The organism is Streptomyces sp. NPDC026522 (genome assembly GCF_055567555.1).
In genome coordinates, this window is record NZ_JBVHQF010000009.1 from 1 (window position 1) to 115,343 (window position 115,343).

The following is a 115,343-nucleotide window of genomic DNA, read 5'->3' on the forward strand; positions in this document are numbered from 1 at the left end:
CGTCCCACACCGGCCCACCACCAGCCGGAGCCACCACCCGCGCCAGCCGGGGCACCCACACCCCACCACCACGCACCGCCAACTCCGGCTCACCCAACAACGCCAGGCCAGCCACATCCACCGAACCATCCGAATCCACCAACACGAACCGACCCGGATTCTCCGCCTGCGCAGCCCGCACCAGACCCCACACCGGACCCTGACGCACATCCACCGACTCACCGTCCCCGACAGCCACCGCACCCCGGGTGACCACCACCAACGACGCACCCTCGAACCGCACATCCGCCAACCACCCCTGCACCACACCCAGAACCCGTTGTGCGGTGGTGCGCACGTCGGCGAGTACGTCACCGGTCGTCGGGTCCGCGCAGTCCAGGACCACGACGGGTGGCACCTCGGCAGCGTCCACCGCCTGCTCCCAGGTCAGCCGGTCAGGAGAGCCCGTGACCTGTGGCGCGGGCTGCCAGCGGACGTGGAGCAGGGAGTCGCCGGTCCCGGAGCCCAGCTGGTCGGCGGACACCGGCCGGGAGAGCAGCGACTCGACGGAGAGGACGGGGTTGCCCTGCTCGTCGGCGACCGTGAGCGAGAGACCGTCCTGCTGGGCGACCGGGGTGATGCGCACCCGCAGGGCCTTCGCCCCCGCCGCGTGCAGCGCGACCCCGTTCCAGGCGAACGGCAGCAGGGTCCGGCCGCCGCCTTCGCTGCCCGGGCCGGCGAGGAGCCCGACGTGCATGGCCGCGTCGAGCAGGGCCGGGTGGAGCCCGAACCGGGACGCGTCGGCGTGGGCCTGCTCGGGCAGCGCCACCTCGGCGAACAACTCGTCACCCCGTCGCCAGGCCGCCGTCAGACCCCGGAAGACCGGCCCGTAGTGGTAGCCGACGGCCGCCAGGTCCGGGTAGGCGTCGGCGACCGCGATCGCTTCGGCGTCGGCCGGCGGCCAGTCCGTGAGCGATCCCGCCACGGCGTCCGTGGCGGGCGGGGCCAGGAGCCCCTCGGCGTGCCGGGTCCAGGGCAGGTCCGGCTGGTCGTCGGGCCGGGAGTGGATCGCGACGGTCCGGCGCCCGGCCCCGTCGGCCGGCCCGACCGCCACCTGGACCGCGATCCCGCCCCGGGCGGGGAGGACGAGCGGTGCCTGGAGGGTGAGTTCCTCCAGCAGCCCGCAGCCCAGCCGGTCGCCGGCCTGCACCGCCAGCTCCACGAAGCCGGTGCCGGGCAGCAGGACGCTCCCGAGCACGTCGTGGTCGGTGATCCAGGCGTGCGTGCTCGCCGCGAGCCGCCCGGTCAGTACCGCGCCCCCCTCGTCGGGCAGCTCGACGGCCGCCCGCAGCACCGGGTGGTCGAGCCCGACCTGCCCGGTGTCGGCGGTGCCGCCGGTGGCCGAGGGGGCCGTCATCCAGTAGCGGGTGCGCCGAAAGGCGTACGTGGGCAACTCCACGCGCCGGGTTCCGGTGTCGGCGAAGTACGCCTGCCAGTCGACGGGGACGCCGGTGGCGTGCAGCTGCCCGAGGGCGGCGGCCAGCGCTTCGGGCTCGGGACGGTTCTTGCGAAGGGCGGATACGAGGACGGCGTCCTCGGAGTCCACGGCCTGCTGAGCGAGGCCGGTCAAGATGCCGTCCGGACCGAGCTCCAGGAACCGGGTCACGCCCAGCTCGCCCAGCGCCGCCACCGCATCGGTGAACCGCACCGCCTCGCGGACCTGGCCGACCCAGTACTCCGGGGACTGCCAGGCCTCCGACAGCACGCCCGTCACGGTGGAGACCACCGGAATGCGCGGAGCGGAATACGTCAACCGGCCCGCCACCGCACGGAACTCGTCCAGCATCGGATCCATCAACGCCGAGTGGAAGGCGTGCGAGACAGCCAGCCGACTCGTCTTGCGTCCGGCGGCGGTGAAGTGCTCGGCCACCGCCAGCACGGCGGGCTCCGCACCGGATACGACGACCGACTGCGGCCCGTTGACGGCTGCGACGGACACGCCATCGGTCAGGAGCGGCAGTACCTCCTCCTCCGTCGCCTGCACCGCGAGCATCGCACCCCCGGCAGGCAGCGCCTGCATCAACCGACCACGCGCAACGACCAGCTCGGCCGCATCCGCCAGCGACAGCACACCCGCCACATGCGCGGCAGCCAGCTCACCGATCGAATGCCCGGCGACCACATCAGGAGTGACCCCCCACGCTTCCACCAGCCGGAACAGGGCCACTTCCAGCGCGAACAGCGCGGGCTGGGTGATCGCCGTCGCGTTCAACGCCTCCGCATCCGCACCCCACACCACCTCCCGCAACGACCGCCCCAGATGCCGGTCCACCTCCACGCACACCGCGTCGAACGCCTCCGCGAACACCGGAAACGCCTCGTACAACCCACGCCCCATCCCCAACCGCTGCGCACCCTGCCCCGTGAACAGGAACGCCGTCGCCCCCTTGCCCACCACGCCGCGCACCACACCCGCATGCGGCTGTCCCGCCGCCAGGGCCGCGAGGCCGGTCTCGTGGTCGCCCACGAGCACCGCCCGGTGTTCCATCGCACCGCGCGCCGTCGCCAGGGTGTACCCGATGTCCTCGGAACGGTGGGCGTCGGCCACCGCGAGCAGGCGCTCCGCCTGGCCCGCCAGCGCCTGGGCGGACTTCGCCGACAGCAGCCAGGGCACCACCGGCAGGTTCGCTCCGGGGCGTTCCTCGCTCGCCTCCGCTTCCTGGGGCGCCTGCTCCACGATCACGTGGGCGTTCGTCCCGCTCAGCCCGAACGAGGAGACGGCCGCCCGGCGCGGCCGGCCCGCGGCCTGCCACTCCCGGGCCTCGGTGAGCAGCTCCACCTCACCGGCCGACCAGTCGATCTGGTCCGACCGCTCCTCCGCGTGCAAGGTGGGCGGCAGCACTCCGTGCCGCATCGCCATCACCATCTTCATCACGCCCGCCACTCCGGCCGCGGCCTGGGTGTGTCCCATGTTGGACTTGACCGAGCCCAGCCAGAGCGGCCGGCCCTCCGGCCGCCCCTGCCCGTACGTCGCGAGCAGCGCCTGCGCCTCGATCGGGTCGCCCAGCCGGGTCCCGGTGCCGTGTGCCTCGACCACGTCGACCTCGGCCGCCGACAGCCCCGCGTCGGCCAGCGCCTGGCGGATCACCCGCTGCTGCGCCGGCCCGTTCGGAGCGGTCAGCCCGTTGCTCGCGCCGTCCTGGTTGAGCGCCGAGCCCTTGACCATGGCGAGGACCGGGTGCCCGTTACGCCGTGCGTCAGACAACCGCTCCAGCAGCAGCACACCCGCACCCTCACCCCAGCCCGTACCGTCCGCGCCCGCCCCGAACGACTTGCACCGCCCGTCCGGTGACAGCCCGCGCTGCTCGCTGAAGTACACGAGCATGTCCGGGGTGGCCATGACGGTGACCCCGCCCGCGAGCGCCAGGGAGCACTCCCCGGAGCGCAGCGCCTGGGCCGCCATGTGCAGGGCCACCAGCGACGACGAGCACGCCGTGTCCACGGTGACCGCCGGGCCCTCCAGCCCCAGCGTGTAGGCCGTACGGCCGGAGACCAGGCTGCCCGCCGTGCCGCCGGCGTAGTCGTGGTACATCACACCGGCGTACACACCGGTCCGGCTGCCCCTGAGCGCGGCCGGGTCCACGCCCGCACGTTCGAGCACCTCCCAGGAGATCTCCAGCAGCAGCCGCTGCTGGGGATCCATGGCCAGCGCCTCGCGCGGGGAGATCCCGAAGAACGCCGGGTCGAAGTCGCCCGCGTCGTAGAGGAATCCGCCGTCGCGGGCGTACGACTTGCCCGGCGTTCCCGGCTGCGGGTCGTAGACGCCGGGGTCCCAGCCCCGGTCGTCGGGCAGTGGGGCGATGGCGTCCACGCCGTCGGCGACCAGCCGCCAGAGTGCCTCGGGGGTGTCCACGCCGCCCGGGTAGCGGCAGGCCATGCCGACGATGACGATCGGGTCTTCGGCCGTGGTGCGGCCGGCGGTCGGCGCCGGTCCCGGGGCCGCCCCGGCGCCGGGTCCGTCGAGCAGCTCCCGGACGTGTGCGGCGACTGCGGCAGCCGTCGGATAGTCGAAGATCAGCGTGGCGGGCAGCCGCAGTCCGGTGGCCTTGTCGAGCCGGTTGCGCAGTTCCACGGCGGTCAGCGAGTCGAAGCCCAACTCGTCGAAGGCGCGGTCCGCTTCGATGCTGTCGTCCGTCGCGTGGCCCAGGACCGCCGCGACCTGCGCACGGACCAGGTCCAGGACGGCGGTGGCGCGGTCGGCGGTGGTGAGCCCGGCGAGCCGGTCGCGCAGGGCGCCCGGTCCGGTACGGGCGGTGGTGCGGCGGCCGGGGGCCCGTACGAGCCGGCGCAGCAGGGCGGGGGGCTCGTCGGTGTGGGCGCGCAGCACGGGGAGGTCCAGGAGCACCGGCACGGTCGCGGCCTCACCCGACGCGAGCGCCGCGTCGAACAGCGCGAGTCCGCGGTCGGCGGGGACGGCGGGGGTTCCGGCCTGCCGCATCCGATCCAGTTCGGCCGCCCCTAGGTGGGTGCCCATGCCGCCGGCGGTGTCCCACAGGCCGAAGGCCAGTGCGGCGGCCGGGAGTCCGGCGGCCCGGCGGTGGGCGGCGAGGGCGTCGAGGAAGGCGTTGGCCGCCGCGTAGTTGGCCTGGCCCGTCGAGCCGAGGGTGCCCGCGACGGAGGAGAAGAGGACGAATGCGGTGAGGTCCAGGCCCGCGGTCAGTTCGTGCAGGTGCCAGGCGGCGTCCGCCTTGGGCGCCAGGACGGCGCTGAACCGCTCGGGCGTGAGCGAGGTGGCCATCGCGTCGTCGAGTACGCCCGCCGCGTGCACGATCCCGCGCAGCGGGTGGGCCGGGTCGACGGAGTCCAGTACGGCCGCCAGCGCGTCCCGGTCCGCGACGTCGCAGGCGGCGATCGTCACCGATGCGCCCGACTGCGCGAGTTGCTCTTGGAGTTCGGCGGCCCCGGGCGCGTCGGCGCCTCGTCTGCCGACCAGCAGCAGGTGGCGTACGCCGTGTTCGGCCACCAGATGGCGGGCGACCAGGGCGCCCAGCCCACCGGTACCACCGGTGATCAGTACGGTGCCCGCTGCGTCCCACCCGGGGGCCGCGGCGGTGGCGGAAGCAGTCGAGCGGACCAGGCGGGGGACGAAGGCGCGGGCGGCCCGGACGGCCAGCTCCGGTTCGCCTTCGGTCAGGACCCGGCCGAAGTCCTCACTGTCATCGCTGGCGTCGCTGCCGTCGGTGTCGAGCAGTACGAAGCGGCCGGGGTTCTCCGCCTGCACCGCCCGCACCAGACCCCATACGGGGGCCTGCCGGACATCGACCGGTTCGCCGTCCTCGACGGCCACCGCGCCCCGGGTGACGAGGACGAGGGTCGCCCCGGAGAACCGCCGGTCCTCCAGCCACTGCCGGACCACGGCCAGGACCCGGTGCGAGACGGCGTGGACGGCGGGTACGACATCGGCCTCCGGCACGTGGCAGTCGAACACCACCGTGCCTTCCACCGGGCCCTCGGCCGGCAGGTCCTCCCAGCGCAGCCAGGGCACCGGCGGCCCGGCGTCGGCCGGCTGCCACGCGACGCGGTACAGCGGGTCAGCGGCCCGCACAGCGGCCCCGTCCACCGCGCGGCCCACGACGCCTCCGACCGTCGCGACCGGGGCCCCGGAGGCGTCGGCCACCTCAAGGGACAGGCTGTCCGGGGTGGGCCGGGTGATCCGCACGCGGACGGCGGCGGCGCCGGCCGCGTGCAGGGCGACGTTCCGCCACACGAAGGGCAGGACCGTTTCGTCGCCGCCGCCGGTTCCGTCCACCAACGCGGCGTGCATCGCCGCGTCCAGCAGGGCCGGGTGCAGCCCGTACGCGTCCCCCGCCGCGTCGGCCGGGAGAGCGACCTCCGCGTACAGCGCGTCGCCCAGCCGCCAGGCGGCCGCCAGGCCCTGGAAGGCCGGCCCGTAGGCGAGACCGCGGTCCCGCAGGGTCTCGTAGGCACCGTCGAGCGGCAGGGGAACCGCCCCGGGCGGGGGCCACTCCGTCAGGTCGAACGCGGGCGGCTGTGCGCCCTCGGCCAGCACCCCTTCCGCGTGCAGGGTCCACTCCGGCTCGGCGGCGGTCCCGGGGACGCCCTCCTGGCGCGCGTAGAAGCCGACCGACCGCCGCCCGGACTCGTCGGCCGCCCCGACCACGATCTGTACGGCGACGGCACCGTGCTCGGGGAGGACGAGCGGGGCGTGCAGGGCGAGTTCCTCCAGCGAGCCGCACCCGGCGTGGTCGCCGGCGCGGACCGCGAGCTCCACGAATCCGGCGCCGGGGAAGAGGATGGCGTCCCGCACCACGTGATCGGCGAGCCACGGCTCGGCGGCGACGGCGAGCCTGCCGGTGAGGACCACCCCTCCGGAGTCGGCGAGGGAGACGACGGCGCCGAGCAGCGGGTGCTGGGGCGCGGACAGCCCGGCGGCCGGCGCGTGGCCTGCGGGGCGGACCGCGTCCAGCCAGTAGCGGGTGCGCTGGAACGGGTAGGTGGGGAGGTCGACGCGCCAGGCGCCGGTGCCTGCGTAGAAGGCCGCCCAGTCGACGCGTACGCCGTCCACATGCAGGAGGGACAGGGCGGCGGTCAGGGATTCGGGCTCGGGGCGGTTCTTGCGGAGGGCGGATACGAGGACGGCGTCCTCGGAGTCCACGGCCTGCTGAGCGAGGCCGGTCAAGATGCCGTCCGGACCGAGCTCCAGGAACCGGGTGGCACCCTGCTGCTCCAGGGCACGTACGGCGTCGGCGAAGCGAACCGCCTCGCGGACCTGGTCGACCCAGTACTCCGGGGACTGCCATGCCTCCGACAGCACGCCCGTCACGGTGGAGACCACCGGAATGCGCGGAGCGGAATACGTCAACCGCTCGGCCACGGCGCGGAATTCGCCCAGCATCGGATCCATCAGCGCCGAGTGGAAGGCGTGCGAGACGGCGAGCCGGCTGGTCTTGCGTCCGGCGGCGGTGAAGTGCTCGGCCACCGCCAGCACGGCGGGCTCCGCACCGGATACGACGACCGACTGCGGCCCGTTGACGGCTGCGACGGACACGCCATCGGTCAGGAGCGGCAGTACCTCCTCCTCCGTCGCCTGCACCGCGAGCATCGCACCCCCAGCGGGCAGCGCCTGCATCAACCGACCACGCGCAACGACCAGTTCCGCCGCATCCGCCAGCGACAGCACACCCGCCACATGCGCGGCAGCCAGCTCACCGATCGAATGCCCGGCGACCACATCAGGAGTGACCCCCCACGCTTCCACCAGCCGGTACAAGGCCACTTCCAGGGCAAACAAGGCGGGCTGGGTGATCGCCGTCGCGTTCAACGCCTCGGCGTCAGCACCCCACACCACCTCCCGCAACGACCGCCCCAAGTGCCGGTCCACCTCCACGCACACCGCGTCGAACGCCGCCGCGAACACCGGAAACGCCTCGTACAGCCCACGCCCCATCCCCAACCGCTGCGCACCCTGCCCCGTGAACAGGAACGCCGTCCGCCCACCCGAGCGAGCCCGGCCCGTTGCGAGGGCGCGGTGTTCCTCCCCCGCCGCGAGGGCGGCGAGGGCACCGAACCGGCTCGCCTCGTCGCCCGTCACCACCGCCCGGTGCTCGAACGAAGAGCGGGTCGTGGCCAGCGAGTGGCCGACGTCCTCGGGCCGGTGGTCGGCCCCCGCGAGCGACTCCAGCAGCGCACGTGCCCGGTCCGCCAGTGCCTGCGGGGACTTCGCGGATACCGGCCACGGCGCCGCCGACGGCAGCGACCGCGCGGGCTCCTCCCCGGCCGGGGTGTCCGCCGTCGCCTCCGGCGCCTGCTCCACGATCACGTGCGCGTTCGTCCCGCTCAGCCCGAACGAGGAGATGCCCGCCCGGCGCGGTCGACCATCGGCCTGCCACTCCCGGGCCTCGGTGAGCAGCTCCACGTCACCGGCCGACCAATCGACCTGGTCCGACGGCGAGTCGACGTGCAGGGTCCGGGGCAGTACCCCGTGCCGCATCGCCATCACCATCTTGATGACGCCCGCGACACCGGCCGCCGCCTGCGTGTGACCGAAGTTGGACTTCACGGAGCCCAGCCACAGCGGCCGGCCCTCCGGCCGTTTCCTGCCGTACGTGGCCAGCAGCGCCTGTGCCTCGATCGGGTCGCCCAGCCGGGTCCCCGTGCCGTGTGCCTCCACCGCGTCGACCTCGGCCGCCGACAGCCCCGCGTCGGCCAGTGCCTGGCGGATGACCCGCTGCTGCGCCGGGCCGTTGGGGACGGTCATGGCGCTGGACGCACCGTCCTGGTTGACGGCGGAGCCGCTGACGAGCGCGAGGACCGGGTGCCCGTTGCGGCGCGCGTCGGAGAGCCGCTCCAGCAGGAGGACGCCCGCGCCCTCGCCCCAGCCGGTACCGTCCGCGGCCGCGGCGAACGGCTTGCACCGGCCGTCCGGGGCCAGCCCGCGCTGCCCGCTGAAGTACACCAGCATGTCCGGGGTGGACATCACGGTGACCCCGCCGGCGAGCGCCAGATCGCACTCCCCGGACCGCAGCGCCTGGGCGGCCAGGTGCAGGGCCACCAGGGACGAGGAGCACGCCGTGTCGACGGTGACCGCGGGGCCCTCCAGCCCCAGCGTGTAGGCCGTACGGCCGGAGACGAAGCTGCCGGCGCTGCCGTCGGCGTAGTCGTGGTACATCACACCGGCGTACACACCGGTCCGGCTGCCCTTGAGCCGGGTGGGGTCGACTCCCGCCCGCTCGATCGCCTCCCAGGAGATCTCCAGCAGCAGCCGCTGCTGGGGGTCCATGGCCAGTGCCTCGCGCGGGGAGATCCCGAAGAACGCCGGGTCGAATTCGGCCGCGTCGTAGAGGAACGCGCCGTCGCGGGCGTACGACTTGCCGGGCAGCCCGGGCTCGGGATCGTAGACGTCGGGGTCCCAGCCGCGGTCGGCGGGGAAGCCGGACACCGCGTCGGCGCCGTCGGCGACCAGCCGCCACAGGCCCTCGGGCGTGCCGGCCCCGCCGGGGTAGCGGCAGGCCATGGCCACGATCGCGATGGGGTCGTTGCCCGCCGCCGTCAGCCGTGCGTTCTCCTCGCGCAGTCGCTCGTTGTCCGTGAGTGACTTGCGCAGTGCCGCTACGACCTGTTCCACCGATGTGCTCACGTCATCCTCGAATTCCGGTCGATCCGGTCGGTTCCGGTCGGTTTCAGCTGAGTTCGCCGCCGGCCATGGCGGCGCGAATGAGGTCGTCCACGCCCATGTCCTCGATGGCCGCGCCCTGGTCCGGCGTCTCGGGCGCCGTAGCCCCGGCCGTCTCGGCGGCGCCCGGGGCGCCCTCCGCCAGTGCGAGCAGGGCGTCGAGCAGCCCGGACTCGCGCAGCCGGGCGGCGGGGACGGCGAGCAGGGCCCGCCGCACGGCGTCATCGTCCAGCTGCCGCCCGGCCGCCCCGGTTCCGCGCTCCGGCTGGGTTTCCAGGTCTTCCGGTTCGAGTTCTTCCAGCAGGAAGCCCGCCAGCGCCGCCGAATTTGGGTAGTCGAACATCAGGGTGGCGGGCAGGCGCAGCCCGGTCGCCTTCTGCAGCCTGTTGCGCAGCTCGATCGCGCCGAGCGAGTCGAGTCCGAGTTCGGTGAAGCCCCGGTCCGCCTCGACGCCCGCCGGGTCGCCGTGTCCGAGTACGGCTGCCGCGTGGCCCCGTACGAGTTCCTCCGCGTAGCGGACCCGCTCGGGACCGGCGGGGAGTCCGGCGAGCTTGGCCCGGACGAGGGAGCCACCGGTGTCGGCGGCGCCCGTCGCGGGCAGCGCGGTGGGCCCGGCGGCTCGGCGGGCGGGCGGGCCGGCGAGGGCGCGCAGCAGGGCCGGGACCTCGTCGGCCCGGCGGCCCAGGGCCGCACGGTCGAGCCGGACGGGGGCCAGCAGGGCCTCGTCCAGGGCGAGGGCCGCGTCGAACAGGGCCAGGCCGTCGGGGAAGGACAGCTCCAGCACGCCCGAGCGGCTCATGCGGCGCAGGTCGGCCTCGGTGAGTTCCGGGCCCTCGCCGACGGTGCCTTCCCACAGGCCCCAGGCGAGCGAGGTGGCCGCGAGTCCGGCGGCGCGGCGCTCGGCGGCCAGCGCGTCGAGGAAGACGTTCGCCGCCGCGTAGGTGGCCTGCCCGGCGGACAGGATCTGGCCGCCGGCCGAGGAGTACAGCACGAACGCGGCGAGGCCCAGGTCCTTGGTCAGTTCGTGCAGGTGCCAGGCGGCGTCCACCTTGGGCCGCAGTACCTTGCTGACCTGCTCCTTGGTGACGGCGCCGACCAGGGCGTTGTCCATGACGCCCGCCGCGTGCACGACGCCGGTGAGCGGGTGCGCGGCCGGGATCTCGTCCAGCAGCGCGGCCAGTGCGTACCGGTCGGCCGCATCGACGGCGACGATCCGTACGTCGGCGCCCGCCGCGGTGAGTTCGGCGCGCAGTTCGGCGGCTCCGGGTGCGTCGGTGCCCCGGCGGCTGGTCAGCACCAGGTGGCGGACGCCCTGCGCGGTGACCAGGTGCCGGGCCAGTACGGCGCCCAGCAGGCCGGTGCCGCCGGTGATCAGGACGGTGCCGTCCGGGTCCCACGCCGCTACCCCGGAGGGTGCGCCGCTCGCCGCGACGTAGCGGGGTACGAGGACCTCGCCGCGCCGGACGGCGGCCTCCGGCTCGTCGGACGCCACGGCAGCTGCGAGGGCGGCCGCCGATTCGGGGGTCCCGTCCAGGTCGACCACGGTGAAGCGGCCCGGGTTCTCCGCCTGCGCGGCGCGCAGCACACCCCACAGCGGGGCCTGGACGCAGTCCACGGGTTCCCCGTCCGCCCGGCCGGTGAAGACGGCGTCACGGGTGACGAGGACCAGGCGGGAATCGGCGGAGCGGGGGTCGGCGAGCCACTGGGCCAGTCCGTCCAGCAGCCGGCCCACGGAGGTGCGGACCTGCTCGGGGATCCCGGCGTTGGTGCCGAAGACGTCGGAGACGTCGGGCGCCGTCAGCACGACCACAGCCGGAACGCGCTGCTCCGAGGCGAGGTCGGCGAGCGAGGCGACCGGGCGCAGGCCCGGCAGCCCGGCCCCGACCACCACCCAGTCGTCGGTGCCCGCCACCGGCGCGGCGGACGGCTGGTACGGCTGCCAGTCGACGCGGAACAGGGTGCCGCCGCCGGCCGCCCCGTCGCCCGCCAGCTGCTCCGCGGACACTTCGCGCACGACGAGCGACTCGACGGTGGCGACGGGCTCGCCGGTGGGCGCGGTGATCCGCAGGGCGACCGCGTCGGGGCCCGGCTTGGTGAGGCGGACCCGCAGTGCGGCCGCTCCGGTGGCGTGCACGGTGACGCCGTTCCAGACGAAGGGCAGGGCGGCCCGGACCGACCCGTCGGTGTCCTCGTCGAAGATCCGCTCGGCGTGCAGGGCGGCGTCGAGGAGCGCCGGGTGCAGGGCGAAGCGGGCCGCGTCGGTGGAGGCGTGCGCGGGCAGCGCGATCTCGGCGTACAGCTCGTCGCCGCGCCGCCAGGCCGCCTTGAGGCCCTGGAAGAGGGGGCCGTACCCGTAGCCGAGTCCGGCGAGGTCCTCGTACATCCCGCTGACGTCGACGGGCCGGGCGCCGGCCGGGGGCCACGCTTCCAGGTCGGGGGCGGCCGGCGACGGCTCCGGAGCGAGCACGCCGCGGGCATTGCGGGTCCACGGCGCGTCGGCGGCCAGGTCCTCGGCCCGCGAGTACAGGGCGACGTCGCGGCGCCCGGAGGGGTCGGCCTCGCCGACCACCACCTGTACCGCGACTCCCGTCTTCCCGGGAAGCAACAGCGGGGATTCCTGGGTGAGTTCCCCCAGCTGGGCGCAGCCCACCTCGTGTCCGGCGCGCAGTGCCAGTTCGACGTACGCGGTGCCCGGGAGCAGGACGCTGCCGTGGACGGCGTGGTCGGCCAGCCAGGGGTGGGTGGCGGTGGAGATCCGGCCGGTGAGGACCGGGGCTCCGGTCTCCGGGGAGACGAGGACGGCGCTGAGCAGCGGATGCCCGGCGGCGGCCTGCCCCATCCCGGCCGCGTCGCCGACGGCGGCGGGGGCGTCGAGCCAGTAGCGGGTGCGGAGGAAGGCGTACGTGGGCAGGTCGACGCGCCGGGTTCCGGTGTCGGCGAAGTACGCCTGCCAGTCGACGGGGACGCCGGTGGCGTGCAGCTGCCCGAGGGCGGCGGCCAGCGCTTCGGGCTCGGGGCGGTTCTTGCGAAGGGCGGATACGAGGACGGCGTCCTCGGAGTCCACGGCCTGCTGAGCGAGGCCGGTCAGGATGCCGTCCGGACCGAGCTCCAGGAACCGGGTCACGCCCAGCTCGCCCAGCGCCGCCACCGCATCGGTGAACCGCACCGCCTCGCGGACCTGGCCGACCCAGTACTCCGGGGACTGCCAGGCCTCCGACAGCGCGCCCGTCACGGTGGAAACCACCGGGATCCGCGGAGCGGAGTAGGTCAACCGGGCCGCCACCGCACGGAATTCGTCCAGCATCGGATCCATCAACGCCGAGTGGAAGGCGTGCGAGACAGCCAGCCGACTCGTCTTGCGTCCGGCGGCGGTGAAGTGCTCGGCCACCGCCAGCACGGCGGGCTCCGCACCGGATACGACGACCGACTGCGGCCCGTTGACGGCTGCGACGGACACGCCATCGGTCAGGAGCGGCAGTACCTCCTGCTCGGTCGCCTGCACGGCGAGCATCGCGCCCCCCGCGGGCAGCGCCTGCATCAACCGACCACGCATGACGACCAGCTCGGCCGCATCCGCCAGCGACAGCACACCCGCCACATGCGCGGCAGCCAGCTCACCGATCGAATGCCCAGCCACGACATCAGGAGTGACCCCCCACGCCTCCACCAGCCGGAACAAGGCCACTTCCAGCGCGAACAGCGCAGGCTGCGTCACCTCCGTCGCGTTCAACGCCTCCGCATCCGCACCCCACACCACCTCCCGCAACGACCGCCCCAGCTGCCGGTCCACTTCCACGCACACCGCGTCGAACGCCGCCGCAAACACCGGAAACGCCTCGTACAGTTCACGGCCCATTCCGAGCCGCTGCGCACCCTGCCCCGTGAACAGGAACGCCGTCCGCCCACCCGAGCGGGCCGAGCCTCGTATCCCGTCCCCGGCGGCGACGGCGGCCAGCCCCCGCAGCGCGCTGTCGCGGTCGGTGCCGGTGGCCACGACCACCGCACGGTGCTCCAGGGCCGCCCGGGCCGTCGCGAGCGTGCGGGCGACGTCGGTGAGGTCCAGCTCCGGTTCGGCGAGCAGCCGCGCGTGCAGCTGCTCGGCCTGACGGGCCGGTGCCTCGGGGTCGGCGCCGGACAGCAGCAGCGGCAGGGCCGGAAGGCCCGGCGCCTCGCTCACGATCGGGGTCGGCTCCGGAGCCTCCTCCACGATGAGGTGGGCGTTCGTCCCGCTCAGGCCGAACGAGGAGACGGTGGCCCGGCGCGGCCGGTCGGCGCGGCGGGGCCACGGCCTGGACTCGGTGAGCAGCCGGACGTTGCCGGCTTCCCAGTCGACCTCGGGCGACGGCTCGTCCACGTGCAGGGTCTTGGGCATCACTTCGTTGCGCAGGGCCATCACGGACTTGATGACGCCGCTGACGCCGGCCGCGGCCTGGGCGTGGCCGATGTTGGACTTGATGGAGCCCAGCCACACCGGGTCGTCGGCGGGGCGCCCCTGCCCGTACGTCGCCAGCAGCGCCTGCGCCTCGATCGGGTCGCCCAGCCGGGTGCCCGTGCCATGGCCTTCGACCAGGTCCACGTCGGCGGTGGTGAGACCGCCGGCGGCGAGGGCGCGCTGGATCACGCGCTGCTGTGAGGGCCCGTTGGGGGCGGTCAGGCCGTTGCTGGCGCCGTCCTGGTTGATGGCGGAGCCGCGGATCACGGCGAGTACGTCGTGACCGAGCCGCTGCGCGTCGGACAGCCGCTCGACCAGGAGCAGGCCGACGCCCTCCGCCCAGCCGGTGCCGTCGGCGCCGCCCGCGAAGGCCTTGCAGCGGCCGTCGGCGGACAGGCCGCGCTGCTGGGCGAACTCGACGTAGATCTCGGGCGTCGACATGACGGTGACGCCTCCGGCCAGCGCCATCTCGACCTCGCCGCGCCGCAGTGCCTGGCAGGCCATGTGGAGGGCGACCAGCGACGACGAGCACGCCGTGTCCACGCTGACCGCGGGGCCTTCGAGGCCGAGGGTGTAGGCGACGCGGCCGGTGAGGATGGAGGCCGCGGTGCCGTTGCCGAGGTACCCGGCGACGTCGTCGGGGATCTGCTGGAGGCGGGATCCGTAGTCGTGGTACATCACGCCGGCGTAGACGCCGGTCTGGCTGCCGCGCATGGCGGATGGGTCGATGCCGGCGCGTTCGAAGGCCTCCCAGGCGGCTTCGAGGAGCAGTCGCTGCTGCGGGTCCATCGCGATGGCCTCGCGGGGGCTGATCCCGAAGAACGCCGGGTCGAACTCGGCCGCGTCGTAGAGGAATCCGCCTTCGCGGGCGTACGTCTTGCCGTGCAGGCCGGGTTCCGGGTCGTAGATGGCGTCGGTGTCCCAGCCGCGGTCGGCGGGGAAGTCCGCGATGGCGTCGCGGCCTTCGGCGACGAGGTCCCACAGGTCTTCGGCGGAGCGCACGCCGCCGGGGAAGCGGCAGCTGATGCCGACGATGGCGATGGGTTCGTCGTCGGAGTACCCGGAGGGTGCGGTCTGCGCGGGGGTCGGCTCGGGTTCCGTAGCGCCGAATTCGCGGGCGAGGTGGTCGGCGACGGCGCGGGTGGTCGGGTAGTCGAAGACCAGGGTCACGGGCAGGCGGAGCCCGGTGGCCGCGTTCAGTGCGTTGCGCAGTTCGACGGCGGCCAGCGAGTCGAAGCCGAGTTCCTTGAACGCGCGGTCCGCCCCCACCGTGTCGGTGCTCTCGTGGCCGAGGACGGCCGCGACCTGGGTGGCGACCAGGTCGAGGAGGGTTCGCTCGCGTTCGGCGGCGGTGAGGGCCGCCAGCTTGCGGGCCAGGCCGTCGCTCGCGGGGGCGGCCTGGGCTGCGGCGCGCCGGGTCGTGGGGCGTACCGTGCCGCGCAGCAGCGGCGGGACGTCGGTGCCGCGGGCGTGCAGGGCGGCGGGGTCGACCGGCAGGGGAGCGAGCAGGGCGTGCCGGGTGCGCAGGGCTTCGTCGAAGAGGGCGAGGCCGCGGGCGGCGGGCAGGGCGGGCAGGCCGAGGCGCTCCATCTTCTCGATGTCGGCCTCGGTGAGTTCGCCGCCGAGGCCGGTGTTGACCGCCCACAGCCCGTACGCGAGTGCGGTGGCCGGTTGGCCGGCCGCTCGCCGGTGGGCGGCGAGCGCGTCCAGGAAGACGTTGGCGGCTGCGTAGTTGCCCTGTCCGGCGGGCAGGACGAGTCCGCCGGCCGAGGAGAACAGGACGAAGGCCGTGAGGTCCATGCCTTCGGTGAGTTCGTGCAGGTGCCAGGCGGCGTCGGCCTTGGGCCGCATGACGGTGTCCAGGCGTTCCGGGGTGAGGGTGGCGGTCAGGCCGGGGTCCACGACGCCCGCCGCGTGCACGACGCCGGTGAGCGGGTGGGCGTCCGGGACCGCCGCGAGGACGTCGGCCAGTGCGGCCCGGTCGGCGGCGTCGCAGGCGGCGATGCGTACGTCCGAGGCGCCGGCTTCGAGGAGCCGGTCGCGCAGTGCGGCGGCGCCGGGGGCGGCGGCGCCGCGGCGGCTGGTGAGGACCAGGTGCCGGACGCCGTGGCGGGTGACGAGGTGTTCGGCGACGCGGGCGCCGAGGCCTCCGGTGCCGCCGGTGACCAGGACGGTGCCCTCGCCGCCCCAGGGGGACGGTGTCTCCGGAACGGCCGTCTTGACGAGCCGGGGAGTGTGGAACCGGCCGCCGCGCAGGGCGAGTTCGGGCTCGCCCTGCTCCAGGGCGAGCGCGACGACGCCGGGGTCGGTGTCGGCGGGTGCGGTGGGCTCGTCGGGGTCGGTGTCGAGCAGCACGATCCGGCCGGGGTGCTCGGCCTGTGCGGCCCGGACCAGGCCCCAGACGGGTGCCTGGGTGAGGTCGGGGGCGGCGGCCGGGTCGGTGGTGACGGCGCCGCGGGTGACGACGACGAGGGTGGACTCGGCGAACCGCTCGTCCGCGAGCCAGGACTGCAACTGGCCAAGGACGTACGCGGTGGTCGCGCGGGCCGCCTCGGGCACCGGCCGGCCGGCCGGTGCGGGCTGGCAGGCCAGGACGACGGCGGGGGCGTCGGCGAGGATGGCCAGCCCGTATTCGTCCAGGACGACGGCGGAGGAGTCGCCGGGCAGGACGGGCGCCGGCAGGGTGGTCCACTCGATGTGCCGCAGGTCGTCGGAGACGGCGCCCTCGGCCGGTTCGAGCTGGTCTGCGGAGACGGGCCGGCAGATCAGCGACGCCACGGTCATGACGGGGCGGCCGGTCTCGTCGGCGACGACCATCGCCGATTCCTCGGCGCCGCGGATGCGGCGGACGTGGACGCGCAGCGCGGCGGCGCCGGTGGCGTGCAGGGCGACTCCGCTCCACGCGAAGGGCAGCAGGGCCTCGGTGCCGCCCTCGTCCTGGTCGACGAGCACGTCGACGTGCATGGCGGTGTCGAGGAGCGCGGGGTGCAGGCCGTACCGGTCGGCCTCGGCGCGCACCGGCTCGGGGAGTTCGACCTCGGCGAACAGTTCGTCGCCGCGCCGCCAGGCCGCCTTGAGGCCCTGGAAGGCGGGGCCGTACCCGTAGCCGCGCTCGCGCAGCCGCTCGTACGCGCCGGCGACCTCGACGGGGGTGGCTCCGCGCGGCGGCCACTGGGTCAGGTCGGCGTCGACGTCCGGGGGTGTTCCGGTGGCGAGGAATCCGGTGGCGTGCCGGGTCCAGGCGTCCTGGGGGGCGCCGTCGAGGCGGGAGTGGATGTGCAGCGGCCGACGGCCCGTCCCGTCGGGGGCGCCCGCGGCCACGCGCAGGGACGCGCCGCCGGACGGGGGCAGGACGAGGGGCGCCTCCAGCGTGAGTTCCTCCAGCAGGTCGCAGCCGACCTGGTCGCCGAGGCGTACGGCGAGTTCCACGAACCCGGTGCCGGGGAGCAGGATCGCCCCGTGCACGCCGTGGTCCGCGACCCAGGGCTGTCCGGCCGTCGACAGCCGGCCGGTGAGGACGACGGAGCCGGACGCGGGGGACAGCACGGCGGCGTTGAGGACGGGGTGGTCGAGGGGGTCGAGGCCGGCGGAGCCGACGTCGCCCGCCCGGGCCGGTACGTCGAGCCAGTAGCGCTTGCGCTGGAAGGCGTACGTGGGCAGGTCCACGAGCGGGCCGGAGCGGCCGGAGCGGCCCAGCAGGGCGGCCCAGTCGACGGCGGTCCCGCGCGCCCAGGCCGCTCCGACGCCGGACAGCGTCTCGCGGGCCTCGTCGCGGTCGCGGCGCAGCAGGGGGACGAAGGCGGTGTCCTCGCGGGTGACGCAGCCGGCTCCCAGCGCGGTCAGGACGGCGTCGGGGCCGAGCTCCAGGAACCGGGTGGCTCCCTGCTGCTCCAGGGCACGTACGGCGTCGGCGAACCGGACGGGCTCGCGGACCTGGTCGACCCAGTACTCCGGGGACTGCCATGCCTCCGACAGCGCGCCCGTCACGGTGGAGACCACCGGGATGCGCGGAGCGGAGTAAGTCAACCGCTCGGCCACGGCACGGAACTCGTCCAGCATCGGATCCATCAACGCCGAGTGGAAAGCGTGCGAGACGGCCAGCCGGCTGGTCTTGCGTCCGGCAGCAGTGAAGTGCTCGCCCACCGCCAGCACGGCGGCCTCCGCACCGGATACGACGACCGAGTCCGGGCCGTTGACGGCTGCGACGGACACGCCATCGGTCAGGAGCGGCAGTACCTCCTCCTCCGTCGCCTGCACCGCGAGCATCGCGCCCCCCGCGGGCAGCGCCTGCATCAACCGACCACGCGCAACGACCAGCTCGGCCGCATCCGCCAGCGACAGCACACCCGCCACATGCGCGGCAGCCAGCTCACCGATCGAATGCCCGGCCACGACATCAGGAGTGACCCCCCACGCTTCCACCAGCCGGAACAGCGCCACTTCCAGCGCGAACAGCGCAGGCTGCGTCACCTCCGTCGCGTTCAACGCCTCCGCATCCGCACCCCACACCACCTCCCGCAACGACCGCCCCAGATGCCGGTCAACTTCCACGCACACCGCGTCGAACGCCGCCGCGAACACCGGAAACGCCTCGTACAGCCCACGGCCCATCCCCAACCGCTGCGCACCCTGCCCCGTGAACAGGAACGCCGTCTTGCCGTCCTGGGCTGCTCCGGTGGCTCCGGTGGCTCCGGTTCCCGCGAGGAGTTCCAACGAGCGGGCGAGTTCGGCGCGGTCGGCGCCGAGGGCGACGGCCCGGTGTTCCAGCGCGGCCCGGCCGGTGGCCAGCGTCGCGGCGGCCGGGGCGAGTTCCGCGTCGGGGAGGTCGGCGAGGCGCTCGCGCAGCCGGTCGGCCTGGGCCCGCAGGGCCTCGGGGGTGGCTCCGGAAACCACCCAGGGCAGGGCGGGCAGGGACGGGACGGGCTCGGCGGCGGGGGCCGTCTCCCGTGGCGCCTGCTCGATGATGACGTGGGCGTTGGTGCCGCTGATCCCGAAGGAGGACACCCCGGCGCGCCGTACTCCGCCGAGTGCGGCCCACTCGCGGGCCTCGGTGAGCAGGGCGACGTCTCCGGCCGACCAGTCGACCTGGTCGGAGGGAGTCTCGGCGTAGAGGGTGCGCGGCAGGACTCCGTGGTCCATCGCCATGACCATCTTGATGATGCCCGCCACCCCGGCCGCGGCCTGGGTGTGTCCCATGTTGGACTTGATGGAGCCCAGCCACAGCGGCTGTCCTTCGGGCCGTTCCTGCCCGTACGTCTCCAGCAGCGCCTGCGCTTCGATCGGGTCGCCGAGCCGGGTCCCGGTGCCGTGTGCCTCGACCACGTCGACCTCGGCGGCCGACAGTCCCGCGTCGGCCAGCGCCTGGTGGATCACCCGCTGCTGCGCCGGGCCGTTCGGGGCGGTCAGCCCGTTGCTGGCACCGTCCTGGTTCAGGGCCGAGCCCTTCACCACCGCCAGCACCCGGTGGCCGTTGCGCCGCGCGTCCGACAGCCGCTCCAGCAGCAGCACACCCGCGCCCTCACCCCAGCCCGTACCGTCCGCGCCCGCCCCGAACGACTTGCACCGCCCGTCGGAGGCGAGGCCCCGCTGGCGGCTCATGTCGAGGAAGGTGTCGGGGGTGGACATGATGGTGACACCGCCGGCCAGGGCCAGCGAGCACTCGCCGGAGCGCAGGGAACGCGCGGCCATGTGCAGGGCCACCAGGGACGAGGAGCACGCCGTGTCGACGCTGACCGCGGGGCCTTCCAGGCCCAGGACGTAGGCGACGCGGCCGGAGACGACGCTGGCGAGGCTGCCGTTGCCGTGGTAGCCGGCCACGTCCTCGGGCAGCGGGCCCAGCCGCAGGCCCCAGTCGTGGTACATCACGCCGGCGAAGACACCGGTGCTGCTGCCCTTGACGGAACGGGGGTCGATCCCGGCGCGTTCGAAGGTCTCCCAGGTGACTTCGAGGAGGAGCCGCTGCTGCGGGTCCATGGCCTGGGCCTCGCGCGGGCTGATGCCGAAGAAGGCGGGGTCGAACTGGGCGGCGTCGTAGAGGAACCCGCCGTCGGTGGAGTACGTCTTGCCGGGCTTGCCGATCTCCGGGTCGTAGAGGTCGGCCGCCCAGCCCCGGTCGGTGGGGAAGGGGCCGATGGCGTCGGAACCCTCGGCCACGAGCTGCCACAGCTCCTCGGGCGAGGTGACGCCGCCCGGGTAGCGGCAGGCCATGCCGACGATGACGACCGGGTCGGCGGAGGCGGCCTCCCGGCGGGTTTCGGGCGCCGGGGCGGCGGGGGCGGTGGCGCCGAGCAGTTTGGTGACGAGGTGTTCGGCGAGGGCGGTGGCCGTCGGGTAGTCGAAGGTGAGGGTGGCGCTGAGCCGCAGCCCGGTCGCGGTGGAGAGGCGGTTGCGCAGTTCGACGGCGGCCAGGGAGTCGAAGCCGGTCTCGGTGAAGGCCCGGGTGGCGGTGACCTCTTCGGCGCTCTGGTAGCCGAGGACGGCCGCGGCTTCGGTGCGGACCAGGAGCAGGACGGTGGCGAGTCGGTCGGCGGCGCCGAGTCCGGCGAGCTGGGCGGCGAGGGGCGCCGGGCCGGTCGCCGGGCCGGCGGCGCTGCCGGCCGCGGCGGCGGGGCGGCGCACGGGGGTGCGTACCAGGGCGCGCAGCAGGTTCGGTATGCCGTCGCGGCGCCCGCGCACGGCCCGGTGGTTGACGCGTACGGGGACCACGGCCGGCTCGGTTCCGGCGAGCGCCTTGTCGAGCTGGGCGAGGTTCTCCTCGAAGGACAGGGAGTCCAGGCCGAGCCGTTCGATGCGGGTGAGGGCCGCCGCGTCGAGGGTGGCGCCCATGCCCGCGTCGCCGGCCCACAGGCCCCAGGCGAGGGAGGTGACGACCTGGCCCGCGGCGGCGCGGCGGGCGGCGAGGGCGTCGAGGAACAGGTTCGCGGCGGCGTAGTTGGCCTGGCCCGCGCCGTCGAGCACGGTGGAGGCGGAGGAGAACAGGACGAACGCGGCGAGGCCGAGGTCCGCGGTCAGCTCGTGCAGGTTCCAGGCCGCGTCCACCTTGGGGCGCAGCACGGTGTCGAGGCGGCCGGGCGTGAGGGAGCCGACGAGACCGTCGTCGATGACTCCGGCCGCGTGCACGACGGCGGTGAGCGGATGCTGTTCCGGGATGCCGGCGAGCAGGGCGGCGAGGGCGTCCCGGTCGGCGACGTCGGTAGCGCTGACCTCGGCGGCGGCGCCCAGGGCGGCGAGTTCGGCGATGAGTTCCCGGGCGCCGGGGGCGTCCGGACCGCGCCGGCTGGTGAGCAGCAGGTGGCGTACGCCGTGGCTGCGGACGAGGTGGCGGGCGACGGCGGCGCCGACGCCGCCGGTGCCGCCGGTGATCAGTACGGTGCCGGCGTCGTCCCAGGGGGTGGGCCGGTCTTCGGCGGGGGCGGGGACGGCGGCCAGCCGCGGGACGTACGTCCGGTCGCCGCGCAGGGCGAGTTCGGTTTCCTCGCCGAGGGCGGCCAGGGCCCGGCCGAGGTGCTCCTGGCCCGCCGCGTCGGTGTCGACGAGGACGAAGCGGCCGGGGTTCTCCGCCTCGGCGGAGCGTACGAGCCCCCAGACGGGCGCCTGCGCGAGGTCGACGTCGGTGCCGGGTACGGCGGCCCCCTTGCGGGTGACGACCACGAGGCGGGAGCCGGCGTACCGCTCGTCGGCCAGCCACTGCTGTACGGCGGCCAGTGCGTCGGCGGTGACGGCGCGCACGGCGGCGGGCAGGTCCCCGGCCGGGGTGGCGAGGGCGCGGTGGACGACGAAGGGCGCGGGGGTGCCTTCGGCGAGGCCGGCGAACCCGGCCGGCGGTACGGAGGGCAGGTCGAGCGGGTTCCACTGCACGCGCAGCAGCGGGTCGGGGCGGTCGCCCGCGAGCTGGTCCGCGGTGACGGCGCGCAGCAGCAGGGATTCGACCCGGGCGACGGGGGCGCCGTCGGGGCCGGCGACGCTCACCGCGAGTTCCTCGGGGCCGCGCGCGGTGATCCGGACCCGGACGGCGGCCGGGCCGGCGGCGTGCAGGGTGACCCCGTTCCAGGAGAACGGGATCCAGGTGCCTTCGGGCCGGTTGCCCAGGGGGGACAGGGCGGACAGGGCGTGGTCGGCGGGGTGCAGCGCCGCGTCCAGCAGGGCCGGGTGCAGGCCGAAGGCGGTGGCCTCGGCGCGGGCGGGCTGCGGGAGTTCGACGTCCGCGAACACCTCGCCGTCGCGCAGCCAGGCGGCGCGGACGCCGTGGAAGGAGGGTCCGTAGCCGTATCCCTCGGCCGCCATGTCGCCGTACAGGTGGGAGACGTCCAGCGGTTCGGCGCCCGCCGGGGGCCACGCTCCGTCGAGGTCCGCGGTCGCGGGCGGGGCGGTGGTGGGGGCCAGGTCGCCGGTGGCGTGGCGGACCCAGTCGTCGTCGGCCGTGTCGGCGCCGTCGGTGCGCGAGTGGCACTCGATGGCCCGGCGGCCCGCCGCGTCGGGAGCCGCGATCAGCACTTGCAGGGCGACGCCGCCGGTCGGGGGCAGGACCAGCGGCGCGTGCAGGGTCAGCTCCTCGACCAGCGCGCAGCCGGTCTCCGCCCCGGCCCGCAGGGCGAGTTCCACGAAGGCGGTGCCGGGCAGCAGGGTGGTGCCGGCGATGGTGTGGTCCGCGATCCACGGGTGCGTGCGCAGCGAGAGGCGGCCGGTGAGCACGGTGGTGCCGGCGCCCGCGAGGTCGACCACGGAGCCGAGCAGCGGGTGCCGGGCGGCGAGCTGGCCGAGTCCGGAGGGGTCCCCGCCGGCCGTGCCGGACGCCAGCCAGTACCGCTTGGGGCGGAACGCGTAGGTGGGCAGGCCGTCGACGCGGCGGGTCGGGCGGCCCGCGCGGAGGGCCTGCCAGTCCAGCCGGGCGCCGCGCGCGTGGGCGACGGCGGCGGCGCCGAGCACCTCGCGGACCTCGTCCTTCCCGGCGCGCAGCAGCGGCGCGAAGACGGTGTCGGCCTCCCGCTCCTCGGGCAGGCAGTCACGGCCCAGGGCGCTGAGGACGCCGTCGGGGCCGAGCTCCAGGAAGGTGCGTACGCCGCCTTCGGCGGACAGCCAGGCCAGGGCGTCGGCGAACCGGACGGCTTCGCGGACGTGGCCGGTCCAGTAGTCGGGCGAGCAGAGTTCTTCGGTGGTGGCCGGGCGGCCGGTGACGGTGGAGACGAGGGGGACGGCGGGCGGGGAGTACGTCAGGATGCCCGCGATGCGCCGGAACTCCGCGAGCATCGGCTCCATGAGCGGGGAGTGGAAGGCGTGGCTCACCCGCAGCCGCTTGGTCTTGCGGCCCTGGGCGGCGAAGTGGGCGGCGAGGGCGAGCGCCGGCTCCTCCGCGCCGGAGAGCACCAGGGCGTCGGGGCCGTTGACGGCGGCGACGGCCACCCCGGGGTGGCCGTCGAGCAGGGGCAGCAGTTCCGCCTCGGTGGCCTGCACGGCGATCATGGCCCCGCCCGGGGGCAGTTCCTGCATCAGCCGGCCGCGGGCGGCGACGAGCGTGGCGGCGTCCTCCAGCGTGAGGACGCCCGCGACGTGCGCGGCGGCGATCTCGCCGATCGAGTGGCCGGCGACGAAGTCGGGGCGCACGCCCCAGGACTCGACGAGCCGGAACAGGGCGACCTCGACGGCGAACAGGGCGGTCTGCGCGTAGCGGGTCTCGTCCAGCAGCGCGGCGGCGGCGGTGCCGGGGGCGGCGAACAGGACGTCCCACAGGGACGTGTCGAGCTGCAGGTCGAGCCAGCCGATGGCGTCGGCGAGGGCGTCCGCGAACACCGGGTGGGTGTCGTACAGCTGCCGGCCCATGGCGAGGCGCTGGCTGCCCTGGCCGGTGAAGAGGAAGGCGAGGCGTCCGGCGGGCAGGGTGCCGGTGCGGGTCGCGGCGGTGGGCTGCCCGGCGGCGAGGGCGTGCAGCGCGTCGAGGAGTTCGGCGCGGTCGCCGGCGACGACGGTGGCGCGGTGTTCGAGGGCGGCGCGGCCGGTGCCGAGGGCGTGGCCGAGGTCGGCGGGGGTGAGGTCGGGCCGGCCGCCGAGGAAGGCGGCCAGGCGCTCGGCCTGAGCGCGCAGTCCGTCGTCGGAGCGGGCGCTGACGGGCACGAGCGCGTACCCGGGGGCCGCGTCGGTGACGGTGGCCGGGTCGGCGGCGGTGGCCGGGTCGGCGGCGCGGGCGGCTGCTGCGGCCGGCTCCGCCGCGCGCGGCGCTTCCTCCACGATCACGTGGGCGTTCGTCCCGCTGATGCCGAAGCCGGAGACACCGGCCCGGCGCGGCCTGTCGCCGTCCCCGGGCCACGGCACCGGCTCGGTGAGCAGGCGGACGGTGCCGGCCGACCAGTCGACGTTGCCGGTGGGCTCGTCCACGTTCAGCGTCTTCGGCAGGACCCCGTGCCGCATCGCCATGATCATCTTCATCAGGCCGGCCACCCCGGCCGCGGCCTGGGTGTGGCCCAGGTTGGACTTCACCGAACCCAGCCACAGCGGCCGGTCCTCGGGCCGCTCCCGGCCGTAGGTCTCGATCAGGGCCCGGGCCTCGATGGGGTCCCCGAGCGTCGTGCCGGTGCCGTGCGCCTCGACGGCGTCGACCTCGGCGGCGGACAGTCCGGCATCGGCGAGGGCCTGGCGGATGACGCGCTGCTGGGCCGTGCCGCTCGGGGCGGTCAGCCCGTTGCTGGCGCCGTCCTGGTTGACGGCCGTGCCCCGGATGACGGCGAGGACCTGATGGCCGCCCCGCCGGGCGTCGGCGAGGCGCTCCACGACGAGCAGGCCGACGCCCTCCGCGAAGGAGGTCCCGTCGGCGGCCGCCGCGAAGGCCTTGATCCGCCCGTCGGGCGCGAGCCCGCGCTGCCGGCTGAACTCGGTGAACAGGCCGGGGGTGCTCAGTACGGTGACGCCCCCGGCCAGCGCTAGCGAGCACTCGCCGCGGCGCAGCGACTGCACGGCCAGGTGCAGGGAGACCAGGGATCCGGAGCAGGCGGTGTCGACGGTCAGCGCCGGGCCCTCCAGTCCGAGCGCGTAGGCGACCCGGCCCGAGGTGACGCTGAGGGCGCCGCCGGTGACGAGGTATCCGGTCAGGGACTCGGGGGCGTCCTGCACGCGGGGCCCGTACTCGGAGGGGCCGGCGCCGATGAAGACGCCGGTACGGGTACCGCGCAGCGAGGTCGGGTCGAGCCCGGTCCGCTCCAGCGCCTCCCATGCCGTCTCCAGCAGCAGCCGCTGCTGCGGGTCCATGGCGAGCGCCTCGCGCGGGCCGATCCCGAAGAACTCGGCGTCGAAGTCGGGGGCGTCGTGGAGGAAGCCGCCGGTGCGGGTGTAGCAGGTGCCAGGGGTGGCGGGGTCGTCGTCGAAGAGGGCGTCGAGGTCCCAGCCGCGGTTCTCCGGGAAGGGCCCGACGGCGCTGCCGCCCCGGGAGACGAGGTCCCACAGCTCCTCGGCGGAGCGCACGCCGCCGGGGAAGCGGCCGCTGATGCCGACGACCGCGATGGGCTCGCCGTCGTAGCGCGGGGCGCTCTCGGCGTCCGCTGTGTGCGGGGCCGGTGCCCCGGCGGGGCCGCCGAGGAGTTCCGTGCGTACGTACGCGGCCAGCAGTTCGGGGCTCGGGTGGTCGAACGCGGCGGTCACGGGCAGGGCGAGGCCGGTCGCGGCGTTGATCCGGGCGTGCAGGTCGACCATGCCGATGGAGTCCAGGCCGAGTTCCTTGAAGGAGGTCCCGGCGGCGACCACGGGCTCGGTGTCGGGCCTGGCCTTGCGGAGGATCTCGGCGGTCTGCGCGCACACGAGGTCGAGCAGCAGCCTGCGCTGCTCGCTCTGCGGGAGTCCGGCCAGCCGGCCGGCCAGCTCGGCCCCCGGGCGGACGTCCGCGCCGGACGGTTCATCAGCGACAGGATCGAAGCCCGCGGACATCTGCACGCTCCCAGCTCGGAATCGATTGCCCCGGGCGCGGTTCCGGCCACGGGGTGATCGCACGCTAGGTCGGTCGCGAACGGGCGCGACACCCCTATCCCCCCAGGTGTTGACCCTGCCCGGCGCCGCCCCGGACGGCGCCGGGCGCCGCGCGCTGCCGGGCCCGGGCGGACGACGTGCCTGCTGGGCGGGGGTGCGGGCCGGTACGGGCGTGGTCAGGGGGGTGGTCGGTGTTCTCGGCGCGCTCCCCCGGCGCCTTCAATGGCACGCACTGCCCAGGGCGCCGCCTTCCGCGGGCCTCCGAGGCGAAGAAACGGGTGGAGCATGACAGTTGCCGATGTGAACGTCCGCGTGGCCGAACTGGGAGCGATCAAGGAGTCGGCCGCGCTGGGCCCGTCGCCGAGCGCGTCGCAGGCGCAGCACGCCCGCGGCAAGCTGACGGTGCGCGAGCGGCTGGACCTGCTGTTCGATCCGGGTACGTTCCGGGAGATCGAGCAGCTGCGCCGCCACCGGGCCTCCGGTTTCGGGCTGGAGGACCGCCGGCCGCACACCGACGGGGTGGTGACCGGCTGGGGCAAGGTCGACGGCCGACGGGTGTTCGTGTACGCGCACGACTTCCGGATCTTCGGCGGTTCCCTCGGCGAGGCCCACGCTCAGAAGATCCACAAGGTGATGGACCTCGCGGTCGCGGCCGGCGCCCCGCTGGTGTCGCTGAGCGACGGCGCGGGGGCCCGGATCCAGGAGGGCGTGACCGCGCTCGCCGGGTACGGCGGCATCTTCCGCCGCAACGTGGCGGCCTCCGGGGTGATCCCGCAGATCAGTGTGATGCTCGGGCCGTGCGCGGGCGGAGCGACGTACTCCCCCGCCCTGACGGACTACGTGTTCATGGTGCGTGACATCGCGCAGATGTACATCACGGGGCCCGACGTGGTGCAGGCGGTGACCGGTGAGCAGATCAGCCACAACGACCTGGGCGGCGCGCAGGTGCACTCGTCGGTGTCCGGGGCCAGCGCGTTCCTGTACGACACCGAGGAGGAGTGCCTGGAGGAGGTGCGTCACCTGTTGTCGCTCCTGCCTTCCAACAACCGGGAGTTGCCGCCGTCGGTGGTGTCCGGCGACCCGGCGGACCGGCGCAACGACGCGCTGGCCGGCCTGGTGCCCGCCGATCCCAACCGCTCGTACGACATGCGCGCCGTGATCGAGGAGATCGTCGACGACGGGGACCTGTTCGAGGTCCACGCCAGCTGGGCGACCAACATCATCTGCGGGATGGCGCGGCTGGACGGCCATGTGGTCGGCATCGTCGCCAACCAGCCCGCCTCCCTCGCCGGTGTGCTGGACATCCACGCGTCGGAGAAGGCCGCGCGGTTCGTGCAGACCTGCGACGCCTTCAGCATCCCGCTGGTGACCCTCGTGGACGTGCCGGGCTTCCTGCCGGGCAGCGACCAGGAGCACAACGGCGTCATCCGGCACGGCGCGAAGCTGCTGTACGCGTACTGCGCGGCGACGGTGCCGCGGGTGCAGGTGATCCTGCGCAAGGCGTACGGCGGCGCGTACATCGTCATGGACTCGCGCTCGATCGGCGCGGACCTGTCGTTCGCGTGGCCCACCAACGAGATCGCCGTGATGGGCGCGGAGGGCGCCGCGAACGTCGTCTTCCGCCGGGAGATCGCCGCCGCGGACGACCCGGAGACGGCGCGCGCCCAGCGCGTCAAGCAGTACCGCCAGGAGCTGATGCACCCCTACTACGCGGCGGAGCGCGGTCTCGTCGACGACGTAATCGACCCGGCCACGACCCGGCAGGTGCTGGTGGACGCCCTGGACGCGCTGCGTGCCAAGCACGTGCCGCTGCCCGAACGCAAGCACGGCAACCCGCCGTTCTGAGCGCCGCACGCGAGAGCGAGGAGCACGCCCGATGACCGAGCGGGCCGAACCACTGATGAGGATCGAGCGCGGGGCCCCGGACAGCACCGAACTGGCCGCGCTCTTCCTGGTACTGATCGCCGCCGCCCGGCAGCGGGAGCACGCCGGCGCGGACGCCGCGCCCGGACCCCGGGCGGCCGCCTGGGGTCCGGCCCGCGGCTGGCGCCCGCCCGGCACCTGGGCCGCCCGGTGAACCGGGCCCCTGTCCACCGCACGACACCTCACGAAACAGGACGCCGAACGACATGACCACGACCACGACCACGACCGCCGGCGCCTGGCTGCGCCGCTTCCATCCCGCCCAGGACGCCCCCGTGCGGCTGGTCTGCCTGCCGCACGCGGGCGGCTCGGCCAGCTACTACTTCCCGGTGTCCCGGGCCCTGTCCCCGCAGGCCGACGTGGTGGCCGTGCAGTACCCGGGCCGCCAGGACCGCCGCCACGAGCCGTGCCTGGACGACGTACGGCAATTGGCCGACCTGGTGGCGGCGCAGCTGCTGCCGTGGTGCGACCGGCCGGTGGCGCTGTTCGGGCACAGCCTGGGCGCGACCCTCGGCTTCGAGGTGGCGCTGCGGCTGGAGGAGGCCGGCCATGCTCCGGCGGTCCTGTTCGCCTCCGGCCGCCGGGCGCCGTCCCGGCACCGGGAGGACGAGCGCATCCACCTCGCGCCGGACGAGCGGCTGCTGGCCACCATCAAGGGGATGAGCGGTACGGACGCGGCGGTGCTCGCCGACGAGGAACTGCTGCGGGCGGTCCTGCCGGCGATCCGCGGCGACTACAAGGCCGCGGAGACCTACCGCTACCGGCCCGGTCCGCCGCTGAGCTGCCCGGTGGTGGTCCTGAACGGGGACGCCGACCCGGAGGTGACCGCCCTGGAGGCCGAGGGCTGGACCGATCACACGCGGGGCCCCGTCTCCTTCCACTGGTTCACCGGCGGGCACTTCTACCTGAACGAGCACGCCGCCGAGGTGATCGGCCTGATCAGGCGGCGCCTCGCCCGGGCCTGAGCACCCGGTCGGGTACGGCGAGGGTCCGGCCGCCCTTGGGGGCGGCCGGACCCTCGCCGTACCGGCGTGTGTTCAGAGTTCGACGCGCGTTCCGTCCGCCGGGATCTCCGCCCCCGCCGCGACGACCTCCCGGTGGGCCGCGGAGTCCGGGTCGGCCATCGGGTTGGTGTTGTTGAGGTGGGTGTACGCCCACCGGGTGCCCGGCCGCGCGGCGCGCAGCCGCCGCACGTGCTCCAGGCTGCCTCCCGGCCCCAGCACCGGGAGGTGGCCCATCGCCGCCTGCGGGGCCGTCGTCCCGGCGGAGCCGGTCGCGCCGCCGAACTCCCGCGCCGTGCGGAACGTACCGTCGAGCAGGACGTAGCCGGCCCCGGCGGTGAAGGCGTCGAAGCCGTCCGGCCATTCGGCGAGGCAGGGCGCGTACACGAAGGCCCCGCCCGTCGCCGGGTCGTCGAAGCGGTAGGCGTACACCCAGGGGCCCGCCTGGCCGGAGGTCCGCGCGTACTTGGGGCGTTTGTCCCCGACCGCGAAGGCCGTGACCCGCAGCCCGCCGATGTCGTGCGCGGCGCCCGCGGGCAGCTCGGACCACTCCCAGCCGCTGTAGCCGCCCAGGACCGCGCGCACCGGGAAGCCCTCGCCCAGCGCCCCGAGCACGGCCCGGGCTGCCCACACCCGCAGCCCGGCCCCCTCGCGGAGCGTCATCAGGCCGAGGGTGTGGTCGAGTTCGGCGTCGGTGAGCAGCACTCCGCGCACCGGGGTCTGGCGCGGACCGGGGCCCGCCGCCAGCTCCGCGGTCGCGAGGACCTGGGTACGGATGTCGGGCGAGGCGTTGACGAGGTACCAGTCGGCGCCGTTCGCGCTGACGGCGACGCCGTCCTGGGAGCGGGCGGGCGCGCCGGAGGTGCAGACCGGGCAGGCGCAGTTCCACTGCGGGCAGCCGCCGCCCGCCGCGGTGCCGAGCAGGACGGCCTTCACCGGCGCACCGCCACGGGTCCGCGCATGACCAGCTCGGGCGGCGCCGCCCCGGGCGTCGCCAGCAGCAGGTCGACGACGCCGCGCTGGTCCGACTTGGAGCAGACGGGGTCGGTGGCGGCCGCGTCACCGGTGAGCAGGAACGCCTGGCAGCGGCAGCCGCCGTGGTCGACGGAGCGCCGGTCGCAGCCGCGGCACAGGTCGGGCATCCACTCCTCGCCCCGGTAGGCGTTGAAGGAGCCGGACTTGTACCAGATCTCGCCGAGCGGGGTGTCCTTGACGTTGTCCAGGTCGAGGGTGGTGATCGCACCGGCGGCGGGGCAGGGCAGCACGGTCCCATCGGGGGCGACGGTGAGCTGGAGCGCACCCCAGCCGTGCATGCACGGCTTGGGGTAGGGCTCGTAGTAGTCCGCGAGGACGTACACGATCTCCATCGTGCCCTTCAGCCGCTCGATGGCGGCCCGGACCACGGGTTCGGCCGCCGCCAGCTGTTCGGGCGTGGGCATCAGGGCCGCGCGGTTGCGCAGCGCCCAGCCGTAGTACTGGGTGTTGGCCAGTTCCAGGCGGTCGGCGCCCATGGTCTCGGCGAGCTCGATCAGCCCGGCGAGCTGGTCGTGGTTGCCGCGGTGCAGCACGGCGTTGACGGTCAGCGGCAGGCCGCGGGCGCGCACCAGCGCCGCGGCGGTGATCTTGTGCTGGTGGGCCTTGGCGCCGGCCAGCAGGTCGGCCCGCTCGGCGGTCGCCCCCTGCACCGACAGCTGTACGTGGTCCAGCCCGCGTTCGGCCAGGTCCGCGAGGCGCGCTTCGGTCAGCCCGAGGCCGCTCGTGACGAGGTTGACGTACGCGCCGAGGCCGCTGACGTGCGAGACGAGCTCGGGCAGGTCGGGGCGGGCCAGCGGCTCGCCGCCGGACAGGTGCACCTGCAGGACGCCGATGTCGCGGGCCTGGGTGAACACCTCAAGCCACTGTTCCGTGCTCAGCTCCTGCTCCCGCGCGATGAGTTCGAGCGGGTTGGAGCAGTAGCCGCAGTGCAGCGGACAGCGGTGGGTGAGTTCGGCGAGCAGGCCGAGCGGCGGGGCGGCCGCCGGTGCCGGACCGGCGGCCGGAAAGGGGGTCGGATCCGAGGCCGGACCGGGGGTCGGATCGGAGGCCGGACCGGAGGCCGGACCGGGGGTCAGATCCATCGGACGACCCCGTTCTCGGTGAGCCGCGCCAGCACCGCGCCGACCTCTTCCTCGCGCACCCCGGCGTAGGTGTCGCCCAGCGCCTCGGCGATCCGGGGGACGGTCGTCGCCCCGTCGCACAGTTCGAGGACCGAGACGGCGGTGCGGTTGGGCACGAGCACCCCTTCCGGGTGGAGGACGACGTGGGTCCGCCGGGTCTTGTCGTAGATGAGCCGCACACCGCGGCCGAGTACGGGCCGCTGCACGGCCACTCCTTCTCGAAGGTCCGGGTCGCCGTCAGCCGCGTTCGGCGACGGCGGCGCGTTCAATGGCGTCCAGCATCAGCCACAGCACCTCGCACTTGAAGCGGAGCGCGGCCACGGCCGCGTCCTGCTGCTCGCGCGTGGTGGCGTACCGGACGACGATGTCGAGGGTGCCCTTGCCCTCACCGGAGACCGCTTCGATCCGGTCGGTGAAGTAGCCGAGGTCCGCGGCGCCGATCCAGTCGTAGTGGGCGAGCATGTCGGTGACCCTGCGGGTCATCAGGTGCCCGGCGAACATCTCCGTCAGGCCGGAGGCGACCGCCTCGGTCCAGGGCCGGGTGCGGGCGAAGGTGACGTACGCGTCGACCGCGAACCGCACGCCGGGCAGCAGGTGGCGTTCGTCCAGCACTTCCTCGCGGGTCAGGCCCACGGCCTGGCACAGCCGCAGCCACCGCTCGATGCCGCCCTCGTCGCCCGGGGTGCCGTCGTGGTAGGCGAGGCGGTCCACCCAGGCGCGCCGGACCTCGGGCAGCGGGCAGTTGCTGATGATCGCGGCGTCCTTCTGCGGCAGCATGCGCTGGTAGTACCAGCGGTTCGCGGCCCACAGCCGCAGCTCGCGCCGGTCCAGCGCGCCGCTGTGCAGCCGCTGGTGGAAGGGGTGTGCGCCCCAGTACGAGGAGGACAGCCCGCGCAGGGCGCCGATGAACTCGGACTCGCCCAGAAGTGTCGTCATCTCTTGTCTCCCGCCCGTGTCTCGTGGCTGCGCCCGTGGCGGGAGCCGGTGTCCGCCGGGCTCCCGCCGATCGGGGGTCGGTTCACTTCTCCAGACGCGCGGCGTAGGCCGTGACCTCGAAAGCCGTCTCGAACGCGACGAAATCGGGGGTCGTCCACGCCTCGGTGGTCCACGCCTCGGGGGTCTCGGTGACTTCAGCCATGGTGCTGCTCCTTCGCTCGGTGCCCTGCCGATATCGGCAGAAACCTACGGCCGCGCGCGGGCGCCGCCGATCCCCTAAGCACCCCTGACCCCCGCCCGGCACCCCTGTCACGGGCGTCACCCGGCTGGGTGACCCCGTTGGCAGCCGGGCCGGGAGCCCGGCTTGCTGGACGGATGAGAGAGCGATCCCCGGGTCCGGCCCGGACGAAGAACCTGGAGACCCCGCGGGCGGCGGGAGTGGCGGGCATCGTCTTCGCGGTCCTGCTGGCGGCGGCGATCGTGCTCGCCCGGATCGGGCTGCCGGAAGGGGCCGGCGGCGCCACCGTGCAGGTCGACGCGGGCCAGCGGAACGCGGTGAACACGGCGGTGGAGCTCGTCCCCTTCGCCGGCATCGCCTTCCTCTGGTTCATGGGCGCCGTGCGCGCCCACACCGCGGAGGCCGAGGACCGGTTCGTCGCCACCGTCTTCCTGGGCAGCGGGCTGGTCTTCGTCGCCTGCCTCTTCGGCGCCGCCGCGGCCGCCGGGACGGTGCTCTCCGGCCACCAGCCGCAGGACTTCGGCCGGATCTTCGCGTACCAGCTGCTCACGACGTACGGGATGCGGATGGCCGCCGTCTTCGTCTTCGCGACCTCCACCATCGGGCGCAAGCTGGGTGCGTTCCCGCGCCCCCTGAGCCTGGCCGGGGTGGCGGCCGGCCTGGTGCTCCTGGTGGCGGGGTCCTCCATGCCGTGGTCGGAGCTGGTCTTCCCCGCCTGGGCGCTGCTGATCAGCGGCTACATCCTGCGGGCCGCCGGCCGGACCCCGTGAGGCAGGTGGCCCGGACGCGCGGCCGTCACCCCGATGGTCCGCGTGGACGGGCCGGGACGGCGCCCGCCCGGCACGCTGGTCCGGGGAGCCGAGGGGGTCACCGAAAGGACCGCACGTTGCTGAGGCTTGTCGTCGATCTCAACCGGTGCCAGGGATACGCGCAGTGCGCCTTCCTCGCGCCCGACGTCTTCGCGATGCACGGGGACGAGGGGCTCCTCTACGATCCCCAGGCCGAGGAGGCCCAGCGCGAGCGGCTGGCGCAGGCCGCCGCCGCCTGCCCCGTCCAGGCCATCCTGGTGGACGACCTCGACCGGGACCAGGGCCCGGGCCGCGATCAGGGGCCGGCCCGCGGCCTGACGGCCGCCGCGGAGGCCCGCGATGCATGAAGTGACCCTGGAGCACCTCAAGCGCGAGGGCCGGATCGTCGTGGTCGGCGCCTCACTCGCCGGTCTGCGCGCCGCCGAGACCATCCGCGACAAGGGCTTCACCGGCACGCTGACCATGATCGGCGACGAGCCGTACGAGCCCTACGACCGCCCGCCCCTCTCCAAGGGGGTACTGCTCGGCAAGTCGACGGCGGAGCGCACCGCACTGCCCCGGCGCCGCGCCATCGACGCCGAGTGGCGGCTCGGCGTGGCGGCCGCCGGACTCGACATGGCGGCCCGCACGGTGAAGCTGGCCGACGGCGACGAGGTCCCGTACGACCGGCTGCTGATCGCCACCGGGGTACGGGCCCGGCCCTGGCCGAACCCGGCCGAGGGCGAACTCGACGGGGTGTTCGTACTGCGCACCCGCGACGACGGCGCGGCGCTGGCGCGGCGGCTGGACGCCGGGCCCCGCCGGGTCCTGGTGATCGGCGCCGGATTCACCGGCTCGGAGATCGCCTCGGCGTGCCGGGAACGCGGCCTGCCGGTCACCGTCGCCGAACGCGGCGACGCGCCCCTGGTCGGGGCGCTGGGCGGGGTGATCGGGGCCGTGGCCGCCGAACTCCAGCGCGAACACGGCGTCGACCTGCGCACCGGCGTCATGGTCACCGGCCTGGAGGGCGACTCCACCGGGCGGGTGCGGTCCGCACACCTCTCCGACGGCAGCACGCTGGACTGCGACGTGGTGGTCGTCTCGCTGGGCGCCCAGCGCAACACCGAGTGGCTGGCCGGCTCGGGGCTCGGCGCGGGCCCGCGCGGCATCGCCTGCGACGCCGGCTGCCGGGCCTTCGACATCCGGGGCATCGTCACGGACGACGTCTACGTGGCGGGCGACGTGGCCCGCTCGCCGCACCCCTTGTTCGGGTACCAGTTCCTGTCGCTGGAGCACTGGGGCAACGCCGTCTCCCAGGCGGAGACCGCGGCGCACAACATGCTCAGCGTGAGCACCGACCGGCGCCCGCACATCTGGGTCCCGGCCTTCTGGTCCTCGCAGTTCGGGGTCAACATCAAGTCCGTCGGCGTGCCGCCGATGGGCACCGAAATCATGATCCCCCAGGGCTCGCTCGCGGAACGCCGCTTCACCGGTGTCTACGGGTACCAGGGCCGCGTGATCGGGGCCGTCACCTTCGACAACTCCCGGTGGCTGCAGTTCTACCAGCAGCAGATCGAGACGACCGCGCCGTTCCCGGTGCCGTTCGCGACGGTCGACCGGCGCCCCGACGGCAACCGGCCCGTGCCGGCCGATTTCCCCGACCCGTCCGTGCCCACGCACGGTCCGACCATCACCCTCAGCGGATATGCGCCGGCCGACCGGCGGATGACGTTCACCCCCGCCGGGCACTGACCCGCAGGCCCCCGGAGGACCGCAATGACCCACGGCATCCTGAGCGACATCCTGGACTACGCCAACCGCGCCAACCCGTACCCCCTGTACGAGGAACTGCGCAAGACTCCCGTCTTCCACGACGGGAGCGGGCCGTACGTCATCAGCACCTACTACGAGATCCAGAGCCTGCTGCACGACCCGCGGCTCAGCTCCGACGCCCGCAACCTGGCCGCGACGGCCGGGGACCCGCTGGCCGGCGAGGCCGAGGAGGAGGGCGGGACCCTGCCGCCCAGCTTCCTCAAGCTGGATCCGCCCGAGCACGACCGGCTGCGCCGGATGGCCAACCGGCCGTTCGGCCCACCGCACTCCCCGCGCCGCGTCGACGGGATGCGGGACGACCTGCGCTCCATCGTCACCGGACTGATCGACAACCTCGGGGACCCCGGCCGGATCGACCTGGTCGACCAGTTCGCGTACCCGTTCCCCGTCACCATGATCTGCCGCCTACTGGGGGTGCCGCACGAGGACGAGCCCCGTTTCCACGTCTGGGCGGACGCCCTCGCCGCGAGCCTGGATCCCGATCCGGACGCGGATCCCGCCGAACGGCTGCACAAGACCCAGGACATGCGGATGGAGCTCGGCATGTACCTCGCCGGGCTGATCGAGGAGCGGCGCAAGCAGCCCGGTGACGACATGCTGTCCCAGCTGGCCGCCGGCCACGGTCAGGGCGAGTCCATGTCGACCATGGAGCTGCTCAGCACGGCCGCCCTGCTGCTGATCGCCGGCCACGAGACCACGGTCAACCTGATCACGAACGGGATGCTCACGCTGCTGCGCAACCCCGACGTGCTGGAACGGCTGCGCAACGACCCGGCGCTCGCCGCGCCGCTGGTGGAGGAGCTGCTGCGGTTCGAGCCGCCGGTGCAGCTGCTGCCGCAGCGCACCCCGCTGGTGGACATCGAGGTGCGCGGGGTCACCATCCCCAAGGGCTCCTCGATGTGGCTGATCCTGGCCTCGGGCAACCGGGACCCGCAGCGCTTCGAGAACCCCGACCGCTTCGACCCCGACCGCCGGGACATCCAGCACCTGGGCCTCGGCAGCGGCATCCACAGCTGCTTCGGCGCCCCCCTGGCCCGCCTGGAGGCCCAGCTCGCGCTCACCGAACTGGCCCGCCGCCTCCACAACCCCCGCCTCCTGGAGGACCCGCCCCCGTACCGGCAGAACGCCGTCCTGCGCGGCCCCCGCCACCTGCGCATCGCCTGCGACGAGGTCCGCGCGTAGGCCCTGCCGGGCGGTCCTTCGGGCCCCGGGCGGCACGGCCGCCCGGGGCCGTCGCGGGTCAGCCGGTCAGCCGGTCAGCAGCCGGTCCCGGAGCCGGTCGACCGTGGCCGGGGTGATGCCGACCCGGTCGAGGAGGTATGCGGAGGGGGAGCCGTAGCGGGCGGTCAGGTCGTCCAGGACGAGCGCCATGACCGTCCCGGGGGCGCGGCCGTACGCGGGCCAGCGCATCGTGCGCCCCGGGTTGGCGGTGTGCCAGTCGGCGAGGAGGCGGGCCGTCGCCCGTTCGGTGAGGGCGAAGTCGGCGAGCACGTCCTCGCGCGCGACGCCGAGCAGCGTCAGTACGAAGGCGGCGATCAGCCCGGTGCGGTCCTTGCCCGAGGTGCAGTGGAACACGGTGGCCCCCGGCTCGGCCCCGGCGATCAGCTCGACGGCCTGCCGGATCTCCCCGGCCCCGTCCTCGGTCACCTCGGCGGCCCGGTCCGCGAGGTAGCGCCAGGGGTCGACGGCGGGATCGATCGCGGCCTGGTCGTAGGGCCGGTGCTCGATGCTGAGGTTGGCGTACGCGAACCGGTGCGGCTCGGGCACCCGCCCCTTGGCGTCGGCCTCCCAGGGGTAGCGCAGGTCGATCACGGTCCGTATGCCGAGCTCCAGGAACCGCTCCCAGTCGTCCCCCCGGAGTTTGCCCAGGGAGTCGGAGCGGTAGAGCACGCCCCGGGCGACCCGGTGGCCGTCGAGGCCGCGGTAGCCGCCCATGTCGCGGAAGTTGTGCAGACGCTCGAACTCGATGTGGCGGCTCGGCACGTGCGGGGCTCCTGTCCGGTGCGGTGGTCCTCTTCCGGTCAGGATCATGCCGCAGCCGGCCCGGGCGCGGTCAGCGCTTGCGCGCCACCGTGAGGCCGTCCGCGAGGGGCAGGGTCACCGACTCCACCCGCCGGTCGGCGCGCACGTGCGCGTTGAACTCCCGGATGGCCAGGGCGTTTCCCGTGGCGTCGGGGCGTGCCGCCCGGCCGCCGTACAGGACGTTGTCCGCGAGCAGCAGGCCGCCCGGGCGTACCCGGGGGACGAGTTCGTCCCAGTAGGCGCGGTAGCCGGTCTTGTCGGCGTCGAGGAACACCAGGTCGATCACCGGCTCGGGAGGCAGCTCGCGCAGGGTCTCAAGGGCGGGGGCGATCCGCAGCTCGATGCGGTCGGCCACCTCGGCCGCCTTCCAGGCCTCCTGGGCGATGCCCGTCCACTCCTCGGAGACGTCGCAGGTGAGCACCTTGCCACCGGGCAGCAGGCCCTGGGCGAGAGCGAGCGTGGAGTAGCCGGTGAAGGTGCCGACTTCGACGATCCGCAGGGCGCCGGCCAGCTTGGCCAGCAGGGTCAGGAAGACGCCCTGCTCGTGCGGGACCTGCATCTCGGACGGCCCGCCGAGCGCGTGCGTGCGCTCGATCAGCTGCCGCTGGACGGGGGTGACCGGTTCGGCCTGTTCGAGCAGGTAGGCGTACACCTCGGGGGTGAGGGGCACGGTCTTCACTTCGCCGGGGTCGCGGGTCATGGAGTCGCGTTGTCCTTCCGTAGGGGATGCGCGTGTTCGGCGCGGCGCCATCATGTCCGGCCGTACCGCTCCTCCGCATCCGAGTTTCCACCAGGCAACGACGGCGCGGCCCGGTCGGAAACGGCGCCTTCACCCATCTACCGATGCCCTGTCACATGTGAAATATTACCTGCGCTCCCCTGTCAACTCCCCGGAAGGATGCCCGCGTTGCGCAGATTCGCCGTGGCGGGTGTGGCGATATCCCTCGCCCTCCTCGCCACCACCCCCGCCCTCGCCGCCTCACCGCCCCCGCCACCGCCCCCGGCGGCCGGACAGCAGGCCCAGCAGGCCCCCGCCCCACCGCCCGCGCCGCTCGAACTGCAACGCCAGGCCCTGCGCCGCCAGGCCCTCGAAGGGATCGCGGCCGGCGCCGGCCGTGGCCCCGGCGCGCTGCGCGCGGAGTCCGACGGCACCCTCCCGCGCCAGGCCAAGGTCGGCGACCGGTACGTCGAACTGGCCCAGGAGCGCAAGGACAAGGTCTTCGTGATCCTCGCCGAGTTCGGCGACCAGGTGGACACGACGACCGAGTTCGAGGGCAAGCCGCGCTTCGGCGGGACGCCCGGACCCCGCCACGACGCCATCGGCAAGCCTGCAGCCGACGACAACCACACCCTGTGGCGCAGGGACTTCGACCGCGCCTTCTACCAGCGGCAGTTCTTCTCCGACGCACCGGAGTCGGCGAGCATGCGCGCCTACTACCGGCTCCAGTCCTCGGGCCGCTACGACATGGACGGCACCGTCACTGACTGGGTCAAGCTGCCCTGGAACGAGGCCCGTTACGGCACCGACAACTGCTCCGAGCCCGGCCAGTGCCGCACCAACTGGGACCTGGTCCGCGACGCCACCACCGCCTGGTACGACTCCGAGCGCGCGAAGGGCCGGACGGCCGCCGACATCAAGGCGCAGCTGGCCGAGTACGACCAGTGGGACCGCTACGACGCCGACCACGACGGCAACTTCAACGAACCCGACGGCTACCTCGACCACCTCGTGATCGTCCACGCGGGCAAGGACCAGACCTGGGGCGGCGGCGCCCAGGGCAAGGACGCCGTCTGGGCGCACCGCTGGTTCGCGTACTGGGACCAGGCCGGCAGCGCGGGCCCGGCGGGCAACAAGGCGGGCGGCACCCCCGTCGGCGACACCGGCATCTGGGCGGGCGACTACCTCACGGGCGGCGAGAACAGCGGAGCGGGCCTGTTCTCCCACGAGTTCGGCCACGACCTGGGCCTGCCGGACCTCTACAGCTCGGACGGGGACAACAGCGTCAACTTCTGGTCGCTGATGTCCTCGGCCTCCTACCTCGGCAAACGCCCCGGCGGCACCGGCGAGTTCCCGGGCGACCTCGATCCGTGGAGCAAGCTCCAGCTTGGCTGGCTGGAGTACACCGAGGCCGACGCGGGCCGCCGGACCCGGGCGACCCTCGGGGTGTCCGGGTACAACACCGAGGATCCACAAGCGCTGCTGGTGCACCTGCCGCCGTCCCGGACCACCACCGAGCTGACCGACCCGTACGAGGGCGCGAGCCAGTGGTGGAGCGGCACCGGCGACTTCATGGACAACACGCTCGGCCGGACCGTCGACCTCACCGGCGCGAGCGGGGGCGCCCGGCTGGACGCCCGCGTCTGGTACGACATCGAGAAGGACTTCGACTTCCTGACGGTGGAGGCCTCCACGGACGGCGGCTCCGTCTGGACCCCGCTGCCCGGCACCGTGGACGGGACGCCGGTCCCGGCCAAGGGCGTCTCCGGTACCTCCGCCGGCTGGACACGGCTGTCGGTGCCGCTCGACGCCTTCGCGGGCCGCGAGTTCCGGCTGCGGCTGCGCGTCACCTCGGACGGCAACACCCACGGCAAGGGCGTCACCTTCGACGACATCCGCATCACCGCCGACGGCGGCCGCGAGGTGCTGCGCGACGGCGCGGAGCAGGGCGCGAACGGCTGGACGGCGCTCAAGTGGTCCCGTACGGAGGGCCGGAGCGGCACGGAGGAGCACCCGCGCGCCTACTTCGCCGAGAACCGGCGCTACACGGGCTACGGCAGCCTGCTCAGGACGGGCCCGTACAACTTCGGCTTCACCGGCGACCGGGTGGAGTTCTTCCCGTACCAGCAGGGCGTGCTCGTCTGGCTCTGGGACACCGCGTTCAGCGACAACACCACCAAGGCGCACCCGGGCGGCGGTCTGCTGCTGCCGGTGGACGCCCGGCCGGAGCCGCTGAAGTTCACCGACGGCAGCCTGCTCAACGCCCGGGCGCAGACCTTCGACGCCCCCTTCTCGCTCCGGGCGAGCGACCGGATCGTGCTGCACAAGGCGGGCACCCCGCTGGTGATCCCGGCGCGGCCCGGGGTCGCGGTCTTCGACGACCGGCACGGGTCCTACTGGAACGCGGACCTGCCGCAGCTCGGGGTGAAGGTCCCCGACACCGGTACCCGGATCGCGGTGGTGAAGGAGGCCTCGGGCGGCGCGCTGACCACGGTCCAGGTGAGCCCCTCCCCCTGACCCGGCGGGGGCGGCCCGCCGTCAGCCGGTGGCCCGCGGGTTGAGCGCGGCGTACTCCAGCGGCGCGGACGGGTCGACGGTGAGGGCGTACGGGGCCGGTTCCGCGCCGGCCCGCACCAGCAGGTCGCCCACGGCGGCGATCATGGCCCCGTTGTCGGTGCACAGCGTCATCGGCGGGACCCGCAGGGCGATCCCGGCGGAGGCGCAGCGCCGCTCGGCGAGGGCGCGGACGCGGGAGTTGGCGGCCACCCCGCCGACCAGCACCAGCGTGCCGACCCCGTACGCCGTGCAGGCCGCGACGGCCTTGCGGCTCAGGACGTCGGCCACCGCCTCCTGGAGCGAGGCCGCGCCGTCGGCGACGGGGGGTTCCTGCCCCCGCAGCCGGTGGCCCTCGGCCCAGCGGGCGGCGGCCGTCTTGAGCCCCGAGAAGGAGAACGAGTAGGCGTACGGGTCCTGCGTGCGCGGCCCGCCGGTCAGCGGGCGGGGGAAGGCGACGGCCGTGGGGTCGCCGCCGCGGGCGGCCCGGTCGATGGCCGGGCCGCCCGGGTAGGGCAGGCCGAGCACCCGGGCGACCTTGTCGAAGCATTCGCCGGCGGCGTCGTCCAGGGTGTCGCCCAGGTGCAGGATCGGCTCGCGCACCAGGTCCCGTACCAGCAGCAGCGAGGTGTGCCCGCCGGAGACGATCAACACCACGCAGGGGTCGGGCAGCGGCCCGTGCTCCAGCGTGTCGGCGGCGACGTGTCCGGCCAGGTGGTGGACGCCGTACAGCGGCAGCCCGAGCGCGTAGGCGAGCGTCTTCGCCCCGGCGAGGCCGACCTGGAGCGCGCCGGAGAGGCCGGGGCCGGTGGTGACGGCGACCGCGTCGAGCTGGGAGGCGCGCAGGCCGGCCTGGTCCAGGGCGCGGCGCACCACGGGGTTGAAGGCGTGCAGGTGGGCGCGGGCCGCGATCTCGGGGACCACCCCGCCGAAGCGGGCGTGCTCGTCCATGCTCGACGCGACGACGTGCGCGAGGAGCTTCCCGTCGCGCACGATGCCCGCGCCCGTCTCGTCGCAGGACGACTCGATGCCCAGCACCACCGCAGACCCCACCGGTACACACCCTCAACCCTTATTGCGAACTATTCGCAATAAGGGTACCGGGGCGGCGGGACCGGTCCGCCCGGGCGCCTGTCCGCTCGCGCCGCTCTATCCGCCCTGTCCGCGCGGCACCACCGTGGCCAGGACCTTCGGCAGCGGGTACCAGTCGGCGGAGACGATGGAGGCGTGGTGCCCGGCCATCAGCGCGAGCCGGTCCAGCGCCTGCGCCTCGGTCGGGTGGACGCCGTCGATGGCCGGGGCCACGTTCTGGGCGTCGGTGGCGATCAGCAGGTAGTGGTTGCGGTCGTACCAGCCGGTGTCGATGGAGCCGCCCGCGTACGCGCTCGCATCGCCGTCGAAGACCACGAACCACGGGCGCAGCGAGGCGTCGGCGTAGCGGGCCCGGGGATCGCCGGCCTCGGCGCGGTGCACGGCCGGGAACGCGGCGGCGCTGCCGAGCCGGCCCGAGGAGGCGAGGGTGCGCAGGTAGGTGGCGTACTCCCGGTCGGTCCAGAGGGTGTCCGCGCCGTTGCCCTCCTCCACCGTGCCGGGGATCAGCTCGACGAGGAACTTGCCGGCCATGGCGGCGCGGCTGGGCCAGGCCCCGGCGCGGGCGGCGGTGTCCAGGTCGGGGTAGCCGGCGGCCAGCTGGCCGGGCCGGTAGACGGCGTCGCCGAGCTTGGCGGTGAGCAGCGCGTCGAGGTCGGCGGGTCCGCGCCCGAGGTTGGCCGCGAAGCCGTCCTTGAGCTCCAGCTTGAGCACGACCGGACGGTGGCCGGGGTGCGCGTCGTGCCAGCTGCGGATGTCGGACAGGCAGCCCGCGAGGTTCTGGTCGCGGGACTTGGTGCGCAGCTGGGCGGGGCTGGTGGCGTTCTCGCAGTTGCTGTTGTTGCCGAAGGGGTTGTCGTGCGAGACCCGCCAGGAACTGCCGAAGAAGTTGGTCCACACGTCGAGTTCGAGCATCGCGGCGCCGGAGTCCAGGGCGTCCGCGAAGTAGGGGTACTTGGCCTTCTCGTAGGCGTTGTGCACGCCGACCCCGGTGGATCCGGCGTAGGAGAGCCCCGGCTCGGCCCCGGCGGGGGCCGCCGCCCCCACGGCGAGGCCCAGGCCGAGCGCGGCCGCCACCAGACCGGCCAAGGCCGTGTCCCGCCACCTGTTCCGCAGTCTCATCTCTTCGGCTCCCCTCGGTCCACAGCAGTCAAGTCGCGTGGAGAGTAGGGGAGTTCGATGACGTGCGGAAGGACGGTGGATGTCGGGAGGGAGCCGGCCGTCCGGCTGTGAGGACCGACACACCGGATTCCGGAACCTCCGCCGGCCGCGGGCCGTCGGACGGGAGGAGCATCGTCAGGGGTGGGGGCACATGGCCGGCAGAGGCAGAGCGGGGAACGGCGCGGTACGGGTCTGCGTGCTGCTCGCGATCCTCGGCGCCCTGGTGGCCGGGGGCGTCCTGGTGTGGGGGCAGCTGCGCGCGGTCGCCTCCCACCGCGCGGCCGGTGACCCCGGCCAGGGCAGCTACCTCCAGGACCCGGAGCGCGCCGACCGCACGGCAGCGGACGTCCTGGACGGGATCGCGTCGGAGGGCGAGGACCCGCCGGCCGACGCCGGGGCCTTCACCGGGTCGGGGTCCGGCTCCGAGGCGACCGGAACGGCCGACGCGTCCGGATCGCCGGAGCCGCTGCGGTGGGCCGACGGCGGCTGGCGGCCCTCCGCGCCGCTGCGGGCCCGGACGGCCGCCCCCGAACCGGCGATCGGTGCGCTGTTCTCACCGGGGAACGACTGGGACGCCGACCACCACTGCTCGGCGAGCGTGGTGCACTCGCCCGACGGCGACCTCATCGCCACCGCCGCGCACTGCGTGTACCAGGACGGCTTCCGCACCAATCTGGCCTTCGTTCCCGGCTACCTCGACGGCAAGGCGCCGTACGGCGTGTGGGTGCCCACCCGCATCGACGTGGACCCCCGCTGGACGGGGAGCGCGGACCCGGACCACGACGTGGCCTTCCTGCGGCTGCGCCGCCCCGGGCACCCGGGTGAGCGGCTGGAGGACGTCACCGGCGCGCTGACGATCCGCTTCCGCCCGCAACTGCCGCTGCCCGCCCGGCTGGTCGGCTACCCGAACGACGCCGAGCAGCCGCTGGACTGCTACAACACCGCCCGCGCCGAAGGCCCGACGCAGCTGCGGCTGGACTGTGCGGACGTACCCAACGGCACCAGCGGCGGCCCGGTCCTCACCGACGGCCACACCCTGATCGGGGTCATCGGCGGCCGCGACGGGGGCGGCGACGAGACGACCTCGTACAGCAGCTGGTTCGACGACTCGGTCCGGGCCCTCTACACCCGGGCGACCGGCGACCGCTGACCGGCGTCGGCGGCGGGCCGGGGAGTACGGCGGCTGGGTGGTTGTCCGTAGCGTCGTCATCCATGCCGCAGAGTCTGCGACCGCCCCCGCCCCCCGAGCAGGGCCCACCCGGGGCGCCCGGAGGCGCACCGGGGGCGCCCGGGTCGGACACCCCCGCCCCGACACCCGGCGGGCGCACCCCCGAGCGGTGAAACCCCGGCGCCCGGCCGGGTGCAGACACCGGCACCCCGGAGGGGATACCCGCGCCCACCCAGGGCGGTGAAACCCCGCCCCCCCCGGCCGCAGCGCGGGACTGGGCCCGGGCCGGGGGCCGGGGGGCCGGTGCCACCCTGGTCCGGGGGTGGGGCGGCCCGACCAGTAGGCTGCGGGTCCACCCGCTTCCCGTCCCCGAGGTTCCGCGCAGTGAGCTCCGCAGCACCCCCCGCCCCCGTGACCGTCGTCGGCCTCGGCGCCGACGGCTGGGCCGGGCTCACCGCCGCCGCGCGCTCCGCGCTGGCCACCGCCGAGGTGCTGATCGGCGGTCCCCGGCAGCTCGACCTGCTGCCGGCCCCGGACTGCCCCGGCGAGCGCGTCGCCTGGCCCAGCCCGCTGCGCCCGGCCGTGCCGAAGCTGATGGCCGAGCACGCCGGCCGCCGCATCGCCGTCCTGGCCAGCGGCGACCCCATGTTCTACGGGATCGGCCGCGCCCTCGCCCAGGAGCTCGGACCGCAGGCCCTGCTCGTCCACCCCCACCCCTCCTCCGTCTCCTACGCCTGCGCCCGGCTCGGCTGGCCGGTGGAGGACACCGAGGTGGTCACGGTCGTCGGCCGCCCGGTGGCCCGGATCGCCGCCGCGCTGTACGAAGGGCGGCGGGTGCTCGTGCTGAGCGCCGGCGCGGCCACCCCGGGCGAGATAGCCGCCCTGCTCCGGGAGCGCGGCTTCGGCCCCAGCCGGATGCGGGTGCTGGAACAGCTCGGCTCCGAGGACGAGAACGCGTACGAGGGCCTGGCCGACGGCTGGGACCACGCGCCCGGCGACCCGCTGAACGTGGTCGCCGTCGACTGCCGCCGCGACCCCGCCGCCCGCGCGCCGCGGCTCGGCGCCACCCCGGGCCTGCCCGACACCGCGTACGAACACGACGGCCAGCTCACCAAAAGGCACGTCCGCGCCGCGACCCTGTGCGCGCTCGCCCCGGCCCCCGGCGAACAGCTGTGGGACATCGGCGGCGGCTCGGGCTCGATCGGCATCGAGTGGATGCGCACGCACCCCTCCTGCCGCGCCGTGACCGTGGAGCGGGTCCCCGAGCGCGCCGAGCGGATCGCCCGCAACGCGGCGGCGCTCGGCGTCCCGGGCCTGCGGGTGGTCACCGGCGCCGCCCCGGCGGCACTGATCGACCTGCCCGCCCCCGACGCCGTGTTCATCGGCGGCGGCCTGACCGCGCCGGGCCTGCTGGACGCGGCCTGGTCGGCGCTGGCGCCCGGCGGCCGGCTGGTGGTCAACACGGTCACCCTGGAGTCGGAGGCCGTACTGACCGACCGCTACCGCCGGCTCGGCGGTGAGCTGGTGAAGCTGGCCGTCGCGCACGCCGTGCCGGTCGGCGGCTTCACGGGCTGGCGGCAGGCGATGCCCGTCACCCAGTGGACCGTGACCAAGCCGTGGCCCGCGCCCGGGTCACCCGCGCCCGTACCACCCGCGACCCAGACGAAGGACCAGGACCGGACATGACCGTGTACTTCATCGGAGCGGGCCCCGGCGCCGCCGACCTGATCACCGTGCGCGGTGCCCGCACCCTGGCGGCCGCCCCGGTCTGCCTGTACGCGGGCAGCCTGGTCCCGCCCGAGCTGCTGGCCGAATGCCCGCCGGACGCCCGCCTGGTGGACACCTCGCAGCTCAACCTGGACGAGATCGTGGCCGAGTTCGTCCGGGCCCACGCCGCCGGCCAGGACGTGGCGCGGCTGCACTCCGGCGACCCCTCCGTCTTCTCCGCCGTGGCCGAGCAGATGCGGCGCCTGGACGCGGCCGGCATCCCCTACGAAGTCGTGCCGGGCGTACCGGCCTTCGCGGCGGCCGCGGCCGCGCTCAAGCGGGAACTCACCGTCCCGACCGTCGGCCAGACCGTGATCCTGACCCGGATCGCCCAGCAGGCCACCCCGATGCCGCCCGGCGAGGACCTGGCCACGCTCGGCCGCAGTGGCGCGCTGCTCGTCCTGCACCTGGCCACCCGTTACGCGGACCGGGTCGTCGGCGAGCTGCTGCCGTACTACGGGGCCGACTGCCCGGCGGCGGTCGTCGCGATGGCCAGCCGCCCCGACGAGCTGATCCTGCGCGGCACCCTGGCCGACATCGCGGACCAGGTGAAGGCGGCGGGCCTGGTGCGCACCGCGGTGATCCTGGTCGGCCGCACCCTCGGCGCCGAGCAGTTCCGCGACAGCCACCTGTATTCCGCCGAACGCGACCGGCATGCCTGCTGAGGCCTCCCCCCTGCGGCACGTCCTGATCCTGGGCGGTACGACGGAGGCCCGCCGCCTCGCGGAGGCGCTGGAGCCCGCGCCGTACCGGGTGACGACCTCGCTGGCGGGCCGGGTCGGCGCGCCGGTCCTGCCGCCGGGCGAGACCCGGATCGGCGGCTTCGGCGGGCCGGCCGGGCTGGCCGCCTGGATCACCGCGCACGGGGTCACGCACCTGGTCGACGCCACCCACCCCTTCGCGGAGCGGATGAGCTTCAACGCGGCCGGTGCCGCGGCCCTTTCGGGGGTTCCGCTACTGGCACTGCGCCGTCCCGGCTGGACGGCGGGGCCCGGCGACGACTGGCGCTTCACGGACTCCCTCGCCGGGGCGGCGGCGCTGGCGCCGGGGCTCGGCGCGCGGATCTTCCTCAGCACCGGCCGGCTGGGCCTGCACCACTTCGCGCACCTCGCCGAACCCTGGTTCCTGGTGCGTTCGGTGGACGCCCCGGACCCGCCGGCTCCGCCGCGCCTCGAAGTGCTGCTGGCCCGGGGCCCGTTCACGCTGGAGGACGAACGGGAGCTGCTGGCCGGGCACCGGATCGACGTCCTGGTGACCAAGGACAGCGGCGGCGGCGCCACCGCCCCGAAGCTCACCGCGGCCCGCGAGGCCGGTATCCCCGTGGTGGTGGTCCGCAGGCCCCCGGTCCCGGCGGGCGTGCCGGAGACCGGTTCCCCGGGGGCGGTCCTGCGGTGGCTGGGCGGCGAGCCCCTGCCGGCCCAGGCGTGAGGGCCGGGACACGAGTCCCGGCCCCCGGCGGCTCAAGCCACCGGCCCGGTCACGGGTAGCGGCGCGGCGTCCACGTCACCCGGCTGCCGTCGGCCCGCTCCGTGACCTGGGTCTGCGAGGAGCCGATCAGCAGGATCGTCCGCATGTCCACTTCCTCCGGGACCAGTTCGCCCAGGGTGACGATCCGGACGGACTGCCCGGGCCCGCCCACGTCCCGCGCGACGACCACCGGGGTCTGCGGCGAGCGCAGTTCGAGCAGCAGTTCGCGGGCCTGCGCCACCTGCCAGGTCCGGCTGCGCGAGCCCGGGTTGTACAGGGCGAGCACGAGGTCGGCCGCCGCGGCGGCCCGCAGCCGCTCGGCGATGACCTCCCAGGGCTTGAGCCGGTCGGAGAGGGAGATGGTGGCGTAGTCGTGGCCCAGTGGGGCCCCCGCCGCCGCGGCGGCCGCGTTGGCCGCGGTCACCCCCGGCAGGACCCGTACGGGTACGTCCTTGTACTGCGCCTGCCCGGCCACCTCCAGGACCGCCGTCGCCATGGCGAAGACCCCGGGGTCGCCACCGGAGACCACGGCCACCCGCTTCCCGCGCCGGGCGAGGTCGAGGGCGAACTCGGCGCGCTCGGACTCCACCTTGTTGTCCGAGCCGTGCCGGACCTGGCCGGGCTTCACCGGCACCCGGTCCAGGTACGTCGTGTACCCGACGAGCACCTCGGCGTCCGCGAGCGCCCGCCGGGTTTGCGGGGTCAGCCACAGCGGCCCGGCCGGGCCGGTCCCGACGACCACGACCTCGCCCGGGCCGGACGGCACACTGCCCGGGTTGCCGACGCGGCTGGGCACGACGGCGACCGCGAAGTACGGCACGCTGTCCGGGTCGGTGTCGGCGAGCACACCGGTCCGCTCCCCCGCCATCGTGGCGCGCTCGACGTAGCGCGCCTCGGCGAGCCTGCCGCTGCTCTCCATGGCCCGCCGCACGGCGGGGAAGGTGCGCCCGAGCTTCATCACGACCGCCGAATCGGTGGCGGCGAGCCGGGCGGTCAGCTCCTCCTCCGGCAGGGTGCCGGGCAGGATGGTCAGCACCTCCTCGCCCTCCACCAGCGGGGTGCCCAGCCGCGCGGCGGCGGCGCTCACCGAGGTCACCCCGGGGATCACCTCCGCCTCGTAGCGGTCGGCGAGCCGCTTGTGCATGTGCATGTAGGAGCCGTAGAAGAGCGGGTCGCCCTCCGCCAGCACGGCGACGGTCCGGCCGGCGTCGAGGTGCGCGGCGAGCCGGGCCGCGGAGGCCTCGTAGAACTCCTCCATGGCGCCCTGGTAGCCGCCGGGGTGGTCGGTGGTCTCGGTGGTGACCGGGTAGACCAGCGGCTCCTCGATGTGGTCGGCGCGCAGGTGCTCCGCGGCGATCGAGCGGGCGATGGACCGGCCGTGGCGCGCGGAGTGGTACGCGACGACGTCGGCCCCGGCGATCACCTGGACGGCGCGCAGGGTCATCAGCGACGGGTCGCCGGGCCCGAGCCCCACCCCGTAGAGCCGGCCCTTGCCGGTGGTGGCGCCGCTCGCTCCGGTCGTGCTCATTCTTCCTCGCTCGCGATCGCGTTGACGGCGGCGGCCGCGATGGCGCTGCCGCCGCGCCGGCCGCGCACGATCAAGTGGTCCAGCCCGGCCGGGTGTTCGGCGAGCGCGTCCTTCGACTCGGCGGCGCCGATGAAGCCGACCGGGACGCCGATCACGGCGGCGGGGCGCGGCGCGCCCTCCTCGATCATCTCCAGCAGCCGGAACAGCGCGGTCGGCGCGTTGCCGACGGCGATCACGGAGCCCTCCAACAGGCCCCGGTCGCGCCAGACTTCGAGCGCGGCGGCGCTGCGGGTGGTGCCCATCTTGGCGGCCAGCGCCGGGACGGCCGGGTCGGACAGGGTGCAGACGACCTCGTTGGCCGCGGGCAGCCGCTTGCGGGTGACCCCGCTCGCCACCATCTGTACGTCGCACAGGATCGGCGCGCCGGCGTTCAGGGCCGCCCGCGCGCGCAGCACGACGTCGGGCGTGTAGCCCAGGTCCTGGGGCAGGTCGGTCATCCCGCAGGCGTGGATCATGCGCACCGCGACCTGGGCGACCGAGGCGGGCAGCCCGGAGAGGTCCGCCTCGGCGCGGATCGTGGCAAAGGACTGGCGGTAGATCGCCGCGCCGTCCTTCTCGTACTCGAACACTGTGTACTCGCTCATTTCTTCGCTGCGTCGTGGGAGGTGGTGCGGCGTGCGTCCCTGAGGGCCGCGGCAAGGTCGGAGGGGGGTACGCCGAGGCGCGGGGCGCCGCCGGGGGCGCGGACGTCGTACCCGTCGGCGATCGCGAGCACGTCCACCCAGGCGGTACCGCGCGGATGTCCGCAGCGCCGGTCGCATCCCGACCAGTGCACGGGCAGCGGGCCGGCCGCCAGGGCGGTGACGGCGCGCGCGTCGGCGCGTACGTCGCGGTGGGACCGGGCGCAACCGGGCTGCCCGGTACAGGCGGTCACCGACCGCCGGGGGTCGGCGGGGGTGGTGATCAGGCCGGCGTCGGCGAGGGCGGCAAGGGCGTCCGGCGCGGTGGACGCGGTCAGTCCGGGGACGACGACGCCGCGCCAGGGGGTCAGGCGCAGCCGCCCGGTGAGCCCGGCCAGGAGGTTCCACTGGGCGGTGGTGAGGCGTCCGAGGGGCGCGAGTACGCAGAGCGCGACGCGCTGCCCGGGCCCGTCGACCGGGCCGGGCTCGGGCGCCCGGCCCCGGGGCGCGGCGGGATCGGCGACAACGGTCGCACGGACCCCGGCGCGGGCCAGCCGGTCCGCCAACTCCCGCATGTCGAGCCGGTGTTCGGGAGGCAGCTCGGCGACCCGCCAGGCCCGCGTGCCGGCTTGCCGCGCGGTGTCGAGGAAGTACCGCGCGGCCACGAGGGCGGCCCGTGGCGCGTCGGTGGCGGCCACGAGGAGCCCCTCACCGGCGCCGGCCGTGGTGAGCAGGGCGTGCTGCGGGCCGCGCGCGATCAGGTTCACGTCCGCGTCGAGGGAGCTCACGTCGCCGCGTCCGTCGTCGAGGGCGAACAGGAACCTCCCGGACAGCGCGGCCGCCTCGGCGCTCGCGCAGAGCAGCCGGTCCAGCTCCGCGACCCGGGGCGCGACGTCGGGCAGCCCGCTGCGGTCGAGGCCGGTCAGCGGCGAGGCGACGATGTTGCGGACCCGCTCGTGCGAGGGGGCGGGGAGCAGCCCCGCGTCGGCCAGGAGGCGGGCGAGTTCACCGCCGCAGGCCGCCCCGAGTCCGCGCAGTTGGGCGTTGCCGCGCGAGGTGAGGTCGATGTGCCCGTCGCCGAGCCGGTCCGCCGCGTCGCCGAGCAGCCCGGCCGCGTGCGCCCCGAGCATCCCGCCGGGTATCCGCACCCGGGCGAGGTACCCGTCGTCCGCCTGGTGCAACCGCAGCGCGCCGGGGCAGGCGTCACCTCGGTCCCGTATGACGGGTTCGTCCCGCGATGCGGCGGAAGCTGACTGGGGCATGGCCGCGAGCATACCCACGTTTCCCCACCCCCGACCTGTGTCCACCGCCACCCCGCACCAGGCCGGGCCAGTGTTTGAGGCGCGTGGCCCCGCCGGGCAAACTCAGCCCCGCCGGCGTTTGAGGCGCGGGGGCCCGGGGGCAGAGCCCCCGCAACGGACCCGCACCCGACCACCGCGCCGCCGGCACTCCGCACCCGCGCCGCCGGCACCCGGCATCCCGCACCCGACCACCACACTCCCCACCCCGCCACCTAAGATGACCCCCGGCGGACCACACGGCCCGTCACCGCCGAGGACGGCGACATGGGAGGAAGCCCGGTGCGATTCCGGCGCGGTCCCGCCACTGTGAACCCCGCGGAGCAATCGGCCGGGTGAGTCAGGAACTCCCGCCGTCCTCACTGCCCGGGGCGCGGAAACCCCGAGGAAGGCCTGCCGCCGCATGATCCTGCTGCTGTCGACGTCCGACACCGATCTGCTCAGCGCCCGCGCCGCGAACACCGCCGACGGGCCCGTCCCGTACCGGTTCGCGAACCCCTCCCGCCTTCCCCTCGACGACCTGCCCGCCCTGCTCGACGGGGTCGAGCTGGTCGTCGTACGCCTCCTCGGCGGCCTGCGCGCCTGGCAGGACGGCCTCGACCTGCTCCTGGCTCCCGGCCAGCACCGCCCGGTCGTCGTCCTGACCGGCGAACAGGCCCCGGACGCGCAGCTGATGGAGGCCTCGACCGTCCCCATCGGCATCGCCGCCGAGGCCCACGGCTACCTCGCCCACGGCGGCCCGGCCAACCTGGACCAGCTGGCCCGCTTCCTCTCCGACACCGTGCTCCTCACCGGCCACGGCTTCGAGCCCCCCGCGGCCGCCCCCACCTGGGGTCCCCTGGAGCGCACCCCGGCCGGTACCACCGGCCCCCGCGTCGCCGTGCTCTACTACCGCGCCCACCAGATGAGCGGCAACACCGCCTTCGTGCACGCCCTGTGCGAGGCCATCGAGGCCCACGGCGCCCAACCGCTCCCCCTCTACGTCTCCTCCCTCCGCGCCCCGGAGCCGGAGCTGCTCACCGCCCTGGAGTCGGCGGACGCCATCGTCACCACCGTCCTCGCGGCGGGCGGCACCAAGCCGGCCACCGCCTCGGCCGGCGGCGACGACGAGTCCTGGGACGCGGGCGCGCTGGCCGCGCTCGGCGTGCCGATCCTCCAGGCCCTGTGCCTGACCGGCTCCCGCAGCGCGTGGGCGGAGAACGACGAGGGCCTGTCCCCGCTGGACGCCGCCACCCAGGTCGCCGTCCCGGAGTTCGACGGCCGCCTGATCACCGTCCCGTTCTCCTTCAAGGAGCTCGACGAGGACGGCCTGCCCGCCTACGTCGCCGACCCCGAGCGGGCCGCCCGCGTCGCGGGCATCGCCGTACGCCACGCCCGGCTGCGACACATCGAGCGGCGCGACAAGAAGGTCGCGCTGGTCCTCTCCGCGTACCCGACCAAGCACTCCCGCATCGGCAACGCGGTCGGCCTGGACACCCCGGCCAGCGCGGTCGAGCTCCTGCGCACGCTCATCGCCGCGGGCTACGACTTCGGTCCGACCGCCGACGTCCCCGGCCTGGTCTCCGGCGACGGCGACGAGCTGATCCGCGCCCTGATCGAGGCCGGCGGCCACGACCAGGACTGGCTCACCGAGGAGCAGCTGGCCCGCAACCCCGTCCGCATCCCCGCCGCCGACTACAAGCGCTGGTTCGCCGAGCTCCCGGCCGAGCTGCGCGAGAGCGTCGAGGAACACTGGGGCGAGGCGCCCGGCAACATGTTCGTGGACCGCTCCGCGAACCCCGAGGGCGACATCGTCCTGGCGGCCCTGCGCCGCGGGAACCTCCTGATCCTCATCCAGCCGCCGCGCGGTTTCGGCGAGAACCCGATCGCGATCTACCACGATCCGGACCTGCCGCCCTCGCACCACTACCTGGCCGCGTACCGCTGGATCCAGGCCCGCGCGGAGGACGGCGGGTTCGGCGCGGACGCGATGATCCACCTGGGCAAGCACGGCAACCTGGAGTGGCTGCCCGGCAAGAACGCCGGCCTCTCTGCCGCCTGCGCCCCGGACGCCGCCCTCGGCGACCTCCCCCTGATCTACCCCTTCCTCGTCAACGACCCGGGCGAGGGCACGCAGGCCAAGCGCCGCGTCCACGCCACCCTGGTCGACCACCTGGTGCCGCCGATGGCGCGCGCGGAGTCGTACGGCGACATCGCCCGCCTCGAACAGCACCTGGACGAGTACGCGCAGATCAGCGCCATGGACCCGGCGAAGCTGCCCGCCATCCGGGCGCAGATCTGGACCCTGATCCAGGCGGCGAAGCTCCACCACGACCTGGGCCTCGAAGAGCGCCCCGACGACGAGGGCTTCGACGACTTCCTGCTGCACGTCGACGGCTGGCTGTGCGAGGTCAAGGACGCCCAGATCCGCGACGGTCTGCACGTCCTGGGCGGCGCCCCGACCGGCGCGGCCCGGGTCAACCTGGTGCTGGCGATCCTGCGCGCCCGCCAGATCTGGGGCGGTACGACGGCCCTGCCCGGTCTGCGCGAGGCGCTCGGCCTGGACGAGTCCGCGGCGACCCGCACCTCGGCGGACGCGGTGGAGGAGACGGCCCGCGCCCTGGTCCAGGCGATGGAGGACGCGAACTGGGACCCGTCGGCGGTGGCTTCGGTCGCTTCGCCGTACTCCGCGGACGTCGCGGCGGTCCTCGACTTCGCGGCGCGCGAGGTGGTTCCCCGCCTGGCCGGCACCACGGACGAGATCGCCCACGTCGTGGCCGCCCTCGACGGCCGGTTCATCCCGGCGGGCCCCTCGGGCTCGCCCCTCCGCGGCCTGGTCAACGTCCTGCCGACCGGCCGCAACTTCTACTCGGTGGACCCCAAGGCCGTCCCCTCCCGCCTCGCCTGGGAGACGGGCCAGGCGCTCGCCGACTCCCTCCTCACCCGCTACCGCACGGACAACGGCGAGTGGCCGGCCTCGGTGGGCCTGTCCCTTTGGGGTACGAGCGCGATGCGCACCTCGGGCGACGACGTCGCCGAAGCCCTGGCCCTCCTCGGCATCCGCCCGGTCTGGGACGAGGCCTCGCGCCGCGTCACGGGCATCGAGCCCATCCCCCTCCCGGAACTCGGCCGCCCCCGCATCGACGTCACCCTGCGCATCTCGGGCTTCTTCCGTGACGCGTTCCCGCACGTGATCGGCCTGTTGGACGACGCGGTCCGGCTGGCGGCCTCACTGGACGAGCCCGCGTCGCAGAACTACATCCGCGCGCACGCCCAGGCGGACCTGGCCGCCCACGGCGACGAACGCCGGGCCACCACCCGCATCTTCGGCTCGCGCCCCGGCACGTACGGCGCCGGCATCCTCCAGCTGATCGACTCCCGCGACTGGCGCACCGACGCCGACCTCGCGGAGGTCTACACGGTCTGGGGCGGCTACGCGTACGGCCGCGGCCTGGAGGGCCGCCCGGCCCGCGCGGAGATGGAGACCGCCTACAAGCGGATCACCGTCGCCGCCAAGAACACGGACACCCGTGAGCACGACATCGCGGACTCCGACGACTACTTCCAGTACCACGGCGGCATGGTCGCCACGGTCCGCGCCCTGCGCGGCACGGCCCCCGAGGCCTACATCGGCGACTCCACCCGCCCGGAAACGGTCAAGACCCGCACCCTGGTGGAAGAGACCTCGCGCGTCTTCCGCGCCCGCGTCGTGAACCCCAAGTGGATCGAGGCGATGCGCCGCCACGGCTACAAGGGCGCCTTCGAACTCGCGGCCACGGTCGACTACCTCTTCGGCTACGACGCCACCACCGGCGTGATCGCCGACTGGATGTACGACAAGCTGACGGAAACCTACGTCCTGGACCCGGAGAACCGCGCCTTCCTCGAACAGGCCAACCCCTGGGCCCTCCACGGCATCGCGGAACGCCTCCTGGAGGCCGAATCCCGCGGCATGTGGGAAAAGCCGGACCCCCAGATCCTCGAATCCCTCCGCGAGGTCTACCTCACCACGGAGGGCAACCTGGAGGCCGACTCCGAATAACCTGGGCCGGCTCCAGCCGTCCCCTGTCGCCGGAAGCGGGCGGCGGGGGCGCTGGGCGGCCCTCACGTGGTGGAGGGAGACGGCACGTCCGGGCCCGTGATCCAGTGGTGGTTTGGACCCAGCCGATAGACAGTCGCTGAGAGGTCGGCGGGCATGAGGCGGATGGGGCGGCCACCGGGGCTTTCCAGTGCCGGCGCCACCAGCGAACGCGCGGCCCCGATGCCGGCTGCGATCCCGGCTTCGGGGGCGGATCTGCGATCATTGCCTCTCGTCTTCCGGCGGAGCCCGCGTTCACCCCGTAAAAGACAGCTCCTCTTCCATGCCCTACGCGCAGCGGCCTTATCGCACGTCCGGCGCCGCCGCGCCGGGGAACCGTGGGTTCGTCACCTGATGCGGTGAACCGTGCCTTACGGCGGGGGTGAGTGGGGTAGGGCAGTGCTGATCTCGTGCGGGGGGCCGGATCCACAGGGGCCTCCGCACCCTCGGACGGAAAGGCTCTACCCGCCGTGACACAGCCGTTTCAACTGCCGGATTTCTACGTGCCCTATCCGGCGCGACTGAACCCGCACCTGGAGTCCGCGCGGGCCCACACCAAGCAGTGGGCCCGCAACTTCGGGATGCTGGAGGGGTCCGGCGTCTGGGAAGAGAAGGACCTCGACTCGCACGACTACGCGCTGCTGTGCTCCTACACCCACCCCGACTGCGACAGCGACGCGCTGGACCTGGTCACCGACTGGTACGTGTGGGTCTTCTTCTTCGACGACCACTTCCTGGAGCTGTACAAGCGCTCCCAGGACCGCGCGGGCGCCAAGGCGTACCTCGACGGCCTGGCCGCCTTCATGCCCATGGACCTGGCCGCCGGTTTCCCCGAACCGGCCAACCCGGTCGAGGCGGGGCTGCGGGACCTGTGGCTGCGGACCGTGCCGGCGATGTCGATGGACTGGCGGGAACGATTCAGCGAGTCGACGCGCAACCTCCTCAACGAGTCGATGTGGGAGCTCGCCAACATCAACATCGGCCGCGTGGCGAACCCGCTCGAATACATCGAGATGCGCCGCAAGGTCGGCGGCGCGCCCTGGTCGGCCGGACTGATCGAGTACGTGTCCGCCGAGGTCCCGGCGCGGGTCGCGCACTCGCGGGCGCTCGGCGTGCTGCGGGACGCCTTCTCCGACGCCGTGCACATCAGGAACGACATCTTCTCCTACGAACGCGAGGTCGGCGAGGAGGGCGAACTGTCCAACGCCATCCTGGTGCTGGAGACCTTCCTCGGGTGCACCACCCAGGAGGCCGCCGAGTCCGCCAACGACCTCCTCACCTCCCGCCTCCAGCAGTTCGAGCAGACCGCGCTCGCCGAACTCCCCCAGCTGTTCGCCGACCACGCCATGGATCCGGCCGAGATCGCGGCCGTCCTCGCCTACGCCAAGGGCCTCCAGGACTGGCAGTCCGGCGGCCACGAATGGCACATGGTCTCCAGCCGCTACATGAACAAGGAGGCCCGGGCCACCACCCCCGTCTCCCTGCCGTTCCTCCCCAGCGGCCTCGGCACCACCGCCCTCGACCTGCGCTCCATCCTGGAGCCCCGCGCGCTGGAGCTGCGCCGGCGCAGCTTCACCCACGTTCCGTTCGAGCCCACGGGCCCCTCCGTCATCCCCGACGTCTACATGCCGCACCGGCTCAGCCTCAGCCCCCACCTGGCGCACGCCCGCGAGGAGTCGGTGGCGTGGGCCCGGCGCATGGGCATGCTGGACCCCCAGCCCGGCGACCCCGGATCGGCGATCTGGACCGAGGAGAAACTGCGCGGCTACGACTTCGCCCTCTGCTCGGCCGGCATCGACCCCGATGCCACCCCCGAGGCGCTGGCGCTCAACGCCTCGTGGCTGACCTGGGGCACGTACGGCGACGACTACTACCCGGTGGTGTTCGCGCAGGCCAAGAACCTGGCCGCCGCCAAGGCCACCACCGCCCGCCTGGTCTCCATGATCCCCGTCGACCACGCCGAGCAGCCCGCGCCCGCCACCGCCATGGAGCGCGGCCTCGCCGACCTTTGGGTGCGTACCGGCGCGGGCATGGCCCCCGCCCACCGCACCGAATTCCGGGCCACCCTCGTGGACATGCTGGAGAGCTGGCTGTGGGAGGTGGACAACCATATCCAGAACCGCATCCCGGACCCGGTGGACTACGCCGAGATGCGCCGCCGCACCTTCGGCACGCACCTCACCATGTACCTGTGCCGACTGGGCCACCAGGGCCGGGGCATCCCGGAGGAGATCTACTCCTCGGGCACCATCAGGTCCTTGGAGAACGCCGTCGCGGACGCCGCGTGCCTGATCAACGACATCTTCTCGTACCAGAAGGAAGTGGAGTTCGAGGGCGAGGTCCACAACTACATCCTGGTCACCCGGAACTTCTTCGACATCGGCTACCCGGAGGCCCTGCGCATCTGCCACGGGCTGATGACGCAGCGCACCGAGGAGTTCGAGCACATCGTCGCCCACCAACTGCCACTGCTCTACGACGACTGGAAGCTGGGCGCGGAGGCCCGGGCCGCCCTGGACGCCTACGTCAGTGAGCTCAAGGACTGGCACGCGGGCGTCCTGAACTGGCACCAGAAGATCCGCCGTTACCGGCCCGAGGACCTGCACCGGCTGCCGGACGGGCTGTCCGCCAAGGTCTGGGACTCCGCCTTCGGCATGTCCGCGGCCCGGATCGCGCTGCCCTCCTGACCCCCGCGGCGCGGGGGCGGTCCGCTCGCCCGCCCCCGCCCCGGGCCTCAGAACTCGTCGGCCGTGTGCGGCAGCAGCGGCGTCCGCAGCGCCGCGTCCAGGGCCGCCGCGGCGCCCGGCGTGGGTTCCCGTACCAGTCCGGCGGCCACCAGTTCGGTGACCCTGGTACCGCCCAGGTAGACGGCGGCCAGTTCCCGTACGTCCAGGGCCAGATCGGGGTCGGCGCCGGCCCGCTCGAAGGTGGCCCCCTGCGGGCCCGCCTTCAGCCGGAACCGCCCGGCGTTCGCCGGCAGCCGTACGTCGGCCAGCTCCAGCACCACCTCCACCGGAGCGGCCCACGACCGGGCGGTCAGCGCGGCCCGTACGTCGACCAGGCGCAGCCAGAGCGCCGGGAACAGGGCGGTCACCCGGACCTGGTCCCGGTCGGCGGCGCAGTGCAGCAGCGGGTCGTCCGGCGGCCGGCCCCAGGCCCGTACCGTGCCGGTCAGGTCGAGGGAGGCGACGCACTGCCACAGGGCGGCGGCCACCTGCGGGGAGTCAGCCTCCAGCTCGTCCACCCGGACCACGCCCGGGCTGCGGTGCGGACCGCCGCCGTCCTCCGGCTTCGTGCGGTAGAGCACGTAGCCCGCGACCGGTTCGCCGTGGCCGCCCGCGGCAATGATCCGGGGCGGGCTGAACTCCTCGCCCGCCTCGTCCTCCTCGCAGAGCCACCCGTCCATCCAGCGCTCCGGGCTGCGGCTCGGGCGGCCGGCCCGGGTCCCGCGGGCGGCCTCGTGGTACGGCCCGATCACCGCCGGTGCGTCGGCCGGGTCGACCAGCCGCAGCGGGCGCCGGTCCGGCTCGACGCGCAGGGCCAGCGGCCGGGTCGAGTCGATCTCGATGGTGGCGCCCTGGGTGGCGCTGCCGAAACCGAAGCGGCCGTAGATGGCGGCCTCCGAGGCCCACAGTGCGGCGATCGGGGCGCCCGCGGCGGCGGTGCGGCGCAGTTGCTCGGCCATGAGCGCGGTGAGCACGCCCCGCCGGCGGTGGGTGGGGGCGACGGCGACGAAGGTGAGGCCGGGGCAGGGCAGGTCCGCCCCGGGCACCGAGAGCCGGAAGTCGTGCGCGGCCATGAAGCCGACGAGCACGTCGCCGTCGTAGCCGCCGAGGCGCCCGCACCGGGTCAGCAGGGCGTGGTGGCGCTCGCGCACCTCCTTCGCCGGGCGGTCGTGGAAGGCCAGGTACGCGAGCTCCAGCGCGCGTTCGATGCCGGCTTCGGGTACCGCGTGGATGTCCACCATGATCCGGAGACTAATCGGTCATCGGGGACCGCTCATCTCATAATGGCCGGATTCGCCAGCCTGGCCAGTTCCAGTGCCTGTTCGGGGAACCAGGCACCGGCCGGCGGGTCCTCGGTGCCGCGCTCGGGGTCGCGGGGCCCGGCGGCGCGCGGTACTTGCCCGCGGGCGGGGATCCACCCCCCGCGGCCGTTGCGGCTGCTGTCGGTGACGCAGTGCTACATCCGGGCCCGGTCGGCGTCGGTCGGCCGCGTGGCGAGCCACTGCCGGGCCGCGCCGCGCGGGCGCCACTGGTCGGGGCAGTCGGCGCTGTTCGCGCACGCCTCGCTGTAGGCGGGACAGCCGGAGACGCGGGTGGCGAACCAGGAGTTCGCCTCGTCGGTGCGGTAGTTGGCGACGTTGACGGCGAAGCCGGTGGCCCGGTCGATCCCGGCGCTGCGCAGCCTGGGCACGATGGCGTTGACGGTGTGCCGGCCGACGTGGCCGGTGTCCGGGTACACGTCGGTGCCGGGGGCCGCCTCCAGGGCGTTCACCGCGTACCGGATCTCCGCGCAGCGGGCGTCGGTGCGCGCCCGGGCCAGGTCGCCGGCGGGCTCGCGCCGGCTGCCGGCCGCGGCTCCCGGCGCGGCGCACTCCCGGGGCAGCAGCGCCAACGAATCGGGTTCCAGGACGACGACGGCGCGGTGGGCGCCGATGCCGCGGGCGACGCCGTAGACCCAGGCCCGGTACGCGGCGCTACCGTCGGCCCGCCGGCGGAGTACTGGGAGCAGTCGCGACCCGGCACGTCGTACGGCGCGAAGACGGGCAGCGTGCCCCGCCGGGCCGCGGTGCGCGCGGTCTCCCGGGCCTCGGCCTCGGCCCGGGCCGGGGTCAGGTCGCCGAGCCGGACCGCGTGCGGGGTGGCGGCCATCGCGGTCAGCGCGTCGGCCTCGGCCGTGCCCCGGCGGCGGCCAGCTCACGGGTCTGCGCGGCGGCGGCCGGGTTGGCGGCGGGTACGAACAGCGCCCGCTCGGCGGCGGGAGCGGCGGGCACGGCGGGAGCGGCGGGCGGACCGGGCTCGGCGGTGGCGGCCGTGGGGCGGCGAGGGCCGCGAGGGCGGCGCACACGGCGGCGGCCATCGCCGTACGGGTGAGGGGTCGGCGGTGCACGGCCCCGTACGCCACACCGGGGGCCGCAGCCGACCGGGGGCCGGGTCAAGCACCGTTACCCGGGCGGCCGAACACCGCAACCCGCCCGGGGGCGGCCCCGGCGTGGCGTACGCGCCGACGGCGGTACGGCGGTACGGCGGTACGGGTCAGCGCGCCGCCGTACCGCTCCAGTCGGCCGGGACGTGGCCGAGCCGGACCCGCTGCGGGTGGTCGCCGACGGGGACGGAGACCCGCTTGGCGCCGGTGGCGAAGTCGATGGCGGTGACCCGGTCGGCGCCGCTCTCGGAGATCACGCAGGCGCTGCCGTCGCCGTCGACGGTGGCCCAGTACGGCTTCACCGCGGGCACCGGCGGAGCTTCGGTGAGCGTGGCACGGTCCACGATCGCCGCGTAGTCGTCCATGGTTCCGGCCACGCAGAGCTTCGCGCCGTCGGGGCTCATCGACAGGCCGTGGTGGCGGGAGTCGTTGACCCAGGTGGTGCGGTCGGTGCTGGTGGCCGGATTGGTGGGCAGTTCCTTGATCCGGGTGATCCGGTCGGCGGCCACGTCGTACTCGACCACGCCGTTGAAGAAGGACACCTGGAAGTAGAGCTTCGACTCGTCGGGGCTGAAGGACATGGGCCGCACGGCGTCGGAGAGGTCGGGGCGGCCGAAGGCGTCCAGCCGCTCGCGCATGTCGATCACCCGGACGGTGCGGAAGGTCCGGGCGTCGACCACCGTGATCTTCCGGTCGCCCTTCGTCCAGTCCAGCCAGGGCGCGTCGAGGGCGGAGGTCACGTCGCCGATGGAGCTGTTCCACAGGTACCGGCCGCCCTGCGTGAAGGTGTTCTCGTGCGGCTTGTCCCCGGTGGTGAAGGAGCCGACCTGGCGGCCGGTGGCGATGTCCAGCACGTGCACGGTGTTGGCGGTGGAGGCGGAGACGGCGACCCGGGTGCCGTCCGGCGACAGCGCCATGTGGTCGGCGCGGTAACCGGCCACGGGGAAGCGCCAGTTGACCCGCCCGGTCCGGACGTCGATGGAGACGACGTCGGCGAAGCTGGGCCGGGAGGCGACGACGGCCGAGCCGTCCGGGGTGGTGTACATGTCGTCGACGAACTGGTCGTGGCCTTCGCCGGCGGTGGCGCGGATCCCGAGGAAGAAACCGAGCTTCACCGGGTTGAGGTAGATCTCCCGCAGCCGCTCTTCCTTGTCGGGAATGACGTTGATCCGGCCGACCTTGGCGAGATCGCCGGTGGAGGCGAGCACATCGGCGGTGCCTTCCCAGTTGTTCCCGACGAACAGCACCTCGCGCGGCGCGGAGCCGGACTGCGGCGCGGGCGCGGCGCCGAGCGTGGCCGCGGCCAGTACGCAGGCGGCGAGCAGGGTACGGGCGGGGAACCGGGACATTCGCTCAACTCCGTTACGGAAAGGCGCTGTTACCGGCGGGTAAAATAGGCGGAACGGCGAAAGGGCGCAACCCCCAAGGGCCGCCCGTTGCTCAGCAGGACAGGTCCGTCCGTAGCGGCCGGTCCTTCAGGCGACGGAACCGATCCGGCCCGCCACGGTGTCCGGCCCCTCGCGGTGGATCGGTATCCACCCGCCCGTGAGGGCGGCGCCGGTGCCGCCGCGGCGGTTGGCGACGATTTCGGCGGCGATGGACAGTGCGGTCTCCTCCGGGGAGCGGGCGCCGAGGTCCAGGCCGATCGGGGAGCGCAGCCGGGCGAGTTCCAGTTCGCTGACGCCGGCCCCGCGCAGCCGCTCGTTGCGGTCCTCGTGGGTGCGGCGCGAGCCCATGGCGCCGACGTAGGCGACGGGCAGCCTCAGCGCCGTCTCCAGCAGCGGGACGTCGAACTTGGCGTCGTGGGTGAGCACGCACAGCACGGTCCGGGAGTCGACCTCGGTGGACTCCAGGTAGCGGTGCGGCCAGTCGACCACGACCTCGTCCGCCTCGGGGAAACGGTCCTTCGTGGCGAACACCGGCCGGGCGTCGCACAGGGTCACGTGGTAGCCGAGGAACTTGCCGATCCGCACCAGGGCGGAGGCGAAGTCGACGGCCCCGAAGACGATCATCCGCGGGGGCGGGACGCTGGACTCGACCAGCACCTTGAGCGGCTCTCCGCAGAGCCGGCCGTCGGCGCCGATCTCCAGCAGGCCGGTCCGGCCCGCGTCCAGCATGGCGCGGGCTTCTCCGGCGATGGTGCGGTCCAGCTCGGGGTGGGCGCCGAAGCCGCCCTGGTACGAGCCCTCACCGCGGACGACCACCGCGCGGCCCCGCAGCTCCGCCGGGCCTTCGGCGATCCGGGCGACCGCCGCCGCCTCCCCGCGGGCGGCGGCGGCCAGCGCGGCCGCGAGCACCTCCCGTACGGGAGCGCCCACGGGGACCGGGGTGACCAGGATGTCGATGACCCCGCCGCAGGTCAGGCCCACGGCGAAGGCATCGTCGTCACTGTAGCCGAAGCGCTCGGTGACGCTCCGGCCGTCCTCCAGGGACTGCCGGCACAGCTCGTAGACCGCGCCCTCCACGCATCCGCCGGACACCGAGCCGATCACCGTTCCCTCGCCGTCGACGGCGAGGGCGGCCCCGGACTCCCGGGGCGCGCTGCCGGACACCGCCACGACCGTGGCGACGGCGAAGTCACGCCCCTGCTCGACCCACCGGTTCAGTTCTGCGGCGATGTCCAGCATGGGGGCCTCCTCGGAGGGGTTCGGTATCCAGTATCGGATGCGTGGCGGGTCAGCCGCCGGGCACGGGCCCCGCTACTTCACGCCGAGCCAGCCCTCGATCGGGTGGAGCGAGAAGAACACCACGAAGATGACGGTCAGCGCCCACATGAAGGCACCGATTTCGCGGGCCTTGCCCTGCGCGACCTTGATGGCCACGTAGGAGATCACACCGGCGGCGACGCCGGCCGTGATCGAGTAGGTGAACGGCATGAGCACGACGGTCAGGAACACCGGGATGGCGGTCGAGCTGTCGGCCCAGTCCACGTGACGGGCGTTCTGCATCATCATCGCGCCGATGACGACCAGGGCCGCGGAGGCGACCTCACCCGGGACGATCTGGGTGATCGGGGTGAAGAAGAGGCAGGCGGCGAAGAAGAGGCCGGTCACGACGGAGGCGAGACCCGTGCGGGCCCCTTCGCCGACGCCGGTCGCTGACTCGACGAACACGGTCTGGCCGGAGCCGCCCGCGAGGCCGCCGATGGCGCCACCGGCACCGTCGATGAACAGCGCCTTGGACAGGCCCGGCATGCGGCCCTGGTCGTCGGCGAGCTTGGCCTCGGTGCCGACGCCGATGATGGTGGCCATCGCGTCGAAGAAGCCGGCGAGGACGAGGGTGAAGACGATCATGCCGATCGTCATGACGCCGACGTCGCCCCAGCCGCCGAACTCGACCTTGCCGAAGAGCGAGAAGTCGGGCATCGAGACGGCGGAGCCGGACAGCTCGGGCGCGCCGTTCTTCCAGGCCTTCGGGTCGACGTTCGCGACGACGTTGATGATCGCCGCCACGACGGTTCCGCCGACGATGCCGATCAGGATCGCCCCGCGGACCTTGCGGGCCTGGAGCATGAAGATGGCGAGCAGGGTCAGGCAGAACACGAAGACGGGCCACCCGGAGAGCTGGCCTGTCGCGCCGAGGCTGACCGGCGGGGCGAACTCCGGACCGTTGCCGACGAAGCCCGCCTTGTAGAGGCCGATCAGGGCCACGAACAGGCCGATGCCCATCGTGATGCCGTGCTTGAGCGCGAGCGGGATCGCGTTCATGATCATCTCGCGGAGGCCGGTGACGACCAGCAGACAGATCACGACGCCGTACATGACGCACATGCCCATGGCCTGCGGCCAGGTCATCTGCGGCGCCACCTGCGAGGAGAGCACGCCCGAGACCGACAGGCCGGCCGCGAGGGCGAGCGGCACCTTGCCGACGAAGCCCATGAGGAGCGTGGTCAGGGCCGCGGCGAAGGCCGTGGCCGTGATCAGGGCCTTCTGGCTCATGGTGTCTCCGGCGGCGTCCTTGCCGGAGAGGATCAGCGGGTTGAGCAGGAGGATGTACGCCATGGCCATGAAGGTCGTGACGCCGCCACGGATCTCATTGCCGACGTTGGACCCTCTGTGGGTTATGTGAAAGTACCGGTCGAGCCAAGAACGTCCGGCGGGGGGGCGAGTGCCGTCGCCGGCCTCTTCCGCGGTGGTCTTGGGCTCCACAGACGACTGGGTCATGGTGCCTAACTCCCAAGGTTCATAGGGGCACCCGCATGGGGATTGGAGATCGCGGGATTTGGGATGATGCGTTTGGCTGCACGACCCGGGGTGACGGCCCGAGGCGACGCGATGGTTACTGCGGTACAGCGGGTACTGCGGTACAGCGGGTACTGCGTGGGGGGACTGCTGCCGGTGGGGCGGGCCGCGAGCGGTGCGGTCCGACGTGTTCCGGACTTCGTACTCCGGGCGGTGCGACTGGCAAGTGTGACGTTCCCGGTGTCACACCGCCCGGAGAGCTGTGGGGGGTCCGGGGCCGCGCGGCCCCGGACCGGGCCGTCCTAGAGGGTGCCGGTGAGGGCTTCCGGACGGATCGGCGTCTTGGTGAGTTCCAGACCGGTCGCCTGGCGGATCGCCGCGAGTACGGCCGGGGTGGACGAGAGGGTCGGGGCCTCGCCCATCCCGCGCAGGCCGTACGGCGCGTTCGGGTCGGCGAGCTCCAGGACGTCGACCGGCATGGCCGGGGTGTCGAGGATGGTCGGGATCAGGTAGTCCGTGAAGGAGGGGTTGCGCACCTTCGCGGTCTTCGGGTCCACGATGATCTCCTCCATGATCGCGACGCCCAGGCCCTGGGTGGTGCCGCCCTGGATCTGGCCGACCACGGAAAGCATGTTCAGCGCCTTGCCGACGTCCTGCGCGGTCGCCAGCTCGACGACCTTGACCAGGCCGAGCTCGGTGTCCACCTCCACCACCGCGCGGTGCGCGGCGAAGGTGTACTGGACGTGGCCGTTGCCCTGCCCGGTGACCAGGTCGAACGGGACGGTCGGCCGGTGCCGGAACTCCAGCTCCACGTCGATCGCGTCCTCGCCCTCCAGGACGTCGGCGATGTCGGCGAGCACCTCGCCGCCGTCGGTGACGACCTTGCCGGCCTCCAGCAGCAGCTCGGCGGTCGCCCACGCCGGGTGGTACGAGCCGTTCTTGCGGCGCCCGATCTCCAGGACCTGCTCGCGGACGGCCTCACAGGTGTTCTTCACGGCGCCACCGGTCATGTACGTCTGCCGCGAGGCGGACGTGGAACCGGCGGAGCCGACCTGCGTGTCGGCCGGGTGGATGGTGACCTGCGTGACGCCCAGCTCCGTACGGGCGATCTGGGTGTGGACGGTGACGCCGCCCTGGCCGACCTCCGCCATGGCCGTGTGGACCATCGCGACGGGCTCGCCGTTGATGACCTCCAGGCGCACGCGGGCGGTCGAGTAGTCGTCGAAGCCCTCGGAGAAGCCGACGTTCTTGATGCCGACCGCGTAGCCGACGCCGCGTACGACGCCTTCGCCGTGGGTGGTGTTGGAGAGGCCGCCCGGCAGCGCGCGGATGTCCGCGCCCTCGCCGGCGGTCTCCCACTGGCGCTCCGGCGGCAGCGGGCGGGCCTTGACCCGGCGCAGCAGCTCGGCGACCGGCGCCGGGGAGTCCACGACCTGGCCGGTCGGCATGACCGTGCCCATCTCCATGGCGTTCAGCTGGCGGAACTCGACCGGGTCCATGCCCAGCTTCGCCGCGAGCTTGTCCATCTGGGCCTCGTACGCGAAGCAGGCCTGGACGGCACCGAAGCCGCGCATCGCACCGCAGGGCGGGTTGTTCGTGTAGAGCGCGATCGCCTCGATGTCGACGTCGTCCACGACGTACGGGCCCACCGAGAGGGACGACGCGTTGCCGACGACGGCCGGGGAGGCCGAGGCGTAGGCACCACCGTCGAGCACGATCTTGCACTTCATGTGCGTGAGCTTGCCGTCCCTGGTGGCGCCGTGCTCGTAGTAGAGCTTCGCCGGGTGCCGGTGCACGTGGCCGAAGAAGGACTCGAAGCGGTTGTAGACGATCTTGACCGGCTTGTTCGTGGCCAGGGCCAGCAGGCAGGCGTGGATCTGCATCGAGATGTCCTCGCGGCCGCCGAAGGCACCGCCGACGCCGGAGAGCGTCATGCGCACCTTCTCCTCGGGCAGGCCGAGGACGGGGGCGATCTGCCTGAGGTCCGAGTGCAGCCACTGGGTGGCGACGTAGAGGTCGACGCCGCCGTCCTCGGCCGGGACGGCCAGGCCGGACTCCGGGCCCAGGAAGGCCTGGTCCTGCATGCCGAAGGTGTACTCGCCCTCGACGATGACGTCGGCGCGCTTGCGGGCCTGCGCCACGTTGCCGCGGACGATCGGCTGGCGGTGCACGATGTTCGGGTGCGGGACGTGACCGATGTGGTGGTCGTCGCGGCCCTCGTGGATCAGCGGCGCGTCGGGGGCGAGGGCGGAGGCCTCGTCCGTGACCAGCGGCAGCTCACGGTAGTCGACCTTGATCTTCGCGGCCGCCCGGCGGGCGGTCTCCGGGTGGTCGGCCGCCACGAGGGCGACCGGCTCGCCGTGGTGGCGCACCCGGCCGTGGGCGAGGACCGGGGTGTCCTGGATCTCCAGGCCGTAGTTCTTCATCCGGGCCGGCAGGTCGTCGTACGTCAGGACCGAGTAGACGCCGGGCATCGCCAGCGCCTCGGAGATGTCGATGGAGACGATCTCGGCGTGGGCGACGGTGCTGCGCAGGGTCTGGCCCCACAGCATGTCCTCGTGCCACAGGTCCGAGGAGTAGGCGAACTCACCGGTGACCTTGAGGGTGCCGTCCGGGCGCAGGACGGACTCGCCGATGCCGCCCTTGTGGTGCTTCTGGCTGACGCTGGTCGGCGCGCCGGCCGGCACCGTGCGGGTGTTCCTGGCCATGGTCAGACCGCCTCTCCCTGACGGGCGGCCGCGAGGCGGACCGCGTCGAGGATCTTCTCGTAGCCCGTGCAGCGACAGAGGTTGCCGGACAGGGCCTCGCGGATGTCCTGGTCGGACGGCGAGCCGTTCTGCTCCAGCAGCGCGTCGGCCTGCACCAGCAGACCCGGGGTGCAGAAACCGCACTGCACGGCGCCGGCGTCGATGAACGCCTGCTGGACGTTGGAGAGCTCCACGCCCTCGCCGGTCTGCGAGTCGGCGCCCTTGGCGGACCACTGCCTGGCCTCGTCCAGGGTGACGCCGCCCGTGCCGCCGCAGGCGCCGCCGGTGCCGCAGCCACCACCGTGGCCGTGCTCCTCGCGCTGCTTGGCGAATTCCGCCAGGCCCTCGACGGTCACGACGTCGCGGCCCTCGACCTGGCCGGCGGCCACGAGACAGGAACACACCGGCACGCCGTCGAGGCGGACCGTGCAGGAACCGCACTCGCCCTGCTCACAGGCGTTCTTCGAACCCGGCAGGCCCAGCCGCTCGCGCAGGACGTAGAGGAGGGACTCGCCCTCCCACACGTCGTCCGCTTCCTGCTGACGGCCGTTTACGGTGAATTTGACGCGCATGATTACGCAGCCCCTTCGAGCGAGCGGCCGTTGCCGGTACCGCGGTACTGCTCCCAGGTCCAGACGAGCTGGCGGCGAGCCATGATGCCGACCGCGTGCCGGCGGTACTTCGCCGTGCCGCGGACGTCGTCGATCGGGTTCGCCGCGCCGGAGGCGAGGTCACCGAACTGCTTCGCGATCGACGGCGTGATGACCTTGCCGGACTCCCAGAAGCCGCCCTCTTCGAGCGCCGCGGTCAGGAATTCCTCGGCTGTCTTCGCCCGGACGGGGGTCGGCGCGGCCGAGCCGATGCCGGTACGGACCGTGCGGGTCCGCGGGTGCAGGGCCAGGCCGAAGGCGCAGACGGCGATGACCATCGCGTTGCGGGAGCCGACCTTGGAGTACTGCTGGGGGCCGTCCGCCTTCTTGATGTGGACGGTCTTGATGAGCTCGTCCGGGGCCAGCGCGTTGCGCTTGACACCCGTGTAGAACGCGTCGATGGGGATCAGGCGCGAGCCGCGTACGGACTCCACCTCGACCTCGGCGCCGGCCGCGAGCAGCGCCGGGTGGGCGTCACCGGCCGGCGAGGCGGTACCGAGGTTGCCGCCGACACCGCCGCGGTTGCGGATCTGCGGGGACGCGACCGTGTGCGAGGCGAGCGCGAGGCCGGGCAGCTCCGTACGGAGGTGCTCCATGATGTGCGCGTACGGGACGGACGCGCCCAGGCGCACCACGTCCGCACCGACCTCCCACTCCGCCAGCAGGCCGATGCGGTTCAGGTCGAGGAGGTACTCCGGCCGGCGGTGGTCGAAGTTGATCTCGACCATGACGTCGGTGCCACCGGCGATCGGCACGGCAGCGGGGAACTCGGCCTTGGCGGCGAGTGCCTCCTCCCAGCTGGCGGGGCGAAGGAAGTCCATGATCGGCCCTCTTCTTCATCGTGTCGTTCACTTCAAGCCAGGCGTCCCAGAGGCCCTCGACTGGTCGTTCACGTGCTGTTAACGCGGTGTGGAGCCAGTACACAAGCCGCGCGTCCCCCGGGTGCAGTCACCGAAACCATGAAGGAGTTGGCTGACGGCCTCCCTCGTCTTGTAGATTCGTATGAAAGGCAGGATGCGACGACCTGCCCGATTTCCAACGGCAACATCGAGACAGATCGGCGGCGACATCATGCGGCTGCGCGCACTGCTGGAAACCGAGGCGCTTGGGCTGCGGCTGCTGGGCGGCGAGGAAGAACTCGACCGGACGGTCCGCGGGGTCATGACGACCGACCTGAGGGATCCCAGCCGGTACCTCTCCGGAGGCGAACTTGTGCTGACCGGCCTCGCCTGGCGAAGAAATTCAGCCGACTCCGAGCCATTCGTACGAATCCTCGCGAGCGCGGGAGTCGCCGGGCTCGCGGCGGGCGAGGCGGAACTCGGGGACATCCCCGACGATCTGGTATCGGCCTGTCTGCGCAACCGGCTGCCGCTGTTCGCCGTGAACGAAGACGTCGCATTCGCCACGATCACCGAATACGTCGTGCGACAGGTCTCCGGGGAGCGCGCGGGGGACCTGGCGGCGGTCGTCGACCGGCACCGCCGCCTGATGACATCGGGTCCGGCCGGCGGCGGCCCCGATGTGGTGCTGGATCTGCTCACCACGGACCTCGATCTCCGGGCCTGGGTGCTCTCGCCGACCGGCCGGCAGATCGCCGGGGCGGGCGAGCCGCTGGCACCGGGCGTCTGCGCGACGCTGGCGAGCGAGCACCTCGCGGCGGTCCGGACGGGCCGCAGGGGGCCCCACCGGATCTCGCTCCAGGGTATTACCTACTCGCTCTTCCCGATCAGGGGACACGGGCGCGGCCCGGGCACCGTCACCCGGGACGTGCGCGAGAGCGTGCTGTCCGACTGGCTGCTCGCCGTCGAGGCCGACGCGGGCGACTGGCCGGCCGAGCGGCTCGACCTGCTCCAGGGCGTCACCCAGCTGATCGCCGTCGAGCGGGACCGGCGTGACGCGGCCCGCACGGTGCGCCGCCGCCTGGCCCAGGAGGTGCTGGAGCTGGTCCAGACGGGTGCCCCGCCGGCCGAGATCGCCGCCCGCCTGCGGGTGGCCGCGCCGGTGCTGCTGCCGGGGCTGGGCGCCGCCCCGCACTGGCAGGTGGTCGTGGCCCGGGTCGACTGGGACAACGGGGACATCCCCGGCGGCCCGGTGGCCCAGTCGCTGCTGGAGGAGATCCTGGTCGACCCGACCCTGTCGGGGCCGGAACCGTCCGACCGGATCGCGGTGGCCCATGCGGGTGACGAGGCCATCGCCCTCGTACCGCTGCCCGCGCTGCCCGGGGAGCCCGGGGAGGAGAAGGGCCCGGACTCCGCGCTGCACGCCGACGAGCTGCTGGTGACCGTACGGGAGCCGCTGGCGGCCGGACTGGCCGACGACGGACGGCTCACGCTGGGCGTCAGCGCGGCCGTGCACTCCGCCGAGGGGCTGCGCGGGGCGCTGGAGGAGGCCCGGCACGCCCGCCGGGTCGCCGCCGCCCGCCCGGGCCGGGTGTGCGCTGCCGGCCACCACGAGCTGGCCTCGCACGTGCTGCTGCTGCCGTTCGTCCCGGACGACGTCCGGCGGGCGTTCACGGCGCGGCTGCTGGACCCGCTGCGGGACTACGACCGCCGCCACCGGGCCGAGCTGATCCCGACGCTGGAGGCCTTCCTGGACTGCGACGGCTCCTGGACGCGCTGCGCGACCCGGCTGCACCTGCACGTCAACACCCTGCGCTACCGGGTCGGGCGGATCGAGCAGTTGACGGCGCGTGACCTCTCGCGGCTGGAGGACAAGCTGGACTTCTTCCTGGCACTGCGCATGAGCTGACCCGGCACCGGGGAAATCGCGCCGGCGGTCGGCGGAAACGGCTGACGAGCCGTCCGGACTTTGTGAAAGAGTTCACCCGACCCCTTGGCCGGAGCCGTCGATCCGTGCTCTCATTTCGCCCCAGGGCTCAACGACGTGCTGCTCGATTGCTTTGGGGAGGGCAATGTGGCGGATACCGCCATGTCCGGTGCCGGATCCACGGGGGGAGACGACCCCCTCCAGCGGGCGATATGGCGGCTGCGCTCGCGCGGCTGTTGGACCGACGCGGCTGCCCTGCTGACGCCCCACGCGGGCAGCGCCCGGGCAGCAGTGCAGCGGACCGCGCTGCTGGTGGAGCGGTGCCTGTTCACGGGCCAGGGCTGGGCGGAGGCGGAGGACGCCCTGCGCATCGCGGAGGCCGTGGCCCAGGACGACGAGGAGCGGGGCGCGGCGGCGTGCGAGCGGGGGCAACTGGCGTACGCCGCGACGGTGCTCGGGGTCCGGGACCGGGCGGACGAGGCGCGTTCGGCGCTGGGCCGGGCGGCGGCGCTGCTGTCGCCCGGGTCCGGCAGCCGCCCGCTGCTGGACTTCCGGCGGGGCCTGGTGGCCGAGCACCTGGCGGACGCCCCGGACGCGGCCCGGCCGGCGTACCACCGGGCGCACGCGGGGGCGACGGCGCAGGGGGACGCGCTGCTGTTGTCGTTCACGTGGCGCCACCTGGCGGCGCTGTCCCTGCGGGACGGGGAGGTGGCGGAGGCCCGCGAAGGCTTCGCGGAGTCCCTGCGCATCCGTGAGGAACTCGGCTTCCTGATCGGCACGGCCCCGGCCCTGGCGGCCCTGGCCGAAGCCGAACCGGAACCGGAAGCCGCCCGCCTCCGCGCGGAAGCCCGCCGCCTGTTCCACCTCCTGGGCGGCATCCCCACCTGGCTGGCGGACCAACTCCACCCCACCCCGGCCTAGCCCCAGCCGGGGGGCCGCCCGGCCCACGGGGCTCTGCCCCGCACCCCGCGCCTCAATCACTGGCGGGGCTCGATGTACCCGGCCTCGTCGGCCAGACCCAGCCTCACCGGCGCTTGACGCGCGGGGCCGGCCATTCGGGCCCGCCGACACTGAGGGGCGAGGCCCGGCAATCTCAGCCCCACCAGCGCTTGAGGCGCGAGGCCCGGTCAATTCCAGCCCCGCCGACGCTTGAGGCGCAAGGCCCGGCCAATTCCAGCCCCGCCGACGCTTGAGGCGCAAGGCCCGGCCAATTCCAGCCCCGCCGACGCTTGAGGCGCAAGGCCCGGCAATCTCAGCCCCGCCGGCGCTTGAGGCGCGGGGCCTGGGGCGGAGCCCCAGAACACCCGGCGCAGCCGGGGCCGCGCAGCGCGACGGGGCCGCAGCAGCTCGGCCCGGTCGGCCAGCCCCGCCGGCGCTTGAGGCACGGGGCCCCGTCAGAGCCCCGCGCAGCCGGACGGCTCAGCCGCTCGCGCCCGCGAAGTGGTCCCGGACCAGGGACTCCACCGCCCCCACCTCCCCCGCGATCAGCGCCTCCAGCAGCGCCGCGTGCTCCTCCGCATCCGCCACCAGCTCCGCCCGCCGCACCCTCGGCGCACCCGGCAGCGGCAGCATCGCCCGCCTGTGCAACTCCTCCGCCAACCGCACCAGCTGGTCGTTCCCCGCCAGCGACAGCACCGCCCGGTGGAACGCCCGGTCCGCCTCCCCGTAAGCCGCGAGGTCACCGGCCCGCGCCGCCTCCCCCGTCGCCGCGGCCGCCGGCCGCAGCCGGGCCCAGGCCGAGGCCGGTACGTCCCGCGCCAGCCTCAGCATCACCGGTACCTCCAGCAGCGCCCGTACCTCCGCCAGCTCCGCCAGCGCCTGCGGGCTGCGGCTCAGCACCCGGAACCCCCGGTTCGGCAGACATTCCACCGCCCCCTCCAGCGCCAGCTGCTGCATCGCCTCGCGCACGGGCGTCGCGGAGACCCCGAACCGCTCCCCCAGCGCCGGGCCGGAGTAGATCTCGCCGGGTACCAGCTCGCCAGCGACCAGCGCCGCGCGCAGCGCGTCCAGCACCTGCCCGCGCACCGAATGCCGGCGCACCTTCTGCGCCGGAACCGTCTCCCTGACCGACTCGGCCGGCACCCGGTCGTGGGCCGTCTCGTGCACTCGGTCCTCCTCCGGGTCTCGACCTGCTCCGAGAATAGGCGACCCGGCCGGCCCGTCCCCCGACCCACCGCCCACACCAATCCAGTAAGGTAAGGCTTACCTTCAACGATCAGCGATCGGTGTGCCGCCATGCCCCTCCCGACCTCAGCCGTACCGGCCGTCACAGCCGCCTACCGACGCCTGGCCGAGGTCTGCCCCGCCCTGGAGATCACCGAGCTCGGCGCCTTCGACCCCCTCCCCCGCGGCACGGGATGGACCAGCGCCGCGGAGCTCGCGGCCGGCGGGCCGGCCCTCGACGGCTACCTCGCCTGGGACGCCGCCCAAGTGGTGCGGGACTACGGGCGCCCCGGCCGCCCCGACGTCGTGGCCGGCTTCGGGTTCCACCGCTACGCCTGGCCCGCCTGCCTGCTGATCACCGTCCCGTGGTTCCTGCACCGCCGCGTCCCGCGCCCCGCCCGCGTGGCGTTCCACCGCACCCTCGGCCGCCTCGCCGTCCACGCCGACGGTTTCGCCTGCCTCCCCGACGACCCCGCCGCCTGCCTCCCCGGAGCCCGGGTCGTGCCCGACGAGGAGGCCCTGCGCCGGGAGGTGCGGGAGGCCGTCGCCGAACACCTCGGACCCGTGCTGGAAGGTTTCGGCCCCCGCATGCGGCGCGGCCGCCGCGCCCTGTGGGGGATGGTGACCGACGAGGTCGTGGAAGGCCTCTGGTACGCCGGGCAGCTGCTCGGCGAGGAGGAGCGGGCCGTGGCCGAGCTGGAGGCGCTGCTGCCGGGCTCGACCGCCCCGTACCCCACGGGCGCCGGCTTCCGTACGCTCGCCGGCCCCGAAGGCGCCCCGCTGCCCACCCGGGACCGGGCAGGCTGCTGCCTCTTCTACACGATCCGCCCCGAGGACACCTGTCTGACCTGTCCCCGCACCTGCGACACGGACCGCGTCACCCGCCTCACGGCGACGGCCTGACCCCTCCGGTCCCGCATCACCCGGCCGGACCGCATGCAACCCACCCGTGCGGGTGACCTTGATTCGAACGCAATCCCGCTACTGCGCCTCCCAGTTCGAGACACAACACCCTATCCGGCGTGCGCCACCCCCCGAAGGCGTCCACTTGGCCCGAAACCCGCATGGACGGCCGGCCGGCTGCGCCACTATGGCGCCCGGAAAGCCGCATACGCGAGGCAAGGACATCCGCATGAGACTGACCGACATATCGCTGGACTGGCTGCTGCCCGGCGGCCTGTTGCTCCTGGGCGTACTTGCGGCAGTGGCGGTACTGGCCCGGGGCAAGCGCGAGAGCGAGAAGGCCGCGGCCGAGGACACGTGGGAGCGCAGCGAGGAGCGGCGCCGGCGCAAGGAGGCCGTCTACGGCACGGCCTCGTACGTCCTGCTGTTCTGCTGTGCGGCGGTCGCCGCGGCGCTCTCCTTCCACGGGCTGGTCGGCTTCGGCCGGCAGAACCTGAACCTGTCCGGGGGCTGGGAGTACCTCGTCCCGTTCGGCCTCGACGGCGCGGCGATGTTCTGCTCGGTGCTCGCGGTCCGCGAGGCGAGCCACGGCGACGCGGCGCTCGGCTCGCGCATGCTGGTCTGGCTGTTCGCCGGCGCGGCGGCCTGGTTCAACTGGGTGCACGCACCCCGGGGGAGCGGCCACGACGGCGCCCCGCAGTTCTTCGCGGGCATGTCGCTCTCGGCGGCCGTCCTCTTCGACCGCGCGCTCAAGCAGACCCGCCGGGCCGCGCTGCGCGAACAGGGCCTCATCCCGCGGCCGTTGCCGCAGATCCGGATGGTCCGCTGGATGCGGGCGCCCCGGGAGACCTTCGGCGCGTGGTCGCTCATGCTGCTGGAGGGGGTCCGCACCCTCGACGAGGCCGTGGACGAAGTACGCGAGGACAAGCGCGAGAAGGAGCAGGACCGGCACCGCAGGCGCGATCAGAACCGGCTCGACCGGGCGCGCATCAAGGCGCTGGGCCGGCAGAACAGGGCGTTCGGCCGTTCGCGCGGCCGCCAGGTCGAACTGCCGGGGCTGGCCCCCGGCTCGGGCTCCGCGCCGGTCGGCGCGGAGCCGGCCATATCGGAAGCGGAGCAGCTGCCCCTGCGACGCCGGCCCTCCCTGCAAGCCGTGACCGGAACCGAACCGGCTGATCCGGCCGGTCCGCGCACGGTGGACCTCACCGCCGAGGACGACACCCAGACGATTCCCCGGCTCGACTCCTTGGAGCGCAAACTCAAGGACCTGGAACAGCAGTTCGGCTGACCGGACGGCCGACCGCACCCAAGGGGCGGTCCGGGGCGCGGGTGACTGCGCGCCCCGAACCGGCCCTCAGGCGTCGAGTTCGAACCAGACCACCTTGCCGGCTCCGAGGGCCAGCGCGTCCACGCCCCAGTCGTCGGCCAGCGCCTGCACCAGGACCAGCCCCCTGCCGTGCGTACCGTCGTCGGCGGACGTTACGTACGGGCGGGGCCGGCGGGCGGCGTAGTCGCGGACCTCGACCCGCAGCCGGGTGTCGGCGATGCACGCGGACACCTCCGCGCCCTGTTCGGTGTGGACGAGGGCGTTGGTGACGAGTTCGGTGATCAGCAGCTCCGCCACCTCGGTGGCGTCCGTCCGGCACCGGTGGCGCATCAGCTCCCGCAGCGACCGCCGGATCTCCCCCACGGCCTTCAGGTCCGCCCGGCGCACACTGTGCACGATCTCCGGCGCGTCCACCGCTTCGCCGCCCTCGGCGGACGGTTCCCGCGGTACCGGCCGCCCTCTCCTCCATTGCTTTCCGGTCTTCGCCCCCACCCGCACGGCGATGTACCTCCCCCGTTGTTCGCCTCTCCGAATCGACCCGCACGCTCGAACAGGTCTACGGGATGCATGCCCCCCGGGGCAATCCGCACTCCTGCCGGCTCAGGGACGTGGCACGTTGCGCAGGTTGGATCGCGCCATCTGAACCATTCTGCCGACTCCTCCGTCCAGCACGATCTTGCTGGCGGAAAGGGCGAAACCGGTCACCATTTCGGCACTGATCCTGGGTGGAATCGACAGGGCGTTGGGGTCGGTCACGATGTCCACCAGCGCGGGCCCCTTGTGCCGGAACGCGTCCTTCAAAGCCCCGGTGAGCTGCTTGGGCTTCTCCACGCGCACCCCGTACGCCCCGGCCGCGCGGGCGATGGCGGAGAAATCCGGGTTCCGGTTCGTGGTTCCGTACGAGGGCAGGCCGGAAACCATCATTTCCAACTCGACCATTCCGAGCGACGAGTTGTTGAAGAGGACCACTTTGACGGGCAGCCCGTACTGCACCAGGGTGAGGAAATCTCCCATCAGCATCGAGAATCCGCCGTCACCCGACATCGAGACCACTTGACGGCCGCGGTCGGTGAACTGTGCTCCGATCGCCTGGGGAAGGGCGTTGGCCATGGAGCCGTGGCTGAAGGAACCGATGATGCGCCGTTTGCCGTTCGGCGAAAGATAGCGTGCCGCCCATACGTTGCACATGCCGGTGTCCACCGTGAAGACGGCGTCTTCGTCCGCCAGTTCGTCCAGGACGGCGGCGACGTACTCGGGGTGGATGGGGGTGTGCTTCTCCACCTTGCGCGTGTACGCCTTGACCACGCCCTCCAGCGCGTCCGCGTGCTTCTTGAGCATCCGGTCCAGGAAGCGGCGGTCCGTCTTGGCTCGCACCCGGGTGTTCAGCACCCGCAGGGTCTCCCGTACGTCGCCCCAGACGGCCAGGTCCAACTGGGAGCGGCGGCCGAGGTGTTCGGGGCGGATGTCGACCTGGACGATCTTCACGTCGTCGGGGAGGAAGGCGTTGTACGGGAAGTCGGTGCCGAGCAGGATCAGCAGGTCGCACTCGTGGGTGGCCTCGTAGGCGGCGCCGTAGCCGAGCAGCCCGCTCATCCCCACGTCAAAGGGGTTGTCGTACTGGATCCATTCCTTTCCGCGCAGCGCGTGCCCCACCGGGGCCTTGACCCGGCCGGCGAACTCCATGACCTCGGCGTGCGCCCCGGCGGTGCCGCTGCCGCAGAAGAGGGTGACCCGGTCCGCCTCGTCGATCAGCCGGACCAGCTTCTCGATCTCGCCGTCCCCGGGCCGTACGGTCGGCCGCGCGGTCACCAGGGCGTGTTCCACCGTCTTCGCGGGGGCGGGCAGGGAGGCGATGTCGCCGGGCAGTGAGATGACGCCGACGCCGCTGCGGCCGACGGCGTGCTGGATGGCGCTCTGCAGCACCCGGGGCATCTGCTTGGGGTTCGAGATCAGCTCGCTGTAGTGGCTGCACTCGGTGAACAGCCGGTCCGGGTGGGTTTCCTGGAAGTACCCGAGCCCGATCTCGCCGGAGGGGATGTGCGAGGCCAGTGCCAGCACCGGGGCCATCGAGCGGTGGGCGTCGTACAGGCCGTTGATCAGGTGCAGGTTGCCGGGACCGCAGGAGCCCGCGCAAGCGGCGAGCCGGCCGGTGATCTGGGCCTCGGCTCCGGCCGCGAAGGCGGCCGTCTCCTCGTGGCGGACCTGGATCCACTCGATGCCGTCCGTCCGGCGGATGGCGTCCACCACCGGGTTCAGGCTGTCGCCCACGACTCCGTACATCCGCCGCACGCCCGCGCGTACGAGGATGTCGACGAACTGCTCCGCCACGTTCTGCTTGGCCATGGAAGGGGCGCCCTCTCCGGTTCGGCTGTGCCGCGTGCGCCTTCCATCCACGCACGAACCGCGCCGTTACGCCTCCCAGACCGCGGCGGCCGTCCGGTCGTCGGCGTAGCCCTTGAGGCGCAGCTGGGCGTCCGCGAGGAACGCGGCGAGGCCGGGCGGTTCGGCCTGCGACCAGCGGGCGGCGAGCTCGGCCGGGAGCAGCCCCTCCTCGCGCATCGGGGCCGCGAGACCACCCGAGCAGAGCAGCAGGGTGTCACCGGCCCGGGCCAGCGAGGCACGGAAGCGGAATCCCCCGGCCGCGTCCACCGGCGGGTGCGCGGTGTCCTCCGGTTCCAGGTCCTGCCACTGGCCGCCCCGCAGCCGGAAGAACCCGCCCGCGCCCGCGCCGAAGCACACCCGGGTGCGGCACTGCGGGTCCACCGGCAGCAGCAGCCCGCGCAGCCCGGCGGTGTAGCCCTCCTCCGCCAGGCCCAGCTCCGCCGCGCGGGACCGCAGCCGCCCGTAGCCCCGGTCGGTGAGCCGCTGGAGCCCGGAGCGCAGGGCCTCCCGGCTGCCGGCCCGGATGTCCTCGGCCAGCCGCTGCCGGCTGCGCCCGACGGCCGCGGCGACCGAGTGGCACAGTTCGGCCGCGGCCTCCCGGGCGCCGGGCGCGGCCCGGTCGCCGCCCGCGAGGGCCACCAGGACCAGGGCGTCGTCGCCGCTGCCGAAGCGGGCGGTCAGCAGGAAGTCCCGGCGGCCCTCGCCGCGGAACCGGGCGGAGTCCCCGCGCAGCGAGGCGGCGCGCAGGGTGTACGTGCCGTAGCGGGCCCCCTCCAGGACGGTGTCGGGGGTGAGGTCGCCCAGGGCGGCCGGGTCGGCCTCGGGCAGGGCGCCCGGCTCGGCCGCGTAGGTCGGGGCCCGGTCGCCGAGGTGGCGTACGCCGGGCCGGTCGGTTGGGTCGTGGTCCGGCGGCTCCGCGACGGGGCCGGAGGCGGGGGCCTGGCGCGGGGCGGCGGGCCGGGTGTCCCCGGGCGGCGCGGACCCGGTGCCGGTGCCTCCGGCGCTCCGGGGCCGCAGCGGCAGCCCGGGCTCCGCGGCCGGTTCGGGAGCGGCGGCCGGTTCGGGAGCCGCGGGGGGTACGGTGAGCCCGCCCAGGGCGTAGCCGGTCGGCCCGGGCCGGCGCGGGTCGGGCGGCGGCTCCTCGGCGGGGGGTGCGGGCTCCGCCTCCCGGCGCGGCCCGGGCAGCAGGCGGCCCGGCGGGTCCGCCGCCGCGGCGGGCTCCTCCCCGTCCTTCACCAGCACCACCGCCGAGTGGTAGCGGTGGTCCAGCGTGTCCTCCGGATCGGGCTCGGGTCCCGCGCCCTGGTCCTCGTAGAGCTTCTGCCACCAGTCGTCCGCGCGCCGCTGACTCATGCCGCTATTCTCGGCCGCCCGCCGGGGCGGAAAACGCCGAATGCACGAAAGAGGCCCACCGGGCCGCCGCCCGGTGGGCCCCTCGCGTTCCTGTCGTACGGGCCGGCGATTTCCGCCTTCCCGTTCGACCGTCCGGGGGTGCGGGCGCCCGCCGCGACCGTGGTTCCGCCTCGGTGCGGACGGCGGGGCTGCCGCGCGGCGTGGGCTCGTGGCCTGCGGATGTTCTACTGCGGTGCCCTCACCTTGGCAGAGGGCCGGGGGGTGCGGCGATGATGGCGGCGGCGGGTTCGCGCCGTGGCCGCTTCCCGCCAGGAACGGTACGAAGGGGTGGGTGGACGGGTTGCTGGGTGCGATAGGCCTGGACGAGGGTCAGGAGTCGGCGTACCGCGCGCTGGTGGCACTGGGCGCGGCGGAGGTGCCCGATCTCGCGCACCGGCTGTCGCTTCCCGTGCGGCAGACCGAGGGGGCGCTGCGGCACCTGGAACGCCACGGCCTGGCGGCGCAGTCCTCGGCCCGGCCGGGGCGCTGGGTGGCGGCCCCGCCCGGGGTGGCGCTGGGGGCGCTGCTGAACCGGCAGCGGCACGAGCTGGAACGGGCGGAGCTGGCGGCGACGCTGCTGGCACAGGAGTACCGGGCGGAGGCCGCCGAGCAGTCGGTGCACGACCTGGTGGAGGTGGTGACGGGCGCGAGCGCGGTCGCCCACCGCTTCGTACAGCTCCAGCTGGGGGCGGTGGAGGAGGTGCGCGCGCTGGTGGACAGCCGCCCGGAGGTGGTGACGGGCGCGGAGAACGAGGCGGAGGAACGGGCCGTCGTACGGGGCGTCGCCTACCGGGTCGTCATCGAGCGGGAGGTCCTCGCCCAGCCGACCGGGATCCGCGAGGCGACGACGGCGCTGGCGCGCGGCGAGCACGTCCGGGTGACGGCGCGGGTGCCGACCAAGCTGGTGATCGCGGACCGGAGCCTGGCGATGGTGCCGCTGACGGCGCCGGGCGCGGAGCCGACGGCCCTGGTGGTGCACGCGTCGGGGCTGCTGGAGTCCCTGTCGGGCCTGTTCGAGGCGGTGTGGCGGGAGTCGCTCCCGCTGCGGCTGGGCGCGACGGGCTCCGCGGAGCAGTCGCCGGGCACCCCGGACGCCACCGACCTGGAGATCCTGAGCCTGCTGCTGGCCGGGATGACGGACACGAGCGTGGCGAAGCACCTGGAACTGGGCCTGCGCACGGTGCAGCGCCGGGTCAAGGGCCTGATGGAACTGGCCGGGGTCACGACCCGGCTGCAACTGGGCTGGTACGCGTACGAACGGGGCTGGGTGGCCCGATAGGGCCCGGTCGGTCACGCTGAGCAGATGGATCTGCCTCAGCTGCTCCTGGTGGGGCTGGTGTTGCTGCTCGGGCTGCTGGGGGTGATGGTGCCGGGGGTCCCGGGGACCTGGCTGGTGTGGGCCGGGGTGCTGTGGTGGGCCCTGAACGAGCGCTCGTCGGCCGCGTGGATCCTGCTGGTGGCGTCGACGGGGCTGCTGCTGGTGGTGCAGGTGGTGATCTGGCTCCTGCCGCCGCGGCGGCTGCGGGGGGTGGGGATCCACCGCCGGATGGTGGTGTACGCGGGCGCGGGCGCGCTGCTGGGCTTCGTACTGGTACCGGTGCTGGGCGCCGTGCCGGGCTTCGTGGGCGGCGCCTACCTGAGCGAGCGGCTGCGCCTGGGCTCCGCCGGCGAGGCCCGCGCGTCGGTCCGGGCGGTGATGCGGGCGGTGGGGACGAGCGTGCTGGTGGAGCTGCTGGCCTGCCTGCTGGTGACGGCGGCCTGGGTGGCCGCGGTCCTCCGGGCCTGAACCGCTCCCCGGTGCGGGGTCCGGGCGGGGATGCGAGGCTGCCGGTATGACGACGACGGCGTTCGAGGGTTTCAGCGAGGCGGAACTGTCCTACCTGCGGTCGCAGCGCCTGGGCCGGCTGGCCACGGTGGACCCGGCCGGGCAGCCGCAGGCGAACCCGGTGGGGTTCTTCCCGCAGGAGGACGACACGATCCTGGTCGGCGGGAGGGCGATGGGCACGACTAAGAAGTGGCGCAACCTGAAGGCGAACCCGCGGCTGTCGCTGGTGGTCGACGACCTGGTGAGCACGCGCCCGTGGCGCGTCCGCGGCATCGAGGTCCGCGGCCGCGCCGCCCTGGAGGTCGGCACCCACGCCCTGGGCCCCCACTTCAGCCCGGAGGTCATCCGCATCCACCCGACCCACGTCATCAGCTGGGGCCTCGACCCGACCCCGACCCCCGCCGGGGGCAACGCCAGCCCCGCCGGCGATTGAGGCGCAGGGTCCGGGGCGGAGCCCCACATTCAGCCCCGCCGCGCGATTGAGGCGCAGGGTCCGGGGCGGAGCCCCACATTCAGCCCCGCCAGCGATTGAGGCGCAGGGTCCGGAGCGGAGCCCCACATTCAGCCCCGCCAGCGATTGAGGCGCAGGGTCCGGGGCGGAGCCCCACATTCAGCCCCGCCAGCAATTGAGGCGCGGGGTCCGGAGCGGAGCCCCACATTCAGCCCCGCCGGCGATTGAGGCGCGGGGTCCGGGGCGGAGCCCCGGAAAGCCTGGCGCAGCCGGGGCCGCTCCGCGCCGCGGCGCCGCAGAGGAACCGCCCCGGCCGCCCCGGCCGTCAGAACCTCCCGGCCCGCTTCGCGGCATAGTTGGCCCGGCCCTCGGCCGACTTCATCCGCCAGTCCCGCCGGATCTCCGACCGGACCCTCGCATCCGTCTTCGCCACGATCCGCTGGTTCTCCCGCAGCAGCTTCCGGTAGCTCTCCAGCCGCCGCTCCGCCAGCGCCCCCGACTCCACCGCACCCAGCACCGCGCACCCCGGCTCCGCGACGTGCGCGCAGTCGTGGAAACGGCACTCGGCGGCGTAGTCCTCGATCTCCGAGAACACCTGCCCGACCCCCGCCTCGGCGTCCCACAGCCCGACGCCCCGCAGCCCCGGGGTGTCGATCAGCACGCCCCCGCCCGGCAGCGCCAGCAGGTTGCGCGTCGTCGTGGTGTGCCGGCCCTTGCCGTCGACCTCCCGGGTCCGCTGGACCTCCATGACCTCCGTCCCGAGCAGCGCGTTGGCCAGCGTCGACTTTCCGGCCCCGGAGACGCCCAGCAGCACGCTCGTGCCGCCCGACACCACCGCAGCCAGGACGTCCGTGCCCTCCCCCGTCAGGGACGACACCGTGAGCACCTGCACCCCCGGTGCGGTGGTTTCCACGTCCTGGACCAGGTGGGCGAGGACCGTCGGGTCCGGCACGAGGTCCGCCTTGGTCAGGACGACCAGCGGCTGCGCCCCCGACTCCCAGGCGAGCGCCAGGAAGCGCTCGATCCGGCCCAGGTCGAGCTCCACTGCGAGCGAGACCGCGATGACGGCGTGGTCGACGTTCGCGGCGAGGATCTGCCCCTCGGAGCGCTGCGAGGAGGTGGACCGTACGAAGGCGGTCCGGCGCGGCAGGTACGCCTTCACGTAGCGGGGGTTGCCGGCCGGCTCGACGGCGGCCCAGTCACCCGTGCAGATGACCCGCAACGGGTCGTGCGGGGTGACGAACGCGGTGTCCGCGCGGACGGTGCCGTCCGCGGTCACGACGTCGCACTGACCCCGGTCGACCCGTACGACGCGGCCCGGCAGCAGCCCCTGCGCCTCGTACGGGGCGAATTCGGCCGCCCACGCGTCGTCCCAGCCGAAGGCGGCGAGGGCGGGCATGGAGGAGCCGTGCGTGGCAGAAGAACCAGAAGAGGAGAAAGACAAGGGGAACCCTTCACAGGGTGGCCCCGGCAGCGCGCGCTCGGCGGCGCGCGGAGAAGTGTGAGGTCAGCCGGAGGCCACGGGGGTGGCATTGACGGTCTTCCGAGTGCGGGCAGCGCCCTGCGTCACGACAGTCATCAATGGACTCACCTCCGGGTCATGCACGAACTGGCCGTCCCGCGACCGTGCGGTGCGGCGGGAACGGGCCCACCGTAACAACGCCGCTTCCGCCAACGCCAACTCTTTTTCCGCCCGTTCGCGCGGGCGCGCCGGCAGCGCGTGCCCCGCCCGCCGCCAGCGCGTGCCCGGCCCGCCGTCAGTGCTTGCGCAGGCGCGCCGAATAGTCGTCCGGCGGCAGGAAGTTCGACCAGCGTTCGGGGAACTCCGAGGGCATTCCGGCGTCCTCGTCGTCCTCGGACTCCCCCTCGGCCAGGGCCCGCCAGGCCGCCGCCCGCGCCACCAGCTGGGCGGCCTCCGCCTCCCGCACCCGCTCGTTCGCCTCGCGCGCCGCCGCGGTGGCCAGCGAGGGCCAGACCCGGTCGATGGCGGCGTTGACGGCCGCGCCGACGAGGACGGCGAAGGCGGAGACGCCGATCCACAGCAGCACCGCCACCGGCGCGGCCAGGGACCCGTAGATCGTCGGTCCCTCGACGGTGTTGGTCAGGTAGATCCGCAGCAGGAACGAGCCCAGCACCCACATGGCCAGGGCGACGAGCGCGCCGGGCACGTCCTCGATCCACGGGGACCGGACCGGAACGGAGACGTGGTAGAGCGTCGTCAGGAAGACGATCGAGAGCAGCGTGACGGTCGGCCAGTACAGCACCGCGATCACTTCCGTGCTCCACGGCACCCACCGCACCACCGCGTCGGGGCCGGCCACCATCAGCGGCAGCACGATCGCGCCGATCACGAGCGCGACCACGTACAGCAGGAAGGCCAGTAGCCGGGTCTTGACGATGCCGCGCTGCCCGTCGAGGCCGTACATCACCGTGATGGTGTCGATGAAGACGTTGACGGCCCGCGAGCCCGACCACAGGGCGAAGGCGAAGCCGATCGAGATGAGGTCGGGGCGGCCGCCGCGGGTCACGTCGTCCAGCATCGGTTTCGCGATCTCGTTGACGCCCCGGTCGGACAGCACGGTGCCGACCGCCCGCAGGATGTTCTCCTCGATGCTGGCGACGAAGGTGCCGCCCGTCCAGCCGTCCACGTACCCGAGCAGGCCGAGGAGGCCGACGAAGAGCGGCGGGAGCGAGAGGAGGGTGAAGAAGGCCGCTTCGGCGGCCAGCCCGAGGATGCGGTACTCGACGCACGAGTTGACGGTGTCCTTGAGCAGCAGCCAGCCCATCTTGCGCTTGGACACGTTGCGGTAGAGCGCGCGGGCCCGGTGGAGCCGTCCCGGCCGCCCTGGGATCCGCTCGGGTGTTTCTTTTGCTGGCTGCACGTCCTTACGGTATCCGCATGGCAGCCACCACCCACACAGTGACCAATCAGGCGCCGCCCCTTGTGGGCTACGACGCCTACTCCGGCGACCGGGCCCTGCGCGAGGGCATCGAGCGGCACCTGGCCGACGCGCCCCCCGCACTGCTCGGTGAGGTACGGGAGGAGCTCACCTCCCTGGGGCTCGCGACGGGCTCCGAGCAGGCCCAGCTCTGGGGGGTGCAGGCGAACGGGAATCCGCCCGAGCTGCGGACGCACGACCGGTACGGGAACCGGATCGACGAGGTCGTCTTCCACCCGGCGTGGCACCGGCTGCTGGGGCACGCGGTGACGTCCGGGCTGACCGACGCGTGGGGGCGCCCGGCCGGGCACCTGCGCCGCGCGGCGGGGTTCTTCCTGTGGTCGCAGGCCGAGTCGGGGCACGGCTGCCCGGTCTCGATGACGCACGCGGCGGTCCCGGCGCTGCGCACCGACCCGGAGCTGGCCGCCGAGTGGGAGCCGCGGCTGACCTCGCACGTGTACGAGGAGGGCTTGCGGCCGCCGGGGCAGAAGGCCGGCGTGCTGTTCGGGATGGGCATGACGGAGAAACAGGGCGGCAGCGACGTACGGGCGAACACGACGGTGGCCAAGCCGCTGGACGCGTCCGGCGAGTACCTGCTGACCGGGCACAAGTGGTTCTGCTCCGCGCCGATGTCGGACGGTTTCCTGGTGCTGGCGCAGGCTCCCGGGGGGCTGACCTGCTTCCTGGTGCCGCGGGTGCTGCCGGACGGGACCCGCAACGTCTTCGCGATCCAGCGGCTCAAGGACAAGCTGGGGAACAAGTCGAACGCGTCGAGCGAGGTGGAGTTCGACGGGACGTGGGGGCGGCGGGTCGGCGAGGAGGGCCGGGGGGTGCGGACCATCATCGAGATGGTCGCGGCGACCCGGCTGGACTGTGTGATCGGTTCGGCGTCGCTGATGCGCCAGGCGTTGACGCAGGCCGTCCACCACGCGGAGCACCGCTCTGCTTTCGGAGCACGGCTCATCGAGCAGCCGCTGATGCGCAACGTCCTGGCCGACCTCGCCCTGGAGTCGGAGGCCGCGACCGTGCTGACGCTGCGCCTGGCGGCCGCGTACGACGCCGGGACGGAACAGGAGCGGGCCTTCCTGCGCCTGGCGGTGCCCGCGGCCAAGTACTGGGTGACCAAGCGGTGTACGCCGATGGTGGCGGAGGCCCTGGAGTGTCTGGGCGGCAACGGCTACGTCGAGGAGTCGGGGCTGCCGCGGCTGCTGCGCGAGTCCCCGCTGAACTCGATCTGGGAGGGGTCGGGCAATGTCCAGGCCCTGGACGTGCTGCGCGCCCTGCAACGGGAGCCGCAGGCGCTGAACGCGTTCCTCCAGGAGGTCGGGCTGGCCCGGGGCGCCGATCACCGGCTGGATTCGGCCGTCAAGGACCTGCTGACGGACCTCGCCGACCTGGAGGGCATCGAGGCCCGGGCCCGGCGGGTGGTGGAGCGCATGGCCCTGGTGCTCCAGGGGTCGCTGCTGGTGCGGTGGGCGCCGGCGGAGGTCGCGGACGCGTTCTGCGCCTCGCGCCTCGGCGGGGACCGGGGGTCGGCCTTCGGGACGCTGCCGCACAGCCTGGACCTGCGGGCGGTGGTGGAACGGGCCCGGATCGCCGGCTAGGAGCGGTCCCCAAACCGTTCCGCGCCCGGGATCCGTGCCCGCTGACCCGAGACCGGGGGCGGCGCCGCGCCGACTCGGCGCCGCCCCCGGTTCGAGAAGCCCCGAGGAAGGAGCTGTCACGCCGCTCGGCGGCGTCCCGATAGTTTCGGTCGGGCGACCGCGGGTTGGCGAGGGTTGCATACCGTTGCAACCCTTCACCAGTCGAACCGGTCGAACGAGTCACACGGTCAGCGACTTGACTGCTCACGGGGAGGTTCCGGTGGCCGACACCGCAGGCAGCACGGTCGATGTGGCGCGCATCTCCGCCATGGACGCACGGGAGGCGGCGCGGCTGCTCAAGGGGGTACGTGCGGCGGCGCTGGCCGGCGACCGGCTCCCGGCCGCCCCGCGTCCGGAGATCGCGGAGTCCTGGCGGCGGATGCTGGCCGGCGGGGTGCATCCGGACCGCGACGCGCGCTCGCGGCTGCTGTCGGCCGCCGAGACCGAGGAGCGGCGGCAGCTCTCGCCGCTGCGGGAGCTGCTCCCGGTGCTGCGCGAGGGCCTGCTGCCCGCGCTGGACGAGGCCCTGCACATCATGGTCATCGCGGACGCGGACGGCCGGCTGCTGTGGCGGGAGGGGCACGCCTCGATCCTGCGCCGGGCCGACCGGCTGGGCTTCGCGGTGGGCGCCGACTGGGCGGAGGCGGTGGTCGGCACCAACGGGGTCGGCACTTCCCTGGTGACCCGCCGGCCGGTCCAGGTGTTCTCGGCCGAGCACTTCGTCTCCAGCCATCACGACTGGACCTGCGCCGGGGTCCCCGTACGCGACCCGCGGGACGGCCGGCTGCTGGGGGTGGTCGACGTCAGCGGCCCGTTGGCCACCATGCACCCGGCGACGCTGACCTGGGTGACCTCGGTGGCCCGGCTCGCCGAGCGGGAGCTGCGGATCCGGCACCTGGAGTCCCTGGAGCGGCTGCGGACGGTCGCGGCCCCGCTGCTGGCGCGGCTGCCGGGGCGGGCGCTGGCCGTGGACCCGCTGGGCTGGACGGCCGCCGCGACGGGGCTGGCCCCGGCGGACCGGATCCCGCTGCCCAAGGGGTTCGGGCCGGGGCGGGTGTGGGTGCCGCAGCTGGGGCACTGCGCGGTGGAGCCGCTGCCGGGCGGCTGGCTGCTGCGGATCGAGGAGTCGCGTACCGGCGCGGGGACCGCGAGCCGGGTGGTCCTGGACCTGAGCCGGGCCGGGTCGTGGTCGGCGACCGTGTACGGGGCCGCGGGCAGCTGGTCGCTGGAGCTGAGCCCGCGCCACGCCGAGCTGCTGTTCCTGCTGGCGGAGAGCCCGCGCGGGCGTTCGGCGGCGGAACTGGCGGCCGAGCTGTTCGGGGACCCGAGCCGGACGGTGACGGTCCGTGCGGAGATGTCCCGGGTGCGCCGGAACCTCGCCGGGGTGCTGGCGCACCGGCCGTACCGGTTCGCGCAGGACGTGGAGGTGGAGCTGGTCCGCCCGGCGGTCCCCGCGCAGCTGCTCCCCCACTCCACGGCCCCGGCGGTGGTCCGGGCCCGGCTGGGCCGTGCGGGCGCCTGGGGGCCCCGGGAAGTCATGTGATTCCCTGACCTGCATGAGTACGTTCACCCTGACCACCTGGTCGCTGGAAATGACCTCGCCGGACAACCTCGTGCCGGCCGCCGTACCGGGCCCGGAGATCACGATCGCCCGGGCGGAGGTCCCCTCGCCCGAGTTCAGCCGGTTCCTCTACGCCTCGGTGGGCGGGGACATCCACTGGACGGACCGGCTGTCGCTGACCCGCGCCCAGTGGGTGGAGCAGCTGGGACGGCCCGGGGTGGAGACGTGGGTGGCGTACGACCGCGGTACGCCCGCGGGCTACGTCGAACTCGACCCGCAGCCCGACGGTGTGGTGGAGATCGTCTACTTCGGCCTCCTCCCGGACTTCCGCGGCCGCCGGATCGGGGGCCACCTGCTGTCGGTCGGCACGGCCCGCGCGTGGGACCTCGCGGAGCGGTGGCCCGAGCTGGCGCCCACGCGCCGCGTATGGCTGCACACCTGTAGCCAGGACGGCCCGACGGCGATGGACAACTACCTGCGCCGGGGCTTCAAGCTCTTCAGGACGGAGACGGAGGAGAAGCGGCCGGCCCCGACCCCGGGCCCCTGGCCGGGGGCGTAGCCCCTGGCCGGGGGTACGCGCGCGGGTCGGCGTGGCACCGGAGCGGCGGGGGCCGCGCGGGCGCATGCTGGACCTCCGTCGAACGTAGGCGAGGGTCATGAGTGCCGCACGTCCACCAGAGCCGGCCGACGAGGGCGGCGAGCCCTCCGGGGGTTCGCAACGGGATGCCTCCGTCCCCGGCCGCCGACGCGGGTTGTCCGCCCGCCTGTACAGCTGGCAGGGCCTGCTGGGCACCCTGATCACCGCCGTGGCCGCCGTCGTCGTGGCGCTCATCGCCCGGACACCAGGGGAGCCGCACCCCGCGCCCACCCCTTCTCCGGCCACCGCCTCCCCGATCAACCCTCCTCCGGTGGCAGGGCCCGTGGTGGGCATCCATCTGACCCGGGAGCGCGACGATCCCGCCGCGCCCGCGCCGGCCGTCCTCGTCGACTTCGAGGGGACGGTCACCGGGCTCGACGCCGGTTCGACGGTCTTCGCACTGGTCCGACGGCCCGATGAGCATTCGGGCTGGCCGGCCGCCCTCGCCGAGGTCGACCGGCGCAACGGAACGTGGAAGGCCGTGGTCCACGTGCCGCGCCCGCAGCCCCCGCTGGTCATGACGGCCGGGGTGATCTCCAGCGGTTTCAGCGCCGCGCACCCGCCGGGCGCCGGCCTGCCCCCTTCCGTGCCCGCCCCGTCCCCCGGGGGCCCGGAGCTTGAGAGACTCCGGAAGGACGGGCCCGCCGCGGCCGGCGTCGAGACTTCGGCGCCCTACCGGTCCGTCTCGCCCGAAACACCCCGGCCGGCGGCTTCGGCAACGCCGTGACCGGAAACGGATACCGGGGTTCCGGGGGCGTCCCTCGTGATGCAGGTCACTTCGTTCCACGATCCGAGACGACATCGTCCGAATCCTGGACAGTAGTGGACTCCTCCAATCGGGCCATGCCACGCTTCCGCCATGAATGGAGCTGGAATTGCCTTGGTGAGTCGGCGGCACGTCGACCTCGGCCGCATGTCCAGCGCCATCTGTCCGGCGCGCTGACGGAACCAGCAACCGCCGCACATCGCCGCCGTCCCCGCTGCCGCGGACGCGTCGACCCCGAGGCCGCACGGCCTCCGCAAGCCCCCTGACGGCTGAAATCCGCCCTGCTCACCGGCACAACCGGATCCGGCGCGGCCATCAGCCACACCTGCTCAGCGTGCAGGGGTCACGCCGCCGCTCCCCCTGACCACGCCTTTGAGCCGCCGAAGAAGGACGTACCGCCATGGCCGCCACCCCCGAAACGCCCGCAGCCGCCGCGCCCGCAGCCGCCGCGCGCCGCAAGACCGGCCGTCACCGCGGTGAGGGCCAGTGGGCCGTCGGACACCACACCCCCCTCAACGGCAACGAGCAGTTCAAAAAGGACGACGACGGTCTCAACGTGCGGACACGCATCGAGACGATCTACTCCAAGACCGGCTTCGACTCGATCGACCCCAACGACCTGCGCGGCCGCATGCGCTGGTGGGGCCTGTACACCCAGCGCAAGCCCGGGATCGACGGCGGCAAGACCGCGATCCTGGAGCCGGAGGAGCTGGACGACAAGTACTTCATGCTGCGCGTGCGCATCGACGGCGGCCGGCTGACCACCGAGCAGCTGCGCGTCATCGGCGAGATCTCCGAGGAGTTCGCCCGCGGCACCGCCGACCTCACGGACCGGCAGAACGTGCAGTACCACTGGATCCGGATCGAGGACGTCCCGGAGATCTGGCGCCGGCTGGAGGCCGTCGGCCTCTCCACCACCGAGGCCTGCGGTGACACGCCCCGCGTCATCCTCGGCTCGCCCGTCGCCGGCATCGCCCAGGACGAGATCATCGACGGCACGCCCGCCATCGACGAGATCTACCGCCGCATCGTGGGCAACCCGGCCTTCTCCAACCTGCCGCGCAAGTTCAAGTCCGCCATCTCCGGCTCGCCGCTGCTCGACGTGGCGCACGAGATCAACGACATCGCCTTCGTGGGCGTGAACCACCCCGAGCACGGCCCCGGTTTCGACGTGTGGGTGGGCGGCGGCCTCTCGACCAACCCCAAGCTGGGCGTGCGCCTGGGCACCTGGGTCTCGCTGGACGAGGTCCCGGACGTCTACGAGGGCGTCATCTCGATCTTCCGCGACTACGGCTACCGCCGGCTGCGCACCCGCGCCCGGCTGAAGTTCCTCGTCGCCGACTGGGGCGCGGCCAAGTTCCGCCAGGTGCTGGAGGACGAGTACCTGAAGCGCAAGCTCACCGACGGCCCGGCGCCCGAGCAGCCCACCGGCCAGTGGCGCGACCACGTCGGCGTGCACCGCCAGCAGGACGGCCGGTTCTACGTGGGCTTCGCGCCCCGCGTCGGCCGGGTCGACGGCGCCACCCTGACCAAGATCGCGGACGTGGCCGAGCAGCACGGCTCCGGCCGCCTGCGCACCACCGCCGAGCAGAAGATGATCGTGCTGGACATCGAGGAGGACCGGGTCGACTCCGTGGTCGAGGCCCTGGAGGCGCTGGACCTGCGGGTCAAGCCGTCCCCGTTCCGCCGCGGCACGATGGCCTGCACCGGCATCGAGTTCTGCAAGCTGGCCATCGTGGAGACGAAGGCCCGCGGCGCTTCGCTGATCGACGAACTGGAGCGCCGCCTGCCCGACTTCGCCGAGCCGATCACCATCAACATCAACGGCTGCCCCAACGCGTGCGCCCGTATCCAGGTGGCGGACATCGGTCTCAAGGGACAGCTGGTCCTGGACGAGGACGGCAACCAGGTCGAGGGCTACCAGGTGCACCTCGGCGGCGCGCTCGGCCTGGAGGCTGGCTTCGGCCGCAAGGTCCGCGGCCTCAAGGTCACCTCGGCCGGCCTGCCGGACTACGTGGAGCGGGTCGTCACGCGCTTCCAGGAGGAGCGCGAGGACGGCGAGCGCTTCGCCGCCTGGGTCGGCCGCGCGAGCGACGAGAGCCTGTCGTGAGCGAGCGCGCCGCACCGTTCTACTGCCCGTACTGCGGCGACGAGGACCTGTTCCCCCACGAGACGGGTCACGGCGCCTGGGAATGCCGGGCCTGCAACCGAGCCTTCCAGCTGAAGTACCTCGGGCTGCTGGCCCGGGGCGTTCGGTCGGACCAGCCTGGAGGGGAAGACAAATGATGACGACTCAGCACACACGGGACCTCAAGTCGCTGGCCGAGCAGGCGGGCCGGGACCTGGAGGACGCCTCCGCGCTGGAGATCCTCACCTGGGCCGCCGAGACCTTCGGCAGGAAGTTCGCCGTCACCTCCTCGATGGAGGACGCGGTCGTCGCCCACCTGGCGTCCCGCGCCTTCCCCGGCGTGGACGTGGTCTTCCTCGACACCGGCTACCACTTCGAGGAGACCATCGGCACCCGGGACGCGGTCGAGGCGGTGATGGACGTCAACGTCATCACCCTCACCCCGCGCCAGAGCGTCGCCGAGCAGGACGCCCAGTACGGCCCCGGGCTGCACGACCGGGACCCGGACCTGTGCTGCGCGCTGCGCAAGGTCAAGCCGCTGGAAGAGGGCCTGGCCGGGTACGAGGCGTGGGCGACGGGCCTGCGCCGCGACGAGTCCCCGACCCGGGCGAACACCCCGGTGGTCGGCTGGGACGAGAAGCGGCAGAAGATCAAGGTCTCGCCGATCGCGCGCTGGACGCAGGACGACGTGGACGCGTACGTCGCGGAGCACGGCGTGCTCACCAACCCGCTGCTGATGGACGGCTACGCCTCCGTCGGCTGCGCCCCCTGCACCCGCCGGGTGGCGGAGGGCGAGGACGCGCGGGCCGGCCGCTGGGCCGGGCGGGCGAAGACCGAGTGCGGACTGCACGGCTGATGACGGACCTCGAAGCAGTGAACGAACCGACGGAGACGAGAACGATGAGCGTGAGCGACCAGGGTGCCACCGTGTGGCTGACCGGGCTGCCGAGCGCGGGCAAGACCACCATCGCGTACGCGCTGGCCGAGCGGCTGCGCGCCGAGGGCCACCGCGTGGAGGTCCTCGACGGCGACGAGATCCGCGAGTTCCTCTCCGCCGGGCTGGGCTTCAGCCGGGCGGACCGGCACACCAACGTGCAGCGGATCGGCTTCGTCGCCGAGCTCCTCGCGAGCAACGGCGTCAAGGCGCTGGTCCCGGTGATCGCGCCGTTCGCCGACAGCCGCGAGGCCGTCGCCAAGCGGCACGCGGCCGAAGGCACCGCCTACCTGGAGGTCCACGTGGCCACTCCGGTCGAGGTCTGCTCCGAGCGCGACGTGAAGGGCCTGTACGCCAAGCAGGCGGCGGGCGAGCTCTCCGGGCTGACCGGGGTCGACGACCCGTACGAGGCTCCGGTCTCCCCGGACCTGCGGATCGAGTCGCACACGCAGTCGGTGCAGGAGTCGGCTTCGGCCCTGTACGCGCTGCTCACCGAGAGGGGTCTGGCATGACGACCGTCGCCCACCTGCACGACGGGACCGACGCTCCCTACGCGCTGTCCCACCTCGACGCCCTCGAATCGGAGGCCGTGCACATCTTCCGCGAGGTGGCGGGCGAGTTCGAGAAGCCGGTGATCCTGTTCTCCGGCGGCAAGGACTCCATCGTCATGCTGCACCTGGCGCTCAAGGCCTTCGCGCCCGCGCCGGTGCCCTTCACGCTGCTGCACGTCGACACGGGGCACAACTTCCCCGAGGTGCTGGAGTACCGCGACCGCACGGTCGCGGAGCACGGCCTGCGCCTGCACGTGGCCTCCGTCCAGGAGTACATCGACGCCGGCAAGCTGCGCGAGCGGCCGGACGGCACCCGCAACCCGCTCCAGACGGTTCCGCTGACCGAGGCGATCCAGCGGCTGAAGTTCGACGCCGTCTTCGGCGGCGGCCGCCGCGACGAGGAGAAGGCCCGCGCCAAGGAGCGCGTCTTCTCCCTGCGCGACGAGTTCTCCCAGTGGGACCCGCGCCGCCAGCGCCCCGAGCTGTGGCAGCTGTACAACGGCCGGCACGCCCCGGGCGAGCACGTGCGCGTCTTCCCGCTCTCCAACTGGACCGAGCTGGACGTGTGGCAGTACATCGCCCGTGAGGGCATCGAGCTGCCGCAGATCTACTTCGCCCACGAGCGCGAGGTGTTCAAGCGGAACGGCATGTGGCTGACGGCCGGCGAGTGGGGCGGTCCGAAGGAGGACGAGACGCCCGAGAAGCGGCTCATCCGCTACCGCACCGTCGGTGACATGTCCTGCACCGGCGCCGTCGACTCCGACGCCACCACGCTGGACGCCGTGATCGCCGAGATCGCCGCCTCCCGGCTCACCGAGCGGGGCGCGACCCGCGCCGACGACAAGATGTCCGAGGCCGCGATGGAAGACCGCAAGCGCGAAGGGTACTTCTAGCCATGACCTCCACCACCGAGCAGTTCGCCGACGTGTCGGCGACCACGCTGCTGCGCTTCGCGACCGCCGGCTCCGTCGACGACGGCAAGTCCACGCTGGTCGGGCGGCTGCTGCACGACTCCAAGTCGGTCCTGACGGACCAGCTGGAGGCCGTGGAGGCCGTCTCCGCCCGGCGCGGGCAGGACGCACCCGACCTCGCGCTGCTCACCGACGGCCTGCGCGCCGAGCGGGAGCAGGGCATCACCATCGACGTGGCCTACCGCTACTTCGCCACCGCCCGGCGCCGGTTCATCCTCGCCGACACCCCCGGGCACGTGCAGTACACCCGCAACATGGTCACCGGGGCGTCCACCGCCGACCTGGCCGTGGTCCTCGTCGACGCCCGCAACGGCGTCATCGAGCAGACCCGCCGGCACGCGGCCGTCGCGGCCCTGCTGCGCGTGCCGCACGTGGTCCTCGCCGTCAACAAGATGGACCTCGTCGGCTACGCGGAGGCGGTCTTCGCGGAGATCGCCGAGGAGTTCACCGCGTACGCCTCCGACCTGGGCGTCCCCGAGATCACCGCGATCCCGATCTCGGCCCTGGCCGGCGACAACGTCGTGGAGCCCTCGGCGCACATGGACTGGTACGGCGGCCCGACGGTGCTGGAGCACCTGGAGACGGTCCCGGTCAGCCACGACCTGACCGCCTGCCCGGCCCGCTTCCCGGTCCAGTACGTGATCCGGCCGCAGACCGCCCAGCACCCCGACTACCGCGGCTACGCGGGCCAGATCGCCTCCGGCGTGCTGCGCGTCGGCGAGGCAGTCACGGTGCTGCCGTCGGGCCGCACCTCGGTCATCGAGGGCATAGACGCGCTCGGCGAGAGCGTCGACATCGCGTGGGCGCCGCAGTCGGTGACGCTGCGGCTGCGGGACGACATCGACATCTCGCGCGGCGATCTGATCGCCCCGTCCGCGAGCGCCCCGGCCACCACGCAGGACGTCGAGGCGACGGTGTGCCACGTCGCGGACCAGCCCCTGTCGGTCGGCGCCCGGGTGCTGCTGAAGCACACCACGCGGACCGTCAAGGCGATCGTCAAGGAGATCCCCTCGCGGCTGACCCTGGACGACCTGTCCCAGCACCCGGCCCCCGGGCAGCTGGTCGCCAACGACATCGGCCGGGTCGTCGTCCGTACCGCCGAGCCGCTGGCGCTCGACGCGTACGCCGACTCGCGCCGCACCGGTTCCTTCCTGCTGATCGACCCGGCGGACGGGACCACCCTGGCGGCCGGCATGGCCGGCCAGGCGTTCGCCGCGCACGCCGACGAGGCCCGGGCCGTCCAGGCGGACGACGAAGGGTGGGACTTCTAACCCATGCTCACCGACATCTACGCCGGCTTCGCCAAGGAGGGCGGCCGCATCGGCAGCGGCCGTCTCGGCAGCGGCCAGGGAGGGGTGGCGCGATGTGCGCGATGACGTACGCGCACTGCCTGCGCGCCCACACCCCCCACCAGCCGTACCCGCCCTCGCTCCACCGACGAAGACCCGCGCCGTGATCCCACGGCGCTCCGAGAGGAAGCCCTTCCGTGCCTGCCACCGGTACCCCCGCCCGTAAGACCCTTCGCCGCGGCGTCGTCGCCGCCGCCGCCCTGCCGCTCCTGATCGGTGGGCTCGCCTCCTGCGGCTACGGCTCCGAGGCGAAGAAGGACGACGCGAAGACCACCGCCGTCCCTGCGGCCGACGCCAAGAAGCTCTCCGCCTCCGAGGTCCGCATCGGGTACTTCCCGAACCTGACCCACGCCACCGCCCTGGTCGGCCTCCAGGAGGGCCTGATCGCCAAGGAGCTCGGCGGCACGACGGTCAAGCCGCAGACCTTCAACGCCGGTCCGTCCGAGATCGAGGCCCTGAACGGCGGCTCTCTCGACATCGGCTTCATCGGCCCCTCGCCGTCGATCAACGGCTACGTGAAGTCCAAGGGCTCCAACCTGCGGATCATCTCCGGTTCCGCCTCGGGCGGCGTCAAGCTGGTGGTGAACCCGGACAAGATCAAGACCCTGGACGACCTCAAGGGCAAGAAGATCGCCACCCCGCAGAAGGGGAACACGCAGGACGTCGCGTTCCTCAACTGGATCGCCCAGAAGGGCTGGTCGGTCGACCCCGAGTCCGGCAAGGGTGACGTCTCCGTCGTCCGTACGGACAACAAGGTGACCCCGGACGCCTTCAAGCAGGGTTCGATCGACGGCGCCTGGGTGCCCGAGCCCACGGCCTCCAAGCTGGTCTCCGACGGCGGCTCCGTCCTCCTCGACGAGACCTCCCTGTGGCCCGACAAGAAGTTCGTGATCACGAACGTCATCGTGTCGCAGAAGTTCCTCAAGGAGCACGCGGACGTGGTCGAGGCCGTCCTCAGGGGCACGGTGAAGACCAATGAGTGGATCAACGCCAACCCGGAGAAGGCCAAGGCGTCCGCCAACGCGAAGCTGGCGGCGGACGGCGGCAAGCCGCTCGACGCGAAGGTGATCGACCCGGCGTGGCCGAGCATCCTCGTCACCGACGACCCGCTGGCGAGCACCCTCAAGACGGAGTCCGACTGGGCGGTCAAGGCCAAGCTCATCGAGCAGCCCGACCTGACCGGCATCTACGACCTGACGCTCCTGAACAAGGTGCTCAAGGCCGCCGGCAAGCCCGAGGTCTCCGACGCCGGTCTCGGCGTCAAGTAAGCCCGTAACCCGAATCCCCCAGGAGGTGACGACCATGGCCACCACGTTTGCCAAGGCTGCCGAGGGCGCGGTCGCGGAGCGGACGCACGCCGCGCGCATCGAGCACGTCTCGAAGTCCTTCCCCGGCCCGGCCGGATCGCAGCTCGTCCTGGACGACATCAGCCTCGATGTCGCTCCCGGCGAGTTCGTCACCCTCCTGGGGGCCTCGGGGTGCGGCAAGTCCACCCTGCTCAACCTGGTCGCCGGTCTCGACAAGCCCAGCGCGGGCAGCATCGAGACCGCCGGCCGCCCCGCGCTGATGTTCCAGGAGCACGCGCTGTTCCCCTGGCTCACCGCGGGCAAGAACATCGAACTGGCCCTGCGGCTGCGCGGGGTGGCCAAGGCCGACCGCAAGCCGGAGGCGGAGCGGCTGCTGGAGCTGGTCCGGCTCGGCGGGGCGTACGGCAAGCGGGTCCACGAGCTGTCGGGCGGCATGCGCCAGCGCGTGGCCCTGGCCCGCGCCCTGGCCCAGGACAGCCGGCTGCTGCTGATGGACGAGCCGTTCGCGGCGCTGGACGCCATCACCCGGGACGTGCTGCACGGCGAGCTGACCCGGATCTGGGCGGAGACCGGCCTCTCCGTCCTGTTCGTCACGCACAACGTCCGCGAGGCCGTGCGCCTCGCCCAGCGCGTGGTCCTGCTGTCCTCGCGGCCCGGCCGGGTCGCGAAGGAATGGACCGTGGACATCCCGCAGCCGCGCCGCATCGAGGACGCGGACGTCGCGGAACTGTCCCTGGAGATCACTGAACACCTGCGTGGGGAGATCCGCCGCCATGGCCAGCACTGACATCAAGCCCAAGGGCAAGGCCGACGGTACGGACGACCTGGCGGGCCTGGAGGCCGGCCTGGACGCGCTCGACGCGGTCCAGACCCACCGCACCCCGGTCCGTGAGGTCCTCGTCAAGAAGGTCCTGCCGCCTCTCGTGGCCGTCGGCCTGGTCCTCGCCGTCTGGCAGGTCCTCGTCTCGGCGCAGGTCGCCGACGCGACCAAGCTGCCGGCGCCGTCCGCGGTGTGGGACGGCCTGACCGGCATGTGGCTCAAGGGCACCCTGCTGGACGTCATCTGGACCAGCGTCTCGCGCGGTCTGCTCGGCTTCCTGCTGGCCCTGGCCATCGGCACCCCGCTCGGGCTGCTGGTCTCGCGGGTGAAGTTCGTCCGCGCCGCCATCGGCCCGATCCTGTCCGGCCTGCAGTCGCTGCCCTCGGTGGCCTGGGTGCCGCCGGCGGTGATCTGGCTCGGCCTTAACGACTCGATGATGTACGCCGTCATCCTGCTCGGCGCGGTCCCGTCCATCGCCAACGGCCTGGTGTCGGGCGTCGACCAGGTCCCGCCGCTGTTCCTGCGGGCCGGCCGGACGATGGGCGCCACGGGGCTCAGGGGCACCTGGCACGTGGTGCTGCCCGCGGCGCTGCCGGGCTACCTCGCCGGTCTCAAGCAGGGCTGGGCCTTCTCGTGGCGCTCGCTGATGGCCGCCGAGATCATCGCGTCCTCCCCCGACCTGGGGCTGGGTCTCGGACAGTTGCTGGAGAACGGCCGGAACAACATCGACATGCCGGGCGTGTTCCTCGCGATCTTCCTGATCCTCATCGTCGGCATCGCCATCGACCTGCTGATCTTCAGCCCGGTCGAGCGGTGGGTGCTGCGCAGCCGCGGCCTGCTGGTCAAGGGCTGAGTCCCGTGTTCCGCGCCCCCGTCCTCCTCGTCATAGCCCACGGCAGCCGTGATCCGCGGCACGCCGAGACCGTGCACGCCCTGACCCGGCGGGTCCGGGCGCAGCGGCCCGGGCTGCGCGTGGAGACCGCGTTCCTGGACTTCGACGCCCCGACGGTGGCGCAGGTCCTCGGCCGTCTCCACCGGTCGGGGGTACGGGAGGTGGTGGCGCTCCCGCTGCTGCTCACCCGGGCGTTCCACGCGAAGACGGACATCCCCGCCGTGCTCGCGGAGGCCTCGGCCGGCCTCCCGGGCCTCTCGGTCCGGGTCGCGGACGTGCTCGGGCCGTCGCCGCTGCTGACGGCGGCCCTGGAGCGCCGGCTCCGCGAGGCCGGCCTCACCCCGGCGGACCGCGCCGGCACCGCCGTGGTGCTCGCGTCCGCCGGTTCATCGGACCCGGAGGCGATCGCAGTGATCGCTGAAATCGCGCGGGAGTGGCGGCACACCGGTTGGTGCGCCGTGCGGCCTGCGTTCGCCTCCGCCTCGCTGCCCCGTACGGAGGACGCCGTACGGGCCCTGCGGGCGGAGGGCTTCCGCCGGATCGCGGTCGCCCCGTACGTCATCGCCCCCGGCCGGCTGCCGGACCGCATCGCGGAGGGCGCGCAGGCGGCGGGCGCAGACCTGGTGGCACCCGTCCTCGGGGCGGCCCCGGAGCTGGCCCGCCTCCTCCTCCACCGCTACGACGCGGCCGCCTCCCCTCTTACCGCCCTCCCCCTGTCGGCCTGACCCCCGCCCGGCCCGCCGGGGGCACCCACGCCGCCCGGCACAAACCGAGCCCGCCCGTCGATCGGCGGGGCACCGGCAGCGGCTACCCTCGCGCCACCGCCTCGTCGGCCAGGGCCGTCAGGTCCTCGGCCGACATCGCCCCCGGCGGCAGCCCTTCCCGCGCGAAGATGTTCGCCGCATGCCGCAGGGTGTCGTTCACCGGCGTGGCGACCCCGTGCAACCGCCCCAACAGGCAGATCTCCCCGTTGAGGTAGTCCGCCTCCACCGAGCCGGTCCCGCGCGCCAGGCTCTGCCACGACGACCCGCCCCGCACCCCCGCCGGCTGGTCCACCTTCCCGTCGCGGGCCGCCGACTGCTCGGCCTCCGAGACGTAGCCGATCCCGGCGGCCTCGTACGCCGCCTTCGCCTCGCGGATCGCCCGGAGCAGCAGCGCCGCCTTCGCCGGGGCGGGTTCGGGGCCCGTCGTCGCCTGGATGGCGTTGCCGAGGTTGCCCAGCAGCTTGGCGTACTTCCACCGCATCACGTCCTCGACGACCGGTGCCCCGAAGCCCGCCTTCTCCAGGTCGGCGGCGATCGCCCGCACCCGGGCGTCCGTTCCCCCGGCCGCCCGGCCCAGGTGCAGGATGCCGGTCAGCGGTGCGCACAACGCCGAGACCACGCCCGGTTCCAGGAAGGTGGCGGGCAGCCAGACGCACACCCCGTACACGCGCGCGAAGCGCCGCAGGGCCAGCCGTTCGCTCTCCACGCCGTTCTGCAGGCACAGCACCGGCAGGCGCTGCGCCGCCGTGCCGCCGCCCGCGACCTCCGCGTCGCCCCAGGCGTCGAGCGCCGGGACCGCGTCCTGGGTCTTCACGGCGAGCAGCAGCACGTCATCGGGCCGCAGCTCGCCCAGTTCGGCCGGGCCGGTGACGACGGGCAACCGGTGGACCCGCTCTCCCCGGGCCGTGGTGAGCCGCAGCCCGTCCGCCGCGAGGGCCTGGGCGTGCGCGCCGCGGGCGACGAGGACGGCGTCCAGGCCCGCTTCGGTGAGCCGGCCGCCGATGGTCGCGCCGATCGCCCCGGCGCCGATGATGATGTACCGCATGTCCCGAGCCTGGCACATCCACGGCCCGGCGCCGCGGCCGGGGCGCCGGGCACCCGCTAATCCCGGGTCAGTTCGACCAGCTTGACGACGGTGTTCCAGTTGCGGGTCGTCGCGTCGAGGCCCTTGAGGAGGGCGGGGCGGTGCAGCGCCTCGCCCAGCTTGGAGGTGCCGAGGCCGCCCGGCGCGTAGAGGTAGACCGCGCGGTCGCCGAGGCGGAACTCCTCGGGGAGGAAGGCCTGCGCGTCGATGGCCGCGTACCGCTCCGGGGAGGGCTGGGCGGACAGGAACGTGACGTGGAGCTGCTTGCCTTCGAGTCCGGCGGCCGGGAACGGACAGGCCTCGGCCACGGCGCGCAGGTGCGGGCCGTCCACGACCAGGCAGGGGACGCGGAAGCCGAAGTGCGCCTCGATGGCGGCCTCCAGCTGCCGGGCGAGCGCGTCGGGGTCCTGTCCGGTGCTGCTGAACACGGCGTTGCCGCTCTGCAGGTACGTCCGGACGTCGGCGTGGCCGAGCTGCTCCATGACGGCGCGCAGCTCGGCCATCGGGACCTTCTTGTGCCCGCCGACGTTGATCCCGCGCAGGAGGGCGGCGTAGGTCGTGCGTGCTGGGGGCTGAGGGCTCATGCCCCGAACGATAGGACGCCCCACTGACAGTGCCGGTGGTACGGACGCTCGGGGCGGGGGCGCTCGGCGCGGTCCGGCTGCCCGGGCGGATGGCAGACTGGCCGTGACGTGGTGCGGGGACGATGCGGACAGGGACGGGCGGCAGCGGCATGGACGAGGCGCGGGCCAGGGGCGTACTGACGGCGGCGGGCGTCACCGGCGGGGCCGAACTGCTGGCCTTCGGCGAGAACGCCGTGTTCGCGGCCGGCGGCCTGGTGGTGAAGGTGGGCCGGGAGGCGGCGCTGCTGGAGCGGGCCGAACGGGAGGTCGCGGTCGCGGACTGGCTCGCCACGCACGGGGTGCCGGCGGTCCGGGCGGCCGAGCCGCGGGCCCGGCTGGTGGACGGGCACCCGGTGACGGTGTGGCACCGCCTCCCGGCGGCGTTCCGCCCGGCGGGCCCGCAGGACCTGGCGCTCCTCCTGCGGCGGATCCACGCCCTGCCCGCACCGCCGTTCGCGATGCCGGCGCGGGACCTGCTGGGCGGTGTCGAACGCTGGCTCCGGCTGGCCGGGGCCGCCATCGACCCGGCGGACGCCGCTTACCTGCGGGCCCGCCGCGACGGCTACGCCGGCCAGGTGGCGGCGCTGACCCCGCACTTGCCGCCGGGGCCGATCCACGGCGACGCGCTGCCCCGCAACGTGCACGTCGGCCCGGACGGGCCGGTGCTGGTGGACCTGGAGACCGTATCGGCCGATCTGCGCGAGCACGACCTGGTGGTGATGGCCCTCTCCCGCGACCGGTACGGACTGCCCGCCGAGTCGTACGGGGCGTTCGTGACGGCGTACGGCTGGGACGTGCGCGAGTGGCCCGGCTGCGCGGTGCTGCGCGGCGCGCGCGAGACGGCCAGCTGTGCCTGGGTCGCGCAGCACGCCCCGGCCAACCCGGCGGCCCTCGCGGAGTTCCGCCGCCGCGTGGCCTCCCTCCGCGAGGGCGACCCCGAAACCCGCTGGCACCCCTTCTGAGGGTCCCGCGCCGAGGCCCGCCGCCTGGGCCGGGGTCAGCGCCGGCGCGGGATGAGCGGCCAGGACGGTTCGACCACCGCCGCCGGGTCCGCGGTGCGCCGCAGGTACGCCTGGAGGGAAACCGACTGCTCGGCCGCCGCGCGCACCTGGAGCTCGTGCAGCTCGGCCAACGGCATCAGCCCCACGGGCCGGTGCCGCTCGGCCATGCGCCGCACCACCCGGGCGGCGGCCACCGCGTCCGCCCGCGCGTCGTGCGCGTCATCGAGCGGCACCCCGTAGTGGGCACACAGCGCGTGCAGGGCCCGCTTGCCCTTGCGGTACTTGTCGACGTGCTTGTCGATCACCAGCGGATCGATGACGGGCGACGGCGCGTCGCCCAGCCGCTCGCTGACCGACTCGACCGCGTACCGCCGGCATTCACGGTCGAGCAGCGACAGGTCGTAGCGGGCGTTCATCACCACCAGGGGCGTCCCCGTACGCAGGCCTCCGGCGATCGCCCGCACGATCTCCTCGATCGCGGCCGCGGCCGGCACCCCGTGCCGCCGGGCCCGCTCCGTCGAGATGCCGTGGATCGCCGACGCCTGCTCCGGTATCGCGACCCCGGGATCGAGCAGCCAGGTCCGCTCCCGCGAGACGGCCCCGTCGGGATCCAGCCGCACGACCGCCGCCGTGACGATGCGGTCGGTCTCCACGTCGGTGCCGGTGGTCTCCAGGTCGAAGGCGAGCAACGGCCCGCTGATCCAGCTCATCACACGCCCCCCGCCGGCGTTCCCCCGTGCCACGCCACCATGGCGTCCCTCCCCCGTACGTACATCCGGTCAACGGCTTACAGCCTGTCACGGGGCACTGACAGTCAGGACACCGGCCGGGAATCCTCCCACACCGACTCGAATTCCTCCCGGTACGTGGTGAAAAGTCCGTGGTCGGCGTCCTTGGGGACGCCCCGGCCGCCCCCGCGCAGCACCAGCACCGGGGCCTCCATGCCCCGCGCCCGCCGCAGGTACGACTGGACCACCGCGATGCCCGAGGACTCCCCCTCCACCAGGTACGCCGTGAAGCGCGGCGTCTCGTCGAACACGTGGATCTCGAACCGCGACGCGTCGCGCAGGCCGGCCCGTACCCGCCGTACGTGCAGGATGTTCATCTCCACGGACCGGCTCAGCTCGCCCTTGCGCAGCCCCAGCTCCCGCTCGCGCCGCTTGACGGCGCTGCTCGCCGGGTTCAGGAACAGCAGCCGCACCCGGCAGCCGGCCTCCGTGAGCCGGACGAGTCTTCGGCCGGAGAAGTTCTGGACCAGCAGGTTGAGGCCTATGCCGATGGCGTCCAGCCGCCGGGCACCCCCGAACAGGTCCTCCGCCGGGAGCTGGCGCTGGAGCCGCACCCGGTCGGGGTGCACGGAGATGACGTCCGCGTACCGGTCACCCACCAGGTCCTCGACGGCGTCGATCGGCAGCCGGTCCGCCCCCGGGCTGCCCGCCCCGCCGCCCAGCACCTCCAGCAGCCGCGCCGAGGCCCGCTCCGCCTGCTCCAGGACCGCCCGCGACAGGGCCCGGTTGCGGGAGACCACGTTGCGGGTGACCTCCAGCTCGTCCAGGGCCAGCTCGATCTCCCGCCGGTCGTCGAAGTACGGCTCGAAGCAGGGCCAGTGTTGGACCATCAGCTCCCGCAGCTGCGGGAGCGTCAGGAAGCTCAGCACGTTGTCGTCGGCCGGGTCCAGCAGGTAGCCCTTGCGCCGGCTGACCTCGCGTACGGCCACCGCCCGCTGGACCCACTCCTGCCCGGCGGGCCCGGCCGCCGCCACCACCCAGTCGTCCTGGCCGTGCACGGGCTCGTAGATGGGGCGCAGCACCGCGCCGACGACGGCCCGCAGCCGCTGTTCGATGAGGTTCAGCCAGATGTACGCGCGGCCCGCCCGCTGCGCGCGGGTGCGTACCTCGCTCCAGGCGTCCGCGCCCCAGTCCAGCTCGGCCCCGGCGCGGGCGCTGCCGGGCTCCGGCGGGGCCAGCGACACCGCCCCGGCCGGCACCCCGGCCTGCGCGCTGCCAGGGGCGTCCGCCGGGCCACCCTCGTGCCCGCTGTCACCAGGGGGCAGCTCCAGACCTCCCGAGCTCACCCGTGCACCGCCTTCTGCGTCTGGACGCCCGTCTCCAGTGATCACGGAAGGGTACTCCGCGCGTGCGGCCCGACGCAGCCCGATGGCCCGTACACCGACTGTCCGTTGACCCATTATCCGATGCGCGGACAGTCCGCTGACCCGGATATCAGCTGTCCGGGTCACCCGGTAGAACCACCCCAAGTCCACGCGTGGCGGCCTCCTTTCGGGGAAGATCTGGCAGAGACGTTGTCCATGCCCGATCAGCCGGGACGTCAGCCGACACCGAGGGAAGAGTCGTTATCTATGCAGGTCTGGCCGGGACAGGCGTATCCGCTGGGTGCCACGTACGACGGCGCCGGAACCAACTTCGCTGTCTACTCCGAGGCCGCTCGGCGGATCGAGCTGTGCCTGCTGCACGACGACGGCTCGGAGACCGCCGTCGAGCTCCGCGAGACGGACGCCTTCGTCCGGCACGCCTATCTGCCCGGCGTCATGCCCGGCCAGCGCTACGGCTTCCGCGTCCACGGCCCGTACGAGCCCGAGCACGGCATGCGCTGCAACGCGGCCAAACTGCTGCTGGACCCGTACGCGCGGGCGATCAGCGGCAGCGTGGCGTGGGGCGAGGAGGTGTACGGCTACCACTTCGGCCGGCCGGATTCGCGCAACGACCTCGACTCGGCCCCGCACACGATGACCTCGGTCGTGGTGAACCCGTACTTCGACTGGGCCAACGACCGGCCGCCGCGCCACGAGTACCACCACACCGTGCTGTACGAGGCCCACGTCAAGGGCCTGACCATGCGTCACCCGGAGCTCCCGGAGGAGCTGCGGGGCACGTACGGGGCGCTCGCCCACCCGGCGGTGATCGGGCACCTCACCAAGCTCGGGGTGACGGCGCTGGAGCTGATGCCGGTGCACCAGTACGTCAACGACCACCGCCTCGTCGACGACGGCCTGAGCAACTACTGGGGCTACAACACCATCGGTTTCTTCGCGCCGCACAACGGCTACGCGTCCGGCGACCGGGGCGAGCAGGTGCTGGAGTTCAAGTCGGCGGTCCGGGCCCTGCACGAGGCCGGGATCGAGGTGATCCTGGACGTGGTCTACAACCACACGGCCGAGGGCAACCACCTGGGGCCGACGCTGTCGTTCCGGGGCCTGGACAACGCCTCGTACTACCGGCTGGCGGACGATCCCCGGCACTACATGGACACCACGGGCACCGGGAACTCGCTGCTGATGCGGTCCCCGCACGTCCTCCAGCTGATCATGGACTCGCTGCGGTACTGGGTCACCGAGATGCACGTCGACGGCTTCCGGTTCGACCTCGCGGCCACGCTTGCCCGGCAGTTCCACGAGGTGGACCGGCTGTCTTCGTTCTTCGACCTGGTGCAGCAGGACCCGGTGGTGAGCCAGGTGAAGCTGATCGCGGAGCCCTGGGACCTGGGCGAGGGCGGCTACCAGGTGGGCAACTTCCCGCCGCTGTGGACGGAGTGGAACGGCAAGTACCGGGACACCGTACGGGACTTGTGGCGGGGGCAGCCGCGCACGCTCGCGGAGTTCGCGGGGCGGCTGACCGGCTCCTCGGACCTCTACCAGGACGACGGCCGGCGGCCGCTCGCCTCGATCAACTTCACCACCTGCCACGACGGTTTCACCCTGCACGACCTGGTCTCGTACAACGAGAAGCACAACGAGGCCAATCGCGAGGGGAACCGGGACGGCGAGACCCACAACCGGTCCTGGAACTGCGGCGTGGAGGGAGCGACCGAGGATCCGGAGGTGCAGGAGCTGCGCGAGCGCCAGATGCGCAACTTCATGGCGACCTTGATGCTCTCCCAGGGCGTTCCGATGCTCAGCCACGGGGACGAGTTCGCCCGGACGCAGGGCGGCAACAACAACGCCTACTGCCAGGACAACGAGCTGTCGTGGGTGAACTGGCCCGAGCCGGGGAAACCGGCGCCCGCGCTGCTGGAGTTCACCCGCCAGATGGTGTGGCTGCGCCGGGACCACCCGGTGTTCCGGCGGCGCCGGTTCTTCCACGGCCGGCCGGTGGAGGGCACGCACGACGAGCTCTCGGACATCGCCTGGTTCACCCCGCACGGCGAGGAGATGCGGGCCCGCGACTGGCAGGCGCAGCACGCGCGGTCGCTGACGGTGTTCCTCAACGGCGAGGCGATCTCCGAACCGGGCTCGCGCGGGGAGCGGATCACCGACGACTCGTTCCTGCTGATGTTCAACGCGGGGGCCGAGCCGCAGGAGTTCACCGTCCCGGCCGGGCACGGGGCGCGGTGGCTGCTGGTGGTGGACACGGCGAAGCCGGACGTCCTGCCCCCGGGCACCGGTACGCAGTACGCGGCCGGCGACCGGGTGCCGCTGACGGGCCGCTCCCTGGTGGTGCTCCAGCGCCCCGCCGCCTGAGGGCTGCCGCCGTCCGCCAGGCCGGCGTCGGGGTGCGGTCACCCGGATGCGCGGCGCAAGGGCAAGGTATCCGGTTGGGCGGGTACCTAGGTTCTTATGAGCCAGTCATACGAACGCGTCCGACCGGCACCTGACGTTCCGACAGTCGCCATGCCGGCATCCACCTACCGCATCCAGCTCTGTCCCGAGTTCCCCTTCGCGGCCGCCGAGGCGGCCGTGCCGTACCTCGCCTCGCTCGGCGTGTCCCATCTGCACCTCTCGCCCTCCCTGGAGGCGGTGCCCGGCTCGACGCACGGGTACGACGTCACCGACCACTCCCGGGTGCGGGAGGAGCTGGGCGGTGAGGCGGGCCTGCGCGCGCTCGCCCGGACCGCGCGCGGCCACGGGCTGGGCCTCGTCCTCGACATCGTGCCGAACCACATGGCGGTCCCCTCGCCGCTGCGGCTGAACCGGCCCCTGTGGGAGGTGCTGCGGGAGGGACCCGGCTCGCCGTACGCGCGCTGGTTCGACATCGACTGGGAGGCCGGCGGCGGGCAGGTGCTGCTGCCGGTGCTCACCGGACCGCTGGAGGTGGAGTCGCTCGCGGTCGACGGGGAGGTGCTGCGCTACGGGGACCACGAGTTCCCGCTGCGGGAGGGGACCGCCGGGCTGCCGCTGCCCGAGCTGGCGGCGGCGCAGTGGTACCGGCCGGCGTTCTGGCGCGAGGCCCGCACCTCCCTCAACTACCGGCGGTTCTTCACGATCTCGGACCTCATCGGGGTCCGGGTGGAGGACCCGGAGGTCTTCGCGGCGACGCACGTCAAGATCCTGGAGCTGGTCCGGGACGGGGTGCTCCAGGGGCTGCGGATCGACCACGTGGACGGGCTGGCGGACCCGGAGGGGTACCTGCGGCGGCTGCGGGCGGAGGCCGGCGCGGGCTGCTGGGTGGTGGTGGAGAAGATCCTGGCCCGCTCCGAACGGCTGCCCTCCTCCTGGCCGGTGGCCGGTACCACCGGGTACGACGCGCTGCACCGGGTCGACGGGGTGTTCACCGACCCCGCCGGGGCCGCCGAGCTGGCCCGGGACTACCGCAAGTCCACCGGCGCGGACTCCTGGGCGGAGACGGCCGAGGCGTGCGCCCGGGAGGTGCTGACCGGTGATCTGGCGGCCGAGCTGGCCGCGCTGGAACGGTGGGCCGGCAAGGAACTGCGCGAGGCGGTGGTGGAGCTGCTCGTCGCCAACCCGGTCTACCGGCCGTATCCGGGCGGCCCGGGCCTGCCGAGCGAGGCCCTGGAGCGGGCGGCCGCACTGGCCGGGGCCGGCGCGGTGGACGGCGTGCGCGACCTGCTGCGCCGGGATCCCGCGTTCGCGGCGCGCTTCGCCCAGACCTCGGCGGCCCTGCGCGCGAAGTCGCTGGAGGACCGGGCCTTCTACCGCTGGGCCCCGCTGCTGTCGGCGACGGAGGTGGGCGGGGAACCCGGGGACCCGGCGGTGCCGGTCGCGGAGTTCCACGCGTACTGCGCGGACCTGGAGCGCCACTGGCCCGGCTCGGGGACGGTGCTGTCCACCCACGACACCAAGCGCAGCGCCGACGTCCGGGCCCGGATCGCGGTGCTGTCCCAGGCCCCGGAGCTGATGGCGGGAGCCGGCGCCGTCCCGGACCCCCAGCTGGCGTGGGTGGCGCGGCAGAGCGCGCTGGGCCTGGGGCAGATCCCCGACCGGGCGTCCCGGCTGGCGGCGGCCCTGCTCAAAGGGGCCCGGGAGGCGGCGCTGCGCACGTCCTGGACCGATCCGGACGAGGAGTACGAGGGGGCCGTCGTCGCCCCGCCGGAGGTGGACCTCCCGCCGGACCTGGCGGGGGCGGCCCGGGCCAACGTGCTCGGCATGACCGTGCTGCACCTGGCCATGCCCGGGGTGCCGGAGGTGTACCAGGGGGCGGAGACCGAGTACCGGGCGCTGGTCGACCCGGACAACCGCCGGCCGGTGGTCTTCCCGCGGGAGGAGCTGGCCCGGCTGGACGGGGGCGGTGTCCCGCACGGCCTGGCGGGGGAGAAACTGGCCCTGTCGGCGGCCCTGCTGCGGCTGCGGCGCACCCGACCGGAGCTGTTCACCGGCTACCGGCCGCTGCCGGCCCGGGGCCCGGCGGCCGGGCACTGCGTGGCCTTCGGCCGCTCGCCCGCCCTGATCGCGGTCGCCACCCGGCTCTCGCACCGGCTCGCGGCCGAGGGCGGCTGGCGGGACACGGCGCTCCCGCTGCCGCCGGGCCGCTGGACGCCGCTGCTGGGCGAGGGCGCGTACGAGGGGGAGGCGCTGCTGTCCCACCTGCTGGCCGACGTCCCGGCGATGGCCCTGGTCCGGGCGGAGTAGCCGCCCGGAGCGTGGGTGGCCGGTCGCGGTCGGCCGGTCGCGGTCGCACGTCCGCGACCGCGACCGCGATCGGCCACCCGTACGGCCCCGTCGGCGTTACCCTCCGAAGATGGAACGCGCAGAGGTCCTGAAGCGAGTCATCGGCATCCTCACCGAAGCCCAGGAGATCCGCAGGGCGGCCGAGGCCGGGGAGGACGGGGAGGTCCCCGCGGCGGAAGCCGGGGTCGTCACCCAGTTGCTGAACGAGATGCTGCCGTCGATCAGCGTTCCGGCCGAGTCCTCCCCCCAGCAGGTCGCCCGGCTGGTCGCCGAGGCGCTCGGGCCGGCCCTGCACACGATGGTCGCCGGGTTCAGCCTGGCCTTCACCAGTCTCGCCATGGCGCACGACGGCGGCCGTACGGACCTCTCCTCGATCGAGGTCCTCCAGCAGCTCGCCCTCGAAGTGGAGTCGGGGGCCTTCGACGAGGGCCCCTGAGTCCGGCCGGAGCCGGGTCCTCCGGATCACCCCCGGCAAGGCGTTGGCCAGGGCTTTTCCCGGATTTTCGGAGAACTGCGGGGCACGCGGAGCAGTACGGGACGGGCGCGGCGGGCATGGCATGAGGTGTGACCCTCCTTCGCGACATGCGCTACCCCGCTCCGCACCAACTCGCCCTGGCCGCACGCTCCCTGTCGGTCGAGAACCCGGCCCGGGCCCGACTGCGCCGGGCCGGCCTCTCCCGGGGCGGGGAACCGCTCTGGGTGCTGTCCGTCGGCGCCGCGCGGCCGGACGAGAACGTACTCGTCGTCGCCGGGGCGCACGCCAACGAGCCCGTCGGCGGGGCGACGGCGCTCGCCCTGGCCCGCCGCATCATCGCCGAGCCGGCCACCGCGAACGGCTGCGGCTGGCACTTCCTGCTCTGCGCCGACCCGGACGGCGCGGCCCTGCACCGCACGCCCCGCCCGTACTCGCTCCTGGAGTACCACCGGGCCTTCTTCCGGCCCCCCGGGCCCGAACAGCCGGAGTGGGCGCCGTCTTTACTGCCCCCGGACCGGCTGCCACCCGAGACCGTCGCCCTGACCGCGCTGATCGACGAACTGCGGCCCGTCCTCCAGGTCTCCCTGCACGCCACCGATCTCGGCGGCTCCTGGGTGCAGCTCACCCGGGACATACCCGGCCTCGCGGAGCCGTTCGCGAAGTCGGCCGCCGAGCTGCGCATCCCGGTCGAGACGGGGGCCTCGGACGCCACCGGCTGGCCCTCCCCGGGGCCGGGGATCTTCGTCATGCCGGAGCCGGGGTCCGGACCCGACGGGAGCTTCCACCCCGAGGACACCCGGCTCAGCACCTGGTACCACGTCCACCGCTACGCGGGGACCACCGCGATCGTCGAAGTCCCGATGTGGGCCTCCGACTCGGTGGACGACCCGGCTCCGCACCCCGACCCCCGGCGCGCCCTGCGGATGTTCGCGGGCCGGCTCAGCGCCGACTGCGCCCGGGTGGCCGCCGTACGGGACGAGGTACGGGACTGCCCGCTGCCGGGCGGGGTGGCGCCGCTGCTGCGCGCGGTGGACTGGACCCTGGCGCTGGTGCCGCGGGTCACCGCCGAATGGACCGGCCCGGGGGCTCCCAGCGAGGCCACGGCGGCCCACATCGGCAGCATCGACGCCTTCGGGCGCCGGCTCTCGCTGCGCGCCGCCGCGATGCTGCTGCGGGTGCTGCGGGCGCAGCGGCATCCGGCCGCGGCCGGGCTGGACCGGCTCGTCACCGGCTGGTGCGAGGAGTTCGCGGCGCGCTTCCAGGCCCGCTGGGTGCCGGTGGCCACCCAGGTCGAGCACCAGTCCCGGACGGTGCTCGCGGCGTGCGAGCGGCTGACGGCGGTCATCCGGTAGCGGGCGGGCCCACCGGGAGGGAGTAGCGCCGCTTGGCGCGGCCGGTGGCACCGAGCCGGTCGTAGAAGCGGATGGCGCCCTCGTTCCAGTCGGGCGTCTGCCACTCGACGTGCCCGAGGCCCCGCTCGCGGGCGACGCCGGCCACGCCGTCCATCAGCGCGCCGCCCAGGCCGTGCCCGCGCGCCTCCTCCGCGAGGTAGAGGCAGTCCAGGTGCAGGAAGGGCAGGCCGTCCCAGAAGGAGAACTCCTCGGAGCAGGCGGCGTATCCGGCGATCTCCCCCTGCGGGGTCTCGGCGAGCAGCACCCACACCCGTGCGTCGGGCGCGAACAGGACGGGACCGAGGCGGTCCTCCAGTCCCGGCGGGCGGGGCTGCGACTTCTCGTACGCGACGTGCTCGTGGATCAGTTCGACGATGCGCGGCAGGTCCTCGGGGCGGGCCGGGCGCACCACGGCCTTGTGTTCGCTCATGTCCTCCATCCTGCGCCCCCGGGCCGGCCGCGACCCGACCGGCCCGTACCCGACGGCTCAGCCCGCCGTCAGCCGGAACGCCATCCGGCCGAACCCGACGTGGTCGCCGTCGCGGACCATCGCGGAGCCGGTCACCCGTCGTCCGTTGACGGTGGTGCCGTTCGTCGAACCGAGGTCCGTGAGCACCCACACGCCGTCGCGCAGGCCGAGTTCGGCGTGCGCCCGGGAGACGGTCTCGTGACTGAGCCGCAGCCCGTTGCCCGGGTCCCGGCCGATCCGCAGCGGCGCCGCGCTCGGGTGCGGCATCAGCAGGGTGGGCAGTTTCTCGGCGCGCCAGGCGCGGCGGACCCCGACGCTGACGGCCGAGACCCGGCCCACCCAGCCGAACAGCCGACGCGCCCAGGGGCTTTCGCCCTGCTCGCGCGCCTGGAGGTCGGCGGTCAGGGCGGCGAGTTCCTCGGACCGGCGGGCGACCAGCGCGAGTTCCATCCGCCGCAGGAAGGTGTCGTGGGACAGCCTGCCCAGGGCGGCCCCTTCCCGCAGCTCCTCCAGCACTCGGTCGCGCTGCGCGTCGGAGACCCGCGGCGCGGGATAGGCGGGGAACTCGAAACTGGACGTCACAGGGTGATTGTCGGCCCGTCGTGGGCAAAGTGTCCAGAACTCCCCCGCCCCGGACGGGATGATGGGCCCGGCAAGGGCGACAGGGCCAGGTACCGCCGGAGACGAGGGGACCGTCCGTGCAGTTCGAGGTGTGGGCACCGCAGACAGGTCGGGTCGCCATGCGACTGAACGACACCGCCTACGAGATGACCCGCGATCCCGCGCCGGACCGGGCCGGCTGGTGGGTCGTGGAGGCCCCGGCCGCCGACGGGGACCGGTACGGGTTCCTGCTGGACGACGATCCGCGGCCGCTGCCCGACCCGCGCGGCCGCCGGCTGCCGGACGGTCCTGACGGGCTGTCGGCCGTGGTCGACTTCACACCGCTCCATCCGGACGCCCCGGCCCCGCGCATCCCGCTCCAGGACGCCGTCCTCTACGAGCTGCACGTCGGCACCTTCACCCCCGAGGGCACCTTCGACGCGGCCGCCGCCCGCCTCCCGCACCTCACCTCGCTCGGCGTCACGCACGTCGAGCTGATGCCGGTCTGCCCCTTCCCCGGCCGGCACGGCTGGGGGTACGACGGGGTCGCGCCCTGGGCGGTGCACGAGCCGTACGGGGGCCCGGCGGGGCTGGCCCGGTTCGTGGACGCGGCGCACGCGGCCGGACTGGGCGTGGTGCTGGACGTGGTCCACAACCACCTCGGGCCGTCCGGGAACCACCTCCCCGCCTTCGGCCCGTACTTCACCGACACCCACCGCACACCGTGGGGCGCGGCGGTCAACCTGGACGCGCCCGGCTCCGACGAGGTCCGCGCGTACTTCATCGGCAGCGCCCTGGCCTGGCTGCGGGACTACCGGATCGACGGGCTCCGGCTGGACGCCGTGCACGCGCTGGCCGACGAACGGGCGCTGACCTTCCTGGAGGAGCTGGCGGCCGCCGTGGACGGGCTGGCCGCGGAGACCGCCCGGCCGCTGTTCCTGATCGCCGAGTCGGACCGGTGCGACCCGCACACCACGACCGCGCGGGCCGCCGGCGGCCTCGGCCTGCGCGCCCAGTGGAACGACGACTTCCACCACGCCCTGCACTGTGCGCTGACCGGCGAATCGCAGGGGTACTACGCCGACTTCGCGGTGGCCCCGCTCGCCGCCCTCGCCAAGACCCTGACCCGGGCCTTCTTCCACGACGGCACCTGGTCCTCGTTCCGGGGCCGCACCCACGGCCGCCCCGTCGACCGGCGCCGGACGCCCGCGCACCGCTTCGTCGGCTACACCCAGACCCACGACCAGATCGGCAACCGGGCGCTGGGCGACCGGCTCTCCGCCACGCTCTCCCCCGGGCTGCTCGCCTGCGCGGCGGCCCTCGCGCTGACCGGGCCGTTCGTACCGATGCTGTTCATGGGCGAGGAGTGGGGCGCGGACACGCCGTGGCAGTACTTCACCGACCACCCCGATCCGCAGCTCGCAGAGGCCGTACGGACGGGCCGGCGAAGGGAGTTCGCCGCGCACGGCTGGAAGGAGGAGGAGGTCCCCGACCCCCAGGACCCGGCGACCAGGGACCGGTCCTGCCTGGACTGGAGCGAGCCGGAGCGGGCCGGGCACGCCCGGCTGCTGGAGTGGTACCGCACCCTCGTGGCGCTGCGCCGCAGCCACCCGGACCTGCGCGACCCGGACCTGGCGGCGGTCCGGGTGGCCCACGACGAGGATCGGCGCTGGCTGACCTTCCGGCGGGGTGACGTGCGGGTGGCGGTGAACCTGTCCGCCGAGCCGGTGACGATCGCGCTGGGCCGCAACGGGGTCCGGGTACTGGCCTCCTGGGAGCCGCTGGAGCATCCCGGCGGGGACGGGCGGATCCACGTACCGGGCGAGTCGGCGGTGGTCCTGGGTCCGTGACCGCCGGACACCCCTACGCCGGTCCCGCCGTGAGCCGCTCGGCGACGGCGCGGGCCGTGCCGGTGGGGGCGCCCGCCGTGAGGAGTTCCGTACGGTGCACCAGCCGCGGCGACTCCAGCGGTACGGCGACCCCCGCGCCGGCGGCCCGCGCCACCCGCAGCGGCAGCAGGACCAGGCCGTGGCCGGCGGCGGCGAGGGCGCACAGGGCGCGCAGGTCGGTGCCGTCGTAGCGCAGGGCCGGGGCGGTGCGGACGGCGGCGGGCGCGAGCCCCACCCCCGGGGCGTCGAGCCAGCGCGCGTCGGCGAGGTCGTCCAGCCGGACGGCGGCCCGCCCGGCGAGCGGATGCCCGGCCGGGAACAGGACGGCGAGCTCCTCCTCCGCGACACCGGTGATCCGCAGCGGGGCCACGTCGGGCAGCCGGAGCGGATCGCTGGGCGCGGCCGGGCCGTCGACGAGCCCGAGGTCGCAGCCCCCGGCGGCGACGACGGCCGGTACCTGCGCGGGCGGCAGCACGCGCAGGGTGACCCCGGTGGCGGGGAGGGCGGCCAGCAGCCGGGGGCCGACGGCGAGCGGGGACACGGCGAGCGTGATCCGCCCGGGCGGCGCGGCGGCCAGCCGCAGCACGTCCGCCCGGGCCGCGTCGAGGCGCAGCAGCAGCGGCCCGGCGTGTTCGAGCAGCCGCTCCCCGGCGGGCGTCGGCGCCACGGGCCGCCGGGTCAGCAGCTCGGTCCGCAGGTCCGACTCCAGGGCGGCGATGTGCTGAGAGACGGCGGACTGGGTGTAGCCCAGTTCCCGGGCGGCGGCGGAGAAGGAGGCGAGCCGGGCGACGGCGGTGAAGGTGCGGAGCAGGTGCGGGTCCATGTCATCAGGATCGCTTATCGATCATGCAGGAACAATCGTTGGCGCTGAACGGGCATCGGCACCCAGGATGAACACATGAACACCACCGCACAGCCCGTACGGCCCGCCTCGGCCGCCGCCCGGATCGCCCTCGTCGGCGACCGCTCCCCGCACGTGAAGTCCCACACCCGGATTCCGCTGCTGCTCGACGCCCTCGCCGACCGCGACGGGCTGGTCCTGGACGCCTACTGGATCCCGACGACCGACGCCGGGGCCGAGGCCGCCTCCGGTGCCCTGGCCCGCTTCGACGCGGTCTGGGTACTGCCCGGCAGCCCGTACGCGAGCGAGGCGGGGACGCTGGCGGCGATCCGGGTGGCGCGCGAGGAGCGGATCCCCTTCCTCGGCACCTGCGGCGGCTTCCAGCACGCGCTGCTGGAGTACGCCCGGAACGTGTGCGGGCTCAGCGGGGCCGCGCACGCCGAGAACGACCCGGACGCCGAGGACCCGGTGATCGCGCCGCTCTCCTGTTCGCTGGTCGGCCACCAGGGTCTCGTACGGGCCGAGCCGGGGTCGCTGGCCGAGTCCGTGCTGGGCGCCGAGCGGAGCCTGGAGCACTACCACTGCAACTACGGTCCGGCACCCCGCCACCTGCCGGCGCTGGAAGCCGGGGGCCTGCGGCTGTCGGGGCACGACGAGGACGGGCAGGTCCGGATGGCGGAGCTGCCCGGGCATCCGTTCTTCCTGGCCACCCTGTTCCAGCCGGAGCTCGCCGGCGACGGCACGAAGCCGCACCCGGTGGTGCGGGCCCTCGCGGCGGCGGCCGTGGCGCACGCCGCCGGGGCGCCCGCCGCCCGGTAAAGCGTCGCAGGACCACCCGTCTGATCAGCTATGCTGTGCGTGCACGTCGAACGGGTGGTCCGCCGCCCCTCGTGGTGGGTGTAGCTCAGTTGGTAGAGCACCTGGTTGTGGTCCAGGTGGCCGCGGGTTCAAGTCCCGTCACTCACCCTGTTGACCCTGTGGGGGTACGAGGTTCTCCTCGTACCCCCACAGGCGTTTGACGAGGTCCCCACGACCCGGCTAGCCCCGCAAGAACGCCTCCACCTCGGTGACGAAGGCCACCGGCGTCTCGTGGGGCGGGTAGTGGCCGGCGCCGGGGATCGTACGGACGCGACAGTCCGGGTACCACGCCTGCCAGGTGGCCCGCATCACATCGGCGGTGAGGGCCAGGTCGTACTCGCCGACGAGGACCAGCACCGGGACGGTGTTGCCCTTGACGGCGGAGGACAGGTCGAGGGGCTGCCAGCTCGCGAGGTAGGCGGCGAAGGCCTCGGGCCGCGAGACCTCGCGGGAGTGGGCGACCATGCGGTTCACCCAGTGGCGGCTCGCGCGGTTGCCGGTGACCAGGTCGAGGATGACCCGCCGGTTCTCCGGGTCCTGGGCGGCGCCGTAGAACAGTTCGTGGGTGGCGTCGTCCATCTCGTACGGGGCGGCCGGCACCGGGGCGAGCCCGACCAGCTTCTCGATCCGCTCGGGTGCCCGGACCAGGACCTGCTGGGCGGCCTTGCCGCCCATGGAGTGGCCCAGCAGCGAGAAGGTGTCCCAGCCGAGCTGGGCGGCGAGTTCGAGTACGTCGTCGGCGATCTCCGGGAGGCTGTACCGGCCGGCGACGTCCCGGCGCTCGCCGTAGCCGCGGTAGTCGAGGAAGGCGTACGAGAACCCCTCGGGGTCCAGGTAGTCGAGCACCGACCCCCAGTTGGCGGAGGTGCCGAACCAGTCGTGCAGCACGATGACGCGGGTGGGGCCGGTGCCGATCCTGCGGTGGGCGATGGCCATGCGTTCTCCCTCGGTGACGAAGGCGTGGAAAGCGACGCCGTACGTTCTGCCCACCGCGCCTGACGTCACACCGCGCGGCCGCCGCCCGCGGGACGTGGCGGTCCCGGGACGACGGCTGCGGTGCGGCGCGGTGCGTGCGGCCGAGGTGTGGCCGAGGGCGTCAGACCGTGCTGATCGCCGGGTCCGAGACGCCGGGGGCGCCGGTTTCGACGTGGCCCGCGAAACGGCGCAGGAAGGTGGCGTCGGCGTCCGAGACGACCTTGACGTCGTACCAGCGGCCGGTCGCGGCGAGGTCCGCCGTGTACGTGGCCGTGCCGCCCGCCGCGACCCGCAGGGTCTGGGTCGCGCCCCCGTAGGCGTTGGTCACCGTGAGGTTGACCGCGGCCGTACCGGAGTTGGTCAGGGTCAGCTTGAGGTTGCCGGTCGCCGCGTCGTGGCGGGCCGTGACCTCGGGGCCGGCCTTCTTGGCCGGGCCCTTCCAGGTGCGCAGGAACCCGTTCGGGCCCCAGACGCTGAGGTTGATCTGGTAGCCGGTGGAGCTGCTGGTGCTCCAGGTGTCCGACAGGGTCTTGCCCGCCTCGACCGTGTAGGGCCACGGGCCGTCGGTGCGGTTGCCGGAGGTGCTGTGGAAGTGGGCGCCCAGGGTGGGGCCGGAGGCGAAGGTCAGCGTGAACTTGCCGGTGGAGACGGTGGCCTTGCCGTCCACGTACGGGGCGTAGCCGAGCGCGCGCGTCGGCTTGGTGCCGCCCTCCTGCTTGGGCAGGCTGCCGGTCGCCGGAGGGACGGGGTGGTAGGACGGGTGCGCGTTGTGGTCCGCCGGGACGTATCCGGCGGTGGAGGGCAGCGCCGCCGGGGAGGCGTCCGCCTTGCTGAAGTCGAACGCGGAGGTCAGGTCACCGCACACGGCGCGGCGCCACGGCGAGATGTTGGGCTCCTGCACGCCGAAGCGCTTCTCCATGAAGCGGATCACCGAGGTGTGGTCGAAGGTCTCGGAGCAGACGTAGCCGCCCTTGCTCCAGGGGGACACGACGATCATCGGGACGCGGGGGCCGAGACCGTACGGGCCGGCCGCGTAGCCGCCGCCCCCGGCGTACAGGTCCTTCGAGACGTCTGCCGTGGACAGGCCCCAGGCCGAGGACGCCGGCGGGTACGGCGGGACGACGTGGTCGAAGAACCCGTCGTTC

At 73.9% G+C, this 115,343-nt stretch carries 79 protein-coding genes, 1 tRNA gene, 1 pseudogene and 1 riboswitch (1 of these 82 running past the window's edge); of the genes and pseudogenes, 44 read left to right on the plus strand and 37 right to left on the minus strand.

The genetic code is table 11. The features are described 5' to 3' along the window. On the minus strand, positions 1–9,136 hold a 9,136-nt coding region (locus ACZ4M3_RS23110; RefSeq protein WP_467735499.1), incomplete at its 3' end, for a type I polyketide synthase. A 43-nt stretch (positions 9,137–9,179) separates the two neighbouring features. Further along, positions 9,180–25,385, minus strand: coding sequence for an SDR family NAD(P)-dependent oxidoreductase (locus ACZ4M3_RS23115; protein WP_467736031.1), 16,206 nt, complete (start codon positions 25,383–25,385; stop codon positions 9,180–9,182). Between the two features lie 450 nt (positions 25,386–25,835). Here ACZ4M3_RS23115 and ACZ4M3_RS23120 point away from each other — a divergent pair, with 450 nt between their 5' ends. Genes ACZ4M3_RS23120 through ACZ4M3_RS23130 form a run of 3 tightly spaced genes read left to right on the plus strand, consistent with a single transcriptional unit; the run spans position 25,836 to position 28,438 of the window. Beyond that, positions 25,836–27,395, plus strand: a complete 1,560-nt coding sequence (locus ACZ4M3_RS23120) for an acyl-CoA carboxylase subunit beta (RefSeq protein WP_467735501.1) — start codon at positions 25,836–25,838, stop codon at positions 27,393–27,395. Between the two features lie 31 nt (positions 27,396–27,426). Next, complete coding sequence (locus ACZ4M3_RS23125) at positions 27,427–27,627, plus strand: acyl-CoA carboxylase epsilon subunit (RefSeq protein WP_467735503.1); 201 nt, start codon at positions 27,427–27,429, stop codon at positions 27,625–27,627. A gap of 52 nt (positions 27,628–27,679) precedes the next feature. Further along, a complete protein-coding gene (locus ACZ4M3_RS23130) occupies positions 27,680–28,438 on the plus strand; it encodes a thioesterase II family protein (RefSeq protein ID WP_467735505.1) in 759 nt (252 codons plus the stop codon). 72 nt (positions 28,439–28,510) lie between these two features. Here the strand turns inward: ACZ4M3_RS23130 and pqqB are convergent, their stop codons facing one another. The 5 genes from pqqB to pqqA form a co-directional block, all read right to left on the minus strand. Further along, positions 28,511–29,410: a pyrroloquinoline quinone biosynthesis protein PqqB gene (pqqB, locus tag ACZ4M3_RS23135; RefSeq protein ID WP_467735507.1), complete on the minus strand. Its 900-nt coding sequence runs from the start codon at positions 29,408–29,410 to the stop codon at positions 28,511–28,513. Then, positions 29,407–30,591, minus strand: coding sequence for a pyrroloquinoline quinone biosynthesis protein PqqE (gene pqqE / locus ACZ4M3_RS23140; protein ID WP_467735509.1), 1,185 nt, complete (start codon positions 30,589–30,591; stop codon positions 29,407–29,409). Before pqqE ends, pqqB begins: the two co-directional genes overlap by 4 nt. Beyond that, the gene (pqqD, locus tag ACZ4M3_RS23145; RefSeq protein WP_467735511.1) at positions 30,582–30,836 is read right to left on the minus strand and encodes a pyrroloquinoline quinone biosynthesis peptide chaperone PqqD; all 255 of its coding nucleotides are present in this window, start codon (positions 30,834–30,836) and stop codon (positions 30,582–30,584) included. Before pqqD ends, pqqE begins: the two co-directional genes overlap by 10 nt. A gap of 31 nt (positions 30,837–30,867) precedes the next feature. Beyond that, the gene (pqqC, locus tag ACZ4M3_RS23150) at positions 30,868–31,566 is read right to left on the minus strand and encodes a pyrroloquinoline-quinone synthase PqqC (protein ID WP_467735513.1); all 699 of its coding nucleotides are present in this window, start codon (positions 31,564–31,566) and stop codon (positions 30,868–30,870) included. Between the two features lie 82 nt (positions 31,567–31,648). Continuing rightward, the gene (pqqA, locus tag ACZ4M3_RS23155; protein ID WP_453356086.1) at positions 31,649–31,768 is read right to left on the minus strand and encodes a pyrroloquinoline quinone precursor peptide PqqA; all 120 of its coding nucleotides are present in this window, start codon (positions 31,766–31,768) and stop codon (positions 31,649–31,651) included. A gap of 173 nt (positions 31,769–31,941) precedes the next feature. Here pqqA and ACZ4M3_RS23160 point away from each other — a divergent pair, with 173 nt between their 5' ends. The 4 genes from ACZ4M3_RS23160 to ACZ4M3_RS23175 all read left to right on the plus strand — a co-directional run bounded on the left by ACZ4M3_RS23160 (position 31,942) and on the right by ACZ4M3_RS23175 (position 35,607). Next, entirely contained in the window at positions 31,942–32,574 is a 633-nt protein-coding gene (locus ACZ4M3_RS23160) for a hypothetical protein (RefSeq protein WP_467735515.1), read from the plus strand. 119 nt (positions 32,575–32,693) lie between these two features. Further along, positions 32,694–32,960, plus strand: coding sequence for a ferredoxin (locus ACZ4M3_RS23165; protein WP_467736033.1), 267 nt, complete (start codon positions 32,694–32,696; stop codon positions 32,958–32,960). After that, complete coding sequence (locus tag ACZ4M3_RS23170; RefSeq protein WP_467735517.1) at positions 32,953–34,344, plus strand: NAD(P)/FAD-dependent oxidoreductase; 1,392 nt, start codon at positions 32,953–32,955, stop codon at positions 34,342–34,344. Before ACZ4M3_RS23165 ends, ACZ4M3_RS23170 begins: the two co-directional genes overlap by 8 nt. Positions 34,345–34,368: 24 nt before the next feature. Next, positions 34,369–35,607, plus strand: a complete 1,239-nt coding sequence (locus ACZ4M3_RS23175; RefSeq protein WP_467735519.1) for a cytochrome P450 — start codon at positions 34,369–34,371, stop codon at positions 35,605–35,607. A gap of 66 nt (positions 35,608–35,673) precedes the next feature. Here the strand turns inward: ACZ4M3_RS23175 and ACZ4M3_RS23180 are convergent, their stop codons facing one another. After that, positions 35,674–36,408, minus strand: coding sequence for a tyrosine-protein phosphatase (locus ACZ4M3_RS23180; protein WP_467735521.1), 735 nt, complete (start codon positions 36,406–36,408; stop codon positions 35,674–35,676). A gap of 70 nt (positions 36,409–36,478) precedes the next feature. Further along, positions 36,479–37,147: an O-methyltransferase gene (locus ACZ4M3_RS23185; RefSeq protein WP_467735522.1), complete on the minus strand. Its 669-nt coding sequence runs from the start codon at positions 37,145–37,147 to the stop codon at positions 36,479–36,481. A 198-nt stretch (positions 37,148–37,345) separates the two neighbouring features. On the opposite strand from ACZ4M3_RS23185, the gene ACZ4M3_RS23190 reads away from it, so the two are divergent. After that, positions 37,346–39,682 (plus strand): immune inhibitor A domain-containing protein, encoded by a 2,337-nt coding sequence (locus ACZ4M3_RS23190; protein ID WP_467735524.1) that lies wholly within the window; start codon positions 37,346–37,348, stop codon positions 39,680–39,682. A 21-nt stretch (positions 39,683–39,703) separates the two neighbouring features. On the opposite strand, the gene tsaD is transcribed toward ACZ4M3_RS23190, so the two are convergent. Beyond that, complete coding sequence (tsaD, locus tag ACZ4M3_RS23195) at positions 39,704–40,771, minus strand: tRNA (adenosine(37)-N6)-threonylcarbamoyltransferase complex transferase subunit TsaD (RefSeq protein WP_467735526.1); 1,068 nt, start codon at positions 40,769–40,771, stop codon at positions 39,704–39,706. Positions 40,772–40,867: 96 nt separating this feature from the next. Continuing rightward, positions 40,868–41,929 carry a phosphatidylinositol-specific phospholipase C domain-containing protein gene (locus tag ACZ4M3_RS23200; protein ID WP_467735528.1) on the minus strand — a complete coding sequence of 354 codons (1,062 nt, stop codon included), beginning with the start codon at positions 41,927–41,929 and terminating at the stop codon, positions 40,868–40,870. Positions 41,930–42,119: 190 nt separating this feature from the next. Here ACZ4M3_RS23200 and ACZ4M3_RS23205 point away from each other — a divergent pair, with 190 nt between their 5' ends. The 4 genes from ACZ4M3_RS23205 (at position 42,120) to ACZ4M3_RS23220 (ending at position 46,331) form a co-directional block, all read left to right on the plus strand. Continuing rightward, positions 42,120–43,118 carry a trypsin-like serine peptidase gene (locus tag ACZ4M3_RS23205; protein ID WP_467735530.1) on the plus strand — a complete coding sequence of 333 codons (999 nt, stop codon included), beginning with the start codon at positions 42,120–42,122 and terminating at the stop codon, positions 43,116–43,118. A 402-nt stretch (positions 43,119–43,520) separates the two neighbouring features. Beyond that, positions 43,521–44,822, plus strand: coding sequence for a precorrin-6y C5,15-methyltransferase (decarboxylating) subunit CbiE (cbiE, locus tag ACZ4M3_RS23210; protein ID WP_467735532.1), 1,302 nt, complete (start codon positions 43,521–43,523; stop codon positions 44,820–44,822). Beyond that, positions 44,819–45,568, plus strand: coding sequence for a precorrin-4 C(11)-methyltransferase (cobM, locus tag ACZ4M3_RS23215; RefSeq protein WP_467735534.1), 750 nt, complete (start codon positions 44,819–44,821; stop codon positions 45,566–45,568). The genes cbiE and cobM overlap by 4 nt, the downstream gene beginning before the upstream one ends. Continuing rightward, positions 45,558–46,331: a cobalt-precorrin-6A reductase gene (locus ACZ4M3_RS23220; RefSeq protein ID WP_467735536.1), complete on the plus strand. Its 774-nt coding sequence runs from the start codon at positions 45,558–45,560 to the stop codon at positions 46,329–46,331. The genes cobM and ACZ4M3_RS23220 overlap by 11 nt, the downstream gene beginning before the upstream one ends. 49 nt (positions 46,332–46,380) lie before the next feature. Here ACZ4M3_RS23220 and ACZ4M3_RS23225 read toward each other — a convergent pair whose 3' ends face one another. The 3 genes from ACZ4M3_RS23225 to ACZ4M3_RS23235 are packed head-to-tail and all read right to left on the minus strand — an operon-like array spanning position 46,381 to position 49,840. After that, entirely contained in the window at positions 46,381–47,898 is a 1,518-nt protein-coding gene (locus ACZ4M3_RS23225; RefSeq protein WP_467735538.1) for a precorrin-2 C(20)-methyltransferase, read from the minus strand. Continuing rightward, a complete protein-coding gene (locus ACZ4M3_RS23230; protein ID WP_467735540.1) occupies positions 47,895–48,542 on the minus strand; it encodes a precorrin-8X methylmutase in 648 nt (215 codons plus the stop codon). Before ACZ4M3_RS23230 ends, ACZ4M3_RS23225 begins: the two co-directional genes overlap by 4 nt. Next, entirely contained in the window at positions 48,539–49,840 is a 1,302-nt protein-coding gene (locus ACZ4M3_RS23235) for a cobalamin biosynthesis protein CobG (protein WP_467735542.1), read from the minus strand. Before ACZ4M3_RS23235 ends, ACZ4M3_RS23230 begins: the two co-directional genes overlap by 4 nt. Positions 49,841–50,121: 281 nt before the next feature. After that, a riboswitch (cobalamin riboswitch) is annotated at positions 50,122–50,246 on the plus strand. Positions 50,247–50,279: 33 nt separating this feature from the next. On the opposite strand from ACZ4M3_RS23235, the gene cobN reads away from it, so the two are divergent. After that, positions 50,280–53,897 carry a cobaltochelatase subunit CobN gene (gene cobN / locus ACZ4M3_RS23240; RefSeq protein WP_467735544.1) on the plus strand — a complete coding sequence of 1,206 codons (3,618 nt, stop codon included), beginning with the start codon at positions 50,280–50,282 and terminating at the stop codon, positions 53,895–53,897. 506 nt (positions 53,898–54,403) lie between these two features. Further along, positions 54,404–56,620, plus strand: coding sequence for a terpene synthase family protein (locus ACZ4M3_RS23245; RefSeq protein WP_467735546.1), 2,217 nt, complete (start codon positions 54,404–54,406; stop codon positions 56,618–56,620). Between the two features lie 47 nt (positions 56,621–56,667). Here the strand turns inward: ACZ4M3_RS23245 and ACZ4M3_RS23250 are convergent, their stop codons facing one another. The 8 genes and pseudogenes from ACZ4M3_RS23250 to ACZ4M3_RS23285 all read right to left on the minus strand — a co-directional run bounded on the left by ACZ4M3_RS23250 (position 56,668) and on the right by ACZ4M3_RS23285 (position 67,480). Then, positions 56,668–57,900: a GNAT family N-acetyltransferase gene (locus ACZ4M3_RS23250; RefSeq protein WP_467735548.1), complete on the minus strand. Its 1,233-nt coding sequence runs from the start codon at positions 57,898–57,900 to the stop codon at positions 56,668–56,670. Between the two features lie 215 nt (positions 57,901–58,115). Next, positions 58,116–58,807 (minus strand): annotated as a pseudogene (locus ACZ4M3_RS23255) (glycoside hydrolase family 6 protein). Positions 58,808–59,191: 384 nt separating this feature from the next. Continuing rightward, the gene (locus ACZ4M3_RS23260) at positions 59,192–60,430 is read right to left on the minus strand and encodes a YncE family protein (RefSeq protein WP_467735550.1); all 1,239 of its coding nucleotides are present in this window, start codon (positions 60,428–60,430) and stop codon (positions 59,192–59,194) included. A 126-nt stretch (positions 60,431–60,556) separates the two neighbouring features. Next, complete coding sequence (locus ACZ4M3_RS23265) at positions 60,557–61,708, minus strand: XdhC family protein (RefSeq protein WP_467735552.1); 1,152 nt, start codon at positions 61,706–61,708, stop codon at positions 60,557–60,559. Between the two features lie 72 nt (positions 61,709–61,780). Then, complete coding sequence (locus tag ACZ4M3_RS23270) at positions 61,781–63,244, minus strand: NCS2 family permease (protein WP_467735554.1); 1,464 nt, start codon at positions 63,242–63,244, stop codon at positions 61,781–61,783. 320 nt (positions 63,245–63,564) lie between these two features. Continuing rightward, positions 63,565–65,970: a xanthine dehydrogenase subunit D gene (pucD, locus tag ACZ4M3_RS23275; RefSeq protein ID WP_467735556.1), complete on the minus strand. Its 2,406-nt coding sequence runs from the start codon at positions 65,968–65,970 to the stop codon at positions 63,565–63,567. Positions 65,971–65,972: 2 nt separating this feature from the next. Next, complete coding sequence (locus tag ACZ4M3_RS23280; RefSeq protein ID WP_467735558.1) at positions 65,973–66,581, minus strand: (2Fe-2S)-binding protein; 609 nt, start codon at positions 66,579–66,581, stop codon at positions 65,973–65,975. Positions 66,582–66,583: 2 nt separating this feature from the next. Continuing rightward, positions 66,584–67,480, minus strand: a complete 897-nt coding sequence (locus ACZ4M3_RS23285) for an FAD binding domain-containing protein (RefSeq protein ID WP_467735560.1) — start codon at positions 67,478–67,480, stop codon at positions 66,584–66,586. A 250-nt stretch (positions 67,481–67,730) separates the two neighbouring features. Between ACZ4M3_RS23285 and ACZ4M3_RS23290 the strand changes: the two genes are divergently transcribed. Next, positions 67,731–69,407 (plus strand): PucR family transcriptional regulator, encoded by a 1,677-nt coding sequence (locus tag ACZ4M3_RS23290; protein WP_467735562.1) that lies wholly within the window; start codon positions 67,731–67,733, stop codon positions 69,405–69,407. Positions 69,408–69,587: 180 nt separating this feature from the next. Next, complete coding sequence (locus tag ACZ4M3_RS23295) at positions 69,588–70,346, plus strand: hypothetical protein (RefSeq protein WP_467735564.1); 759 nt, start codon at positions 69,588–69,590, stop codon at positions 70,344–70,346. A gap of 498 nt (positions 70,347–70,844) precedes the next feature. Here ACZ4M3_RS23295 and ACZ4M3_RS23300 read toward each other — a convergent pair whose 3' ends face one another. Further along, positions 70,845–71,606 carry a GntR family transcriptional regulator gene (locus tag ACZ4M3_RS23300; protein WP_467735566.1) on the minus strand — a complete coding sequence of 254 codons (762 nt, stop codon included), beginning with the start codon at positions 71,604–71,606 and terminating at the stop codon, positions 70,845–70,847. A 54-nt stretch (positions 71,607–71,660) separates the two neighbouring features. On the opposite strand from ACZ4M3_RS23300, the gene ACZ4M3_RS23305 reads away from it, so the two are divergent. Next, the gene (locus ACZ4M3_RS23305; protein ID WP_467735568.1) at positions 71,661–72,491 is read left to right on the plus strand and encodes a (2Fe-2S)-binding protein; all 831 of its coding nucleotides are present in this window, start codon (positions 71,661–71,663) and stop codon (positions 72,489–72,491) included. A gap of 229 nt (positions 72,492–72,720) precedes the next feature. Further along, on the plus strand, positions 72,721–73,779 hold the full coding sequence (locus ACZ4M3_RS23310; protein ID WP_467735570.1) for a DUF2637 domain-containing protein: 1,059 nt from the start codon (positions 72,721–72,723) through the stop codon (positions 73,777–73,779). A gap of 66 nt (positions 73,780–73,845) precedes the next feature. Here the strand turns inward: ACZ4M3_RS23310 and ACZ4M3_RS23315 are convergent, their stop codons facing one another. From ACZ4M3_RS23315 to ACZ4M3_RS23325, 3 genes are all read right to left on the minus strand, one after another. Next, entirely contained in the window at positions 73,846–74,232 is a 387-nt protein-coding gene (locus ACZ4M3_RS23315) for an ATP-binding protein (RefSeq protein ID WP_467735571.1), read from the minus strand. 186 nt (positions 74,233–74,418) lie between these two features. Next, complete coding sequence (locus ACZ4M3_RS23320) at positions 74,419–76,161, minus strand: pyruvate dehydrogenase (RefSeq protein WP_467735573.1); 1,743 nt, start codon at positions 76,159–76,161, stop codon at positions 74,419–74,421. 66 nt (positions 76,162–76,227) lie between these two features. Then, complete coding sequence (locus ACZ4M3_RS23325; RefSeq protein WP_467735575.1) at positions 76,228–77,553, minus strand: protein phosphatase 2C domain-containing protein; 1,326 nt, start codon at positions 77,551–77,553, stop codon at positions 76,228–76,230. A 340-nt stretch (positions 77,554–77,893) separates the two neighbouring features. On the opposite strand from ACZ4M3_RS23325, the gene ACZ4M3_RS23330 reads away from it, so the two are divergent. From ACZ4M3_RS23330 to ACZ4M3_RS23340, 3 genes are read left to right on the plus strand one after another with little or no spacing between them, the layout of a single operon-like run. Continuing rightward, positions 77,894–78,871, plus strand: a complete 978-nt coding sequence (locus ACZ4M3_RS23330) for a helix-turn-helix domain-containing protein (protein WP_467736035.1) — start codon at positions 77,894–77,896, stop codon at positions 78,869–78,871. 24 nt (positions 78,872–78,895) lie between these two features. Continuing rightward, complete coding sequence (locus tag ACZ4M3_RS23335; protein ID WP_467735576.1) at positions 78,896–79,378, plus strand: DUF456 domain-containing protein; 483 nt, start codon at positions 78,896–78,898, stop codon at positions 79,376–79,378. Positions 79,379–79,424: 46 nt separating this feature from the next. After that, the gene (locus ACZ4M3_RS23340) at positions 79,425–79,850 is read left to right on the plus strand and encodes a PPOX class F420-dependent oxidoreductase (protein WP_467735578.1); all 426 of its coding nucleotides are present in this window, start codon (positions 79,425–79,427) and stop codon (positions 79,848–79,850) included. A gap of 343 nt (positions 79,851–80,193) precedes the next feature. On the opposite strand, the gene rsgA is transcribed toward ACZ4M3_RS23340, so the two are convergent. Then, on the minus strand, positions 80,194–81,267 hold the full coding sequence (rsgA, locus tag ACZ4M3_RS23345; RefSeq protein WP_467735580.1) for a ribosome small subunit-dependent GTPase A: 1,074 nt from the start codon (positions 81,265–81,267) through the stop codon (positions 80,194–80,196). A gap of 358 nt (positions 81,268–81,625) precedes the next feature. Further along, positions 81,626–82,750, minus strand: a complete 1,125-nt coding sequence (locus tag ACZ4M3_RS23350) for a YihY/virulence factor BrkB family protein (protein WP_467735582.1) — start codon at positions 82,748–82,750, stop codon at positions 81,626–81,628. Between the two features lie 17 nt (positions 82,751–82,767). Here ACZ4M3_RS23350 and ACZ4M3_RS23355 point away from each other — a divergent pair, with 17 nt between their 5' ends. The 15 genes from ACZ4M3_RS23355 (at position 82,768) to ACZ4M3_RS23425 (ending at position 97,091) form a co-directional block, all read left to right on the plus strand. Continuing rightward, positions 82,768–84,411: an acyl-CoA dehydrogenase family protein gene (locus ACZ4M3_RS23355; RefSeq protein WP_467735584.1), complete on the plus strand. Its 1,644-nt coding sequence runs from the start codon at positions 82,768–82,770 to the stop codon at positions 84,409–84,411. A 307-nt stretch (positions 84,412–84,718) separates the two neighbouring features. After that, the gene (locus ACZ4M3_RS23360; protein ID WP_467736037.1) at positions 84,719–85,993 is read left to right on the plus strand and encodes a GAF domain-containing protein; all 1,275 of its coding nucleotides are present in this window, start codon (positions 84,719–84,721) and stop codon (positions 85,991–85,993) included. 13 nt (positions 85,994–86,006) lie between these two features. Then, the gene (locus ACZ4M3_RS23365) at positions 86,007–86,570 is read left to right on the plus strand and encodes a GNAT family N-acetyltransferase (RefSeq protein WP_467735585.1); all 564 of its coding nucleotides are present in this window, start codon (positions 86,007–86,009) and stop codon (positions 86,568–86,570) included. A 97-nt stretch (positions 86,571–86,667) separates the two neighbouring features. Further along, complete coding sequence (locus tag ACZ4M3_RS23370; RefSeq protein WP_467735586.1) at positions 86,668–87,375, plus strand: hypothetical protein; 708 nt, start codon at positions 86,668–86,670, stop codon at positions 87,373–87,375. Positions 87,376–87,507: 132 nt separating this feature from the next. Continuing rightward, positions 87,508–87,591 carry a putative leader peptide gene (locus ACZ4M3_RS23375; RefSeq protein WP_312847410.1) on the plus strand — a complete coding sequence of 28 codons (84 nt, stop codon included), beginning with the start codon at positions 87,508–87,510 and terminating at the stop codon, positions 87,589–87,591. 223 nt (positions 87,592–87,814) lie between these two features. Next, the gene (locus ACZ4M3_RS23380) at positions 87,815–89,524 is read left to right on the plus strand and encodes a nitrite/sulfite reductase (RefSeq protein WP_467735587.1); all 1,710 of its coding nucleotides are present in this window, start codon (positions 87,815–87,817) and stop codon (positions 89,522–89,524) included. Next, positions 89,521–89,700: a hypothetical protein gene (locus ACZ4M3_RS23385; RefSeq protein WP_467735588.1), complete on the plus strand. Its 180-nt coding sequence runs from the start codon at positions 89,521–89,523 to the stop codon at positions 89,698–89,700. The genes ACZ4M3_RS23380 and ACZ4M3_RS23385 overlap by 4 nt, the downstream gene beginning before the upstream one ends. Continuing rightward, complete coding sequence (locus ACZ4M3_RS23390) at positions 89,697–90,398, plus strand: phosphoadenylyl-sulfate reductase (RefSeq protein ID WP_467735589.1); 702 nt, start codon at positions 89,697–89,699, stop codon at positions 90,396–90,398. Before ACZ4M3_RS23385 ends, ACZ4M3_RS23390 begins: the two co-directional genes overlap by 4 nt. A gap of 44 nt (positions 90,399–90,442) precedes the next feature. Then, positions 90,443–90,988, plus strand: coding sequence for an adenylyl-sulfate kinase (gene cysC, locus ACZ4M3_RS23395; protein WP_467735590.1), 546 nt, complete (start codon positions 90,443–90,445; stop codon positions 90,986–90,988). Beyond that, a complete protein-coding gene (gene cysD / locus ACZ4M3_RS23400; RefSeq protein WP_467735591.1) occupies positions 90,985–91,920 on the plus strand; it encodes a sulfate adenylyltransferase subunit CysD in 936 nt (311 codons plus the stop codon). The genes cysC and cysD overlap by 4 nt, the downstream gene beginning before the upstream one ends. A gap of 2 nt (positions 91,921–91,922) precedes the next feature. Next, positions 91,923–93,269 (plus strand): sulfate adenylyltransferase subunit 1, encoded by a 1,347-nt coding sequence (locus ACZ4M3_RS23405; RefSeq protein WP_467735592.1) that lies wholly within the window; start codon positions 91,923–91,925, stop codon positions 93,267–93,269. Between the two features lie 215 nt (positions 93,270–93,484). Beyond that, positions 93,485–94,615 (plus strand): aliphatic sulfonate ABC transporter substrate-binding protein, encoded by a 1,131-nt coding sequence (locus tag ACZ4M3_RS23410; RefSeq protein WP_467735594.1) that lies wholly within the window; start codon positions 93,485–93,487, stop codon positions 94,613–94,615. A 34-nt stretch (positions 94,616–94,649) separates the two neighbouring features. Next, positions 94,650–95,441 (plus strand): ABC transporter ATP-binding protein, encoded by a 792-nt coding sequence (locus tag ACZ4M3_RS23415; protein ID WP_467735596.1) that lies wholly within the window; start codon positions 94,650–94,652, stop codon positions 95,439–95,441. Beyond that, entirely contained in the window at positions 95,428–96,327 is a 900-nt protein-coding gene (locus tag ACZ4M3_RS23420; RefSeq protein WP_467735598.1) for an ABC transporter permease, read from the plus strand. Before ACZ4M3_RS23415 ends, ACZ4M3_RS23420 begins: the two co-directional genes overlap by 14 nt. 5 nt (positions 96,328–96,332) lie before the next feature. Further along, positions 96,333–97,091 (plus strand): sirohydrochlorin chelatase, encoded by a 759-nt coding sequence (locus tag ACZ4M3_RS23425; protein ID WP_467735600.1) that lies wholly within the window; start codon positions 96,333–96,335, stop codon positions 97,089–97,091. Between the two features lie 82 nt (positions 97,092–97,173). On the opposite strand, the gene ACZ4M3_RS23430 is transcribed toward ACZ4M3_RS23425, so the two are convergent. Continuing rightward, positions 97,174–98,175 carry a ketopantoate reductase family protein gene (locus ACZ4M3_RS23430; RefSeq protein WP_467735602.1) on the minus strand — a complete coding sequence of 334 codons (1,002 nt, stop codon included), beginning with the start codon at positions 98,173–98,175 and terminating at the stop codon, positions 97,174–97,176. Between the two features lie 56 nt (positions 98,176–98,231). Further along, positions 98,232–98,798: a DUF1697 domain-containing protein gene (locus tag ACZ4M3_RS23435; RefSeq protein WP_467735604.1), complete on the minus strand. Its 567-nt coding sequence runs from the start codon at positions 98,796–98,798 to the stop codon at positions 98,232–98,234. Between the two features lie 149 nt (positions 98,799–98,947). On the opposite strand from ACZ4M3_RS23435, the gene ACZ4M3_RS23440 reads away from it, so the two are divergent. Beyond that, positions 98,948–99,799: a phosphotransferase enzyme family protein gene (locus tag ACZ4M3_RS23440; protein ID WP_467736039.1), complete on the plus strand. Its 852-nt coding sequence runs from the start codon at positions 98,948–98,950 to the stop codon at positions 99,797–99,799. A gap of 35 nt (positions 99,800–99,834) precedes the next feature. Here ACZ4M3_RS23440 and ACZ4M3_RS23445 read toward each other — a convergent pair whose 3' ends face one another. Next, on the minus strand, positions 99,835–100,548 hold the full coding sequence (locus ACZ4M3_RS23445; protein WP_467735606.1) for an exonuclease domain-containing protein: 714 nt from the start codon (positions 100,546–100,548) through the stop codon (positions 99,835–99,837). Between the two features lie 104 nt (positions 100,549–100,652). Continuing rightward, entirely contained in the window at positions 100,653–101,912 is a 1,260-nt protein-coding gene (locus ACZ4M3_RS23450) for an SAV2148 family HEPN domain-containing protein (protein WP_467735608.1), read from the minus strand. Positions 101,913–102,197: 285 nt separating this feature from the next. Between ACZ4M3_RS23450 and glgX the strand changes: the two genes are divergently transcribed. From glgX to ACZ4M3_RS23470, 4 genes are all read left to right on the plus strand, one after another. Beyond that, positions 102,198–104,315 carry a glycogen debranching protein GlgX gene (gene glgX, locus ACZ4M3_RS23455; RefSeq protein WP_467735610.1) on the plus strand — a complete coding sequence of 706 codons (2,118 nt, stop codon included), beginning with the start codon at positions 102,198–102,200 and terminating at the stop codon, positions 104,313–104,315. A 150-nt stretch (positions 104,316–104,465) separates the two neighbouring features. After that, entirely contained in the window at positions 104,466–106,661 is a 2,196-nt protein-coding gene (gene treY / locus ACZ4M3_RS23460; RefSeq protein ID WP_467735612.1) for a malto-oligosyltrehalose synthase, read from the plus strand. Between the two features lie 109 nt (positions 106,662–106,770). Next, the gene (locus tag ACZ4M3_RS23465) at positions 106,771–107,136 is read left to right on the plus strand and encodes a hypothetical protein (protein ID WP_467735614.1); all 366 of its coding nucleotides are present in this window, start codon (positions 106,771–106,773) and stop codon (positions 107,134–107,136) included. 128 nt (positions 107,137–107,264) lie between these two features. Continuing rightward, positions 107,265–108,527 carry a M14 family zinc carboxypeptidase gene (locus ACZ4M3_RS23470; RefSeq protein ID WP_467735616.1) on the plus strand — a complete coding sequence of 421 codons (1,263 nt, stop codon included), beginning with the start codon at positions 107,265–107,267 and terminating at the stop codon, positions 108,525–108,527. On the opposite strand, the gene ACZ4M3_RS23475 is transcribed toward ACZ4M3_RS23470, so the two are convergent. Together ACZ4M3_RS23475 and ACZ4M3_RS23480 are read right to left on the minus strand one after the other, a co-directional pair. Continuing rightward, positions 108,517–108,996 (minus strand): GNAT family N-acetyltransferase, encoded by a 480-nt coding sequence (locus tag ACZ4M3_RS23475; protein WP_467735618.1) that lies wholly within the window; start codon positions 108,994–108,996, stop codon positions 108,517–108,519. The two genes, ACZ4M3_RS23470 and ACZ4M3_RS23475, sit on opposite strands and share 11 nt — an antisense overlap. Before the next feature lie 57 nt (positions 108,997–109,053). Beyond that, positions 109,054–109,617 carry an FHA domain-containing protein gene (locus tag ACZ4M3_RS23480; RefSeq protein ID WP_467735620.1) on the minus strand — a complete coding sequence of 188 codons (564 nt, stop codon included), beginning with the start codon at positions 109,615–109,617 and terminating at the stop codon, positions 109,054–109,056. Positions 109,618–109,733: 116 nt separating this feature from the next. On the opposite strand from ACZ4M3_RS23480, the gene treZ reads away from it, so the two are divergent. Continuing rightward, a complete protein-coding gene (gene treZ / locus ACZ4M3_RS23485; RefSeq protein WP_467735622.1) occupies positions 109,734–111,485 on the plus strand; it encodes a malto-oligosyltrehalose trehalohydrolase in 1,752 nt (583 codons plus the stop codon). A 13-nt stretch (positions 111,486–111,498) separates the two neighbouring features. Here treZ and ACZ4M3_RS23490 read toward each other — a convergent pair whose 3' ends face one another. Continuing rightward, positions 111,499–112,347, minus strand: coding sequence for a LysR family transcriptional regulator (locus tag ACZ4M3_RS23490; RefSeq protein ID WP_467735624.1), 849 nt, complete (start codon positions 112,345–112,347; stop codon positions 111,499–111,501). A 75-nt stretch (positions 112,348–112,422) separates the two neighbouring features. On the opposite strand from ACZ4M3_RS23490, the gene ACZ4M3_RS23495 reads away from it, so the two are divergent. Both ACZ4M3_RS23495 and ACZ4M3_RS23500 read left to right on the plus strand, forming a co-directional pair. Further along, positions 112,423–113,184, plus strand: a complete 762-nt coding sequence (locus ACZ4M3_RS23495; protein WP_467735626.1) for a CTP synthase C-terminal region-related (seleno)protein — start codon at positions 112,423–112,425, stop codon at positions 113,182–113,184. A 74-nt stretch (positions 113,185–113,258) separates the two neighbouring features. Further along, positions 113,259–113,331 (plus strand) — tRNA-His (locus ACZ4M3_RS23500). A gap of 72 nt (positions 113,332–113,403) precedes the next feature. Here ACZ4M3_RS23500 and ACZ4M3_RS23505 read toward each other — a convergent pair. After that, positions 113,404–114,159 (minus strand): alpha/beta fold hydrolase, encoded by a 756-nt coding sequence (locus ACZ4M3_RS23505; protein ID WP_467735628.1) that lies wholly within the window; start codon positions 114,157–114,159, stop codon positions 113,404–113,406. Positions 114,160–114,319: 160 nt separating this feature from the next. Next, a protein-coding gene (locus tag ACZ4M3_RS23510) for a phosphocholine-specific phospholipase C (protein WP_467735630.1) crosses the window boundary here: on the minus strand, positions 114,320–115,343 show its end. Its footprint extends 1,037 nt past the window's final position; only the last 1,024 of its 2,061 coding nucleotides appear in the window; its start codon lies off the right edge, out of view; its stop codon occupies positions 114,320–114,322.

What these genes read in the sequence shown, in the direction of transcription:
- ACZ4M3_RS23120 (WP_467735501.1), top strand. Translation starts at nt 25,836, where the DNA reads ATGACAGTTGCCGATGTGAACGTCCGCGTGGCCGAACTGGGAGCGATC.
- ACZ4M3_RS23125 (WP_467735503.1), top strand. Translation starts at nt 27,427, where the DNA reads ATGACCGAGCGGGCCGAACCACTGATGAGGATCGAGCGCGGGGCCCCG.
- ACZ4M3_RS23130 (WP_467735505.1), top strand. Translation starts at nt 27,680, where the DNA reads ATGACCACGACCACGACCACGACCGCCGGCGCCTGGCTGCGCCGCTTC.
- pqqE (WP_467735509.1), bottom strand. Translation starts at nt 30,591, where the DNA reads ATGGATCTGACCCCCGGTCCGGCCTCCGGTCCGGCCTCCGATCCGACC.
- pqqC (WP_467735513.1), bottom strand. Translation starts at nt 31,566, where the DNA reads ATGACGACACTTCTGGGCGAGTCCGAGTTCATCGGCGCCCTGCGCGGG.
- pqqA (WP_453356086.1), bottom strand. Translation starts at nt 31,768, where the DNA reads ATGGCTGAAGTCACCGAGACCCCCGAGGCGTGGACCACCGAGGCGTGG.
- ACZ4M3_RS23160 (WP_467735515.1), top strand. Translation starts at nt 31,942, where the DNA reads ATGAGAGAGCGATCCCCGGGTCCGGCCCGGACGAAGAACCTGGAGACC.
- ACZ4M3_RS23170 (WP_467735517.1), top strand. Translation starts at nt 32,953, where the DNA reads ATGCATGAAGTGACCCTGGAGCACCTCAAGCGCGAGGGCCGGATCGTC.
- ACZ4M3_RS23175 (WP_467735519.1), top strand. Translation starts at nt 34,369, where the DNA reads ATGACCCACGGCATCCTGAGCGACATCCTGGACTACGCCAACCGCGCC.
- ACZ4M3_RS23185 (WP_467735522.1), bottom strand. Translation starts at nt 37,147, where the DNA reads ATGACCCGCGACCCCGGCGAAGTGAAGACCGTGCCCCTCACCCCCGAG.
- ACZ4M3_RS23190 (WP_467735524.1), top strand. Translation starts at nt 37,346, where the DNA reads ATGCCCGCGTTGCGCAGATTCGCCGTGGCGGGTGTGGCGATATCCCTC.
- ACZ4M3_RS23200 (WP_467735528.1), bottom strand. Translation starts at nt 41,929, where the DNA reads ATGAGACTGCGGAACAGGTGGCGGGACACGGCCTTGGCCGGTCTGGTG.
- ACZ4M3_RS23205 (WP_467735530.1), top strand. Translation starts at nt 42,120, where the DNA reads ATGGCCGGCAGAGGCAGAGCGGGGAACGGCGCGGTACGGGTCTGCGTG.
- cobM (WP_467735534.1), top strand. Translation starts at nt 44,819, where the DNA reads ATGACCGTGTACTTCATCGGAGCGGGCCCCGGCGCCGCCGACCTGATC.
- ACZ4M3_RS23220 (WP_467735536.1), top strand. Translation starts at nt 45,558, where the DNA reads ATGCCTGCTGAGGCCTCCCCCCTGCGGCACGTCCTGATCCTGGGCGGT.
- ACZ4M3_RS23225 (WP_467735538.1), bottom strand. Translation starts at nt 47,898, where the DNA reads ATGAGCACGACCGGAGCGAGCGGCGCCACCACCGGCAAGGGCCGGCTC.
- ACZ4M3_RS23230 (WP_467735540.1), bottom strand. Translation starts at nt 48,542, where the DNA reads ATGAGCGAGTACACAGTGTTCGAGTACGAGAAGGACGGCGCGGCGATC.
- ACZ4M3_RS23235 (WP_467735542.1), bottom strand. Translation starts at nt 49,840, where the DNA reads ATGCCCCAGTCAGCTTCCGCCGCATCGCGGGACGAACCCGTCATACGG.
- cobN (WP_467735544.1), top strand. Translation starts at nt 50,280, where the DNA reads ATGATCCTGCTGCTGTCGACGTCCGACACCGATCTGCTCAGCGCCCGC.
- ACZ4M3_RS23250 (WP_467735548.1), bottom strand. Translation starts at nt 57,900, where the DNA reads ATGGTGGACATCCACGCGGTACCCGAAGCCGGCATCGAACGCGCGCTG.
- ACZ4M3_RS23260 (WP_467735550.1), bottom strand. Translation starts at nt 60,430, where the DNA reads ATGTCCCGGTTCCCCGCCCGTACCCTGCTCGCCGCCTGCGTACTGGCC.
- ACZ4M3_RS23265 (WP_467735552.1), bottom strand. Translation starts at nt 61,708, where the DNA reads ATGCTGGACATCGCCGCAGAACTGAACCGGTGGGTCGAGCAGGGGCGT.
- ACZ4M3_RS23270 (WP_467735554.1), bottom strand. Translation starts at nt 63,244, where the DNA reads ATGACCCAGTCGTCTGTGGAGCCCAAGACCACCGCGGAAGAGGCCGGC.
- pucD (WP_467735556.1), bottom strand. Translation starts at nt 65,970, where the DNA reads ATGGCCAGGAACACCCGCACGGTGCCGGCCGGCGCGCCGACCAGCGTC.
- ACZ4M3_RS23280 (WP_467735558.1), bottom strand. Translation starts at nt 66,581, where the DNA reads ATGCGCGTCAAATTCACCGTAAACGGCCGTCAGCAGGAAGCGGACGAC.
- ACZ4M3_RS23285 (WP_467735560.1), bottom strand. Translation starts at nt 67,480, where the DNA reads ATGGACTTCCTTCGCCCCGCCAGCTGGGAGGAGGCACTCGCCGCCAAG.
- ACZ4M3_RS23290 (WP_467735562.1), top strand. Translation starts at nt 67,731, where the DNA reads ATGCGGCTGCGCGCACTGCTGGAAACCGAGGCGCTTGGGCTGCGGCTG.
- ACZ4M3_RS23295 (WP_467735564.1), top strand. Translation starts at nt 69,588, where the DNA reads ATGTCCGGTGCCGGATCCACGGGGGGAGACGACCCCCTCCAGCGGGCG.
- ACZ4M3_RS23305 (WP_467735568.1), top strand. Translation starts at nt 71,661, where the DNA reads ATGCCCCTCCCGACCTCAGCCGTACCGGCCGTCACAGCCGCCTACCGA.
- ACZ4M3_RS23310 (WP_467735570.1), top strand. Translation starts at nt 72,721, where the DNA reads ATGAGACTGACCGACATATCGCTGGACTGGCTGCTGCCCGGCGGCCTG.
- ACZ4M3_RS23320 (WP_467735573.1), bottom strand. Translation starts at nt 76,161, where the DNA reads ATGGCCAAGCAGAACGTGGCGGAGCAGTTCGTCGACATCCTCGTACGC.
- ACZ4M3_RS23325 (WP_467735575.1), bottom strand. Translation starts at nt 77,553, where the DNA reads ATGAGTCAGCGGCGCGCGGACGACTGGTGGCAGAAGCTCTACGAGGAC.
- ACZ4M3_RS23335 (WP_467735576.1), top strand. Translation starts at nt 78,896, where the DNA reads ATGGATCTGCCTCAGCTGCTCCTGGTGGGGCTGGTGTTGCTGCTCGGG.
- ACZ4M3_RS23340 (WP_467735578.1), top strand. Translation starts at nt 79,425, where the DNA reads ATGACGACGACGGCGTTCGAGGGTTTCAGCGAGGCGGAACTGTCCTAC.
- rsgA (WP_467735580.1), bottom strand. Translation starts at nt 81,267, where the DNA reads ATGCCCGCCCTCGCCGCCTTCGGCTGGGACGACGCGTGGGCGGCCGAA.
- ACZ4M3_RS23355 (WP_467735584.1), top strand. Translation starts at nt 82,768, where the DNA reads ATGGCAGCCACCACCCACACAGTGACCAATCAGGCGCCGCCCCTTGTG.
- ACZ4M3_RS23360 (WP_467736037.1), top strand. Translation starts at nt 84,719, where the DNA reads ATGGACGCACGGGAGGCGGCGCGGCTGCTCAAGGGGGTACGTGCGGCG.
- ACZ4M3_RS23365 (WP_467735585.1), top strand. Translation starts at nt 86,007, where the DNA reads ATGAGTACGTTCACCCTGACCACCTGGTCGCTGGAAATGACCTCGCCG.
- ACZ4M3_RS23370 (WP_467735586.1), top strand. Translation starts at nt 86,668, where the DNA reads ATGAGTGCCGCACGTCCACCAGAGCCGGCCGACGAGGGCGGCGAGCCC.
- ACZ4M3_RS23375 (WP_312847410.1), top strand. Translation starts at nt 87,508, where the DNA reads ATGAATGGAGCTGGAATTGCCTTGGTGAGTCGGCGGCACGTCGACCTC.
- ACZ4M3_RS23380 (WP_467735587.1), top strand. Translation starts at nt 87,815, where the DNA reads ATGGCCGCCACCCCCGAAACGCCCGCAGCCGCCGCGCCCGCAGCCGCC.
- ACZ4M3_RS23390 (WP_467735589.1), top strand. Translation starts at nt 89,697, where the DNA reads ATGATGACGACTCAGCACACACGGGACCTCAAGTCGCTGGCCGAGCAG.
- cysC (WP_467735590.1), top strand. Translation starts at nt 90,443, where the DNA reads ATGAGCGTGAGCGACCAGGGTGCCACCGTGTGGCTGACCGGGCTGCCG.
- cysD (WP_467735591.1), top strand. Translation starts at nt 90,985, where the DNA reads ATGACGACCGTCGCCCACCTGCACGACGGGACCGACGCTCCCTACGCG.
- ACZ4M3_RS23405 (WP_467735592.1), top strand. Translation starts at nt 91,923, where the DNA reads ATGACCTCCACCACCGAGCAGTTCGCCGACGTGTCGGCGACCACGCTG.
- ACZ4M3_RS23415 (WP_467735596.1), top strand. Translation starts at nt 94,650, where the DNA reads ATGGCCACCACGTTTGCCAAGGCTGCCGAGGGCGCGGTCGCGGAGCGG.
- ACZ4M3_RS23420 (WP_467735598.1), top strand. Translation starts at nt 95,428, where the DNA reads ATGGCCAGCACTGACATCAAGCCCAAGGGCAAGGCCGACGGTACGGAC.
- ACZ4M3_RS23430 (WP_467735602.1), bottom strand. Translation starts at nt 98,175, where the DNA reads ATGCGGTACATCATCATCGGCGCCGGGGCGATCGGCGCGACCATCGGC.
- ACZ4M3_RS23435 (WP_467735604.1), bottom strand. Translation starts at nt 98,798, where the DNA reads ATGAGCCCTCAGCCCCCAGCACGCACGACCTACGCCGCCCTCCTGCGC.
- ACZ4M3_RS23440 (WP_467736039.1), top strand. Translation starts at nt 98,948, where the DNA reads ATGGACGAGGCGCGGGCCAGGGGCGTACTGACGGCGGCGGGCGTCACC.
- ACZ4M3_RS23445 (WP_467735606.1), bottom strand. Translation starts at nt 100,548, where the DNA reads ATGAGCTGGATCAGCGGGCCGTTGCTCGCCTTCGACCTGGAGACCACC.
- glgX (WP_467735610.1), top strand. Translation starts at nt 102,198, where the DNA reads ATGCAGGTCTGGCCGGGACAGGCGTATCCGCTGGGTGCCACGTACGAC.
- treY (WP_467735612.1), top strand. Translation starts at nt 104,466, where the DNA reads ATGCCGGCATCCACCTACCGCATCCAGCTCTGTCCCGAGTTCCCCTTC.
- ACZ4M3_RS23465 (WP_467735614.1), top strand. Translation starts at nt 106,771, where the DNA reads ATGGAACGCGCAGAGGTCCTGAAGCGAGTCATCGGCATCCTCACCGAA.
- ACZ4M3_RS23475 (WP_467735618.1), bottom strand. Translation starts at nt 108,996, where the DNA reads ATGAGCGAACACAAGGCCGTGGTGCGCCCGGCCCGCCCCGAGGACCTG.
- ACZ4M3_RS23490 (WP_467735624.1), bottom strand. Translation starts at nt 112,347, where the DNA reads ATGGACCCGCACCTGCTCCGCACCTTCACCGCCGTCGCCCGGCTCGCC.
- ACZ4M3_RS23495 (WP_467735626.1), top strand. Translation starts at nt 112,423, where the DNA reads ATGAACACCACCGCACAGCCCGTACGGCCCGCCTCGGCCGCCGCCCGG.
- ACZ4M3_RS23505 (WP_467735628.1), bottom strand. Translation starts at nt 114,159, where the DNA reads ATGGCCATCGCCCACCGCAGGATCGGCACCGGCCCCACCCGCGTCATC.